Below are 86,303 nucleotides of genomic sequence, written 5' to 3' on the forward strand. Positions count from 1 at the left end.
GAAGACGATGGTGTCGAGCCGGGCCTGGTGGCCCCACCAGCGCGGGTTGCGGACCAGGGTGACGGTGGACTCGTCGCGGTCGATCTCCTTGAGCCGGAACGGCCCCGCGGTGACCTTCAGCGTGGTCCGCACGGTGTCGTTGAACGCGGCGGGCGTGCCGGTCGCCTCCTTCGGATAGAGGGGTGTGAACAGCGCCTGCCAGTCCGCGTAGGGCTTGGCGAAGGTGACCTTGACCTCCAGGTCGTCGCCGCCGCGCTCGATCTTCTCGATGCGTTCGTACCCGGCGTTGCGGGCCGTCCAGTACGCCGAGTCCGTGCCGTTCAGGGCCCGCCACTGGGCGACGAAGTCGGGGGCGCCGATCTCGCGGCCGTCGCTCCACACCGCCTTCTGGTTGAGCTTGTACACCACGACCTGCTTGGGCTCGTGGGCGGCGATCCGCGCGGACTCCAGGTAGTCGGGGTTGCGCTGGGGCCGGCCGAGGCCGTCCATGACGAAGAGGGACGGCAGCAGGGCGCCGGCCAGCCGGCTGGTGGCGGCGTCGGCGTCGGCCTGGAAGACGTTGAGGGTCTGCGGCATGGCGTCGATCGCCCAGCGCAGGGTGCCTCCGTCGGCGATCCGGCTGCGGTCGGCGGCGGCGATGTCCTGGGGCGCGGTCACCACGGGGACCTCCTTGCGCTCGGCGCACGAGGCGAGGAGCGGAAGCGCGAGGATGCCGGAGGCGAGGAGCGCGGCGGCGCGGAGCGTCCTGGATGCCCTCCCGCGCGGGACATCTGCATGGGACATGGCTCGTACCCCTTAGACCTGTTTTATGACATTTCGAGATGATCACACGGATCGCTCACCCACTGAACACACCCGCGCGCGAAGAGTAGCGACGACACGGCGGAAAGTACCGCGAAAGCCACCCGTCCGGCCCAACGGCACGGCTGTGCGGAAGGCCTCCGGAAGAGCCCCGCGCGTAAAATGAGGGGGCGCGCGAGCGCCGCCCGAGCCGGTAATCCGGGCACATGACTTCACAAAGGGAATGTGAGGCGCGACACTCGCAGGCGCACATCGCATCTTGCCGCCCGCGACCGCGGAAGTGAGGGCTCCATGTCCCTGCAGGATGATTTGGCAACGGTCCAGCGCAGCCTCGACGACCTGGTCCGCTCGGTCGGACGACTGGAGCAGCAGGTCGGAGGCGGCGGACTGGAGATACGGCGTGTGCGGACGGACGCCGACCACCTGCGCGAGAGCCTCGCGCTGCTGCGGGAGGCCGTCCCGTCCATGGGTGCGGCCGGCAAGCAGCCCGACCTGGTCGCCATCCCCGAGGCGCCCTACGACAGCGCGCTCTGGACGGACACGGACGACGAGGGACTCGGCGCCCGCGACCGGCGCGCCCCGTAACGGCGGAGCTGTCGGCACGTTCCACGGCGGCGGGCACCGGTGCCCGCCGTCCCGGACGCAGGGCCGGTCCGTCCCGGCCCTGCGCGTCCCCGCCCTCCGGGCCAACCGCCGTCCCGTTCCGCCAGCCGTCCCCTCAGGCCCCGTGCACATGCAGATCCCGTGCACACCACAGGTCCGGAGGTGAGGCCGTCCTGACGAGGCCGCCGGCAGGCCCGCAGGCCCCCTCATCGCCCACGACCTCGTGGAGATCCGTTGGCAACCGGCACCGAATCCGGCACCGAACCACGTCCCCCGGCGGCAGGCGTCCACGACGCCTCACGCGCCGCCATCACCCCCCGCCATCTGCGCACCGACCGCTGGTGGCTCGCCCCCGCCGCGACGGCGGCGGGGCTGCTCGCCTTCGTCGTCTACTCGACCTGGCGGGCCTTCGCGAACAGCGACTACTACGCGGCGCCCTATGTCTCGCCGTTCTACTCGCCCTGTCTCGCGGAGAACTGCGTCCCCATGAAGGACGGCCCCAACTGGGAGATCTTCGGCAGCTGGTGGACCCTTTCGCCCGCCCTGCTGATCCTTCTCTTCCCGCTGGGCTTCCGGCTGACCTGCTACTACTACCGCAAGGCCTACTACCGGGGCTTCTGGGCGTCTCCGCCCGCCTGCGCGGTCGCCGAACCGCACCGTAGGTACACCGGCGAGACCCGCTTCCCGCTGATCCTCCAGAACGCCCACCGGTACTTCTTCTACACCGCGCTCCCCGTCGCCGGCATCCTCACCTACGACACCGTGCTCGCCTTCCGCGACGAGCACTACGCATGGGGACACATGGGGCTCGGCACCTTCGTGTTCCTCGTCAACATCGTGCTGATCTGGGCGTACACCCTGTCCTGCCACTCCTGCCGGCACATCATCGGCGGCCGGCTGCGGCACTTCTCGAAGCACCCGGTGCGCTACCGGCTGTGGGGCCTGGTCGGAAGACTGAACGAGCGTCACATGCTGCTGGCATGGACGTCGCTGTTCAGTGTGGCCTTCGCCGACTTCTATGTGTACCTGCTTGCCACCGGCGCCTTCGACGACCCCCGTCTGTTCTAGAGGAAGTGCCCCTTCACCATGACTCGAGTCGACCGGCAGCAGTGGGACGTGGTCGTGGTCGGCGCCGGTGGCGCCGGCCTGCGGGCAGCCATCGAGGCCCGCGAGCAGGGCGCCAGGACCGCGGTGATCTGCAAGTCCCTGTTCGGCAAGGCCCACACCGTGATGGCGGAGGGCGGCATCGCCGCCGCCATGGGCAACGTCAACAGCAATGACGACTGGCAGGTGCACTTCCGCGACACCATGCGCGGCGGGAAGTTCCTCAACCAGTGGCGCATGTCCGAACTCCACGCCCGGGAGGCCCCCGAGCGGGTCTGGGAACTGGAGACCTGGGGCGCCCTCTTCGACCGCACCCCCGACGGAAGGATCTCCCAGCGCAACTTCGGCGGACACGAGTACCCGCGCCTGGCACACGTCGGCGACCGCACCGGCCTGGAACTGATCCGCACCCTCCAGCAGAAGATCGTCTCGCTCCAGCAGGAGGACGAGCGCGAGCACGGCGACTACGAGGCACGGCTGAAGGTCTTCCAGGAATGCACGGTCACGCGGGTGCTCAAGGAGGACGACGGCCCGGTGTGCGGCGCCTTCTGCTACGACCGTGAGTCCGGCCGCTTCTTCGTCCTGGAGGCCCCGGCGGTCGTCCTCGCCACCGGGGGCATCGGCAAGTCCTTCAAGGTCACGTCGAACTCCTGGGAGTACACCGGCGACGGCCAGGCGCTCGCCCTGCTCGCCGGGGCGCCGCTCGTGAACATGGAGTTCGTGCAGTTCCACCCCACCGGAATGGTCTGGCCGCCCTCGGTGAAGGGCATCCTCGTCACGGAGTCGGTGCGCGGCGACGGAGGGGTGCTGCGCAACAGCGACGGCAAGCGGTTCATGTTCGACTACATCCCCGACGTCTTCAAGGAGAAGTACGCGGAGACGGAGGCGGAGGGCGACCGCTGGTACGACGACCCGGACAACAACCGGCGTCCTCCGGAGCTGCTGCCCCGCGACGAGGTGGCCCGGGCCATCAACGCCGAGGTGAAGGCCGGGCGCGGCTCCCCGCACGGCGGGGTGTTCCTCGACGTGTCCACCCGTATGCCGGCCGAGGTGATCAAGCGGCGGCTGCCGTCCATGTACCACCAGTTCAAGGAGCTCGCGGACGTCGACATCACCGCCGAGGCCATGGAGGTCGGCCCTACCTGCCACTACGTGATGGGCGGTGTCGGCGTCGAGTCCGACACCGCGGCGGCCCGCGGGGTGCCCGGGCTGTTCGCGGCCGGGGAGGTCGCGGGCGGGATGCACGGCTCCAACCGGCTCGGCGGGAACTCGCTGTCCGACCTGCTGGTCTTCGGACGCAGGGCGGGACTGCACGCGGCGCGGTACGCGGCGGAGGCGGGTGCTCGCCGCGCGGCACCCGGCCCGGATCTGGTCGACGCGGCCGCGTCGGAGGCGCTGCGGCCCTTCGGAACGGGCCCCGACACGGCCTCCGTCGCCGCGCCGGAGAACCCGTACACCCTGCACCAGGAACTCCAGCAGACCATGAACGACCTGGTCGGCATCATCCGCCGGGAGACCGAGATGCGGGAGGCCCTGCACCGGCTCGCCGCCCTGCGCGAGCGTGCCACCCGCGTCCGGGTGGAGGGCCACCGGCAGTTCAACCCCGGCTGGCACCTCGCCCTGGACCTGCGGAACATGCTGCTCGTCAGCGAGTGCGTGGCCCGGGCGGCGCTGGAGCGCACCGAGAGCCGCGGCGGACACACCCGTGAGGACTGGCCCGGGATGGACCGCGCCTGGCGCCGGATCAATCTGCTGTGCCGGCTCGCGGCCCCCGGCGACGGCGACCGCGTCGTGCTGGAACGGGAGACCACCGAGCCCATCCGTCCCGACCTGCTCGCCCTCTTCCAGAAGGAGGAGCTGGTCAAGTACCTCGCCGAAGAGGAGCTGTACGAATGAGCACGTACGACGCGGCGTTCCGGATCTGGCGGGGCGATGCGGAAGGCGGGGGCCTCAGGGACTTCACCGTGGAGGTCCACGACGGCGAGGTCGTCCTCGACATCGTCCACCGGCTGCAGGCGACCCAGGCACCGGACCTGGCGGTGCGCTGGAACTGCAAGGCGGGCAAGTGCGGTTCGTGCAGTGCGGAGATCAACGGCCGTCCACGGCTGCTGTGCATGACCCGGATGTCCGTCTTCGCGCAGGACGAGGTCGTCACCATCACCCCGCTGCGGACGTTCCCGGTGGTGCGCGACCTGGTGACCGACGTGTCCTTCAACTACGCGAAGGCACGGGAGATCCCGTCGTTCGTCCCGCCCGCGGGCCTGGCCCCGGGCGACTACCGGATGCAGCAGACGGACGTGGACCGCTCGCAGGAGTTCCGGAAGTGCATCGAGTGCTTCCTGTGCCAGGACACCTGCCACGTGGTCCGCGACCACGAGGAGAACAAGCCGGCCTTCGCGGGTCCGCGCTTCCTGATGCGCATCGCCGAACTCGACATGCATCCGCTGGACGCGGCCGACGCGACGGGCCTGGACCGCAAGCGCACGGCCCAGGAGACACACGGACTCGGCTACTGCAACATCACCAAGTGCTGTACGGAGGTGTGCCCCGAGGACATCCGCATCACCGACAACGCGCTGATCCCGCTGAAGGAGCGGGCCGTCGACCGCAAGTACGACCCCTTGGTGTGGCTCGGTTCACGCATCCGGCGGCGGGACGACCGCCCGCAACGCTCCCGGCACGACCGCTCGTAGCCGGACGCGAACGCACACCGGCGGGCTCACTTGGCGCCGCGGACGAAGCCCTCCCGGTACGCCGTCCAGTCGGCCTCCTCCGCGGCGAAGTCGACGTACAGGGCCACCCCGAAGTTGCGGCGCGCGGCGTCCTCGCGGGAGAGGCCGAGACGGGCACCGCGCACGGCCGCGGTGACCGTCTCGGCGTTCTCCCAGTGGCCCAGGTCGTCCTCGTGGAAGAAGGGCAGGCCCATCAGCAGATCGGTGCTCTCGGGCGTGACCTCCAGCGCCAGCACCGTCTGCTGGGCGACGTAGCCGCCGTACAGGGTCTCCAGCGGCGTCCAGGTGTCGTACGACATGACGGCGATCTGGTCGACCCGGCGCGCCACCTCCCCGAAGAAGGCCTGCGACCACCACTTGGGGCTGCCGGTCAGGGCGCCGCCGGCGCTGTGCAGCGCGGGCAGCGGATCGATCTGGTGCGCGGCGACGGACAGCGGGACCTTGCGGCTCCTGGTGAGGGCCCGCAGGTCGTCGAGGAGCGAGAGGTAGTCGCGGTCCCCGGAGTGGAGGGGTTCGAGGTCGAAGTGGGCGCCGTCGAAGCCCGCGTCGAGGATCTGCCCGGTGGACGTGACGACCCGGCGGCGGGTCGACGCGTCGGTGAGGCGCATCCCGTCGGGGCCTTCCGTGGCCAGCTTGTCGCCGAGCCAGGCCTGCACCCGGACCCCGGGCAGCCGGCGGTGCACCCCGTCGACGAGCCAGCGGGCCCGCGGATAGGCGGAGGCGGGCAGGCTGCCGTCGTGCTCCAGGGGCCCTGCGTGGACGTACAGGTCACGGATGCCGGTGCCCCGGATCCGTGCGGCGAAGGCGTCCAGGTCGGCGTCCTTCTTCCGGCCGTCGACCCATGCGTGCCCGAGCCAGATCGCGTCCTTGCCGCGGGTGAGGGTCCCGTCGGCGGGGTCTCCGACGTCGTTCACCGCGAGCGCCCCGGCCACGGCCAGCGGCGGCACGACCAGCACGAGAACCAGGGCCGAGACCACCCGTAGCGGCCACTTCAGCGCCGGCCGCGCACACCACTGACGTACCTTCTGCAACATGCGTCCCCCCCATGCAGGTTTCCGGACAGCCTAATCGGGCAGCCTGACCGTCTGATCGGACAGCCGGACCGTCCCGGTCCGCCGCCCGGTCGCGGCAGGGGAGACAGCGCCATAACCTCCGAACTGTGACGCCCTTCGCGCGCGCCCTTCTCGCCGTCCTCCTCGCGGTCTGCTGGCTGAGCGCACCCGCCGCGGGGGTCTCCCGCGCGGACGACCCGGCCGAGCTGTCCCGGCAGGGCCGGATCACCGACCGGGTGGGCGCACTCGACGGGCGCGAGCAGGCCGTGACGGACGCCCTCGACGAGCTGTACGACCGGCAGCGCCTCCAGCTGTTCGTCGGGTACGTGCGGGACTTCCCCGGCAGGTCCGCCCAAGAATGGGCCGACGCCACCGCCGCGCGGAACGGGCCGGGCCGCGACGACGTGCTGCCGGCCGTGGCCACGCACGACCGCCGGTACGGGTACTCCGCCGACCGGGACTCCCCGCTGGACGACGCCGCGCTCGTGGAGGTGGCCCGGACGGCGATCGAGCCGGCCCTCCGGCAGAACGAATGGGCGGGTGCCGCGATCGGTGCCGCGCAGGGCTACGACGCGGTCCTCGCCGGCCGCCCGGTGCCCGCACCCGCCGTCACCCCCGGCGAGGCCGATCCCGGCGGTGGAGCACGTGCCCCCTCGACGTCCGCCACGGACCTGGTGCTGCCGCTCATCGCACTGGGCGGCGCGGCCGTCCTCGGTTTCTACGCCTACCGCCGGCGCAGGAGGCGCACGGCGTCCCGCACCACACCGGGCGGCGCCGGGTGGCAGACCCCGCTCGACGAGCTGGACGAGCGGGCCGGGCAGGCCCTGGTCACCGGTGACGACGCCGTCCGCACCAGCGAGGAGGAACTCGGCTTCGCGACCGCCCAGTTCGGCGAGGAGGCCGCCCGGCCGTTCGCCGAGGCCGTCGGCCACGCCAGGGAGGAACTGACCGCCGCCTTCCGGCTGCGCCAGCAGCTCGACGACGCGTTCCCGGAGGACGAACCGACCCGGCGGCGCATGCTCGAGGAGATCATCGCCCGCTGCACCGACGCCGAGCGGCGGCTGGACGGCGAGTCCGACGCCTTCGACCGCCTCCGCGCGCTCGAACAGAACGCCCCCGCTGCCCTCACCACCGCCGAAACCGCCTTCCACACGCTCCCCGAGCGGGCCACGGGCGCCGGGCGGACGCTCACGGACATGCGGGAGCGCTACGCGGAATCGGCCGCCGCGCCCGTCGCCGGGGACGTCGAACAGGCCAGGGACCGTCTGCTCTTCGCGAAGGACGGCATCGAACAGGCCCGGCAGGCCCTCGGCAAGGGCGACACCGCACGGGCCGCCGTGTACGTACGGGCCGTCGAGGGGGCCGTGGACCAGGCCGGCACCCTGATCGACGCGGTGGAGCGGCGCGCCCGGGAACTCGGCGAGGCGGCCGGACGGCTGTCCGGGGCGCTCGGCGAGGCGGACGCCGACGTCGCCGAGGCGCGCGGACTGCTGGAAAGCCTGCCGGAAGGCGCTCCCACGGCCGGTCTGCGGGGGCGGATGGGCCGCACCGCATCGGTGGCCGCGGAGGTGCGGCGTGCGATGGAGGCAGGCCGCTACGACCCGATCGACGCGTTGCGCCGGGTCGAGGAGGCCGACGCGGCACTGGACGGCGCACTCACCGGGGCCAGGGAACGGGAGGCCGACGGCCGTCGGGCCCGCGGGCTGCTGGACCAGGCCCTGCTGACGGCGGGGAGCGCGGTCGGCGCGGCCGGGGACTTCGTCACCACGCACCGCGGCGCGGTGGACAGCCCGGCCCGCACCCGCCTGGCGGAGGCCCGCCGCCACCTGGAACAGGCGCACGCACTGGCCGGGACGGACGCGTCGGCCGCCCTGGCGGACGCCCAGCAGGCGGATGCGCTGGCCCGGCAGGCCCAGGAGCTCGCGGAACAGGACGTACGGCTGTACGGCAACCCGTACGGCGGCGGGCCGCGCGGCCGGAGCAGCGGGCTCGGCGGGGCCGTACTGGGCGGGATCATCCTCGGCGGGATGCTCGGCGGCGGCCGGGGCGGGTTCGGCGGCCGCTACGGCGGGGTCACGGGCTCCGGAGGCGGCTTCCGCGGCGGACCCGGCAGCTTCGGCGGCAGGGGCACCCGGGGGCGCAGGAGCGGAGGCGGCCGGTTCTAGCCCGGGGCCCGGGGCTAGCGCGGGGCCGGCGCTCGGCGCGACGCGGGCCCCAGGCACGGCGCGACGCGGGGCGGAAGCGGCGCCACGGACCGGGGGCACGGAGAGCAAGCGGGCACGACGGCCGCCGAACCGGTGATCGCCGCGCAGGGGGAGGTCGTGGACCAGCTGAGGGCGGGCCTGGACCAGATGTCCGGCAAGCTGGCGCAGCTCCAGGTCAAGCGTGACGAGCTGGTGGCCCGCGCCGCGTCGGCGCGGGCGCAGAACCGCATGGTGGACGCGGTGCGGAGCATCGACGTACTGGACCGACGAGCGAGATCAGCCACTTCGAGGACAAGGTACGCCGTGAGGAGGCACGGGCCCTCGGCCGGCAGGAACTGGCCGCCTCCTCCCTGGACGCGCAGTTCGAGGCCCTGGACGACCTGTCGGACGACGCCGAGGTGGAGGCCCGGCTCGCCGCCCTCAAGGCCTGAGCCGGCGTCCGCTACCCGTACATCGCCATCAGCTGCTCCACCGTGGGCTCGGCCGTGGGGCCGCCGTCGGGGAGCGGCAGCTCGAACCACACCGTCTTGCCGCGCGGGGTGCGGCGGGATCCCCAGCCCGCGCTGAGCAGGCCGACCAGCTGGAGGCCGCGGCCCCCCTCGTCGGTGTCACGGGCCCGGCGGCGCCGTGGCTGCACCAGATTGGCGTCCCATACCTCGCAGACGAGGGTGCGGTCGCGCAGCAGGCGCAGCCTGATCTCGCCCTCTCCGTAGCGCAGGGCGTTGGTGACCAGCTCGCTGACCAGCAGTTCGGTGGTGTCGACCAGTTCCTCGAGGTCCCAGGCGACGAGCTGGGAGCGGGCCAGCTCGCGGGCCCGGCCGACGGAGCGGGGTTCACGGGGCAGCCGCCAGTCGCCGACGGCCTCGGCGGGCAGGCCCTGGACCCGGGCCATGAGGAGGGCGATGTCGTCCTCGCCGTGCCGGGTGTCGAGGGTGTTCAGTACGTGGTCGCAGACGTCCTCCAGGGCGGGGCCGGGGTCGGCGAGCGCCTGCCGGAAGGCGCGCAGGCCCTCGTCGAGGGGATGGTCGCGGGATTCGACCAGACCGTCGGTGTAGAGGGCGAGGAGGGAGCCTTCGGGCAGTTCGACCTCGACCTCCTCGAAGGGCTCGCCGCCGACGCCGAGGGGCATGCCGGGCGGCACGTCGAGCATCAGGGGTGACTCGCCGGGTTCGACGAGGGCGGGCGGGAGGTGGCCCGCGTTGGCGAAGGTGCAGCGCCGAGTGACGGGGTCGTACACGGCGTAGACGCAGGTCGCGAGGTAGACCTCGGAGAGGTCGGCCTCCCGGGACCTGCCGTTGCCCGCCGTCCTGCCCGCCCGGGGGACTCCTCCGGATCGCTGGGCGGGGCCTCCGGGGACGCCGAGTCCGCGGGCGATCTCGTCGAGCGCGGAGAGCACTTCGGCGGGTTCGAGGTCAAGGAGGGCCAAGGTCCGGACGGCGGTGCGCAGTTCGCCCATGGCGACCGCGGCGCGCAGGCCGCGGCCCATGACGTCGCCGACCACGAGGGCCGTGCGGTGGCCGGGGAGTTCGATGACGTCGAACCAGTCGCCGCCCACTTCGGTGGCGGTGTTGCCGGGCAGGTAGCGGCAGGCGATGTCGAGTCCGGCGGCCTCGGGGTCACCGGGGGGCAGTAGGCTGCGCTGCAGGATGAGGGCGCGTTCGTGCTCGCGCCGGTAGAGGCGGGCGTTGTCGATGCAGACGGCGGCCCGGGAGGCCAGTTCGACGGCGAGGGCACGGTCGCGTTCGCCGAACGGCTCGCTGCCCTTGGTGCGGGAGAACTGCACGAGTCCGACGACGGTGTCGCGGGCGACCATCGGGACGGCGAGCGTGGAGCGGACCAACGTGCCGTCCTCGCCGGGCAGTTCCCGGACACGGCGGGTGCGGAGCGCGGCCGCGCAGGGTGATCCGAACGGGTAGCGGTGCACGGCTCCGACGTCGACGACTCCGGGACCGCTCGCGGCCGGACGGCGGCCGCCGAGGGCGGGCGGGGGCGCGTCGGACACGGCGGTGGCGAAGGCGACGCGGCGCAGTTCTCCGCTGCCGACGCCGAACTCGCTGCGGGCGGAGCCGCCGCGGCCCGGTGCGGCCTCGTCGCCGGAGAGCAGTGCCTGGTAGAGGTCGACAGAAGCGATGTCGCAGAATCCGGGGACGGTGACGTCGAGGAGTTCCCGGGCGGTGGTCTCCAGATCGAGGGAGTTGCCGATGCGCGCGCCCGCGTCGTTGAGCAGGGCGAGGTTGCGGCGGGCGTCGGCGGCTTCGCGGGCGGCGTTGTGACGTCTGGTGATGTCGGTGCCGAGGCCCGCGACCCCGACGGGGCGGCCGGATCCGCTGTGCACCCGGTAGAGGTTGATCGACCAGTGTCTGCGCTCGGACCCTCCGGGGAGGGTGCCGACGACCTGAAGGTCGGTCAGGGACTCGCCGGTTTCCAGAACGCGCCGGAGGGCGGCGGTCATCCGGTCGGCCTCGGGCCGTGACAGATAGTCATGGACGGTGCGCCCACGATGGTCTTCGGCCTTGCCGCCGAACATGGCCGCGAATCTCTCGTTGGCGCGCTGGACGGTGAGGTCGTTGCCGAACAGCAGAAATCCAAAGGGAGATTGACCGAAAATCGCCTGCGAAGCGGCCAGATCCGTCTCTATGCGCCGCAGCGCGCGGACATCGACGACGATGCACAGGGCACCTCGGTCGCCGTGCTCCGTCTCGGTCGGCATGACGTACAGTTCGGCTGCGCCGTAGGCCCGTTCGGCGCCAGGTATCCGGAAGGGCACGAGGCCCGTCCACTCCTTGCCGTCGAGGATCTCGGCCACTTTGCGCCGGCCGCCCGGGCGGAAGTCCGTGGGCATGAACGCCTCGACCGGATCCCGGCCGACCACGTCGGCCGCGGCCAGGCCGAACATCTCCTCGGCACGCCTGCTCCATTGCTCGACCAGCCCGTCGGAGCCGATCGAGAACGAGGCGACCTTGATGTAGTCATAGATCGAGCCGGGCGGATTGCTCTGCCAGAGCACGCCACCGACTGGCTCCTCGCGCGTAACCGCCTTCGCTGGTATCTCGCTCACGCGACCGTCCCCTCCAGCTCACCGCACCGGACCGGCCTTGCCCCGCAGTATTCAGCACTACGGGTGCCACCGGCACGGCGTTCACGATCACAGAGCGGTCTCGGTCCTTTTCGGCCGCGTTATGTGATCGTTCGTCCCATCCCACTTCTAACCCGGCAGAGCGAGCTCGAACCACACGGTCTTGCCGTCGCCGCCTTTCCTTGTACCCCAGCGGAGCGCGGCGTCGGCGACCAGCCGGAGGCCGCGGCCGCCTTCGTCGTCGGGACCGGCGGGGCGTTGCAGCGGTGGATCCGGGAGGGGATCGGAGACTTCCACCAGCAGCGAGGACGGAATGGGACGCCGGACGCCGTTCGCCGTCGGCAGCGCGAGCCGGACCCCGATGGGGCCGGTCGCGTACCTCAGGGAGTTGGTGACCAGCTCGCTGACCAGCAGTACGGCCACATCGCCGACGACCGGGTCGACGGACCAGGCACGGAGGGTCTTTCGGACGGCGTCACGTGCGGTGCGGACGGCGTCGGGTGCAGCGGGGAACGTCCATTCGGCGCAGTCACCTTCGGTGTCGATCACGCCGACCACTTCCCAGATCACCAGCAGAACCGCGCCCCACGCGCACACACAAAATGGACATACCCGTTATTCAGGGCGTAGTACCTCTGTTTCCTGCCTGGTGCACGAACGGCGCACCCACGTCGGTCACGCGCCGGGCGCTCGCTCCCGCGCACGTCCACCCCGGCGGTCGATCTCTCCCTGCGCTCACGCACGGCCGACCCGCACGGCTCAGGGAGCGCCCTCCGGCGGACTTCCCGCGCTCCGGCCCATTCGCCGTGCCGCTTCGGCGACGGCGGGGCGATCCTGCTCCAGCCAGTCGACGTCCCCGGTCTCCTCCGGGGACAGCCAGCGCAACTCGTCGTGGTCCTCCAGCGGCATCGGCTCCCCGACGACCAGTCGCGCGGTCCACACGTGCAGCACATAGCCGGGCTTCAGGGGCCACTCCCCCGGGATCCGCTCCAGGGGCTCCACCTCGACGCCCAGCTCCTCGCGCAGCTCGCGCACCAGCGCCTGCTCGTGCGTCTCGCCCGGCTCCAGCTTGCCGCCGGGCAGCTCCCAGCGTCCGGCCAGCTCGGGAGGCGCACTCCGGCGCGCGGCAAGGAGCCTGCCCTCATGGAAGAGAGCCCCGCCCACGACAACTCGTACCGTCATGGGCGGAGCCTAGGGGGCGCTCCGGCGCTCAGCCGCGCCGGGCCTCCGACGACCCGTGACCGATGGGCTCGACCCAGTAGAGCTGCCCGTGACCCCGGGAGTCGAGGCTGTCCGCGATCTTCCGGGCTTCCTCTTCCGTCGCGTACCGGCCGACGCGATAGCGGTTGCCGTTGTCGTCCTGGCGTATCACCTGCCAGGGAAGCACAGCGCCGCTCTCCGTGGTCATCGCGCCCCTCCGTCCGCCCGCGTGCACACACCCCGTAAGGATCTCGGGGAAACCCCAATACGCATATGCCCGAGCGTACGCCTGACCCTTACTCACCGGTTATGCGTTTTCACGAAGAGGTACGCATTCGGCCATGCGTACGAGAGCGTAATCGACCGGACGCGCCCCCATGAGACCGCGGAAAGGCTGAGAAACGCCGTGCTCGGGTGCGTAACACGCCCTCACAGGCGGGGATGCCGCGCTGCGGCGGCCGTGCGGTCCGGCTCAGATCGGCCGGATTCACCCGACGTGGGGCCCGACAGCCACCCGGGCGGGCCTCCGGTCGGGTATGGCGCGAGCGGGGGCGGGGTCGCGGACCGCGACGGGGCGCGGCGTCGGCGGCCCCGAGGTCGGCCCGGCACTGAGCCACGTGCCCGCCCGGTCGTCCGGCTGCCCGGACCGCAGGGCAGGCCCCACACCCCGGCATCCCCCACCTTCGGCCCGCCCCGACACCCGTGCCCGGCACCCGGCGACATGGCACGTACGCCCCGCACGCCGCACCCCTGCCCGGCGGCGCGAACCGGTGACCCGCTACCGACGAGCCACACCACTCCGCACCGTCGCTGCCCGCCGTCCCGGGGCCACCTCCGCAGCGCCCCACCGTCCGCGTGGCCGACGCGGCCAGGGCAGCGGCGGGCCGAGGCCGCCGCTGGCCGCTCAGCGCACCGGCAGGTGGTACGCGATCCGGTAGCGGTCGGCGGGCACGACGACGTCCGCGGCCTCGACGGCACGGCCGGAGGCGTAATACGTCCGCGAGATCACCAGTACGACATGTCCCGGGACGCCGCCGAGGGTCAGGAGTTCCTCCGCCAGCCCCGGCCGTGCACCGACCTCCTCCACCACGTTGTCCACCACGACGTCGATCGCGGCCATCCGCTCGACGACGCCGCAGCCGCCGAGCGGCCCCTCCTCGGGAAGCATGACGGGCGTGCGCCCCGTCAGGGACAACGGCTCCCACGAGGTGGAGAGCATCATCGCCTCGCCTGCTTCCCGGAACACATACTGCGTCCGCATCACCCGGTCGCCGGGCTGGATGCCGAGCCGGTCGGCCACCGCGGGGTTGGCCTCCTGCTGCTCGCTGCTGGACTCCCAGGTGCCCCGCGCGCCCTCCTCGGCCTGCTCCTGCCGGAAGGGGCTCGCGCCGGCGGCCGGGCGGTACCCCGAGCGGAACACCCGCCGCGGCTCCGGCCTCTCCCGGACGTACGTCCCCGAGCCGGAGCGGCCCTCGACCAGTCCCTCCGCCATGAGAACCTTGCGGGCCTCCAGGGCGACGGTGTCGGACACGCCGTACTGCTCGCGGATGCGGGCCTGCGACGGCAGGCGCGTGTGCGGTGGCAGTGAGCCATTCACGATCTTCCGCCGGAGATCACTCGCGACGCGCAGATAGGCCGGCTGCTCACCGAATGTCACAGGGCACTCCCATCAGGTTGACAGACAGCAACAGCGTGGCAACTGTGGGTTGTTGACCGCAAGCCAAGGCCAAAGAATCACCCGATGTGATGACTTGGCGTTAAGCAGCGGCTTACCGGGGGTAGAACTGTCACATCCTCAGACCTCGGCCCCCTCTGACGGCCCGTCGGAGCCGACCGAACCGTCGAGGCCGACACGAGCGCGGACGACACGTACGCGTACGAGACGAGCACGTACGAGACGAGCGAGTACGACAAGAGCGCGTACGACCCGAGCGCGCACGACTGACAAATGTCATGGCCAACCCATGAACAAGTTCCTTCTCCAGAAGGAGAATTGAGCCCTCGGCACCTCGTGAGGATGGATACCGGCACACACCGTGCCGGTCCCGACCTCGCAGGAGCGATCATGCACCTCACCCAGCGTCCCCCGCGCCCATCGCGCCCCGCGCGCCGCCGGAGGCTCCCTGTCGCCGTGGTGTCGAGCGCCGTCCTGTTCGCGCTCGCCGTCGGCACGCCGGCCGCACACGCGGCGCCCGTCGCGCCCGGACCGACGGTGACCTCGGCCGCCGGCACGGCCATGTACTCCGCCGGCCACCGTCTCGACCGGGAGGCGCTGCGCGCATCGCTCGACTCCATCCACAAGGCCGGTATGCACGGCACCTATTCGGCCGTCCGCAACGGCTCGGCACACTGGCGGGGCGCCGCCGGGTACGCCGACGTGGAGACGAAGCGCCCCGTACGGCCCGGCTTCGAGCACCGGGTCGGCAGCATCACCAAGAGCTTCACCGCCGTCGCGGTCCTCCAACAGGTCCGGCAGGGCCGTATCGACCTCGACGCGCCGATCGGCCGCTATCTGCCCGATCTGGTCCCCGGTGAACGCGGACAGGCCGTCACGGTACGGATGCTGCTCAACCACACCAGTGGCATCGCCGACCACGTCCTCCCGGCGCTCCCCGGGATTCTGGAGGACCCCGGGAAGGCCATCGACGCGGGCCGCTTCCGCCATTTCACCCCCGAGGAGCTCGTACGGCTCGGCCTGGCGGCACCCGCCCCGGTGCAGCGCGGCACCTACGGGTACTCGAACACCAACTACGTCATCGCCGGGGAGCTGCTGCGCAAGGTCACGGGCCAGGAACCCGAGGCGTACATCACCCGCAACGTCATCCGCAAGGCCGGGCTGCGGCACACGTACTTCCCGCGCACGCCCTACCTCACCGGGCCGCACTCGAAGATGTACGAGTCGATGTACGGCACCATCGAGCCCGCCCGTGACTACAGCGTCTACGACATGTCCTGGGCCGGCCCGGCGGGATCGCTGGTCTCCACCATGGAGGACCTCAACTCCTTCTACCGGCAGCTGCTCAGGGGCAGGCTCCTCGGCCCCGCGGAGCTGCGTGCCATGAAGACCACGGTCCCGGCGTACGAACCCGAGCCGGGCCAGGAGGTCGCGATGCGCTACGGCCTCGGGCTGTACACGCTGAAGCTGTCCGACGGCCGGTGGTACTGGGGCCACGACGGCGGGGTCTTCGGCGCCGGGACCTGGGCGCTGTCCACCGAGGACGGCAGCCGGCAGACGGCGATCGGCTGGAACCTCATGAAGTACCAGCGCTTCGACGAGCAGGGCCACCAGAAGCCCCACCCCATCGACGAGGCCATGCTCCGTCACGTCGAGGGTGCCCTCGGCATTCCGCAGAAGGCGGCCCGCTCCTTCACATCGGCGCCCACGAGGACGATGCCGCAGCCCTTCGCCGCCCCGGAGTTCCCGCGGCGATGAGCGGGAAGGGGCGGCCGCGGTGCGGCCGCCCCTCACCGGTCCGCCGCTCGCGGCCCGGTTCGTCTCACGTCCGGAGTCTCACGTTCAGAACTGCAGGGCCCAGGAGTCGATCTTTCCTGTGTCCCAGGCGGCGTTGTCGCTGACCCGCAGCTTCCACGTGCCGTTCGCGGTCTCCGAGGAGGCGTTGACGGTGTACGTGGTGTTGATGTTGTCGCTGCTGCCGCCCGTGCCGTAGTTCTTCAGCAGGTAGGCGGTCCCGTCGGGGGCGATCAGGTCGAGGCGCAGGTCGCCGATGTAGGTGTGGACGATGTTCACCGGCACGCTGAGCGACGCGGGCGCGTTGCCGCTCACTCCGGTGACGGTCACCGGGGACTCGACGGTGGCGAAGTCGTTGATCGCGTAGTCCGTGGTGTTCTCGAACTTGTCGCCCGGCGGCTGGGTGGTGCCTTCGCCCACGTTCAGCAGCCGGTTCGGCGAGCCGCTGCCCGGGTTGCCGACCACTCCGGTGCTGGACGCGTCGGCCAGCGCGGCCGAGACCTGGGCCGGGCTGGCCGTGGGGTTGGCGGCCAGGTAGAGCGCGGCTGCACCCGCGACGTGCGGGGTGGCCATCGACGTGCCGGAGATGGTGTTCGTCGCCGAGTCGCTGGAGTTCCACGCCGAGGTGATGGACGAGCCGGGGGCGAAGATGTCCAGCACGCTGCCGTAGTTGGAGAAGCTGGAGCGGGCGTCGGAGCTGGTCGTGGAGCCGACGGTTATCGCCTCGGCGACACGGGCCGGGGAGTAGTTCGACGCGTTCGAGCCGTCGTTGCCTGCGGCGACGGCGTAGGTGACGCCGGACGCGATGGAGTTGCGCACGGCCGCGTCGAGGACGGTGTCGACCCCGCCGCCGAGGCTCATGTTGGCGACGGCCGGCTTCACGGCGTTCTGGGTCACCCAGTCGATGCCCGCGACGACCTGTTCCGTCGTACCGGAACCGGAGTTGTCGAGCACACGGACGCCGACGATCTTCGCCTTCTTGGCGACGCCGTAGGAGTTGCCCGCGACGGTGCCCGCGACGTGGGTGCCGTGGCCGTGGCCGTCCTGGGCGGTGTTGTCGTTGTCGATGGCGTCGTAGCCGTAGGAGGCCCGGCCGCCGAAGTCGCTGTGCGTGATGCGTACACCGGTGTCGATGACGTACGCGGTGACGCCCTGGCCCGCCGAGTCGGGGTAGGTGTAGCTCTGGTTCAGCGGCAGGGTCTTCTGGTCGATGCGGTCCAGGCCCCAGGACGGCGGACTGGGCTGGGTGCCGTTGACGTGGAAGGTGCGGTTCTGGGAGACCGCTGCGACCGCGGGGTCGGCCGCGAACTTCTTGGCCTGCGCCTCGGAGAGCCGGACCGAGTACCCGTTCAGGGCCTTCTGGTACGTGCGCTTGATCGTGGCGCCGTACTTCCGGGCCAGTGCCCGGCCCTGTGCGGAGTCGGCGTCGGCCGAGCCCTTGAGGGTGACGATGTAGCTGTCCGCGATGGCTCCGGGGACGCCCGCGTTGACGATACGGCCCTCGGCGGGGGCCGTGCCGACGGCGGCGGCGGGAAGGGCGGGGACGACGCCGAGCGCGAGCGCGGCCACGGCGGTGGCACTCGCTGCGGCGACTCTTCGCCGCGGGCTACGCATCACTGACATGCGAGGGATCCTCCTCATTGGTGGTGCGTGCAGTGGGGGGTATTACGCGGGGGTTTCAGACGGGGACATGACAAACGCCAACGCCTGTTACCGCGGCGTCATGTGACGGTCCCGTCGACGAAAGATTGACTGATCCATAGGAAACCCACAAGAGAGCTGACGCAGGCGTAACACGCATGTCATGAGCGCGCGGACGAAGGCCCGCCGCGGGGGCCTGAAGGGTGATCGCCGCGGAGCGCAGGGCGAAGAGCCGGATCCGCGTACGGACGGAACCGCGACGGGTGCTCGCCCCGTTCCCGTGACGCCTACGCCGCCACCCTCTCCCCGCCACCTCACCAGGCGCCGCGCCTGTGAGCGGCCTCCATGCCGAGCCCGTGGACGACGCGGGGCATCGCGTCCGTGTCGTGGAGGTCGCGCAGCATCGGCTCGGACTCCCGTGCCAGACGCAGCCGTTCGGGCTCCATATCGGCAAGGACGACCTCCTCGGCATCGGGTCCGGCCTCCGCCACGATCCGCCCGTCCGGCCCCCACACGGCGCTCGATCCGCAGGTCTGCCAACCACCCGTAGGGCCCACGTGGTTCGCCAGTACGGCGTACAGAGTGTTGTCGAACGCCCGCGCGGGGAACCAGATACGGGACTCGTGGTAGCCGTTCCCGACGCTGAACAGCGCCCCCACGAGATAGGCATGGCAGCCGTCGAGCGCCGCGGCGCGCGCGTGCTCCGGGAACCCGGAGTCGTAGCACACGCCCAACCCGAGCCGCCAATCGTCGAGTTCGAGCGTACAGCCCGCCGACCCCGTGCGGTACACGTCACGTTCGCTCTTGAAGAGGGTCTGCTTGTCGTAACGGGCCGCGAGTCGGCCGTCGTTCCCCACCACCAGGGCCGACACGTACAGACCGTCGAGGTCCTGCACCGCGGCGCCCACCACGGCAACCGTCCCGGTGTCCCGGCACGCCCCGGCGACCGCGTCCAGCCGCGCGTCCCCGCCCGCCCGCACGGCACAGCGCTCCGGATCGGTCCGGACGAGCTCCGGTTCGTAGCCGTTGAGGAACTTCTCGGGGAAGACCGCGACCCGGGCTCCGCCGTCCGCGGCCCGCCTCACCAGGCGGGCCACCGTGGCGGCGTTGGCGACGACATCGCCAGGAACGGCTTGCGCCTGGGCGGCGGCGATCCGGAGAGGTCGGAGGGGAAGCGGGAATCTTTCCACGTGCTCGGTCACGGGCCTTCAGCCTAATCTGCCGCCATGCAGAGACACATCACCTTTGATCGCCTGCACAACTTCCGTGACCTGGGCGGCTATTCGGGTGCGGACGGCCGCGCCGTGCGCTGGGGCCGCCTCTACCGGTCCGACGCACTGTCCAAACTCGCCGGCGCCGACTGGGAGCGGTTCCTCACGCTGGGCGTCGGGACCGTGATCGATCTGCGCTACGCATGGGAGATCGAACGGCGGGGCCGCGTCCCCGAGCACGCCGGGTTGGCCTACCACAACCTCAGCATCGAGCACCGGCCGTACGACCAGACCGTCCTGTCGCCCGACATCCAGCCCGGCCCCTACCTGGCGGAACGCTTCACCGAAGTGGCCCACGACGGCACGGCGGAGATCCGCGCCGCCCTCGACGTCATCTCCGCGGCCAAGGACGCCCCCGTCGTCTTCCACTGCGCCGCCGGAAAGGACCGTACAGGCCTGCTGGCCGCGGTCGTCCTCGGCCTCCTCGGTGTCCACGACGACGACATCGTCGCCGACTTCGCCCTCACCGAACTCGCCGCCGACCGCCTCCTCGCGGACTGGAGCGCCGAACACGAAGGCCGCGCCCCGCACTGGCCCGCCTTCGGCCGCGCCCCCGCCGAAATCATGGAGCTCTTCCTCGCGGACCTGAACACCCGCTACGGCTCGGTCCGCGGCTACGCCGAACAGCGCCTGGGCGCCGACGACGCCCTGGCCGGCGCACTCCGAGCGTCCCTCCTGGAACCGTCACCCCACGACTGAGCCCCGACGTCACGGCCCCGGCCGCCGCGAGCCCGGCGGCCGGGGAGCCCTCGGTCTCCGGCGACAGGGTTTCCGGATGAACGTCGAGCCGCCGACCAGCCTGACCGAGGACGAGCACGCCCGCGAGCCTCACTCGGCATCCCGACACGGGAAGCGGCGACAAAGTACGAGAAGGCGCAGGGCTGCCGGCACCGCACAACAACGCCCGCGTCACCGAGCACATCCGGGCCGAGCCGCAAGCTCGGACGTCCTTGATCTGCACGCGGTCACCGCACAATTTCGACCAGCCGCCGGTCCGAGGTCAGAACGAGCACGGGCCGGGGCGCGGAGCGCCGTCGCGGCGGGGAGGACATCGATGGTGCTTCAGCAGCGTGGGCCTTGCCTAGTCCTCCCCTACGGCAAGCAATGACGCGAGCCTTTCGAGCAGGAAGGCGAGCTGGGTCTGCTCCTCCCCACTGAGCCCGGCGAGCAGGCGTCGCTGGTTGGTCAGATGGGTGGCGATGAGCTCATCGGTCAGTTCGATGCCCTTGGCGGTGAGGGTGATGAGGCGCCCACGCGAGTCGTCCTCGGCGACAGACCTGCTCACCAGACCGCGGGTTTCGAGCCGGTCGACCCGTTTGGTGATCGCGCCGCTAGTGACCAGAACGGTGCGGCTGAGCTCTCCCGCGGACAGCGCATAGGGCTCGCCGGAGCGTCGAAGTGCCGCAAGGACGTCGAAGTCGCCGTTACCCAGACCCGCGGCGGCGAAGGGCGGGCGGAGACGGTCGTCGAGCGTGTGCGTGAGCCGGAAGAGCCGTCCGATGACAAGCATCGGCGTCGCGTCCAGATCGGGTCGCTCGCGTTTCCACTGGTCGACGATGGCGGTGACGGCGTCGGACTGCATGGCATTGACTATACCTTCCATGGAAGGTAATTTCCCTTCCATGGAAGATAATCATGTGTCCCAAGCCTCTGCGCCTGTACCGGTTATCTGCTACTTCGATGCCGCCTGCCCCTTTGCCTGGATCACCTCCCGGTGGCTACACGAAGTCGAACGGCTGCGACCGATCGACCTGAGCTTTCGCATCATGAGCCTGTCGGTGCTCAACGAGCACCGCGACCTCGACCCCTGGTATCGCGAGTTCAACGACCGCGCCTGGGGCCCGGCCCGGGTATGCACGGCCGCCGAGGCCCTCCACGGCAACGCGATCCTGCGCCCGCTCTTCACCTCGCTCGGCAACCGCATCCACGTGCAGCGCAACAAGGACTTCGACGCGGTCGTGACCGAGGCCCTGGAGGAGCTGGGACTACCCGCGTCCCTGGCCAAGGCCGCCGCCACCGACGAGTTCGATGAAGCTCTGCGCGCCAGCCACCGGGCAGCGCAGGACGCCGTGGGTGAAGAGGCCGGCACACCTGTCGTCGTCGTGGACGGGGCCGCCTTCTTCGGTCCCGTCCTGTCCGCCGTCCCGCGAGGCGAGCAGGCGGTGCGGCTTTTCGACGCCGTGCAGGCCCTGGCCGGGATGGGAGAGTTCGCCGAACTGAAGCGGGGACGCGGTGCGCTCGACTTCAGCTGACTCCGACTCCGGTGCGTCCACACGGCGCCGCCTCATCGCCGCCGGCCTGGTCAGCTCGATCGGTGACGGCATCTACGTTCCGTTGACGATGCTGTTCGTCCACGCACTCACCGGCCTGTCGCTGACGGCGATCGGCGCGGGCCTGACCCTCGCCGGGTTGTGCGCGCTGGCGGTCATGCCGTTCGTGGGCGTCGTCATCGACCGGTTCGGTGCCAAGCGTGTGGTGGTGGGTGCCCTGTTCTTGCGAGCGGCCGGCTTCGCCGCCTACCCCTTTGCCGACTCCTACCCCACCTTCTTGGGGGTCGCCCTGATGGTCGCGGTGGGGATGTGGGCCTCCTCGCCCAGCCAACAGGCGTTCATCGGTGAAATCGCCCAAGGCGCCGAGCGTGACCGGCTGCTGGCGTGGGACCGCAGTCTGCGCAACGGCGGGATGGGGGCAGGCAGCCTGGCAGCGGCAGGGCTGCTGGCGCTCGACGGCAGCAGCGGTTTCACAGCCGCCGCCGTGGCGCTGGCCGCACTGTTCGCTCTCGCCGCGGCACTGGTGTCCCGGATCGCGGCGGTCCGAGGCGACGCCAAGCAGCCCGAGGGACGGCAGAAGGGATACCGGCAGGTACTCGCCGACCGTCCCTACCTCCTCATCACCGCCGCCAACTTCCTGATCGCCTTCGGCTACACCACTCAGGCCATGGCCCTGCCGGTCTTCCTGACCCGCGACGTCGGCCTGCCCGACGCCCTGGCGGGGGGCGTGTTCGCGGTCAATACCGCCCTGGTCGCCGTGCTCGGTGTCCCAGTCGCCCGCCTGACCCTGCGGGGCAGGCGCCCCCGCACCGCCGCACTCGGCGCGGTCATCTTCGCGCTGTCCTTCGCCGCGTTCGCGCTGCTGCCCCAGTTCGTCAACGGCTCGCGCGCCATCGCCGCCGTCCTGGCGGTCGCAGTGCTCTACACCGTCGGCGAGTTGGTGCACTCCGGGCCGGCGCAGAGCCTGTCGGTCCAAGCCGCCCCCGACCACCTGCGGGGGCGATACCTCTCGGTCTACCAGTTGTCCTGGTCGCTCTGCCGCACCGTCGCGCCCCTGCTCCTCGGGGTCCTGCTGGAGGCCGGGCGATGGCAGCTGTGGACAGTGCTGGCCCTGATGGTCCTGACCGGTGCGGCGGTACTGCTGCGCGCTGAGCCCGCACTGCCGCCACACGCCACGGGCATCCGCGCCGCACACAGGAAAGCGCTGCCTGAGCTCCGAACCCCGCAGTGACAGCCGGTAGGAGCCCTGGATCAGATCAGCCGATCACGGCGTCAGCCCGTCATACGTTGAAGCGGAATGTCCGAGCCGCAGCCCTGACCTGCGGTGGAGCCGCACGCAACGCCCTGACCAGGCAATTTACCGATGGCGCACGTTGGGTCCCGACGGTCACTTACGGGTGTCCCGCGGACTCTTTGCGGACCGCCCCCAGCCTCGCCTGCTCCTCCTCGACGATCTGGCGGGCCATCGCCGTATCCGAAACGTCGACTGCGTCCGGCGTCGACTCGGCGACCGCGCTACGACGCGCGTACGCGTCGAACAGGCGGGTCTTGTTCTTCAGCATCTCCACCATCCGCTCGTCCACCCCGCGGGTGGCGAGCAGCCGGTGCACCCGGACCGAACGCACCTGTCCCATGCGGTGGGCCCGCGCCACCGCCTGGTGTTCGATGGTCGGTTTGATCTGAGGCTCACAGATGATCACGACGGATGCGGCCTGCATGTTGAGCCCCACCCCCGCCGCCTCGATCTGCGCCACTAGCACCGCATGCCCCGGCACGGCAGCGAACTCGTCCACGAGCTGCTGACGGCGCGCGGGCGGCACGCTTCCCGAGACCGGACCGAGCACCTGACCCCCGCCCTTGCTCCGTGCACCGTCCAGCATGTCCTTCACCGCTCCCAGGACATCCCTGAAGTTGGAGAACACCACCACCTTCAACCCGTTCTCGGCGGCGTCCTCGACGATCTCGCGCAGCCGGTTCAGCTTGGCCGACTTCTCGGGGCGCGCGTAGGCCGCTCTGCGCATCGCCATGAAGTTGCCGGCGCGCACGGCCTCGCGGTAGGCGTCTTCGTCCGACGCGCTCAGCTCCTCCCACTCGTCCGTCTGCTGGAGAGCGGGCAGCTCGGTCAGAACATCCTGCTGGTTGCGGCGCAGATAGACCGGGGCGACGGCCTTCCGGAATGCCTTGGAACCGGCCACACCGTCTCGGTCACCGACAGCCTCCGCCAGGTGCGGCTGGAGAATCTGCACAAGGCTGCGAAATTCGGCGACCCGGTTCTCCATGGGCGTGCCGGTCATGAAGAGAACTCGTTCGCACTGCCCGGCCCATTCGGTCACGGCCTGGGCGCGACGCGTCTTCGGATTCTTCACGTAGTGCGCCTCGTCCACGACCAGCATCCCCAACTCGCCGCCTTCGGGGGCCGGGAAACCACGCAAGGCGTCGAAGGTCGTCACTCCTACACCGCCCCGGCCCTTCCAGTCGGCGAACGCTTCCTGCCTGTCGGGGCCGTGAAGAGGCATCACGCGCAGCCTGCTGCGGGCCTCGATCTCGCGTGTCCAGTTGATCAGGACGCTGGCCGGGCAGACGACCATGAAGTGGGTCTGCCCCTCGGCAGCGAGATGAGCCAGAGCGGCGATGGCCTGGATGGTCTTGCCGAGCCCCATCTCGTCGCCGAGAATCACCTTGCGTTGCGCCAGCCTGCGCCGCCTCATACAGCCGTCCTCCCGCGGCGACCGCCTCCCGCTCACTGCGCCCCATCCCGCCCGGCCCCTCTCGCTGTGTCCCCGCATACTGCCACCGCTGACCCGGGTGCGGGGCGGCACCGGCATTGTGTACACATGGCACACTCGGTACCCTTGAGCGCATGACGCAGCCACTGCCCATAGAGTCCATCCGCGATGTCCGCGCACACCTGGCAGAGGTCGTGGAGCGGGCCGACCGGGACGACGTACCCACCGTGATCACCCGTCGCGGCAAGCAGGTCGCCGCCGTGGTCTCGATCGAGGTGCTGCGCAAGTACCAGGAGTGGGAAGAGCGCGAGATCAACCGCATCATCGACGAGCGCATGGCGAGCCCGGCCGCCGGCGTCCCGATCGAGGACGTGATGAGGGAGACGCTGGCACGCAGTGAGTGACTACCGCACGGTGTTCCGCCCCGAGGCCCAGGCCGAGCTGCGCAAGATCCCGCGTGACATGGCGCTTCGCATCCTGGCCAAACTGACAGAGCTGGAGAGCGACCCCTTCGGCTTCAACACCACCGCCCTCGTATCCCAGCCTGAGCGCCGCCGCCTACGAGTCGGCGACTACCGTGTCGTCTACACCGTCGACAACGGGGAACTGGTGGTGTGGGTCGTCCACGTCGGACACCGCTCCACGGTCTACGACACGTAGCCGCTCCAGGTTCCGCGGACTGCTGCGGACAGCACAACGGCCCGACCTGCTTTCTCGCAGGTCAGGCCGTTATTCACGTCCAATCAGACGTTGAAGCGGAACGTCGAGTGCAGAGCTCCCACCTGCGAAAACGTCGTTTTCGAGGGGGCCATCCCAGCACCATCCCAGCACGGGAGGTTCATCCCAGCACGGGCGTCGCTCAGGCCGCAGACGCGAAGGCCGATTGCATGATGTCACGGCATCGGTCCCACGACTCCGGAACCAGGTGCCCATAGATGTCGACCGTGGTCTTGATCGACTTGTGGCCGAGCCAGCGCGAGACCTCGTGGATCGGGATACCGGCCGCCAGCGCGGTCGAGGCAAAGAAGTGCCTCAGCGAGTGCGGGTGGTACTTCGGCTTGCCCTCGGCGTCCACCAGCCCGGCCGCCACGCACGCCTTCTTGAAGTGGTACGTGTAGGTGTTGGCGGTGGGCATGATCCCCTTGCCCCGTTCGCGGGGCGCGAAGAACACCTCGACCTGCCGGGTCTTCCCCGCTGCGTTCTGAAAGGTGAGCGGGATCGGCTTCCACAGCTCCTCGTGGGCTTCGATCTCGATGCAGAGGAAGCCTGCGGCGGGCACATCACGGTACTCGCCCTCCTCGCGGTGCTTGAGGGGGACGAGACGCGTCTTACAGTCCTCGCGGTGCGCCTTCGAGCTAATCTGCCAACGGACGCGGATCACGTCGTTCCGGAGGCACCCGACGTGGAAGGCTAGGGCCTCGCTGACTCGAAGGCCGACCCCGGCCTGGAGCCAGACGGTCAGCTTGTACTGCGGAGACATGTGCTTATGCAGGAGGCGGACCTCGGGGAGGGTGGGAATTTCGTCCTCATCGACCGCGCGGCTTCCGGGGGCGTTCTTCACATCCTTGGTCGGATCCTCCCGAATCCGCTTTTCCTCCTTCGCGGACCAGAAGATGTGCTTCACCATCTTCATCCGGTCATAGACCGTGCTCGCCGCTAGCTCCTTGGCGATGGCCGCCTTGAAGTGCTCGATGTCCCTCTTCGTCACCCCGGCGATCGTCTTGCGGCCGAGCCTCGGTATGAGGTGATTGTCGATGAAGCCCTTGTAATTTGAGTACGTGGACTCCCCGATGATTCGGCGAGCGAGCCAGTCTTCGGCGTAGGCGCGGACAGTGATCTTGCCCGCGTTGGGGTCAATGTAGAGGCCCTCGTCCTTGTCGGTCTCGACCCTCGCCGCGAAGGCATCGGCCCCATTAGGACCAGTCTTCTTGTCGAAGGTCTTCTCCCGCTGACGCGCGGTCCTGCCGCCAGGCTCGCGGTAACGCACGGTCCACGAGTGCCCGCACCGGGGCTTCGTGCACGGATAGGTGGCGACCTTGGGATCGGATTTGCATCGCTGGAAAACGGTAGCCAACTGGCGCCCTTCACTTTTTAGGGCACGGCAAGGCAGCCATTACCCATAGTTATCTTCGAGATAGGCGATGATGTCGCGCTCACGGAATCGCAGGAGACGGCCAACTTTTTGAGCCTTCAGCCCCCACGTCCGATATTTATTCTTTACGGTGATCTCGCTGACTTTGAGCCATGCGGCCACCTCTTCCGCAGTCAGCAGGCGATTGCTGCCCCCGGCGGTCAATGCGCCACCTGTCCGCTTGCCCCGGCGAAACCTTTCGCCCCAAAAGACATTTACGTCACTCTCCAACGGCAGAGGTGCCGTTACGGTTCAGCGACGGGCACCACGGTCTTCTGGCAGCAGAGGACAGTGCCGTTCTCCGATACTGCGTTCAGGGGCGCGGTCCTCTGCGTTCGCACCAGCTCCACCGCCAAGCGCAGCCGAGTGCGAACTCCTCAATGGTCGCGACGATCGCCGGTTTGGCTAACCGGCGATCGTCGGCTATGTTGCGCGCCGCATCGGGTGAGCCCGGCTATGTCTCGGGCTGGCCGCAGTCAGGAAGCCAGTCGGTAGGAGCGCAGGGCCGGGGTCGCGCCATCTGCGACGAGCACCAGCAGACCGTCATCCATGAGGCGGTCGAGATTTCGTGCTACGAGGCGCTCGGGGATCCCCGTGGCCCGGGCCGCGTGCCGCCTTGTGGCTCCAGAGTGTGCTGCAACGTACGCGAGGACGGCACGGTCGTCGCGGTAACTTCGTTGCAGCCGGTCCTCGCCAAACAGGCCGGCTGCACAGACTCAGACGGCCCAGTGGAGACCGCAGCGTAGTCGCCTGCCGCCTGCCCGGACCAAGCGATAAGTGCGCCGTGGACAAAGAGGACGGGTGAAGTGAAGCGAGCGGATCGAATAGCGGGATCAGACAGACGGGCCTCCCAAGTAGGGACCATGCCAGCAAGGCTGCCTCACACGGCGCGGGTTTCCGATTTGGTTCGTAACCCTGGCCACAGCGAGGTACTGCACCTCCCTGACCTGGCGTTTTCCGGGGACGTTGTACGTTGACATGGCCTTGCCGGAGCTTTCCAGTCTTTTGAGGTTTTTCCTTGTCTGCCGTGGGCGAATGCCCGCCGCCGGCCTGTGTGGAGTCCTCTCGTCGCAGACCCATTACGACAAAAGGAATGCGCCGGCAACCCGCATAACGAAGCCGCCGCAACAACCTTGTCGACAAGGGCTTGGTCATTCCCAACCGAGTGGACGGCCTCGGCGCTCCGCCACCGCCGGGGACGACAGCGACAAGCCGTGCCTTGGGCTCGGGTCACGGTGTAAGTGGCGTGGACCGAGCAGCCGGTGCGGCCTGGAGGGCTGGGTAGGGTCTCGGTATCCGAGCAGGAGAGGTAGTTGTATGGCCAACGATATTGTGATCGCACAGACGACCAGCGACAACGAGGATCAGGCGAAGTCGCTGGCCCGGGGCGCGGTCGAGAGCAAACTGGCAGCGGGCGTCCACATCGATGCGCCGATAACTGCCTTCTACTGGTGGAAGAATCAGGTCGAGACGGCGCAGGAGTGGCGAATCTCGTACATGACTACGACGGACCGTCTCCCGGCACTGGAGGCGTGGGTGCATGAGAAGCACCCGTACGACGTCCCCCAGTGGATCACGCTGCCCGTGACCGGCGGGTCGGAGGCGTACCTGTCCTGGGTCTCCGAGGAGACGGCACAGGGCTGACGAGCGACGGGCCGTACGACGGCGTTCGTGTCCCGAACCTGCCCGTGTACCGCACGATTGGAGTTCAGGACGCGAACTGCCGAAGGTGAAAAGCGAGGTCCTGCTCACTGTCCGGTAGCGACGCGGCGATAGTCGCTGCGCGCTCCTTCCCCATCGTGTTGGGCTTGGTCTGTGCCGCCGCGGCGAACTGGCGTGACACGTAGACGCCTCGATCGACGTCACCTCCACGCAGCAAGGCGGAGGCGAGATCGCCGAGAACCACCACACCGCTGTCCGGTAGCTGGTTCCCGAGCCGGTCCACTGCTGAGTCGGCTGTGGCAGCGAGTTCGGGACGCCTCAACTGCCCGTATACGGAAAGGGCCAACGAGTCCATTCGGTATGGGGTCACGAATCTGACCCACGCTTGCTCGCTGGTGTGATCCGCGAAGTCGTAGGCGAAGCGTGCTCGATCCAGCGCTCGAAGCGCCCCCGTCTCGTCGCCGATCGCCGCAGCTTCCTCCGCGTGCCTGCCGAGAACCCAGGCGGCGGCAGTAGCGTTGCCGTGGCCTCGCACGTCGTTGGCCGCTTGGGAAAGCAACTCCAGCTTCGCCTTCGGCCTCGAGGCACCGTAGCTGGTGTAGGTCAGGGCCAGGGCTCGGAGTGGCGGGTGCCCGGTGGTCGCCGCGCACTGCGAGGTGACCGTGTAGTAGGCGTCGGCCTTGTCGTGCTCGCCTAGGTCCCAGGCCACCCAACCAGCCAGGGCGGCGGTTTCTCCGGCGGCGATGGTGAGAGCCCGTTCGTGCTCGCCGGCGCGAGGCAGCGCCGAGGTGATCGCGTCAAGGTGTGACTCGACCGTGCTTTGTAGGCGCCGGGCGCTGAGGTTGAGCTCCTGGACGTGCAGTTCGGCGGCCCGGTCGATGAGCGCGGCGGCGGAGGGCGAATCGATCTTGGACCCCTTGCTGAGGGCGAAGGCGAGTCGCCCCCAGGGCTCGGCAGTTGCACTCACGCCGATAGCGGCGCCACCCAGCAGCGTACGACGCTTCACGCTGTCCCGATCCTCCCCTGCATTGGCATGCCCCTTTCTCTTCCGAGCGCGGGCAGCCTTAGCCTCCCGCTGTAGTTCCTCGAAGGGGACACCACAGGCCGCCGCGATGTGGCCGATCGTGTGATTGGTAGGGATGTTCTCGAAGTTCTCATAGCGGCTGATTTCGCGGCGGGTCATGGTGTCCCTGCCGGAGACAGCGTTGATCGCGTCTGCCTGTTCCTCTTGCGTCCGGCCCGCATCCCGCCGAAGCCGGAGGAGCAGGTTGGCGAACGGATCTGGCATGAGTGTGACCTCTGTTGGTGGGCGGGATCCAATCATGGCCTCATCTCCCCCTCCAGTTTCCCCCCTTGACAGATATTTCCCCCTCTGGATTCCCCTGGTAGATGGCGTCGCCGCGCGGTGCGATGGCTCCCATGACCAGGCTCCAAGAGGCGACCCCGCCCAGCGGGGGAATCCGTAGCTTTGCGGCCACAACAGGCACGTCGTGTGTGAGGCCGGCCCAGGAGGACCGACGCAGCACAGCGGCATGGGCCGACATGTCGGCGGCACCCCATGCCTGTCAGGCCGCCTTTCTCCCGGATCCCACGAAAGCTCGGGAGATGCGGCAGACAACCAGGGCGTTCCTGCGACGGTGCCGCGTTTCGCAGCCGGTGGCGGGGGTCGTCGTGCTGGCCGTTTCGGAGCTGGTCACCAACGCCATGGTTCACGGTGAGGGCGAAGTCGTGCTCCGGATCACGGTGACGGTCGACGTGGTGCGGGTCTCGGTAACCGACCGCAAGCCTGCCCCCGCTGTACTCAAGGAAGCCGGACCCGACGGTGAATCCGGTCGCGGGATCCGGCTTGTCCATGCGATCTCAGACGCGTGGGAGAGCAGCGGCGAGGAAACGTGGTGTGAGTTCCGGTACGCGAGGGCTGCGGCTTGAGTCAGACCTCCAGCTGGTCCCCGACCAGCCAAACGGCGAGCAGCACAGCTCAGTCACTCCCGTTACGCAGGGCGCTCCGAGGGCCGTTCGCTTGCCTTCGCCCAGTAATTCGGTTCGAGCATCTCGCCAGGCCATGCGGGCTGATGGATCGGGCCCCGAGGTCCCATCTGTTCGAAGTACGGTGCCAGGTCGATCACGGGCGTTCCGTCTACGGCGTCGAGATCGGTGACCAGGAGGTCCCGGCCTTCGACCTTGAGCAACCGCGGGTAGCTGATCGCCAGTTGGTTGGGGCGCCGGTGGTTGCGGTGGACGAACGTACCTGTCGGCGGCCAGTTCTGGTTTCCCCGTGGGCTGCGTGCGTGGAGCTCGACGTCTTCGGGTCGCGCCAGGTGGAAGCGCCACGTCACCGTCAGGTGGGAGAACTCTCCGATTCCCTGCAGCGTTTCGAGGGGGTACGCGTCGTCGAGCCGAATGATCGATTCGACCCCGCCCTGGTAGTCGTCCTGAACGCGGGTGTGGCCCCCGACGACTGTTGCGATCGACTCGACCTCGTACGTCGCCATCGGCGCTCGTTCCTCTTCCTCGGCGTAGCATGCACGGCGGCCCCCGGCCAGCGCCGCGAACCCGCTCTGTGGTCAGCCTATGGTGCGCAGCATGCCCCGTGCCCGGTGATCCAGTTCGGTGACATGTCGGCCTCCGCGTTGCCGGACGGGCGAGAGGTCGCTCTGGATGCGGACGATGACGTCGCGGGCACGGCCGGACTGGACGCCGGCCATGGCGTCGAGTGCTTGGTTCCAGGTGGCGCATGCCTCGTCGAGGCGGCCTTGCTGGACCTGGACGGCGCCGAGGTAGCCAAGGGTCACGCTGTGCGTGCGGGCGTACTGCTGGCGGCGGCGGGTGGCCACGCTGCGCTTGAAGTGGATCTCCGCGGCCTGCGGCTGGCCCATGTCGCGCAGGGCGCAGGCTGTCTCGTGGGCCAGGGAGGCTTCCTGGAAGAAGCTCACGCGGCTCGGAGCCTCGCTGTTGTCGGCGCGGGAGAGATCCCGCTCCGCGCGGCTGATGGCCGCGAGAGTGCCGGCGCGGTCGCCGTCGGCTGCGAGGGCGCGTGCGTGAACGATCGCGAGCAGGGCCTTCTCACGGTGGCTAGCTTGGCCGTAGCGGTCGCGATTCATGGAGGCGTCGGCCAGGACGAGGGCGCGGCAGGGGTGCCCAAGGTCCACGGCTTGGTGCGCGAGGGCGCGCAGGATGTGGCCGCCGAGCGGCCCGTCGCCCGCTTCGGCCGCTATGCGGGCAGCGAGAGTGAGGTAGCGCTGGGCGGTGCGGTGCTCGGAGGCGTCGAAAGCCATCCACCCCGACAAATAGGCCATCTCCGCCACGGCCGAGTAGGTGTCGCGACGAAGCTGCTCCGTGCGGAACCTGCTACCGAGCAGGGGCACCGCTTCGTCGCGAAGATGGCCGGCGAGGGCCGATCGGCCAGAGGCGCCGCCTCGCTGCTGGTCACGCGCGGAGTAGAAGGTCGTCAGATCGCGGACGTCGTCGATGTCGGCCTGCGTCACCAGCCGGGAGGAGACTGCTGGGCGCTTCGCCGCCGCGGCAGGAGCGGCTGCCCACCACGAGGCGGTGGGCAAGGCCAGGCCGGCGGCCGAGTACGCGGCGGCCGCCAGCAGCTTACGTCGGTGCATATCGAGGTCGTCGCTTCCCAGCTCGGCCAGCACGGTCAGAGGATCGACGCTCCAGTCGGAACCGCTGTCGGTTTGGCCTGTGCCTTCACCTTCCAGCCCGAGGTCGGCCAGGGTGAGGCGGCGGCCGAGCCTGCGGGACAGCGTCTCGCGAAGGATATGAGGTGCCCGACCGCTCGGCTGCGTGCCCTGCACCCACATGGCGATGTGCGAGCGGGAGATGGCCTCCAGCTCACGCACCCCGCTCTCCGCGGCTACCCGGGCGACCGCTGCAGCTGCTTGCGGCTGAGACCAGCCCGCTTCGCGCAGAAGTGCGGCGAGGGCGACGTTTCGCACACGGGCCATGGGCTGCCCCTCGGTTCCGAAATGATCTTTGACGCCTTTGACGGCCTCGGCGGTCGCGCAGGCATACCCCCCAGCGGGGATTCACGGTTCGCTCAACGTAGCGACCGGATCACTCACTTTGCACGACGACCGCCGCCCCCGCACGGCGAACCCCAATCAACTTGGCCTGATCCGAACAGGAGTTGTGTCATGCGCCTCTCGCTGGCTCCCCGCCAGGACGCCTGTCAACACGTCGCGTCCAACAGGAAGGGCCGCATGGCTGTCGAGCCGGTTTCACCGCGCAATCAAGCGGTGGCCGCGGCCGAGACATTGGCGCTCGTGCTGGACGAGGACTCGCCGCTGCCGGAGACCACCGCCGACGTTGAAGACCTCGCGAGGCGTCTGCGCGGTCACATCAATCGACTCGGCGTCATGGTGCCCAAGGAGGAGCCAGCGCTGCGCCGCGCGCAGCAGCTCGGCTCGGCGGGGGTCCCCGACGGCTACATGCCCAGCAGGGCGCATCTGGTCCAACTGGCCGAGGCGGCCCAGGAGCTCGTGGCGACCGTGGAGGCCCACGGCACCGGCCGTGCGATGCGGCAGCGGGGACGGCGTTGGCGGACACCGCCGATCAACCTGCTGCGCGGCACAGTCTTCGCGATCGCCTTCGCCTGTCTCGTCCTGGCCGCGTCGGCGCCCCGGACATGACCGCCACCGGGGCGGTTCTGATCGTCCTGATCCTTGGTCCCACGACATGGCTGGTTCTCCGCGGTGATCGCGCAACCAGTTCCCCGTCAGCGGACGAAGAACCCGCACCGGCGCGGAGCGAGTCGCCGCCTCACCGGTGACCACCGGAGCCTCGCCTCACCGACAGTTCGCCGGCCGTTTCGACGGCCCTAAAGCCCTCCCCGGACTCGCGGGGCCTAACGGAGATCTACACGATGAAACGCCTTCCGCGTATCGAGCACTACGGCCTGATCGGCGACATGCAGACCAGTGCCCACGTCTGCGACGACGGCTCGATCGCCTGGCTGTGCCTGCCCCGCTTCGACTCGCCAGCCCCCTTCGCTGCGCTGCTTGGCACGCAGAAGCACGGAGCGTGGCGCATAGCCCCGGCCGCTCCGCACGAAGAGGGAGCCGGTGCGACTGCCGAGCGGCGCTATGTCGGCGAGTCCCTCGTGCTGGAGACAGTCTGGACGACGTCCTCCGGCAGCGCGAAGGTCACCGACTTCATGCCGCCGCGCGACGGGGCACCGCAGGTCATCCGGATCGTGGAGCGAACGGCTGGCCAGATCGCCATGGCTTCCACGCTGCGCGCCCGCCCCGGCTACGGCCGGGTCAGCCCGTGGATCCATGAGCTGAGCGGACGCATGATCGCTGAGGGCGGCGGGGACGCCCTGTGGCTGGACACGTCCACCGGGCAGGTTGAGAAGGACGGCGCGATCGTCAGCTCCTTCACGGTCACCGCCGGCGAGAGCGTCGCCTTCGTACTGAGCTGGGGGCCCTCTCGCGGTGTCGCGCCGGAGATCCCGGATCCCGACGCGGCGCTCGCGGCGACCCTCGCCTTCTGGGAAGACTGGACGAGCCAATGCACCTACGACGGCCCGCACCGGGAAGCAGTCGTCCGGTCGCTGATCACCCTGAAGGCGATGACGTACGCCCCCAGCGGCGGCATCGTCGCAGCGCCGACCACGTCGCTGCCGGAAGAGATCGGTGGTCGCCGGAACTGGGACTACCGCTACACCTGGCTCCGCGACGCCTCCACCACCCTGGGCGCCCTGCTCGGTTCGGGGTACTGGCAGGAGGCCGAGGCGTGGCGGCGGTGGCTGCTGCGGGCCGTGGCCGGCGACCCGGAGAACCTGCAGATCATGTACGGGATCACCGGAGAACAGGATCTCCAGGAGCGGGAGCTGCGGTGGCTGCCCGGCTACGAGAACTCCGGCCCGGTACGGATCGGCAACGGGGCTGTAGACCAGTTGCAGCTCGACGTGTACGGCTACGTAATCGAGACCCTGTACCTCGCCCACCAAAGCGGGGTGGCCCGCTGCGGCGACACCGCGGTCCTGCACCAACGGCTGGTCGAGTACCTCGCCGAGCGGTGGCAGACGCCCGACGAGGGAATCTGGGAGATCCGAGGTGAGCGCCGCCACTTCGTGCACTCCAAGGTCATGGCCTGGGCCGCGATCGACCGGACCATCCGCCTGGTCGAGGCCGCCGCCCTGGACGCCGACCTGTTCGCCCTGATTGAACTGCGCGAGGCCATCCACCAGGAGGTGTGCACGCGCGGATTCGATCCGGTCCGCAGCACCTTCACCCAGTCCTACGGATCACAGGAGGTCGACGCCGCCCTCCTGCTGATCCCCAGGGTGGGATTCCTGCCTCCCGACGATCCCCGAGTGCTCGGGACGGTGGAGGCAGTACGTCAGCAACTGTCCACCCCGGAGGGCCTCGTACGGCGCTACCCGACCGCCGGCGACCGCATCGGGCTCGACGGCCTGAACGGTGACGAGGGGACCTTCCTGCTCTGCTCGTTCTGGATGGTCGATGCGCTCGCCCTGACTGGCCGCCCGGACGAAGCCCACGCTCTCTTCGACCGGCTCCTGGTCCTGCGCACTGACCTCGGTCTGCTCGCCGAGGAGTACGACCCCGCCACCGGGCGACAACTGGGCAACTTCCCGCAGGCGTACAGCCACATCGGGGTGATCGGGTCCGCGCTCCTGCTGCAGCAACTCGACTCGGGGGCGCCCGCAGCCGAGGCCGACGTGCTCTTGGCGGTGGGTGTCTGATGAACACGACCGCCACCACCATGGTCATCGTGCTCGCCGCCGCGGCCATCGTCGCGGTGGCAGCGGCCTGGGTTAGCCACCGCCGATGGCAGAAGACGCGGCGGCGGGCACACCTCCTGGCCCGCGAACAACAGGCCACCGAGGGTGCCCTGCAGAAGCTGGTCCACGAGACGCTGCCCCAGATCCACCAGTCGGGCGGTCGGATCACGGTGCCGGCCCCCGCACCGGAACTGGCCGGCACCGCAGTCGGTGAGCACCTGACCAACGTGGTCAAGGCCACCGCCGGCGTCGTCCAGGCCGTGATCCGCGATATCCAGTACGCGGCGCACCAGGAGATCGAGCAGGCGAAGACGCTCGGGGCGGAGGAGTTGCGGCGTTCGCACACCGCCGCCCAGGAAGAGATCGCTCGGGTAAGTGCCACTGCCGTGCGGTCGACCGAGGCCGCAGTGCGCAGTGTGTCGTCGGCGCTCGTGGGCATGGCCGCCAAGACCAGCCGCAAGGTCAGCGAGGGCGTGCGCGAGCACGAGGACGACGCCGCGTTCGAGACGCTGACCGATATCGACCACACCGTGCAGCAGATGCTGCTGGTCGCTCAGGGCTGGACCATCCTGGCCGGCGGCAAGCTGACCCGGCACTGGCCCACGACGACGCTGACCGATGTGGTGCGGGCCGCGATGGGCTACGTCGAGGACTACCAGCGCGTACAGCCCCAGGAACTCACCGTCGCGGTGAAGACCCGCGTGGTCGGGCCCGTGGTGCACGCCCTCGCGCTCCTGCTGGACAACGCGCTGCGCTTCTCGCCACCACAGTCGAGGGTGCACGTGTCCTTCGAACAGGGCCACCACGGAGTCACCGTCTTCGTGGACGACAGCGGCCTGCAGATGACGCCGGAGCAGCTCGACAGCGCCCGGGACATCCTCACCGGGCAGCGCACGGACGACATAACGCAGCTCGGCGCCCGCCCGCAGACCGGGTTCCGAGTCGCCGCCGCCCTCGCGCGCGCCTACGGATTCCGGGTCGATGTCCAGGCGCCCAACTCCCTTCTGGGCACCCGCGCGCTCCTCACCCTTCCCCAGGACCTCCTCACCACGGCGCCCCAGGCGCCACCGGCATCCTCGCAGCCGGTGCAGAAGGATCCGCCAGCTGCTCTCGCCTCTGCCGCGTCCAGCCGGCTCCCTGCTCTCGCCCCGGTTCCGGTAGCCACACACCCCGCGCTCACCCCCGTCCCGCCGACGGCCGGGGAATCCGACCAGGAGCGTTCCACTGCCCGCACGACCGCCAGCGGACTGACGGTGCGCAGCCGCCGCGCCGCACCCGCCTCCGCCCCCGTTCCCCGCCCTGCCAACGCCGAGCCGGGGCGAGCGAGCGTGATCGCCGCCTGGGCCCGTGGCACTCAGCGCGCCCGCGCCGAGCAGGGCACCCACGTCCCCACTGCCGACAACGACCAAGGACACGACGCATGACCGACAAGAACATCGGCTGGCTCCTCGAAAGCCTGGAGGAGACCGCCGGCGTGGAATACGCCGTGCTGGTCGCCGCGGACGGCATGAGCCCGGCCTACACCGATCGGCTGCCGCGCGAGCGCGCCGAGAAGATCTCGGCCATCGCCTCCACGCTGTGGGGAGCATCGCGGGCCTACGACCGGGAGACGAACGGCGGGGGCGTCCGCCAGTTCGTCATGGAGTCGGTCGACCACATCTCCCTGCTCATCCCGGCTGGCGACAACACCATGCTCGCCGTCCGCACCGACAGCCCTCACGCGGACATTGGTGTGATCAGCGAGGCCGCCCTGCGCTTGGCCGCGAGTGTGGGCGAACAGCTGGGTGTCCAGACGCGCATCGCCGGTGGCACGGAAGCACCGCTGGCATGAGCAGGCCGCGGCAGGACCCGGATCTGGTCAGGCCCTACGTCCGCACGGGCGGACGTACCCGCCCCAGCAAGGACGTGCGCCTGGAGAGCCTGGTCTTCGCCGCGACCGGCACCCGTCCCGGCCTCAACTCGGACGCACGGCGCGTGCTCGCCCTGTTCGCACCCGCGCAAGGCGGAGGGCTGGCCGTCGCCGAGATCGCCTCCGCACTCGCTCTCCCGCCATCGACCACCCGGATTCTCGTCGCCGACCTCATCGGACACGGACTGATGGCCCTCGCCCAGGGCCAGGACGACGACCGGCCCCCGGTCTTACTCATCGAAAGGGTTCTTCATGGACTCCGCGCTCACGCCTGACCGGTTCGTCGCGCGCACGGTGACGGCTACCGCGAAGATCGTGGTCGCCGGAGCCTTCGGCGTGGGCAAGACCACCTTCGTCGGCAGCGTCTCCGAGGTGCCTCCGGTCCACATGGAGGAAACCATCACCCGGGCGAGCGCCCTGGTCGACGACCTGGCCCGCACGCCTGCCAAGTCCACCACCACCGTCGGCGTGGACTTCGGACGCAAGCACCTCAGCGACGACCTCGTGCTCTACCTGTTCGGTACCCCCGGCCAGGCCCGATTCAGCTTCCTGTGGCAGGAGTTGATCACCGGCGCCCTCGGTGCCCTGGTCCTCGTCGACCCCCGCGGCCTTGATGCCTCCCACGAAATCCTCGGCCTCCTCGAAGAGAACGGCGTCCCCTACGCGGTCGCGGTCAACCAGTTCGACGGCGCGCCCCGCCACCCGCTCGAAGAAGTCCACGAGGCCCTCGCCCTGGAGGGACATACGCCGTTGACCGTGTGCGATGCCCGCGAGCGAGCGTCCTGCATGCAGGCCCTGATCCAGCTCACCGAATACCTCGCCCATCTCGCGCACCGTCTGGAGCCCCGACCGTGAGCACCGCGACCCACCGCATCCCCCTGTACGAACCGGACTTCGCCCAGAATCCGCACGCCGGCTACCAACGCATGCGCGAGCAGTTCGGCCCTCTGGTCCCCGTGGACCTGGCCCCTGGCGTGCCCGCCACGCTGGTCGTCGGCTATGAGGAGGCTCGCCGCATCCTCGGCGACCCGCAACGTTTCCCCGCCGACCCGCGCCAGTGGCAGACCTCCGTCCCCGACACCTGCCCCATCCGGCCGATGATGGAGTGGCGCCCCAACGCCCTGCGCTCGGCCGGTGCCGAGCACGCCCGCTACCGGGCCGCGAACACGGAAGCCCTCGGGGCTGTCGACCAGCACGCGCTGCGCGACCACGTCGAACTGGTTGCCGAGCAGACCATCAACGCCTTCAAGGGCAGCGGCAAGGCGGACCTGCTGTCCCAGTACGCCTGGCCCCTCGCGTTCCAGACGCTCAGCCACCTGCTCGGCTGCCCCGACGAGGTCGGCCACCGGATCGCGGACGGAATGGCGAAGATCTTCGACGGGGTCAACGCCTCCATCGGCAACCAGATCATGGCCCAGGCCGTGGCGGACCTCGTCGCCCTGCGCCGCCGACAGCCCGGCGACGACGTGACCAGCAGGCTCCTCGTCCACGTCGCCCGGCTGGACGACACCGAGATGGGCCAGCAACTCATCACCCTGTACGGGGCGGGCATTGAGCCCCTGACCAACCTGATCACGAACACCCTCCTGGAGATGCTCACCAACAGCGAGTTCTCCGGAGACCTGCACGCAGGCGATGCCTCCGTCCGCGAGGCCCTGGACAGCGTCCTCTATCGCGACCCGCCGCTCGCGAACTTCGCGATGACCTACCCGCCCCGGCCGGTGGACATCTGCGGCTTCCTACTGCCAGCCGACCAGCCGGTGGTGATCAGTTACGCCGCCTGCAACAACGACCCCGCCCTGGGATCCCACCGGCCGCTGGGCAACCGGGCGCACCTCGCCTGGGGCGCCGGCCCGCACAGCTGCCCGGCGAGCACGCACGCCTACCTCATCGCCGAGGCAGCCATCCTCCACGTCCTCGACGCCCTGCCCGAGATGGACCTCGACGGCCAGCGCGACGACCTCGTCTGGCGCCCGGGCCCCTTCCACCGCTCGCTGGTCGCCCTGCCCGTCACCTTCCCCTGAGCTGAGAGAAGACCGACCGTGTCCGAACAGCAGATACTCGTTCTCGACCCCACCGGATCCGACCCGGACGCCGAACATCAGGCCCTGCGCGAGCGCGGCTCCGCCACGCTGGTGGACATCCTCGGCGTGCGCGCCTGGTCCGTCTCCGACCCGGCCCTCCTTAAGCAGCTTCTGACCAGCAAGGACGTCTCCAAGGACGGCCGCGCCCACTGGCCGGCCTTCGCCGAGACGGTCCCCACCTGGCCGCTGGCCCTGTGGGTGGCAGTGGAGAACATGTTCACCGCCTACGGCGGCAACCACAGCCGCCTGCGGCGCATGGTCGCCCCCGCCCTCTCGGCCCGCCGTACCGCCGCCCTCCAGGCGGACATCGAGCTCCTCGTGAACGGCATCCTCGACGACCTCGCCGCCCTCCCGGCCGATGAGGTGGCCGACCTTCGCGAGCACCTCGCCTACCCGCTCCCGATCGCCGTCATCGGCCAGCTCATGGGCGTCCCCGCCGACCGGCGCACCGAGTTCCGCACCGTGGTGGACAACGTATTCGCCACCCACCTCTCCGCCGAGGAACAAGCCGCGAACACCGCCACCCTGTACGGCCTGCTGGACGCCCTGATCGAGATCAAACGCACCGAGCCCGGCGAGGACATGACCTCGCTGCTGATCGCCGCCCGCGACGAGGAGGGCGACGGCTCCGCCCTCAGCGACGCCGAGCTGCGCGACACGCTCCTGCTGATGATCAGCGCCGGGTACGAGACCACCGTCAACGTCATCGACCAGGCCATCACCACCCTGCTCTCCGAGCCAGAGCAGCTGGCCCACGTCCGGGACGGCCGCTGCACCTGGGAGGGCGTAGTCGAGGAGACCCTGCGCCACCAGCCCGCGGTCAAGCACCTTCCCCTGCGCTATGCCCGCACCGACATCGCCCTCCCGGACGGGCAGACGATCAAGACCGGCGAGGCGATCCTCGCCTCCTACGCCGCCGCCAACCGGCACCCCGACTGGCACGAGGACGCCGACCGCTTCGACGCCACCCGCCCCAGCAAGGAACACCTCGCCTTCGGACACGGCGTCCACTTCTGCCTCGGCGCCCCACTTGCCCGACTCGAAGTCGCCACCGCCCTGCGCCTGCTCTTCGAACGCTTCCCCGACGCCCAACTCGCCACGGACAGGACCGATCTGAAGAGGCTGCCGAGCCTGATCAGCAACGGACACACCTCCGTCCCTGTGCGCCTGCGCCCGACGTCGAGCCGCTGACCGAAACCGACGAGGAAGACCACCATGACCGCCCCAGCCCCGACCACACCGCTCACCCCGGCCGAACGGCGCATCGCCCAGCATGTGGTGAACGGCCTACCAACAGGCCAGATCGCCGACATCGAGACCCTGTCGCACCACACGGTCCGCGCGCACATGATCTCCCTGCGCAGGAAGCTGCACTGCCCCGAACGCTGCTCCCGTGCCGTAGTCACCCACCGCCTTCTCAGCGCAAACGAGGCCACGGCCCCGGCGCCGGACAGGCCAGCCCCCGACCTGAGCACCGAGCAGACGAACCTGCTGAGGGCCATCACCGAGCACACCAAGCCGCTCGACATCGCACGCGGCGCCAACCTAGCCCCCGCGGACCTGGGCGCGGCGCTCGACCAACTGCTTGCCGACACCGGGGCGCCGGACACCACCCGGCTGGTCGCCTGGGCTCACGGCTGGAACCTGCTGACCGCCAAGCAGACCAGCACGGTACAGAGCGGAGCGAGCCAGTGAACATGTCCGCCGTTCCCACAGCCGCCGAGCAGTCCCCCGCGCCCCTGCACCAGCGCCCGGCACCGTTACCTCCCGTTTACGAGATGCGCTCGCTGCGCACGGACGCCGAACGGGCCGAAGCCGCCGCACTCGTCCAGGACCGCCAGCGCTGGCTCACCCTCCGAGGTCTGCCCGTACCCGCCCGCGCAGACATCCCCTCTCTCTTCGGCGACCCGCAGGCGGAGCTGGCCGGACTGATCGAGGACGGACTCCTGCTCGCCTGCATGATCCTTCAGCGCGAGCCCGCCCTCAGCTGGGGCGAGGGCCCTTGCCTCTTCCTCGGCCACCTCCACACCCTCCCCGACCGCTCCGACGACACGATCCGGCTGATCACCCTCTGGGCCTCCGACTTCGCCGCCCGCCTCGACCTGCCGCACGTACGGGCCGAGGCCCTGGCCCGCCACCCCCTCGACGCCGACCCCATCGGCCGCTTCCTGAACCGCCTCACCGACATGAGCTGGGGCATTCGCGGCTCCGGAACCGGACAGACCGGCGAGCGAGTCGCCCGCCTCGAACTCACAGCGGAGCTGCGGCCAGGGCTAAGCGCGCTCGTCGGCTGCAGTGTCCGCGAGCCACGGTCCGCCGCGGATGAGCGGAGTGTCGCGTGACGACCACCGAACCGCTACGGCCGGACGTCGCCCGCGAGCTGATCACCCTCGCGGAACAGTCGGCTGCACGGCGGGCACAACGCGTCCGTAACCAGCTCGACGCCGTCCAACTCGGGCGGGGCCGTCACGCCGACCATGCCAGCGCCAAAGTGCTGCGCCGCATCCTGGCCGACCACGACTGCTGGCCCGGCCATCGCCTCGTCGGCCCCGACGCCGCACGCGCCGCCTGGAGTATCGCCCTCCACTCCAACGACGAACCTGACTTCCAGCGGGCAGCCGCCGTCCTGCTGCGCCGCGCCGTCCAAGCCGACGACGCACCGATCCAGCACTGGGCGCATCTCCACGACCGTGCCCTGATCAACACTGGGCACGACCAGGAGTTCGGTACGCAATTTTTTTTCGACGCCAATGGGATCGAGTTGTGCCCCGTGCGTGAGCCGAACACCCTGGACCCGCGACGGGCCGGCGTGGGGCTCCCGCCGGTCGCCGTCGCCTTGGAGAAGGTGCGTCACCGACTCGCATCCATGTGCGGTGACGGCGACTCTCCGACCGTCTTGCTTGCGGGGGCCGCATGACGGAAGACGAAGTCCCGCTCCTGATCGCCGAGGCCGGCGAAGCAAGCCCTGCCGCAGCTCCACCGAGGTGGCCCTCCAGACGCGGCCCTCACCAGCCTCGCGACCGGGCGACCTCCTCGTGCACCCCATAAGCCCGTTCTACGAAAGGACCGTCGCCGCATGAAGCTCACCACCGCCGTGCTCGCTGCCGGCGCTGCTGTCTCCCTCGCCACAGCCGTGGTCGGAGTCGCCCGACTCCGCCAGGACGCGCGGCACCAGGGCGAAAGGAACGAGGCGGTCGTCGCGCGGAACCAGCTCGACTGGCTGATGCAGATGTCCACGGCCCCCGACCTCGCGAAGCTCTGGGCGCCCGACGGCATGAGTGTCGACGAGTGCATGCAGCTACTGAAGGCCAACCAGCTGATCTGCATCCTCAGCCTGCGTGACCGTCTGGGCTTCGTCCGCGACGGACAACTGCCCTTCTACGCCTCGATGCTCATGGACAGCGAGGTCTGCAGAAGGTACTGGGCGCGTTTCGGGGACCTCCGCGCCCAGGAAGCCGAGGGCGACAGGCGTGCCGAGCGGTTCACGGAGGCCCTGAACAAGGCCGCGCAGGCACACCCCCAGAAGCAGCCCGCAACCGCCTGAAGAAGCGGCTGCCTCGTCCCACCCAGGGCTTTGACAGATGCGGGAACCGCCTCCTGCCGGATCTCGAACCCGACTACCAGCCCCCGAGTGAATCCATCCGGTGACCGAAGCAGCCTCATCCGCAACTCCTCAAGGACAAATATGGACCTCAGTACCGTTCCACTGCCTCCCGGTGCCCTCACCATCGGTAAGAAGTTCGACTTCGAGGCCGGCCACCGGCTGCCCGGACTGCCGCCCGGGCACAAGTGCTCCCGCCAGCACGGTCACAGCTACGAGGTCGAGGTCATCCTCACCGCTCCCTCGCTGGAGAAGCCCGGCTTCGTCACGGACTTCGGCGCGCTCGCCCCGTTCAAGAAGTTCCTGGACACCGAGCTCGACCACCACAACCTGCACGAGGTCCTCCCCTTCGAGCCGACCTCGGAGCGCCTCGCCCAGTTCCTGGCCGGCTGGTTCATCCAGAACCTCCAGCCGACGATCCCCGGCCGCCTGGTGGCTGTCCTCGTCCGCGAGACCGGGAGCAGCTGGGCCCGCTTCGATGCGGAAGATCAGTGACCACGCCTGAGCCGGTCACCGGCGGACCGACGGAGGGCGATGCCGAGTTCCGGCTGATCGTCGCGGAATGCTTCGGTGCCGAGGTGCCGACCTTCCAGGGCGAGGGCCCGAGCTGCGGGCACCCTGCCCTGTTCATCCGCCTGTCCCGGTGCAACCTGACCTGCACGAAGTGCGACACGAAGTACACCTGGGACTGGTCCCAGTTCGATCCGCGCAAGGAGTCTACGAAGCGGTCCGTGGCGGACCTGGTGGCCTGGGCCGCGTTCTCGCCGGTCGAACTGGTCGTGATCACCGGCGGCGAGCCGTTGATCCAGCAGGCACGGCTGGTGCCTCTCGTCCGGGGACTGATAGCAGCCGGCAAGCGGATCGAGTTCGAGACGAACGGCACCATCGCGCCCGCTCCCGAACTGGTGGCCGACGGGGTCCGGTTCAACGTCTCGCCCAAACTCGCCAGCTTCGGCGTCAAGGAGACCAAGAGCATCGTGCCCGCCGCGCTGGAGGCGTTCGTGGCCTCCGGGCGGGCGGCGTTCAAGTTCGTCGCTTCCACGGCGGACGACCTCGACCGGATCGCCGAGCTGGCCGACACCCACCGGCTCGCGCCGGTGTGGGTGATGCCGGAGGGCACCACCCCCGAGGTGATCACCGCGACCACCCGGGTCCTGGCCGACGCGGTCGCAGCCCGGCACTGGCACTTCACCACCCGCCTTCACGCATTGGCCTTCGCGGACGCCCGAGGCCGCTGACCGCGCGCGCCACCACGCCCCATCCGTTCCCCCAGTCCCCGGAAACGAGAGACGCCCATGACGACCTCTATCGCCAGCCCGGCAGCGGCGCCGACCGCCGCCGTCCCCGGGCCCGCTGCGGTCATCGACACCGGCCGGGTCGCCGGCCTGATCCACCAGCTCTTGGTCGAGCTGGGCGAGGACCCCGCCCGCGAGGGGCTGACCGGCACCCCGGACCGCGTCGCGGCCTGGTGGAACGCCTTCCTGGCCCCGGACGGCGCCGCAACGGCCACCTGCTTCACCGAGTCCCAGCTGGGTGGTCAGCTGGTCATCGTGGGCGGCATGAGCGTGTGGTCGCTCTGCGAGCACCACATGCTGCCCATGAACTTGCAGGTCACGGCCGGATACGTGCCGGACGGCGAGGTGGTGGGCCTGTCGAAGTTCGGGCGGATCGCCCAGCACTTTGCCGGCCGACTGCAGGTCCAGGAACGCTTCACCCGCCAGGTCGCCGAATACCTCCATGGCGTGATCGGACACGAGGACGTCGCCGTCGCCGTGCGCGGCGTGCACCTGTGCATGAGCATGCGTGGCGTACGGATGGAGGAGGCCCGCACCACCACGGTGCACTCGGGCGGGCGCTTCGGTACCGACCCCCTTCTTTCCCAGCAGTTCCTCACCCTCACCACCGGGCTGTGGGGGGCGCCGTGATCAGCACCACGGGCATCGACTTCTCCGTCATCGCTCCGCCTGCTTACCTGGAGAACTTCGTCGCCCAGGAGCCGGCCCGCGTCCACCACGTGGCCGCCCAGCACGTGCTGTCCGACGAGATCTACCGGGGCTTCTTCGCTCGCGAGGCCGAGCGTGGCGCCGAGATCATCGTCGATAACGGGCTCTTCGACCTCGGCTACGCCCTGCCGGCGGAAAGCCTCGTCGAAGCCGCGCTGGCGGTGTCCGCGAGGGAGATCATCCTGCCGGACGTCATGCGGGACGGGGCCGCGACCTTGAAGGCGAGCGAGAAGGCCGCGCGAGAGATCCGGGAGCTGTCCGGCGATGCATTCCGGCTGTGCGCGGTGTTGCACGCCGCGGACGATGACGAGTGGCTGCGCACCTACGACGCCTTCGTGGCCAGCGACTGGGCCGGGTCCATCGCCCTGCCGGCCTCGCGTCGTCCGGATCCCGACGAGCAGCTGTGCCGCACCCGCTGGGTGGCGACCGCCTACCTGCAGGACCACGGCCTGGTCGACGATCTGCTCGTCTACCGGCTGCTCGGTCTGGGCCGGACCGGGCACCTGGAGCTGATCGAGCAGCGCGAGCACGAGTGGATCTCCTCCGTGGACGGCGCGGCCCCGGTCATCCTCGGCGCGATGGGCGTCGCCCTGCTGCCCGAAGGGCCGTACGAGAAGCCCTCCACGCCCCGGATCGAGAAGCTCGGCCCGATCCCCGAGGACCGGTTCGACCTCATCCGGAAGAACATCTCCGTCGTCCGCGCGGCGGCGGGCAGCACCGTGACGATCGCCGAGGAGCACCGATGACCCCCTTACTGGCCGACCCCGCCCCCGGGCTCCTGCGCGCCGCCCCGATCGAGCCGGCCGGGCACACCATGACCCACTCGAGGCTGCTGCGCTACCTGGAGATCAAGGTCCACCACCTCATTCAGGACCAGAACTGGGACAGCATCCGCGTTATCGGCGGCTACGACCGCACGGCGGTGGTCTCCCGGTACGAGAAGACCGGGAAGCTGTTCAACATCGAGCGGCCCACCGCAGAGGTCCACGGCCGTGACCTCGTCGTCAAGGCGTTCCCCGGAGCCGACTATGTCCAGCACTACGCCCTGATCATCGCCACTTACCTGGCCATGACCGGCCGCCCGGCCGACACCGTCACCTATCAGCCGCCCGAGCAGGAGGAGTGCCGAACGGCGCTCAACTCGCTTGACCTGAAACTGGACGGCGACCTGGTGATCGTCGGCTGGGGCCTTCAGTACCTCGCTCACGAGAACGGAGTGTGGACCCGCGGGCCCGGCTACGCCTGGCAGCGCACCGAGGTCGCGGGCCGTCGCGTGGTCTATCTCGGGTTCCTCCACAGCATCTGGGGAGACGTGGCCGGACGGGTCGTCGCGCGCCTTGCCGAACTCGGCGCAGGCGATGTCGTCTACGTCGGCAAGGTCGGCTCACTGACCCCGGGCGTCGAACCGAACGCCTGGCTGGCGACCGGCAACACCAGCCTGGTGCGCGGGGCGATGGTGAGTTGGGACGACTTCTTCGGCGGCTACGCCGCCGCCCACGACGGGGTGCGCAGCGGCCTGCACGTCTCCTCCCCGTCGATCCTGCTGGAGAACCGCGACTGGCTTCTCCAGCACACCGCCTCGTACGCCTTCGTCGACCCGGAGATCGGCCCCATGGGGGCGGCGGCGCGCCAGGCGGGGATCAGATTCGGTTACCTCCACGTCATTTCCAACAACCTCGCCACCCACTATCCCGCCGACCTGTCCAATGAGCGTCACAGCGACGTCCTGCGCCAGCGCGCCGTCCTGGTGGACCGCATCCGCACCATCATCACTGGCCGCCTGACCGCCAGCCCGACCCACGCCCTGGGAGAATCCCGATGACGGCGAACGCGCCGACCACCACCGCAGCCGGGAAGTTGATCACTTTCGTCGGCGGTGACGGGGCCGGCAAGTCCACCCTCGCCGCCCGCCTGCACCAGGCCCTCAACGACGCCGGCCACACGGCAGTCCTCATCGGCAAGCGCAGCACCGACGTCCCCCAGGACCCGGAGCTGTCCGCCTACCTCGACCGCCTCAACGAGCTGGTCTACCGGCGCGACGCCCGCGTCGCCCAGGCATGCGGCGACCACTACTGGCTGCTGGCCCTGGCCTCCTGGTACACCCTGCAGGACCGGCTCGTCATCCAGCCGGCCCTCGCCGCGGGTACCCACCTGATCCTCGACAACGCGCACCACAAGATCCTCGCCCGGTACGCGGTCAACCCCGAGGTCTGCCCCCGCCTGTGCGAGCAGGTCTTCGCGCATCTGACGAAGCCGGACCTGGTGTTCTTCCTGAACATCGGTGCCCGCGAGGCTCTCGTCCGCAAAGGCTCGTTCACTTCCCTGGAGGCCGGCCACGCCGGCGGCGGTGACGAGGACTTCATCCGCTACCAGGACACCGTCCTGCACCAGATGCGCGAACAGGCAGAGCGCGGCACCTGGCTGACGCTGGACGTCGCCCAGTTGGACCGCGACCAGGTCTTCAAGGCCGCCGCCGCTGCCCTGGCCGACCGTCTGCACCTGACCGTCTGACCCGGCCCTCCCTCCCCCATCGACAAGGAACGCACCATGGACCAGGCCCTGCCCGCTAGCGGGACATACGTCTGCCACGGCATCACCTGGGCGAGCGGAGACCCCCGTCTTCTGCTCGCCCCCGTGACCGGCGGACCGCTTGTCTACGCCCCGGTCACGGGCAGGCGCCTGGGTTACCAGGTGAGCGGTACCGGCCGGTGGTGCACCGGCCGGTACCGGTTCGCCGACCGCGTCCGCGTCGAGGCAGTCGCCTGCCCTGAGCGGGCCCCGGCCGAGGCTGGCGGCCAGTGCGCGGCCTGCGCCGGGCGGGACGACTTTCGCTTCGCTCACCGGTTCCACTCCGGCGGGCACGTTCCCGACGCCCTGGCGGCGTACATGGCCCAGCCGCACTGGCTGTACCTGGCGACGTTCGCTGACGGCACCACCAAGATCGGCACCGCGGCCGAACCACGTAAGCGCTCCCGCCTCGACGAACAGGGCGCCCTGATCGCCACCTACCTCGTCCGGAGTCCTGACGGCCGCGCAGTGCGGTTTCTGGAGGATGCCCTCACCCGCCGCCTCGGCCTGACGCAGACCGTGCGAGCCGCGGCCAAGCTGACGGCCCTGGCCGAGCTGCGCGACCTCGCCCCGGCCCGCGCCGCCCACCAGCAGCACCTCGACCGCGCCACCGAGGCCCTGAGCGGCCTGAACGTCCCGGCCACGCCGGAACCGTGGACGCCGCCCGGCGAAGGCGACCTGCTGCGGACGCCGGAGACCGGGCGCGCCTTGTACCCGCACGACCCACGCTCCGGTGAGCACGGGCTGACGGTGCTCTCCTGCCTCGGCTCCCAGGTCCTCGCCACCCTCGACGGCGACGGTGAACAACTGCCCTACCTGCTCGACCTCGGCACCCTCAAGGGCCGACGGATCCTCCTCGGCGCACAGTTCTCCTCACCGCCCGCCGCCGTACAGTCCGCGCTCTTTTGACCCTGTCCGAACGCCCGGCCTGCACTGCCGGGCCGCCCTGAGAAGCGAGGCCACAGCAACATGGCACCCCAGGACGCCATCCTCGGCTGGGACGAGGACAGCAACGCCGAGGCGTACAACGCCTTCACCCGCGCCCACCCCATGTACGACGCGACCAGCCGCGACCTCGCCCGCCGAGGCCATCTGGCCAACGCCAGCCTGGTAGTCGACCTGTGCGGCGGCGCCGGCGCGACCGCCCGCGCGATCCTCGACCTGATCCCCGCCCGCGCCCGGGTCGTCTCCGTCGACAACGCCGCCGCGATGCAGCGTGTCGGCCGCCGCACCCTGACCGACGCCCGCCTGACCTGGATCACCGCCCCGGCCGAACGGCTCGCAGACCACCTCCACGCCAGCAGCGCCGATGCCGTGGTGTGCAACTCCGCCATCTGGAAGACCGATACCACCGCAGTGTTCGCGGCCGTCGCCCACATCCTGCGCCCAGGCGGGCACTTCGTCTTCAACATCGGCGGCGGCTTCGCCGGCGTCCGGCATGCCGACGAACTGCCCGCCCGCACCGGGCCTTCCCTCAACGCCCTCATCCGCCAAGTCGCCGCTGAGGCCCACGGATACACCCCACCGCCTCGCGACGCCGACAGGCCGCCGAAGCTGCCGCTGGAGACAGTCACCGAGCAGCTGACCGCGGCGGGACTGACGGTCGTCGGCACAGAGGTCACCGCCCAGCACAGCACCATGGCCGAGAAGAAGGCGTGGCTGTCCATCCCCGTCTTCGCGCGGCCCGAAGGCGACTTCACCCACGCCCAGCGGATGCAGATCCTCGACACCGCCTACGCCATGACTACCCCCGACGCCCCGACGGTGACCAGCTGGCTCGTCGTCGTCGCCCAACGGCCGGAGGCCGCCGCATGACCACGGCAGTCCCGGCTCCCGGCGGCAGGGTCCGCCTCTGTGACCACGCAAGCGTCGGGGTACTGATCTCCTCCCCGAGCGGCCTCCTGGTGTTCGAGCGGGCGACCCCTCCGGCCGGAATCGCCCCGGTCGCCGGCCACATCGACCAGCATGGCGGCCCCGAACAGACCGCCCGCAACGAGGTCACCGAAGAGGTCGGTCTCACCGTCACCCACCTGCACCCGCTGCTGGACCAGTGGCGGCCCAACCGCTGCCGCCGCACGCCCAGCGGTCCGGTCGGCCACCACTGGTGGATCTTCCAGGCCGAGGTCTCCGGGCCGCTGTGCCCCTCGCCCCGGGAGGTCCGCGCCCCTCGGTGGATCCACCCCGACCAGCTGCAGCAGCACGCGCTGCGGACCGCCGCGTACGCCAATGGGTGCCTGGACCGTGAGGAGTTCGAGCGCGAACCCGGCCTGGAGCCGGTGTGGTGCCGTTTCCTGCACGACCTTGAGCTCGTCACCCTGCCCGCGGCCGACCTCGATCGGATCGAGGCCGTCCTGTGAACGGCGACCAAGGGCCTACCTCAGCGGGAGCCGACCGCCCGGCCGGCCGCAAGGCGGCGAGCGTGCGCACGAATCCGCTCACGGTCCTCGGGGAAGACGCTGTCCCAGTCGGCGTCCAGACGGAACCATGCCGCCGGCTGGTTCTGCTCCCCGGCGAGCGGTACGTCGCGCCCGACGACCGCGGCATAGGACAGGCCCAGCGTCGGAGACCAGTCGGCCCGGTAGGAACGCACCGCCACGGCTGCGGGCTCGGGCAGCAGCTCGCTGCGCAGGCCGGTCTCCTCCAGCAGCTCTCGTGCCGCCGCCGCACGCGGCGCCTCGCCCGACTCCACCTTGCCGCCGGGCGGCACCCATCCGCGCACGCGGTGCTTGACCAGCAGGACGTGCTCGAAAGCAGGGTCGGTGACCCACACCTCGGCCGCCAGCGGCTCCATCGGATGCCGACGGGCTTCCTCCAGCCAGGCCCGTGCACCGTCGAACTCCCATGCGGCGAGGCGGGCATCCGCAACAGCCTCGTCCAAGATCACCTGACCGACTTCACCATGACTCACCCGTCCCACCCTAGGCCGACGAACCGGCCGGACGTCGCAGCGACGAGCAGGCAGCAATCCGGGGTGCCCGGCCGACCCGGTGGCCCCTTCGGGCTGCAGGGCGATCACCCGTGGCGCCCGCTTCACACGAAGGAGTCCAGCGTGCACGATGAGCAGACCTCGGACCGGGGGGCCTGGGTCGTCCTCGGCGGCGTCCACCTCCTCAACCGCACCGCGCCACGGCGACCAGACGAGCCGATCGTGCTCGTACGGGTGCCACCACAAGAGGTGTGCCGGCCGGCCACCACCGTGATCGTCCGCTGGAACGCGCTGGGGCCTTGCCTGGCCGAAGCGCTGCACCCCGGCGGCACCCGGCTCGGCGCGGCCAGGATCGACGGCGGCGAACTGTTCCCCGACGCCATCGCCGGCCCTGCCCTGCGCGGACTGGTCGGCACCGAGGCCGCCCCCGGCCTGGTGCCGCTGTGCTACCTGGCCGAACACCCCGGCGGCTACCACGCGTACGCGCAGATCCGCTTCCACCCCGAGGACGCCTGCTTCGTCCGCACCACCCGAGAACCAGTCGGCCACGGCCCGGTCGAGGAACTGCGCTGGCTCGGGCCCGTGCTGACGGCGCACGCAGAGTCGAGCACGGCGCTCAACAACCACCTGCGGTACTTCCGCAAGCACTTCTCCGGCACGGAGCTGGAGTTCAAGTACACCCTCGACCCGGCACCGGACATCTGGGCCGCGTCCATGGAACTGCTCAAGGCACTGCGCGACGGCAAGCTGGAAGGCTGCCGTCCGGAGTACCGGGAAGAGTTCCAGATCCACCACACCGAGAACCATCTGTTCGACGTCACCGGCCCCGAGCCCGAGATCGGCTACGCCTCCTTCATCCCCACCGTCACCGCCGGGCACGTGCTCAAACGGAAGTGGTTCACCGAGGACGCCTTCGCCCGCCGCGAGGAACTCACCCCTGGCCTCGACATCACCCCTGACCGCTTCGAGACGTTCCTGCGCGAAGACCTGGGCCTCCAGGTCCGGGCCATGCCGCCCTTCCAGCGCGTCCGCTACGACATCCAGTGCGAGTCGCTGCGCACCGGACACGTCTACGGCATCTTCCTCGACCGCTGCGCCCTCCTGGCGGCCCCCGACGTAGTGCTGTCCCAGTGCGAGCTGGAGTACCTCCGCTCGCGCAGCATCCTCGACCACGACCAGGACGAGGTCCTCATCGAGATGAAGCGGATCGATCACTGGCTCTGCGAGTACCTCGCCAGTCGCGGCTGGGCGACCGAGCACACCTTCTACTCCAAGCGCAGCTTCCTTCGCGACGCCATCGCCCTCCGCCCGGACCTCGCCACGCCATGACCGACCAGGCGGCACCCGGCAATCCCCCGCAGGAGGTACCGCAACCCACATGAGTGATCGAACACAGCATCACGACCCGCCCCACCCGACCACAGAAGGAGAGGGCCCGGTATTCGAAATCGAGTTCTAGATTTCGCCCGCATCCACCCGTTACGGCGACAGCAGAACCGCCGTTACCCGATCACCTGTCCGCATCTCGCCCCGAGGAGCCCCCATGCATCCCGTACACCGCCCTGCGCTCGTTCATCCTGCGTTCGAAAACACCGCTGCCTCCTCGGGCGCCAGCCTTCACCTCGCCTCCGACCGCGCCGCCCTGCTCTCCGACGGCGCACGACCGGATACGAGGTACCTCGCATGACGGACTCCACTCGTCTTCCCTCCCACCTCCACGCCTGGGTGGAGAGCGTGCTGGGCCCCCTGGACGATGTGCGGGACTCCTCGCACGACCGCGACAAGTCCCAGGTGTGGAGGGTGACGCGCCCCGCCGGCGACCACCACGTGAAAGTGGCGCCCAAGCCGATCCTGTACACGCGGGAGACCCGTGCCTACCGGGTGGCGGATCCTCACCTCGGTCACGGCAATGCCCCGGTGCTGCGGGACAGTTCCGCGGAGCTGCTCGCCCTGATCTTGACCGTGGTGGACGGCGAGCCGTTGAAGGAAGAGGAGTCACCCGCGCGCCGCCGCACGGCCCATCGGCAAGCCGGCCAGCTCCTGCGCCGCTTCCACGACGCGATGACCGGCCCCCTGGTCCAACCGAAAGCCGACGCAGTCGTCGAGAACACTGTGGCCAGCCTGGGCAAGCACATCGCCGAGGCCGGCGACCACCTGTCCACTACAGAAGCCGACCTGCTGCGGCGCCTGGTGAGCGCGCTGCCCGGCTGCGGACCGCTACCGGCCGGGTGGCGGCACGGGGACTTCTGGGAGCGCAACCTACTCTGGAACGGCCAGCGCTGCGCATTGATCGACTTCGAACGCAGCGAACCGGGCCCCCGTGTCACCGACTTCGTCAAACTCGCCACCTCGCTGTGGCCGGACCATCCCGAACTGCGGACCGCTCTGTTCGAGGGGTACGGCCGGCCTCCGTCCGGGACAGAGGAATACGCGCTGACCGCGTTCGCAGCAGCTGACGCCGCCAACGCCCTCGCCTACGGCCCCCGGCACGGCGATCCGCTTGTGACCGCGCGCGGCCGGCGCACCGTCGAACGCCTGCTACAGGAGGGCCGCCTGTGAGTGACGCGCCTCACCTGCTGATCGCTGACGTGGCCCAAGTCCTGCTCCGCTCGAACGGCGCAGCCCTGTGCGTACGTCGCAAACCGGAGGCGGCCCTCGCACCGGGACAACTCACCGTCGTTGGTGGCCATCTGGAAGCCGGTGAACCGCTCGACCACGCCGCGCGGCGCGAAGCGGAAGAAGAGACGGGGGTCCGCATCAGCGCCGAGCAACAGGAGTTCTGCGGCCTCATTCACCACCACGACTCCGGCGACGGCCCGGACCGGATCACCGCCGTCTTCGTCGCCCAGTCCTGGGCGGGCGAGCTGCACAACGCCGAGCCGGATAAGCAGGAGGGCTTGTTCTGGGTGTCGATGGAGAAGCCCCCGCCGGACTGCCACCCGTACACCACCGCCATCTTCCACATGATCACCCACGGCCCGTCCTACCGGGCTCTGAACTGGCCGACGCAGGGAGGAAGCGAGTGAAGCGATTCTTCGGCAAGGTCCACATAGCGGAGCCCCAGGTATCCGAGGCAGAACGCGAGCTCTTCGGCGGGCCGTTGCGCTACGACATGGGCTGGTCCCAACACGAGCACGCGGGCCTGGACTTGACCATGCGATCAGCGCTGCGCCAGATGCCCAGACTCGTCGGCGCTGCCCTGCGGATGGCCTGGAGCGCGGATCGCCGCGCGCTCGTGGCAGTGGCGATCAGCGAACTCGGCCAGGGCATCGCCGCCGCGGTCGGCCTGCTTGCCATCAACGCGGTCATGCACGCGCTGTTAGGGGGCGGAGACGCTGTCGAGCGGCTGCACGCCTTGCTGCCGGGACTGCTCGCCGCCGCGGGCGTCGCCGTCGTCAACTCCGCTCTGGCCGGCTGGTCGACCTCTCGGGCCGGCCGTTTGGAGCCAAAGGTCGAGCGGATCGCCACCACGCAGTACCTGGCCGCGGCCACCGCCGTCGAACTCGAAGCCATCGACGACCCGGACTTTCGGCGTCTGATCGACATCGCCCAGTACGGGCCCGCCTCCGCGCGCCGCATGATCGGCGCCTGTGTCTCCGCGCTGAACAGCAGTATCTCGCTGATCGCCACGGCCGGTGTGCTCACCGTCCTGCATCCGGCGCTGCTGCCCATGCTGCTGGTCATCGCCGCGCCCCGGGGTTGGGGCGCCATGCGGGTGGCACAGGAACGCTACGTGTCGATGATGAGCTGGATCGAGCACCTGCGGGCCAGCCGCCTCATCGGCAACCTCCTCACCGAACGCACCGCCTCACAAGAAGTGCGCATCCACGCCGTCGGTCCCTTCCTCCTTGACCGGTACCGGCGCATGGCCGCCAGCGCAGAGGCGGAGCAGGAGCGTCTGGCCTCCAGCAAGGCCGTCACCGAATGGGTCGCCTCCGCGCTGTCCGGACTGGCAATGGCCGCCACCTACGGAACGATGATCTGGCTGATCATGGCCGGGCACATGAGCCTCGCCGTCGCCGGCACCGCCGTGATCGCGGTGCGGACCGGGTCGGCGAGCCTGGGCGCCCTGGTGATGAACATCAACCAGCTGCACGAAGAGTCCCTCTACGTCCGGGACCACGGACAGTTCCTGGTCGAAGCCGCCCAACGCGCCATCCCCCAGACCGGCAACCCCGTTCCAGACCAGGTCAAGCAGGTCTCCCTAGAGCACGTCACCTACCGGTATCCCGACCGCGACGCACCGGCCTTGGACGACGTCACGCTCACCTTCCCCATGGGGTCGGTCACCGCCGTCGTGGGCGAGAACGGCTCCGGCAAAAGCACCTTGATGAAGATCCTGTCCGGTCTCCTGCTGCCTCACGACGGCACCGTGAAGTGGGGCGAGGCCGACATCTCCGGGCTCCAACGCGCCGAGGTCTTCCACCGCGTCTCCCTGCTCACCCAAGACTTCCAGCGCTGGCCTGTCACGGCCGCGATGAACATCCGCATCGGCCGTCCCGCCCACGACGCCTCGGCCCACGACCTGCAGCAGTCCGTCGACTACGCCGGAGCCGGGCCCGTCACCGCCAAACTCCCCAACGGTCTGGACAGCATGCTCGGCCGCATGTTCCGCGGAGCCATCGAACTCTCCGGCGGGGAATGGCAGAAAGTGGGTCTGGCCCGCACCCACTGGCGCAGCTCAACATCGAAAGCGGACAGCGTTCTCATCGTCGACGAGCCGACCTCCGCCCTCGACCCCGAAGCCGAGATCGCCGCCTTCGACCGCATCCGCCGCCTCGCCGCCCCGCACCGAGCCGTCGTCCTGGTCACCCACCGCATGTCCGGCGTTCGCCACGCCGACCACATCTACGTCCTCAACCAAGGGCGCCTCACCGAACACGGCACGCACAACGAACTCATCGCCGCACGTGGCCGATATGCCTCCATGTTCGACACACAGGCCGCCCAGTACGCCCCGACCCCGAACGTCCCGCAGCCTGCTTCGCCCAGCGTCGTAGACAAGGCATGACCGCCCCACCGAAAGGCAGAGCCATGTCCTCCTCCCTCCGCCCGCCAGCACGAGTTGCCTCGCAGTCCGTCCTGTCATCAGGGCAGTACGCCGCAACCCGGCACTCGGTGTGGCTCGGCACCGCCGCGATCATCACCGACCAGGTCGGCCGCGTCCTGCTGGTCCACCCGACCTACCGCGAGGACGACCGGTGGCTGCTGCCCGGAGGAGTCGTCGAACCCGGCGAACACCCACACCTCGCCTGCCGGCGCGAGATCACCGAGGAACTGGGCCTGCCGGACCTGGCCCTCTCGAGCGTGCTCGCCATCCACTCCCTCTCACAGCACCACCCAGATATCGGGCCCGGCACACTCTGCCCCGGAGAGATCCGGTACGTCTTCGACGGCGGAACCCTCACCCCCGATCAGGCGAAGGCGATCCGCCTGCCCCGAGAGGAGCTGTCCGACTACGGCTTCCTCGAAACCCGGGACGCGGTGCAGCGGCTGCGCCCCGTGGACGGGCAGATCATGCTGGCCGCCTACCGTGCCCGGCTGGGGAACACCGCCACCGCGCACCTCGCTGACGGCCGGCACATTCTCGATGTCCCGGCGCTGGACCACCATGACGTCCACGTCCGCTACCGCCCCCTGTGGGGCAGTCCCCTCAACCGCAGCCCCGTGCCCGAGCAGCTCCCCGTGCAGCAAGCCTGGGCGTGGTGCTTCGTTCCCGACGGCCGGGTCGTCCTCGTAGCCGACCCTGGCCCCCGGGGTGCCCTGGCCATGCTGCCCGGCGGCACCGTGGAGAAGACCGACGCGACGCCCGAGGCCACCCTCCACCGGGAAGCCGCCGAAGAAGCCCAGCTCACTCTGACTGATCCGGTGCGACTGGGCTGGGTGCTGGACGAGACCGGCGAGGTCTACGGCGGAGTGGGGCCCAACGCCCGGCTCCGCCTGGCCGCCCGTGTCACCGACATCGGGCCGGCGGCCGTCGACCCCGCCACAGGCCACCCCTTCGCACGCCTGCTTGCCACGCCGGCACAGGCAGCCGCCCTGCTGGGGTGGGGCCCTCCCGGAGCACGGCAAGCCGGACTCGCTGCGGAGACCGCTCGGGAGCGCTGGAGCCTTCCTGTCGCTTCCACCGCCGCGATCGAGGAAGTCCCCGCGGAGGGGATGCGGCTGAGCTGACACGAACGACCACCCCGCCTCAATTCGTCCCGCGCTGCGGCCCCCTATGTGCCAACATGCCGCGCCGGGCGCAGTCCCTGGGACCAGGCAGACGTCACCGCAGTTCGACGAGACGTACTGCGGCTTCGCCCGGCGTGCCTGAATTCGCGAACTCCACCTTGGTCGACCAAAAGGACAACCGTGACGACCCCCCGGCTACCGAACTCAGCGACGTGAGCGAGCTTCGCCACCAGCTCGTCGAGCGACTCCGCGCCGACAGCCACATCCGCACCGCTGCTGTCGAGCGCGCCTTCCGCGCCGTTCCCCGGCACGCCTTCGCTCCCGACGTCGCTGTGGAAGCGGCGTACGCCAACGACATCATCCCCACCCGCCACGCGCCCGACGGCCGGGTGATCAGCTCCGTCTCCGCGCCATGGCTCCAAGTCGACGTGCTCGAAGCAGCCCGCATTCGGCCTGGCCACCGCGTCCTTGAGATTAGCTCCGGCGGCTACAACGCCGCCCTCATGGCCAGCGGCGGCGACTACGGCGCCATGTTCACCCTTCAAGCCAGCGGCTACCAGCCCAGCACCGCCACAGCCGAGGAGGCGGGCTGGTGAACCCCTCCGCCACCAGTCGACCGCTCACCGGGCCCCGTGAAGGACACGCGTCCACGTCGTTGTGGCGGCACCGCGACTTCCGTCGCTACCTGACCGGCCAGACCGCCAGCGTGGCGGGAAGCTCGATCAGCTCGATGGCGATCCCGGTGCTCGCCGTACTCCACCTGGACGCCACTCCCGGCCAGGTGGCCTGGCTGGCGTTCTGCGGGCAGCTGCCGCCCGCACTGCTCGCTCTGCACGCCGGTGCGCTCGCCGACCGGCACTCCAAGCGACGGCAGATGATCACCGGTGACCTGGTCAGCGCCACGGCGCTGGCAACGGTGCCGGTGGCCGCGGCCCTGGAGGAGCTGACCCTGGCGCAGCTCATGGTGGTCGCCGTGGTTCACGGGGCCGCGGGCGTGCTGCACGACGCGGCGGCGATCAGCCTGCTGCCAACGCTGGTCGATCGGTCCCTGATCCAGCGGGGCAACAGCCGCATCGGGGGCCTGTTCGCGATCGCGGCGACCGGTGGCAGCAACCTCGGCGCCGCGCTCACCGCGCTGCTCGGCCCGGCCCGCGCCCTCCTCGGAGACGTCGGCTCCTACCTCCTCAGTGCCTGGTGCACCGCCCGCATCCAGGCCCGCGAGACGACCCTGGCGCGGACCAAGCAGCGCCGGCTGCGGACGGAGATCACCGAGGGCCTGCGATACGTGCGCGACGACCACCGGCTGAGCGTGCTCACCTGGGTCAACGCCACCACGTCGCTGGCCCTAGCCGCGCTCAACACGCTGTGGGCGCTGTACCTCCTGCGAGTCCTGGAGATGAGCGCGACCGCCTTCGGCGTGGTCCTGGGGATCGGCGCCCTGGGCGCGGCGGCCGGGGCTCTGTCCGCCCCGGCCATCGCGCACCGGTTCGGACCCGGTCCGATGATGCTCAGCGCGCTCGCGCTCACGCCGCTCACCCAGGTCCCGCTGCTGCTGGCCTCGCCAGGGCTCGGCTGGGAGATCGTGATCGGCGCAGCGTTGTTCCTTCAGCTGGCCTGCGCGGGTGCGGCGGGCACCACCCAGCGGTCGATCCGGCAGATCATCACCGAGGACTGCATGCAGGCCCGGATGCAGGCTGTGAGCACCTGGCTGACCTCGGGCGCCCGGCCGTTGGGAGCGCTGCTAGCCGGCGGACTCGGCACCTGGGCCGGAGTACGCCCCGCGCTGATCGCCGGTGGGTGCCTGCTCGTCGTACCGCTTGTGGTCCTGGCCCGCTCGCCGCTGCGCGCCCTGCGACAGATGCCCTCCACTCCGCGCACACCGGAGGGCACGGGCCACACTGCGGGGCAGCCGCCTGCCGCTGCCAGGCCGACCGTGCCTGCGCCGGGGCCTGCGCCCGCCGAGGAGGGCGCAGGGCGCGATGGACGGAGGCATGCCGTGACTTACCTGAACACCGGAGGTGCGGATGTCCGGCCGACCGCCCCCGCGCTCCCCGAACCGCGCCCCGCCCCGCCCTCCCCCGCCGCGACGGATGCGCAGGTCGTGGCCGCACGGACAGAGATGGTCGCCCGCCTGGAGGAGGCCGGTGACCTTCAGACCGGTGTCGTGCGCGATGCGCTGCTCGCCCTGCCGCGCGAGACGTTGATGCCGCAGGCGTACGTGCGGCGCAGCGCCCCCGACGAACCGCCGCGCTGGGAGCTGCTGGACTGGTCCCGCCCCGCCGACCGGGAGGAGCTGCTGGGTCTTCTCCACAGCGGGGACAGCGTGTCCATCCAGCACGAGGGCGAGCCAATCCTCAACCGGGCCCCCGGCGTCCGGTCCGGCGGCGCCATGACGGCGATGTCGAGCACGATGGGCATGACCGCCGGCCTGTTGCAGCGCCTGGACCTGCGCCGCGGCCAGCGTGTGCAGGACGTCGGCACCGGGGCCGGCGTGACCGCGGCCGTGGCTAGTTTCATCTGCGGCCACAACGGCGTCGTCACGCTCGACATCGACCAGCACGTCAGCGAGGCCGCCCGCGCACGTCTGATGGCCTTGGGGTACCAACCTGCCGTGGTCACCGGGGACGGCCTGAGCGGCTGGCCCGAGTTGGGCCCGTACGACCGGATCTTCGTGTCCTTCGCCGTACCCCGGATTCCGCCGGCCCTGGTTGCCCAACTCGCGCCGGGCGGACGTGCGCTGATGACACTGGGCACCTCCTCGCCGTCCTGGCCGGGCCTGGCAGTGATCACCAGAACCCCGACCGGTGTTGTGGAGGCGGAACTGGTCGCGGTGGAGTTCGGGCATCGCGGCGGCGCGGGCTTCGATCGACTGTTCCTGTCCGCCGCCTTCCGCAAACAGATCGCCGCATCCGAAGGCGGCCGGACCCGGCCCAGCCGGCTGGAGCCTCCGGCGGACACCGACCGAGGCATGTGGCTGGCCCTCGACCACCTCCACCCCGGGCTCGTCCGCGACCGCAGCGCGGAAGACCTGACGATCGGCGCACCCCGGTGCGGCTCCTGGATGCGAGCACGCCCCGTCGGCCACCGACGCTGGGAGGTCACCACCTTCGGGCCGCGCGACATCTGGGCAGAGATCCATTACGTCGCCGACCGCTGGCTCGCGGCCGGCTCACCGCACACCTACCGGCTAGAGATCGACGCCGACGGCGCCCAGCGGGTGACCAGCCGCTGCCGCGCCCTGTGCTGGACGCTGACCGACGCCTCTCACACCGATACGGGGGCGACAGGCGAGCCTGACCCGCACTCCGAGAAGGGCGAAAGCCATGCACACTGATTCCACAACAGCCACCAGCACCGCCGTCATCCTCACCAACAGCCGCGGGCAGTACCTGCTGCACCTGCGCGATGCGAACAAGCCGATCTGCGATCCGGGCACGTGGTCGCTGATCGGAGGAGGCCCCGAAGGACAGGAGACGCCCGACGAGGCGATCGTCCGCGAGCTCCGCGAGGAGGCCGACCTCGTCATCCCCCACCTGACGTTCTTCACCACGGTGGAAGCCTCGGACCCCCACGTCACCGAGGGCCGGATCCAGGTCTACGAGGGCCGGTGGGACGGGGACGCCGACCGGCTGCCGGTCACCGAAGGCATCATGTTCCGCTGGTTCGACGTGGACACCATGGTCCACCTCTCTATGTGTCCCTGGGCGTACGAGGCGATCCTCGCCCACCGTGCGAAGAACCCCCTCAGCGAGATCGCGCCGGTACCCGAGCAGCGGCCCGGGGCATCACAGGGCGGTGCGGGGGCCGTGAGGAACGTGATCGGTGCCCACCTCTACCTGGAGCGCGACGGGCACACCCTGCTCGGACTGCGCCATCCCGACATCGCGTACGCCGCCGAACAGTGGCACGCGCTCGCCGGACACGTCGAGCGGGAATCGGTGCGGTCCTGCCTGGTCAGGGAGGCGGTCGAGGAGGCCGGTCTCGTCATCAGGCCGGAGGACCTGGACCTCGTGCACACGGTCCACCTTCTCGACCACGCCGATGCGGAGCCGCGCATCCAGCTCTTCTTCAGGGCGTCGGCGTGGTGCGGAGAGCCGGAGGTGCGGGAACCGGACCGGTGCGTCCGCTGGGAATGGTGGCCGCTCGACGACCTGCCAGAGCCGATGGTGCCCTACACCCGTACCGCCATCGACGGCATCCGCTCCAGCCGCTCCTACTCAGAGATGGGATGGGCGTGAACGTCGAAGCACGAGTGCCCAACCGCCTCGACGCACCGCCCGTGTTCACCGTGCTGCTGGCCCGCCGGCCCGGGACGGTGTCGTGAGCGGCGAGCTGCGGCACCGGGAGCCGGTCGACGTCCACCTGATCCTGCGCCGTGACAGCGCCGCCGGCCCCGAGGTCCTGCTGTCCCGCCGCGCCGGGGACGTCTACGCCTCGGGCATGTGGCACCTGCCCTCCGGTCACCTCGACGGACCTCACGAGGATGTCGTCGGCGCCCTGATCCGTGAGGCGTACGAGGAGACCGGCGTCGTCATCGACCCAGCGGAGGTCCGCTTCGCGGTGACCGTGCACCACCGCAGTCCTGGTGGTGGTGCACGGTCCGGGGTGTTCTTCGAGGTCCGCATCTGGCAGGGCACTCCCGCAGTCCGGGAGCCGGCCGTCTGCGACGCGATGGACTGGTTCGCTCTCGACGCGCTGCCGGAGCCGATGGTCGCATACTGCCGTGCCGGGCTGGACACCTACCGGACGGGCCAGGCGATGGCCGTGCACTTCCAGCAGCCCGGCGACCCGATCGCCTACGACCCGGCCCTCAACCGGTGCCGCCCCGTCCCCACGGCCGGCGTGGTCGGGCCGGATGCCCGACTGCGGGAGTTCACCGAGCGAGCTGTCGGTCGCGTCACCGGCTGGACGGACGTCTCCTGGGCGCGGGAGGGCAGCCAAGTGTGGCTAGCTGTCGGTGCCGAGGACGGGGAGTGGTTCGTCAAGGTCCACCAGAACGAGCGCTTCCACCAGCGGGAGGTGTCCGCCTACCGCACCTGGGTCCCGGACCTGGGCGCCGCCGCGCCCCGTCTGGTCGCCGTCGCTGAGGAGCTGCGGGCTGCCGTCATCACCGCGGTACCGGGCCGCTCCCTGCACGGCGCCGTCCACCCACCCGCAGAACAGCGGCGGATCTTCCACCGCATCGGTGAGCTCGCGGCAGCCGTCCACCGCAGCGCCCCGGCCCGGCCGGTGACTGGCGCCACCGCGCCCCTGGGGAAGTGGGAGCGGCACCTCGACGCCGCGCGGCGGCACCTCGGCCCCGGAGACGAGGAGTTCGTCCGGGCGATGGTGGTGAAAGCCGCAGCATTGCCTCCCCTGGAGACGGGGCCCACGCATGGCGACTTCCAGCTGCGCAATCTGCGCTGGGACGAGGCCAGCGGGAGCCTGTACGTGATCGACTTCGAGCGGAGCGAAGACGGCCCGGCCGTACGGGACTTCGTGCGCCTGGCCGACGCCTGGGCAGGCCGGCCGGACCTGTACGAGGCCGTGATGGACGGCTACGGCCGCCCGTTCACCCCGGCTGAGGAGGAGCACCTGGCCGTCCTGGCTGCCCTGGACGCCGTCTCCGGCATCCAGTACAGCGCCGCCCACTGCGATCCGGAGCTCGTCGAACGGGGCCGCCGCACCCTGGCCCGCCTGCGCTCAACGGGCCGCCCTTGAACACCGCATCGTCCACCGCACCACACCAGTTGAGGAGCAGCACCGTGGGATACACCCACCGCGAGGAGTGGCAGCAGCACTACGCCGACGGGAAGAACTTCCGGCAGGTCGGTGACGCCGAGCGGGCTGTGTTTGCCGAGCACACGCCCGTCCCCGAAGGCGGCGGTCGGACGCTCGACGTGGGATGTGGCACCGGCGAACTGGCCGCCTACCTCGCGTCCCTCGGTTACGCCGTGGACGCCGTCGACTTCGCCGGCAGCGCGATCGCCCGGGCCCGCGAGGAACACCCGGAAGCGGAGGGGATGCGCTGGCTACAGCTGGACATCGAGAACGACGACCCGGCAGAGCTGCACCAGGAGGGATACGACCTGATCAGCCTGCGCCTGATGTATCCCTTCCTGCGCGACCGCAGCCGCGTCCTGCACGCCCTCGGCGAGCGGCTGCGGCCCGGCGGCGCACTCGTGGTCATCACCCCGGTGGTCGATCACACCCCCGCGGAGCGGCGGGACATCGCCCTCGACGAGGACGAGATCGGCCTGCTCACCGCCGGCTGGAAGCAGGTCGTACGGTTGGAAGCGGACGAGCTCACCGTCCTCGTTCTGCGCGGCTCCTGCCACAGGGACACCACGGCGGTCGAGAGGCGGCAACCACCCACTGGTCACGCCGTGACCGGAGCCCTCGCGGTCGTCACCGACGAGGCTGGGCGGGTCCTACTCGGCCGCTCGCGTCGGGGCATGTGGGAGCTGCCCGGCGGCAAGACCTCCGGACCGGAGGACTTCGCCGCGGCGGCGGTCCGCGAGCTCGGTGAGGAGACTGGCCTAACCGCTTCGGCCTCGGACGCGTATGTGGTGACGATGCTCGCCGACGACAGCCACGGGGTGCCCCGGCTCACGGCCGTTGTCCGGATCACCGCCTGGTCGGGGACCCTCACCAACCACGAGCCGAAGTTGTTCGACCGGTGGGAGTGGCATGACCTGCACGCCCTGTCTTGCGTCGGCGACGTCTTCACCCCTGCCGTACAGGCACTGGCCGCCATCTGGCCCGGGATCATCCCCGACCTGCCGCCCGTCCACGCCTACCCCCTCGCCGTCGACCAGCCGCCCGTGCCCGGTGAGCCAGCCGAAGCCGCCCGGCTCCGCCACGAGATGGCCCAGACGGTCATCAACGGCGGCTGGGCCCCCTCCGAACGGGTCCAAGAGGCGCTGCGGACCGTGCCCCGCCACCGCTTCGCCCCGGAAGCGAACCTCGCGACCGCGTACGACGGCGGCGACCGGGCTGTGATCACCCGGCGGGACGAGACCGGAGCGGCGATCAGCTCGGTGTCCGCAGCCTGGCTCCAGGCCGACATGATCGAAAGCCTGCACCTTCAGCCGGGCGCGATCGTCTTCGAGGCCGGGTCCGGCGGTTACAACGCCGAACTGATCGCCCACGTAGCCGGAACCGAGGGGCGCGTGGTCACCGTCGACATCGACCCGTGGGTCGTGCGCCGCACCCGCCGGTTCACCACGGAGGCCGGCAGCGGACGCGTCACCGTCGTCGAGGCCGACGCGGCCCTCGGGGCACCCGCACACCTCGTGCCGCGCGGCGGCTTCGACGGCAGTCTGATCACCTACAACTGCTGGGACATCGCCCCGGCCTGGTGGGAGCAACTGGCGGAGGGCGGACGCCTGGTTCTGCCGCTGGAAATCGGCGGCTACACCCGGGCGATCACGCTCGAGCGGCGCGGCCACGTGCTGCACGCCCGCCACTTCACGTACTGCGGCTTCGTCCGTGACCAAGGGCAGCACGCCCGCACCGTCCCGGTCGCCGACCTCCTCGACGGTGAGCTGACGCTCCGCTTCGAGAACGGCATCGCCACCCCGACAGCCGGTTTGGAGGAGGCGTTGCTCGGGCCTCGGCACGAGCTCGGCACCGGCGTGACCATGGGGGCGGGCGCCTATTTCGGCTCCCTGCAGCTGTATGCGGCCACCACCCTGCCCACGTTCTGCCGACTGGCCGCGCACCAGGACACGGAAACGGGCGTCACCGGCATCGCGAAGGACCGTGACACGCCGGCGATCGTCGGCGACGCCTCGCTTGCCTACCTGATCAACGTCCAGACCCGGTATGGCGAGCGCCCCGAGGACAAGGAGTGGGAGTGGTTCGTCCATGCCTTCGGTGAGCAGGGCCCGCAGCTCGCCGAGCAGTTGGCGGCCACAGTGCGGGCATGGGACCGCCACGTGCGCGCCGACGATAACAGCAAGCACGCTGATCCGATCCTGACGGTCCACCCCGCCGGCAGGCCCGACGACCTGCTGCCCGCCGGGGACGTCCTGGACAAGGAGCACTGCCGCCTGGTGTTCCGGTGGCCGGGCCGCAACGGGCACCTTCCGGGCCCCGCCCGGCACACCGACGCGATCGCCGCGGCCACGGGAGAAGCATGGCCATCTGGCTGAACGGACCGTCCGGCTGACCGGCCCCCATCAGGACACCCGCCCATCCTCTGCTCCCTGTCCGACCAGACAGGACCACCGTCCCGGGAGATGCCCGTGTTGCCCAGTCTGCTCGCCGTCTTCGCTCACCCGGATGACGAGTCCCTCCTCGCCGGCGGCGTGCTCGCCCAGCACGCCGCCGCCGGGGCACCCACGGCGGTGGTCACCGCCACCTGGGCCCCGGACAGCCGACGGGCCGCCGAGCTCGCAGCGGCGCTGGATGTCCTCGGCGCGGGTGCGCCACGGATGCTCGGATACGGCGACGCCCGCAACGAATCATCGGCGCCCGGCCGCACCCGCTGGTGCGACGTGCCCCTGCACGAAGCCGTCGCCCAGGTGGTCACGCACATCCGGCGGTTTCGCCCCGACGTCATCGTGACTCATGACGCGCTCGGCCAGCTCACCGGGCACCCGGATCACCGGCGCACCCACCAGGTGACGCTGCTCGCTGTGGAAGGAGCCGGAATCGCTCACCTCCACCCGGCGGCCGGCGAGCCGTGGCAGCCCCGCGCGCTCTACGCGGCCACCCACCCTCAGTCCGGTATCGGCGACCTCGGGCCGCTGCTGCGCGAGGTCGGCAAGACCCTGCTGGCCATGCCGGACGAGTACGTGACCGTCGCCGTGAACGTGACGGAATGGCTCGACCGCAAATGGCGCGCGATCTGCTCCCACAGCAGCCAGCTCGAAGGCGAGCGACCGCTGCCAGCGCTGCTGTCCCGCGTCGATACGGAGATGCGGGACAGCATTCTGGCCACCGAGTACTTCACCCGCTTCAGCCTCCCGACCGGCGGCCCCGTCGCCTCCGCGTTCACCGGCGGTCCGCCGTCCCGGTGACGCCCCGTCGCGTCTGACCAGCCCCAACCAGTGACCTCGGCCCACCCGATGACACGGACAAGGAGATTCATGCCCAGTTCATCCCACCTCTCCGGCCAGACGACCGATCCGACCTCGACCGGTGCCTCAGCCCCGGACCCGTACCGGGCCGCCAACGGACCAGCCGTTGCGATGAGGACCGGGCGCTGCCAGTGCGGGAACATCGTGTACCAGGTGGAAGGCATTCCGGACGATCCGCATCTGTGCTCATGCCGACACGAGACACGCATCTCCGGCGGCCCCGCTGTCCTGTGGGTCGGCTTCCGCAAGAACAGGCTGATGTGGACCGGTCCCGGTGGCGAGCCGACGTGGTACGCGACCTGGCCGACCCTGCGCCGCGGCTTCTGCCCGCGCTGTGGGACACACCTCGTCTCCCTCGCCGACAACTCGGACATGATCATGGTCACCGGTTTCAGCCTCGACGACCGCAGCGGCACCGATCCCGTCGGGCATTCCTATCGCGACGAGGCAGTCCCGTGGATGACCATCACCCTCGCTTCCGAACCGCTCGCTTCGCGGCCCTATCCGACGCCACCTCTTTCGTAGACGAGAAAGGCTTCCGCTGTGACCACTCCACGGCTGGCACGTCCTGACGACGCCGGCGAGATCGCCCGTCTCAGATCCGAGCTGATCTTGTCCGAACCTCTGGACGAGACCTGGCTCGCCATCTGTAGCGACCAGCTCGCTGCCCGGCTCCAGCCCGACGGCGACGCCCGGGCCTACGTCATCGGCGCCACCGGCGGAAGGCTTGCCACCTGTGCTCTCGCCTTCCTCCAGCCGCTTCTTCCCGCACCGAAGTACCCCAAGGGCTTGGCCGCACGTATCCACGTCGTCGCCACCGAACCCACCTGCCGGCGCCGGGGCTACGCGCGGGCCGCCATCACCGCACTCGTCGACCACCTTGAGCAAGACGGCGTCACTCTCTACGAACTACACGCCAGCGAAGGCTCGGCTGCGCTGTACGAGGCAGTCGGCTTCAACCACGATCCCGCGCTCATGCGCATGACCCGATTCCCCAACTCCACCTGCGGGAGTACGACATGACCCGGCCGGCGGTGGTGATGCAGGCCCGCCACACCGGCACGGCCGCGTACGCCGGCGCATGGGCCCTGGAGGCATAGATGAACATCGTGCTGATGTCCGACCGTCGCGTCGCCGCCATCCCCGTCGCGGACTGCGGCGAGCCGCTCGTCGACGTCCGCGGAACCTTGTTTGTCGACGACCGCAGGGCCGACCCGATGGGCGCCTTCGCCCATCTCCGGCAAGGACTCCTCGACCGGCTTCTGTACGCCCAGTCGCTTCTGCCCGAGGGCCTTCGCCTGCTGTTCATCGAGGGGTACCGCCCGCCCGACCTGCAACAGCAGTACTTCGAGGAGTACGCGGACGAGCTGCGTACGGCCAACCCCACCTGGCCACAAGACCAAGTGCACGAGGCCGCCAGCCGGTACGTGTCCTCTCCGGAGATCGCGCCGCACAGCGCTGGCGCCGCCGTCGACCTCACCCTTGTGGACGCCGATGATCACGAGCTGGACATGGGCACGCGCGTGAACGCGAGCCCCGAGGAAAGCGACGGTGCCTGCTACACGGGCGCGAACTCGATCAGCACCCGGGCCCGTACGAACCGAACCACGCTGGCCAACGCCCTGTCCGCCGCCGGACTCGTGAACTACGCGACCGAGTGGTGGCACTGGAGTTATGGCGACCGGTACTGGGCGCTGATGGCACAGCAACCGGCTGCCCTGTACGGACCACGCGACCTCCCCTGATCAGGCCGAGCTATCGGCCGGCCACGTCCACCGCCACGGCAGCTCGGGGACCGCGTGAGTCCCTCGCGCCTCCAGGCACCGGTGCCGCCGCGACTGGCTCCCCCTAAACCCTTCCGCCTGAAAGCGATCCGTGATGACACCCAGCACGACCACCACCCAGTTTCGGGTGGGCACCCGGCCCAGCCCCATGGCCATGGAGCAGACCGGCCGGGTCGAGACGGCCCTTCCGGTCCCTGCACCCGCACATCGACCTCGAGATTCTCAGGATCACCTCCCAAGGTGACCAGCACCGAGGCCCGCTGGCCGAGATCGGCGGAAAGGGCGCGTTCACCCGCCGGGCTGAAGAGCACCTTCTCGACGGCCGGGTCGAGGCCACCATCGCCTGCGCGAAGGACATCCCCGGCCCCCACGACCGGGCCCCCGGGATTACGGTCGGAGCGGTCCTGCCCCGCGAGGACGTCCGCGACGTTCTCGTCCTGCCCGCTGGACGCCCACCCGCCACCCTGGACGCCCTACCACCGGGCACCCGCATCGGCACGATGCGCACCCCGCCGGGCGGCACTCCTCAAGGCCCTCCACCCGCAGTTGATCCCCGTACCGATCCGCGGGAACGCCGACACCCGGATGAACGCGCTCGATTCCGGCACCTTGGGGCGGATGCCATGATCGCCGCCCTCGCAGGACTCCGGCGCCTCGGCCTCGCGGACCGCGCCTCGCAAGGCCCTGGACCCCACGGTGTGGCTGCCCGCTGCCGGCGCCGGGATCGTGGTCATCGAGCACCGCGCCGACGACCACAGCACCAGCCAGCTCCTCACCCCGCTCACCCACTCCCCCACGCGGGTCCTCTTGGACGCCGAACGCGCCACCCTCGCCGCCCTGCGGGGCGGCTGCCTGACCGCCGCGTCCGTCCACGCCACCCTCGACGAGGACCACAAGTGCGTCACCGTGCACGCGGTCGTCCTTGACCGAGCCGGCGGCGCCCCCCTTCGCACCGTCACGAGCGGCCCCGCAGCCGACCCCACTGGTGTCGGACACCGGGCGGGAGAGCAACTGCTGGACGCCGGCGCCACCCGACTCCTGGGAGAACGACCATGAGGGGCACGACAGCCCCGGGGAGCGGCCAGGCCGCGGGGAGCACGGCGGTGTTCGTTCCGCCGAGCCAACGCGACGACCAGGTGCGGATGCGGAGGGCGCACGCGGCTGCGGCCCGCAGGTTCGGCGTGGAGGCGACCGGGCGGGAAGTCTGGGGGTGGCGAGCCGGCCGCTGGTGGCTCCGCCTCCTCTCCGTACCCAAGGACAAGCGCGGTGATCGCCTATGAGAGGGCACGGTCACCGCCGATGCTGCACTCCCGTTGGCCAAGGCCAAGTCGAGGATCATTTGGGCCCAGTCGGGCCGCCAGTACGCTCTGTCCCCCGCCCGCGGTTGCACGACCTGCTGGACTGGTCCGCAGGCGGCCACCCGTACCGCGCGGAGCTGACCGAGTACGTGCCCCTGCCGACCCTCCAGACGGGCGGGCCCGTCCTCCACTCGGAGCTGGAGCTACCCGACTCTTGGTGGGCGGACTCCCGATCGCCCCCACCGTGCTTGACCGGGACGGCGTCCTGCGCACCGCCCGAGCCCGCCACCACTTCTCCTTCCACCCCAGCCCCGTCCCCGAGGACCTCACGGTCCGCCAGTCCTGGGCGTGGACCTTCGCCCCGGACGGGCGTGTCCTCATCCTCCTCGAACCCGACACGGGCGCAGCCTGTCTGCCTGGGTGGCACGCCCGAACCCCAGGACGAAGACGACCCCGTTGGCACCCTGATCCGTGAAGCAGCCGAAGAGGCCGCCGCCGATCTCGGCGAGCCCTTGCTCCTCGGGCACCTCACCGACCCCGACCAGCCGGCCGCTCGCGTCCGGTACGCCGCTCTCCTCACTGGTATCGGCCGCGTGTCGACCGACCCGGCCACCGGCCGTAGCTACACCCGGGTCCTGGCCACTACGGAACAAGCCCTGGAACTCTTCGACTGGGGCCACCTGCGGCAGAGCAGCTCGCCGCCGTCCACCAAGCCCGCGAGCACCTCGGTATCCCCCGCGCCTCGCGCCAGCCCTTCGCCGAACTCACAGAGCCTTCCGCCTGGTAGCGCACCGCCCCCTCCACCACACCGACCTTCGATCGAGGATCCCCATGACCAGCGCATCGTCCCGCCACTCTGTACAACCCCGCCTCACAGAGGTTGGCAAAACCACACCCTGCACGGTGCCGACCGTCACTCCTGGTCCGGTTCAGTCGCCGGAGACTCGGACGGGCCAGTGCCTGTGCGGCCATATCCGCTACGAAGTGGTCGGCGACCCAGACGATCCGCACCTCTGTTCCTGCCGGCATGAAACGCGGATCTCCGGTGGGCCGGCCGTACTGTGGGTCGGCTTCCGCAAGGACGGGCTGAAGTGGACCGGCCCAGGCGGCGCACCAACCTGGTACTCGACATGGCCGACCCTGCACCGCGGGTTCTGCCCCCGCTGCGGCATCCACCTCGTGGCAGTCGCCGATGGCTCAGGCATGGTCACGGTGACCGGATTCAGCCTCAACGATCACCGCGGCATCGAACCCGTCGGCCACTCCTCCCGAAAAGAAGCCGCGCCGTGGATGACTATCAGTCTCGAGCCGAACTAGACCGTCATGAAGTGAGGCAGTGGATTGGGTCGTGGCGGCTCCGGCGTGCACGGCGTCCTGATGAGCGCCGCGGCATTTGGCCAATCATCGGCTCCGCGCGCTGACAGGCGATTCCGCAGGCCAGTTGGCCTTCCCTCAAGTGCGCCATGCAGCGTTCCGTGCGTCGGAGCCCACTGGGCAACACCCCATCGAGTGAGGTCAGCGGCTTGCGGGTTCCAGCATCAAACGGGGCGTCGTCGTCACGCTGTGCATGGCTGGATGCAGTTCTGGTCGGGCCAAGTTTCGTGATGATCCATCAGCTTCTGTCAGTGCGCGCTGCTACACCGATTCCTGGGAAGGGTTGCACCACGCGGCCCTTCCCTGACGGGAGGGATTCGCATGGCCAAGATTCCGGATGGGTTCCACTATGTGCGCGGGCATGTTCGCCGTAACCCGAAGCCGCGGAGCACGAAGCGGATGAGCGGGTGGATGATCGCCGGACTGCTGGCGGGGGTCTGGCTGTGGGGACAGCTATTCGGGTTCGGCCAAGCCGCGACCACGCCTCCTCCAGCGGATCCGAAGCCGGCGCACAGCGTGCCGGCCGCCCGCTGATGAGCCGCTGGCGCCTGCGGCGGCCCCGTGGCGGCGTTGAGGTGGCCTCGGCGATTGTCGTGGCCGTGGCCGTTGTGGTCCTGGTCGTCCGGGGCGCTGTCGTGGCCGCCGTCGCCGCTCGGGATGCGTGGCCGGTGCTGCTGGTCGTTGCGGTTCTCGGCGGGCTCGTCGCTGTTTGGCGCGTCAGGCAGACGGCAAGGGAACGGCAGCGCGCGAGGGAACGGCTCGCCGTACTTCGCTTCACCCTGGACGAGTGCGACGCCATGGACGACAGGCAGTTCGAGTACGCACTGCGGGACCTGCTGATCCGGGACGGCTGGCCCGCACGCAGGGTGGGCGGCAGGGGTGACCAGGCCGCCGACGTCATCGGTGATCACGCCCAACGCGGCCGGATCGTCGTACAAGCCAAACACACCCGTGTCGGCGGGCGAGTCGGCTCATCAGTGATGTACGCGGTCAAGGGCACGGCCGGGCCCGCCCACCGCGCCGATCACGCTGTCGTCGTCACCAACGGCACCTTCACCCGCGACGCCATGGCCTGGGGCGACCGGCACGGAGTCCGCTGGATCGACCGTCAGAGGCTGCAGCGGTGGGCAAACGAGGGCATCGCCCTCCATGAACTCCTCGCCTTGCCCGCTCGCCAACGACGGGCCTTGCGCCGCACTGCCTGACCACGCGCACAGGTTCCCGACTCAAACCGAGGAGCGGCATGTTCGAAGAGGACGGCAGTCTCGACCCATTCCTGAAGTTCCTGCTGTACGGCATCCTCACCCTCGCCATCGGCAAGATGCTCTGGCAGTGGCTCACCGAGACAGCGGTTCCGTGGATCGTGAACGAGCCCTGGGCATGGGTCACAAGTCATCTGTGGTGGACCGGAGCCATCAGCGCCGGCCTTCTGCTGCTCGTGGTCGGCAGTGTCAAAGCGGGCCTGCTCGCCCTCGACTACACCACAGGCCACAGTGCCCCCCTTCCCACCGCCTCCACCTCCCACGTCGAGCAGGAAGCTCCCTGCGAACCGACCTTCCGCATGTGGCAATTGGAGACGATGACCCCAACCGAGTTCGAAGAAGCATGCGCCGAGCTTCTGATCCGCGACGGCTTCACCGAAGTGCAGCGTGTCGGCGGAGCCGGCGACCTCGGAGCCGACGTCAGAGCCCGTGACAGCGACGGTGACCTCGTGATCATCCAGTGCAAGCGCTACCGGGCCCGGGTCGTATCCGGCCACGTGCAGCAGTTCAACGGAACCGCGCGCCCCCACCACGGCGCCGACGTGGCTATCATGATCGGCCTCGCCGGGTTCACCGACCCTGCCGCCGCGTTCGCCGACCAACACCGCATCACGCTGCTCGGACGACGGGAGATCAAAAAGTGGGCACACGGCACCCACCTCTACAAGGCCGCCACCGTCCGTACCTGATCACCGTCCTGCCGCAGCATCGCAGGCTTCGAGCACTGCCGCATCGCGGTCTCCCGGAAATCGCCGAAAGCATGGCCCACGAGATCGCCCCCATGAGGCTCATGTAGGAGAACGCTGCCCGCGCCGGGAGGCACAGCCGTCGTCGGGCGTCAACGGCCCGGCACCGACTATGCGCTAGACCGCTCAAACATGCTGGGTGCGCTCTTTCGGCAGCGGTTGGCCCAGTTCGAGGCCCGTCGGATTGGAGATCGCTCCGTGATCCGATTTGGCTTCCGAGAGCTCAGCGAAGAAGAGTGAAGACGAGAGCTGAGATGGAACCGAGAGCGGTTCCGCAGACGAGCTGGGCAAGGGTGTGGGCCTTGAGAATGCGGCGGGACCACCCGACGGCCAGTACGAGAGGCACGGCGGGCAGCATGGCCGGCCCGTAGGCCAGCAGGAGGATCATCACGGTTCCACCGGCGACGGCGTTGTGGACGGAGATCTGCCACCACACGGTTACCGCCAGGCTGCTCGCAAGGCCGACGAGCATGGCAATGACGAGCGCGAAGACCTCGCTCGGAGCCCGGAGGACGTGCAGCAGCACGATGCCGGTGACGACGGAGATGAGGGTGGCGATCAGGGGCGCGATGCGCTGCTTACGTATGCGTATGTGCTTGTCGGTGAGCTTCCCGCGCCGGACACCCAGGCGGATGATCGCGAGGGGGATGATGCCGCAGAAGAGTGCAGCGAGCAGGCCCCAGGCCACACCGGCGAAGCTGGCGGTGCTGTGCCAGCCGATGAGCAGGAGAAGGCCGATGACCAGGTGGCCGGGTGCGAGGACGTCGGTGATGGCTTTGGCGACCTTGACCCGAGGCGAGGCTTCAGCGTAAGTCGGGGTCGGTTGCGCGGTGAAGGTGCTCATGCCTGCGGCTCCATCTGATCGTCGTGCGTGAACTCGTCGGCGAACTCCCGGACGAGCTCGGAGTGATACGCGTCGGACAACTGGGTCAGCGCGGTGATCTCGGTGGTGAGGTCGGTGCCGCCACCGGCCGGCTGGTGCTCAAGGTGCTCTGCGGGAGAGACGCCGGCCAGCTTGGAGTGGCGTGCGACAGCCAGCCAGCATGCCTCTGCGGCGGTTGCTGCCTGGGTGCCGAACAGTCCGTGCGACTGAACGTGGTGCATGGCCTCCTCGCGCAGGTACAGGGGCGCGTAGTCGCTGAGACTCAAAGCGGCATCGCGGATCTCGATGGTGCGCCGGTAGAGGCGGCTGTGGACGTGGCGCAGATCGAGGCGCTCGGCGGCGCAGGAAGCCCTCGGGTTGAGTCGCACCGACGGGGTGGCATCGGTGAGTTCCCGCCAGAGCGGGCGTAGACGCAGGAGCGTCGTTCGTTCGGCGTGCCAGGCGCGCAGTTTGACGGCGGCGGGAAGGCTGCTACCGGTGACGATCATCAGGAGGGCCGCCATGAGCAGATAGGTGCTCACATAGTCGTCGACGTCGCCGCGGAACACCCCGTCGCCGGTGACCCGCGTGACGATCGCCGCGATACGAGTGATGCAGTAGGCGACTCCGGCGGCGAGTCCCCCGCCGATGATGCGCAACCCCCAGCCGAGGGAATGGCTGTCAGAACCGCCGCTCCACCGCCAGCACACACGGATGCCTCCCACGAGTGAGGAGCTGAGGTAGCCGAGGAAGACAACGGTGTAGGCGACCAGTGCCCAGCGGGCCGTGGGGTCACGGAATATCTTGTTCGTCTCGTAGGGCTGGAGCTCGGCCAGAAAGATGGCGGTCATGATGACAGCGGTAACGAGCGGAATCGCGATTCGCAGAGTTCGCGCCTGCCGGCCTTTCGGTGATTGCCCGGACACCCCTCGGAGGAACGCCAGGAGCGTTGCCGAGGAGAGAACGCCGCCGAAGAGATGCTTCAGCAGGTAAGAGAGGTCAGTGATCCCGGTCCATTGGTCCAGCACTCGACCTGCCGGTAGCCGGAGCGTCATCATGACGGCCAGTCCGAAGAATGTCCACCACAATGTGCGGTCGACGCCTTTACGCCAGACTCTAACTGCCCGCCACACTGTGGTGATCCACAGCAGCAGGGCGATAACTGCCGCGAAGAGAGGACTCATTTAGGAGCCCTCCCCTCTCAAAGCTGCATCCAGACGGTTGAGTTCGGGTGCACGCGTTTCGGGGGTTCGCGGTCGGAGCTTGGCAACTTCCGCTATACGGGTGGCCAGTTGCTCTGCTTCGCGCTCTTGTGGGCTACTGAAGTTTGCGCGGCCGAGGACGCTTCGGACGGTCCGGGGATCGATGCTGGTGAAGAGTTTCCCGAGGTCGGCGCCCGGGTCTGTACCGGCTGCGGTCGAATGTCCGAGGAGTATGTGGCTGATCTCGTGCAGGACGATGTGATCACGGTGGAGGGGGGATGTCGATGCCTCGTAGAAGATGCAGTCGGCGTTGTCGAGTTCCACCCACAGGCCACAGAGCTGATCGTCGTTGCCGTTTACGCCTTCCACCGCCTCCACCAGGAGAGGACGGCCACGATGTGCAGCGACGACGTCGCAGAACTTCCGCAGATCGAAGGGTGAGGGGATGTGGATCCCTGCCAGGGGATCGCAGATCCGTTCTCGCGAGCTTCTAGTGAGTCGTCCACGCAGCCGCAACGCTTCCCCCGGGGTGCTACCAATACCTTCGCCCTGCATGCCGTGCACGGCGAGGTAGACGATATGCGACCCCGTCCATGATCAATTCACGCGTGCCACGCCGCGGGAATTCATGATCGCCACACTGTGCGACACCTCAAACGCGAAGTCACTCAAGTTCCCGCGCCCCAGCGATCCGAACGTGCGATTTTCAACTTACTGACTGTAATCACCTTGTGGCGCGGCTCACACATTCTTTTCCGGCGGGTTGCCGTCGTTCAGCCCCTCCATCTCTCGCGCCCGCTCAATGAATGCCTGGATAGTGCTGAGCGTTTCAGGCGAAAGACCCGATGCCCTGAGGGCAACAGAGCGAACCTGATTGTCGCGCATGCTTTCCAGAAGCGAGAGTTCCGCGTCGGCTCGGCGACCTTCCTCGTTGTCGAAGAAATACGCGGGGGGAACGCCGAAAAAGTCAGCGATCGCCTTAAGGTACTTAATGCCTGGATTGTCTCGCTGCCCCGTGCGCAAGTGATGGAGGAAGCTGGCCGACATCGCGGGGCCGCCCTTCTCGGCGATCCCATTGGCCACCTCGCGCAGGGAGTACGGCCCTCGACCTTCCGGGTGGATCACCTTGAACAGTCGGTCGATCTTCTCCGCGAGGAAGCGACCTTCCTCGCTCACCTGACCACCCACGGCACCCTCCTTCGCAGCACTCTTCCCCCTTATGCCCGTTTACGAGTGTGGACAATACACGATGCTACTTGATCAACTGTTCTTCTCAGTTGACAATCTGCGCTGCTGACGTCGTAGTCTCCTCCTGCGCCCGTCAACAGGTGTTAACAGGGTGGGTGAGCGGTGGATGCCGACGCAGTTCGGAGAGGGGGAGGCGGCATGACAAACCGGGCTGATCCCCGCCCATGCGGGTCGCCGGCGTCAACGTGCGTGAGCACGTCAAGGAGCCGGCGGCTATATCGGTCATGCGAGTTGCCGGACGCGTCCGCGCCTTCCGGTGCCGGCAACGCCCATGCGCGCACGAGTGGCGGCCAGGGCGTCGACCGCACCTCGATCGCGCCTGATGGCTGCCACCGGCGATGGATGTCGAATCGGGGCGGGCATGCGGTCTCGCGACTTCTACAGAGATTAAGAACCAAGTCTGGATCTTGACACGGGGTACGTGCCATGTTCGTCGTTCCCTCGGGCAGCTACGCCCGACACCACCAGACCAGCATGGGAGACGGCGTGCACCCCAGCCACGACGGATAGACCCCCTGTAACAGCGACGGCGCCCGAGAGCGGTAACTCCCGGACGCCGAACGCTGAATGGCACGACCGCCCCGGCAAGGGCGGAGGTTGCCCACCATCACCGCGCTGATCCCTTCCACGGGGCGTCTCAGCGCGACAACACTGCAAAGGAGATTGTTGCATGCAGTCTGCCCTGCGCAAAAGGCCGGAGTCGGCCTGCGCGGCAATGGACCGCTACTTGTTCGGTGGTGGCCGATGAGCAAGAACACCCGCGACTGGGTGTGGGAGCACAGCCGCAGCCGGGGAACCGCCCGCCTGGTGCTTCTCTCGATCGCCGACCGGGCAGCCGACGACCAGTGCATCGCCTGGGCTTCCGTCACCAGCCTGATGAAGAGGACGAACGCTTCCCGCAACGCGGTACGCAGCGCTCTGACCTCGCTCCTCGACAGTGGTGAGCTCAAGCAGCTCGACGAGTACGAGGGCCCGCAGCGCAGCTCGGTCTACCGGCTGCCCCTCGCTGCCGCATACCTGGCCAAGCTCGTGGTGGCCAAGCGAGACGAGTCGGACGTCGAACGCGCCGATCCGGCATCGGAGTCCGATCCGGTGCCCGACCTGGATGAAGCCAAGCTTCGGCGGTACGCCATCTACCGCAAGAAGGGGGCAAATTCCGACTCTTCCTGCCCGGATCTGACCGGGCCAGATTCCGACCCCTCACGTCAGAATCCGACCCCCCGACGGGTCAGATTCCGACCCAGGGAAGGGTCAGGTTCCGACCCCCAGAACCGTAGTGAACCGAAGGTGAACCGTAGGTACAGCAGCAGTAGTGGTGCTGCCGTCACCTCGGCCAGCGAGTGGCAGCTCGACCCAGCCACCCACACCTGGGCCCGCCAGCAAGGTCACCTCGCCCGCCTCGGCGAGGACGGCCTGCGCGCCGCCGACCAGAAGTGGCGAGCCCACCGGGCCGACTACAAGCCCCGGACCGCAGGAGCCTGGGCTGCCGACTGGCGGTCCTGGGTCGCCCGAGAACACCCCCAGAGCCGCCCGAAGCTCTACGCCCTGCCCGGCAGCGGCCCCGCCCAGGCAGGCGGCATGACCCGCGCCGAGGCCCACACCGCCGCCCTCCTTGCCGCCCTCGACGAGCCGACCGGAACGGAGTAGCCACACCGTGGATCGCCGCGAAATCGCCGCCCTGCTGGCCTACATCGGCCGACTCGACCCCCGCACCATCCGCACCGACCAGGGCGAGGCCCGCGACCAGCTCGCCCAGTGGCACGAGCTGCTCGGCGACGTGCCAATGGCCACCCCGCACGGCTGGGACGCCCGCGTCACCGCCCGCCAGCACATCCGCCTCTCGCCGTACCCGATCCTGCCTGCGGACGTCGCCCGTCCGTGGGAGACCTACCGGCGTGACCGCCTGACCCGACACACCGACCCCACTCCGTCCGTCGATCCGGACGATCAGGCGGCCTGGACCGCCGAGCTGGTCGGCACCCGACGCGCGGTGGCCGCCGGCATCGCCAAGCCCGCGCAGGCCCGGGCGATCACGAGCGGTCGCGACGGAATCGACCCGCGGTTGAAGGCAAGGCTGCAGGAGGTCGGCTCCTGCATACCGCCCGCAGCCCGAGCCGCCCTCGCCCCCTACCGGCCCGCACGCGCGGCTCGCGAGGCGGCCGTCGCCCAGGGCCAGCCCGACGCCCTCTCGGTCCGCTGCGAGTGGTGCCAGGCCCAGGTCGGCGAGCCGTGCCGCCGCCGACGGGTCGACCGCGACGGCTATGCACGCGGCAACGCCTCGCGCGCCACCCCTCACCCTGGCCGCCTCGACCTCGCCGCCGCCCAGCAGAGCCAGCAGAGCCAGCAGGTTCAGCAGCCCGCGATGGCCTGACCGGCTCACAACGCCGGTGCATCCCACCCGATGCACCGCCACCACACCACCGTCCCGCCTCGGCTGCGGCGCACCTCCCTGCGCCGCAGCTGGCACCCGACGCCGCGTCCCTCCGACGCCGGCCCCGACCGGCCACGCGGCAGCACATCGGAGACCCCCTTGCGCCACATCACCACCCACGACGCGCCGCCCACCGGCCTGCGCGGCATCGGCGACACCAGCTGGCAAAGCCGCGGTGTGTGCCACGGCATGGACCCAGAGGACGCCGACGCCGTGTTCTTCCCGCTCCCCCGGGACCACGAGGCCATCGCCGAGGCGAAGGAGCTGTGCGGCTGGTGCCCGGTGCGCCGCGACTGCCTCAACTACGCCTTGGAGAACGTCCTCAAGGACGGCATCTGGGGCGGGCTCACCGAAGCCGAGCGACGCCCCTGGCATGACGGGCTGCCCCAGCGCCTCGACTACCGACGCGTGAGCGCGTTCTTCAACGGACGCGACGTGCACCTGACCGAGGCCGAGCGCCAAGTCGTCATCGACCACGCCTACGTCCGGGGCTGGCGTCCCGCCCGGCTCGCCGCCGCCCTGCAGATCAGCCACAAACACGCCCGTGACCTGCTCCGGCAGGCAGCCAACAAGATCCTCGACCGCGACCGCACCTACGGCGTGCCCCGGCCCAAGAAGAAGAGGAAGAAGGCCGCCCCGACCGCAGGCGGCCCCGTGCCCGCCCGGCCCGGCACACGGCAGCCGGTGACCCGTCCGGTGGCGTCGACCTCGGCGCACGCCCCTCTCGGAAAGGCAGCATGACCCACCCCGTCCTGTCCCTCGGTGCCGCTCCGGACCTGCCTCTCCTCCTCGCGATCGGCGTGCCCGCCGCCCTCACCCTGGTGCTGACCACCTGGGCGATCCGGCGCCGGGACACCCGCCCGCAGAAGCGTCTCGGCAGCCCGGCGGTCAAGGTCGCCGCGCTCGCCGCGCTCGGCTGCACCGCCTACAGCGCGGACACGAGCTGGCGCTTCGCCGCCGACTACCTCGACATGGCCGGCACCGCCGAACGCGCCGCGATGTTCGCCGCTGCCGAACTCGCTCTCTTCGCGACCGCGCTGATGGCCCGGCAGAACCTGGCCACCCAGGGTGCACCCGGCCTGCCCGGCACGCTGGTCTGGGTGATCACCGGAGTACAGGTGATCCCCGCCTACGCCGAGAGCGGCCCCGTCGGCGGAACAGTCCGCGCCTTCGTCGGCCCGATCATGGCGGCGATGCTCTGGCACCTCGCCATGGGCATCGAACTGCGCCTGCGCACCCCGGGCGCCGCCTCCCACGGGCTGATCGCCGTCCTGGGCCGGGAGGCGCGCGAACGCCTGCTGTCCCGCCTCGGCATCGCCGCTCGAGACCGCGACGCCGCCCAGATCACCCGCGACCGGGCCACCACCCGCGCGGTCGCCCTCGCCGCCCGCCTCGCCGAGCGCACGCCCGCACAGCAGCAAAGCTGGCGAGGCCGACGGCTGACCCGGCGCCTGTCGAAGGCGGTCGGCAGGGCCTCGGTCGGCACCGACCCCGTCCAGCGCGCGCAGATGCTCGACCAGCTCGCCGCGCGTCGGCACGCCCTCGCGCTCGCCACGGTCCCGCTCCCCTCTCCCTGGTCCCCTGCGCACAGCATGACAACGGCGGCCACGGTCCCCTCGCCGCCGACGTCGAATGCACCGGTCCCCGTCCCCGGTCCCCACGGTCCCGACGAGCCGGACGCGAACCGGGGACCGGGCGACCCGCGGGGACCGGTCCCCGGAATCGCGGACTCGAAGGCGTCGCCAATCGTGGGGACCGAAGGCTACGAAATGGGGACCACTGCGGGGACTGAGGCCCCTGAAGCGAGCGCGGCCCCGGGGACCGGTCCCGCCAATCCGGAAGCCGCAGAGGGGGACGCAGGGGGCACGGAGACCGACCGCACTACGCGAGAAGTACCTGCTCAGGGCTCTGATTCGCATCAGGGACCGAGCGTCGCCGAGTCCGGGACCGAGACCACCGGGGACCGGGGACCGACCGACACCGACACGGGGACCGAGACCACCGGAGACCGGGGACCGACCGACACCGACACGGGGACCGAGACCACCGGAGACCGGGGACCGACCGACACCGACACGGGGACCGAGACCACCGGGGACCGGGGACACCAGGTCCCCCTTCGCCGGAAGACGGCCACGAAGCCCCGGACGAAGGACAAGGGGAAGCGCGCCCGGCCCCGCACCCCGCGGACCCAGCATCCGCCACGCGAGCCGGAGCAGTCGGTGGAGCAGCTCGTCCAGCAGGTCCGTCCGCATGTCCCTGCCCTGCTCGCACGGGACGGCAACGCGGCCGTCACCCGGGTCCAGCTGCGCGAGATCCTCCGCCGCGAGGGCCTGAAGGGCGGCCGGAACGACCGGCTGAGCCTCGTCCTCCAGGAGCTGCGCAGCGACAACACCACGACAACAAGGAGCGCCGCCCGATGAAGACCTGCCACCAGTTCGACACCGTCCGCGCGGAGTACGAGCGAGAGATCGGCTTCCTGCTCGCCCACTCCAAGCGGCACGAGGGCAGGCCGGCGGCGAAGTCCAGCGCGAAGCAGGCTGCCTCGACGAAGCAGCGGATGGCCCGGGCCCTCAACAGCCACGTCGGGCGCTGCCCTGAGTGCGGCTGAACCGGCAAAACCCCAGCTCAATCCCTCAATCACAACGGGTGGCCCGGCTTCTTGCCGGGCCACCGCCCCGCTCAAGGAGGTACGCCGTGGTTCCGCTTTCTCCTCGCTCATCCGAGCCCACGGTCGCCGAGGCCGGCACCTGGGCGGACGTCCTGGTCCGTCGGCGACTCCTGCACGCCGCCGTCCTCGCGCCCACCGGCCAGTGGCTCGTCCAGGACCACCCCGACGGCCCCGTCCGCGTCCTCGCTGGACCGGCCGACGTCGTCGAACTGGCCGCCACCATCCAGCACCGCATCCGCTCCACGAGGCCCGAAAGCCGATGACGAACCCCAACCAGAACGGCACCACCCCGGAACCTGCTCCCGACCGCAACTCGGTCTCGGGGCGAGCAAGTTGGGGCGGAAGCGTAGCTTCCGCCGAACCCGCCCCCAAGGGGACGGGAGAGGGCCTGCACCGGGGGGCGCAGGTCCTTCTGGCTTCGACCGAGGGCGGATCGAAGCCAGAGCAGGAGGAGACGCGATCCGAGCCGCGCAGCCGCCGTGACCGCGCTGCACGTGCCCGCCAGCGTCCCCGACAGCCGCCCGAGAAGAAGCGCCTGCACCAGCCCAACACCCGTTTCAACGAAGAAGAGTTCGCCCTGATAAAGTCCGCCGCCGCCCGGTGCAACCTGTCCGTCGCCGGTTTCCTCGCACGTTCCGCGCTCGCCGCCGCCCGCGACCTCGACCGCACGAGCGCCGAGATCGCCAACGAACGCGAAGTGATCACCGCACTGTTCGACAGCCGCCGCAGACTCGGCTGGGCCGGCAGCAACCTCAACCAGGCGATGAAGGCCCTCAACTCCGGTGCCGATGCCCCGCAGCTCGAAGCGGCGATCGCCGCTGTCCAGCATGCGGCCGGCACCGTCCACACCGCCGCCTCGCAGCTCATCGCGCACTGTTCCTCATGATCCCCAGCGTCAACAAATCCGGATCACGCACCATCGGCCTGCTCGCCTACCTGTACGGGCCGGGCAAGCACGAGGAACACATCGACCCGCACCTCGTCGCCTCCTTCGACGGCATGTCCCCCGACCCCGGCCGCGACCCGCACGCCACCCTCAAGGACCTCCAGCAGCTCCTCGACCAACCCGTCGAGGCCCTCCCGACCCACGCGCGGCCCGCCAAGCACGTCTGGCACACCTCCGTGCGCGCCACCGCGGACGACCGCATCCTGTCCGACGAGGAGTGGGGCGACATCGCCCGCCGCATCGTGGCCGCCACCGGCATCGACCCCGGCGGCGGCGAACCCGGCTGCCGCTGGGCCGCCGTACGCCACGCGGACGACCACATCCACATCGTCGCCACCCTGGTGTGCGAGGACGGCAGCCGCCCCGACGACTTCCGCTCCGGCAAGCGAGCCCAGGCCGAATGCCGCCTCATCGAGAAGGAACTCGGCCTGCACCAGGTCACGCCCGGCGACGGCACCGCCGCCCAGCGCCCCACCAGCGCCGAACGCCACAAGGCCGAACGCCAGGGCCGCGAGCGCACCGCGCGGGAGGAGCTGCGAGAGGCGGTGCGCCGCGCGGTGGCCGGCGTGCAGAGCGAGAAGGAGTTCTTCGACCGGCTGGCCGCCGCCGGCCTGCTCATCCGCAAACGGGTCGCCCCCTCCGGAGATCTGCTCGGGTACAAGGTCGCGCTCCCCGATGACCGCAACAAGGACGGCGAGCCGGTGTTCTTCCCCGGCGCGCGGCTCGCCCCGGACCTGTCCCTGCCCCGCATCCGGGAACGCTGGTCTGCCGACAGCCCCGATCGTGGTGATGCCGCTACGACGGAGCCGCCCGCGCAGCCGGCGCCGAGCAGTCCGGCCGTCGCGCGCCGGCGGACCGCGTCGGCCGCGTGGCAGGCGGTGCTCATCGTCGAGCACGGCGAAGACGCGGTCGCCGCCGCGTACATCGCGGCTGCCGGTGAGGTCCTGGACGCCCTCGCCAAGACCTCCGCCGCCCACACCCGCAGCGAACTGCGCGAGGCGGCCTGGGTATTCGAGCGGGCCTCCCGCTCCCACGTACGGGCCGAACGCGGGCACGACCGGGCGCTGCGCCAGGCCGCGCGCGACCTCGTCCACAGCGGCCCCGCGCTCGGCCGCGGGGAAGACGGGGCGACCACCGCGATGGCGATCGACATGCTGTTCTTCCTCATCACCGCAGCCGCCCACTGGCACGCGAAGAAGAACCACGCCCAGCAAGCCGCCGCCGCACGCCAGGCCGCCGAGCATCTGCGCGCCGCCTATCGGACCGCCGCCAACCAGCCTCTCGGTGCGCTGTACCAGCGCGGTCGGCACCTCACCCGCCCACTGCGGCAACGGCAGGCGGCGGTGCTGCGCGAGGCGCTGCCGGAGCTGGCCGAACAGATCCTCGCCGAACCCGGCTGGTACGCCCTCGCCTCCACCCTCACCGACGCCGAGACCGCCGGCCACGACCCCGCCGCCCTCCTTACCGAAGCCGCCGGGCTACGGGAGCTGTCGAGCGCGGAGTCGGTCAGCGACGTGCTCGTGTGGCGGCTGCGCCGCACAGCTGGCCTCCCCGCCGACACCACCGGCATGGCGCCCACCAACCACGCAGTGAAGCGGGCAACGAGCAGAGCTGTCCCGTCGCGTTCCAAGTTCCCCCGCCCGCGGTCGGACGACCAGCAGATAGGCAACTTCCGGTAAATCACGGGTCAGCTTGTCCCAACGACTTGCTGTCGCCAGGCCGATTCCGTCCGGCCATCCCGTCTCGTATTGCCTGCGAAGTGGCCAGGGTCGGTTCTGACCGGGCGGACGAGGTGGGCCGGCGCTGGGCGGCACCACATGACCGGAGCCGCCCAGAAATTGCGCCGCACCGGAGAGATGCGGGGCGTCAGGACACCGGGCGGAGCCTCGGACCGCGACACAGCCGATCGTGACTGTGGACTTTGTGAATTGAAGCAGGTCGGGGACGGGAGACACGATCATGTCGCGTGCAGGCCGAGACGAGGGAGGACAGCCAGGTGTTTCACCGGATTCGCCGCCGCGCGGCGCAACCCAGCGAGATGGAGCGACTGCACTACGAGGCGTTCGTGCGGCTGGAGGGCCGGGTACCGCCGGAGGTCGAGCGGATGCGGGCTGAAATAGGGTCCGCCGATCCGGCGACGGTGGTGGACGACTTCCTGCCGCCGGAGCTGCGCGTACCGAGCCACGACCAGCTCGACGGCCGGATGATGCCCTGGGCGCAGCCGATCGTCCTCGACGACGAGATCGTCGCCTGTGCCGGGTGCGGTGCGTACCGGGACTGGGTCATCATCTCCACCCGCGACCAGGTCTGGCTGCGCTGCCGCCAGGGGCACCAGCAGCATGAGCCGCGTCTCGACACCGCCTGGTACAACCGACACTCCGGCCCCGCGGACGCGACGCACGCCACGTTCGAGGACTGCCTGCGGCACCTCGGCCACTGACCCCCACTCCTACGACCCCACCGGGCCCATGGCCCGCGCTGCCCAACCGTCACCTCACAACAAGGGGTCAGTTCACCCATGCGCGTCCGCGTCTCCGTCGCCCTCGGGCTCACCGCCGTCACTCTCCTCGCCCTGCCCGCCTGCTCCACCGACCACCAGGAGGCGAAGCCAGCTTCCCCCTCCTCTGCAGGCAGCGGGAAGCCGGCCAGCACCGACAACGATGCCCCGCTGTCCTCGGCCGCGCTCGAGGCGCGCCTGCTCGACGAGACCGATCTCGGCGACGGCTACGCCCGCAAGCCCGAGCGCCCCTCCCAGCACGACGACGTCACCGTCCTGGGCTGCTCGGCCCTCAACGAACTGGGTGGCGACGCGGCCACCGGAGGGTCACTCGACTTCCCCCGCCAGGCAGAGGCCACCTTCACCTACGGCGACGGCAGCGACTCGGAGGTCTCCGAGGAGCTGTACAGCGATACCGCGAGCAAACTCTCCGACGGCATGGGACGCATTTTCGAGGCCATGACCGGCTGCCCGGAGTATCAGGTCCTTGCCGGCAGCAACGCGATCGACATCACCACGCAGAAGACGGCCCCTCCCCGGCTCGGTGACGAGCAGTGGAGCCAGCTGATGACCTTCTCCGCCGGTGGACGCGACAGCGTGTTGAAGCAGACCGCGATACGGGACGGCAGCGTGCTGATGATCGTCTCCGGCTCGCCGGCCCTGGTCGACCGGCACCTCGACAAGGCTCTCGCCAAAGCGACAACAGCCCGCTGACACCGGCCCGTACGACCACCCCGGCGCCCTCGACCCCCGCGGTCGGGGGCGCCGGCGCGCTCGGCCGGCCGGGCGGTTCCCGGCCCGTGCTGCTACGGGCGCAGCGGATCGGGTGCGAGGGTGCGGTCATCCACGGCACGGTGCTCTGACGGAAGCAGCACCGAACGGGAAGGCACGTACACCCCTCACGGTGAACACCAGCCCGGAACACGAGAAGCTCGGCCACCCCGGATCGGGATGGCCGAGCTTCGCTTGTGTCGGCAGGGTGCAGCCGCCCCGCCCCCCGGCGCTCAAGCAGCCGGGGCGCGCAGGAGCCGCTCCTGAGTGCTCTCGGGCAGCACCCGCCGAAGAACCGGTGCGGTAGAGCTGAGCGAGCCGGCAAACGCGGCGACGAGGTCGTGCGGGACGCTGGCACCGAAGGAAGCGGCCCACAGGCACGGCGCGCCCAGCGCCGGCTCAGCCCATGCCTGCCATCCCGCCGGACCCGCTTCGTCCGCCTCGGCCACCAGGGCGCGCAGGTCTGCGTCCTGGATGAGCGGCGGTACCTCGCTGTGACTGAGGTGCGAGGTAAAGCTCGGGTCCATCGCTGCCGCGCCGGGCTGGTCGATGTCGCGCAGCCAGCCGTGCGCCGTGACGGCGTCGAGGACCAGCTCGGGCCCTGCCAGCGGCACGGCAGGCTGGTCGCGGGCGTCGAGCGCGACGAGGAAGTCGGCGAGAACCTCCCCAGGAACATCGGGCGTGAAGTAGGCGGACCACTGGGCAAGCGGGCTACTCGTGTCCGCGCGAGCGGAGACCTGCCAGGCAATCGGCAGCTCGCCAAGGCGGAACGGCTCGTCCGGCAGGACCCACTGAGCCCACCGGAGGGTGTCGGGACTGATGTGCAGAACGGTGCTGCGCAGGACCTGACGATCCTCCGGCGCCCCGTCCGGCTCCTGTCGTCCGCGAACGATCGTCAGGCTCGTCCAGCCGAGGCCGGCGAGCATGTCGGCGACGATGTCGTAGAGACATCCATCGTCACCAGCCAGGTGCCGGGGGCCGACCCAGTACGCGGACTGGGCGCTGATCGGGTTGAACGGGTCGAGCGGAAGGTCGGGGTGCAGGGGCGCCTCCAAGGGCTGGTGCGGGTTACTGGCCGCTGGCGGTGCGGCGGGGGCGGCGCGGGGGCGCCTGGACGGGAGACTGCCAGGCCAGCTCGACAGCGACCTCGGGCGGTAGGTGGCCGAGCTGCGTATCCGCGTCCCGGCCTTCGGCGAGATAGACGACTGTCTGCCCGGTCTCGTCCGTGCCCTGGATGACCTGGGCGATGCGGTGTGCCATCGGGAAGAAGGGATTCATCGCCTGGCGCACTGGAGCATTCCGGTCGCAGGCAGACAAGCGGTCGATGAGATCGCCGACGGTCATTTCCGTGCCTTCCACGGAGCCTCCTTGCATGAGAGATGGGCGGGCGGGGAGACCGCCAGAGCGCGGTCTGCGGTGGAGTCCCCGGACTCGAGCCTCTGCGTTACAGGCGCCGGGAGGTCTCCAGTACGCGCGCCACGGCTGCGGCGACGATTTCGGTCGGCGTCTCGGTGTCGAAGGACACGTGGTAGCCGCGCACCTTGGCCGTTCCGGTGACGGCGATCTTCCATCCCTCGCCGCTGGTGCCGGGGCGGCCGTGCGGGAACCAGCCGAGGTAGAAGCGGCCGTCCTTCGAGCTGACGTGTACGTCAGCGCGGTCGTCCACGACGAGGTTGAAGTCGGTAGCGGTGAATTGGTCCAAGACGAGTGTGGGCTGGCCGGGGCCGAGCTGCCACTCACGCAGCCGAAGGGCCTCGACTGTGGTGGAAAATCCGGGGCTCACCGGAGCCACGGTCACGGGCGATCACCTCTCTGAGCTGCTATTTCCGCGAAGGTCGTCTACGTTGACATGCCCAGCGCGCGTTGGCCAGTCATTCGTGGATCTTTCCCGTCTGCCCCCGGCGAACTTGTTGTCCTTGGACAGCAAAGTCAGTCGCCTGCTGTGCGCTGACCTGAGGCGACCAACTTGATTGGCAAGGGATCAACTCCAGATCATCTACTGAGCCTTCGAGGTGACCGTGGTGAACGCGTCTCTCGCTGCCGCGAAGGAGGAACCCTCTCTGCCACGCACACGGTCCATGTCGAGCCACTGAGCCTTTTCAGCGTTGCCTCTCCAGGGTGAGGACCGCGGCGCCGATTGCGGAGAGGCGCGTGGGGCTGCAGCGGGCGCGTCGGAAGATCCGCC

87 protein-coding genes and 4 pseudogenes (1 of these 91 running past the window's edge) are annotated in these 86,303 nt (G+C 70.0%); 65 read left to right on the forward strand and 26 right to left on the reverse strand.

The window, feature by feature from the left end; genetic code table 11:
- On the reverse strand, positions 1 to 783 hold the beginning of the coding sequence (locus ACZ4Z5_RS02115) for an ABC transporter substrate-binding protein (RefSeq protein WP_468255262.1). 1,926 nt of this gene lie to the left of the window's left edge; the window shows 783 of its 2,709 coding nt (coding positions 1-783); the start codon lies at positions 781 to 783; its stop codon lies off the left edge, out of view.
- 309 nt (positions 784 to 1,092) lie between these two features.
- Here ACZ4Z5_RS02115 and ACZ4Z5_RS02120 point away from each other — a divergent pair, with 309 nt between their 5' ends.
- The 4 genes from ACZ4Z5_RS02120 to ACZ4Z5_RS02135 all read left to right on the forward strand — a co-directional run bounded on the left by ACZ4Z5_RS02120 (position 1,093) and on the right by ACZ4Z5_RS02135 (position 5,201).
- On the forward strand, positions 1,093 to 1,386 hold the full coding sequence (locus ACZ4Z5_RS02120) for a hypothetical protein (protein ID WP_468255265.1): 294 nt from the start codon (positions 1,093 to 1,095) through the stop codon (positions 1,384 to 1,386).
- A gap of 252 nt (positions 1,387 to 1,638) precedes the next feature.
- Positions 1,639 to 2,472, forward strand: coding sequence for a hypothetical protein (locus tag ACZ4Z5_RS02125; protein ID WP_468255267.1), 834 nt, complete (start codon positions 1,639 to 1,641; stop codon positions 2,470 to 2,472).
- An 18-nt stretch (positions 2,473 to 2,490) separates the two neighbouring features.
- Positions 2,491 to 4,404, forward strand: a complete 1,914-nt coding sequence (locus ACZ4Z5_RS02130) for a fumarate reductase/succinate dehydrogenase flavoprotein subunit (RefSeq protein ID WP_468255269.1) — start codon at positions 2,491 to 2,493, stop codon at positions 4,402 to 4,404.
- Positions 4,401 to 5,201 carry a succinate dehydrogenase/fumarate reductase iron-sulfur subunit gene (locus tag ACZ4Z5_RS02135; RefSeq protein WP_468255272.1) on the forward strand — a complete coding sequence of 267 codons (801 nt, stop codon included), beginning with the start codon at positions 4,401 to 4,403 and terminating at the stop codon, positions 5,199 to 5,201. Before ACZ4Z5_RS02130 ends, ACZ4Z5_RS02135 begins: the two co-directional genes overlap by 4 nt.
- A 26-nt stretch (positions 5,202 to 5,227) precedes the next feature.
- Here ACZ4Z5_RS02135 and ACZ4Z5_RS02140 read toward each other — a convergent pair whose 3' ends face one another.
- Positions 5,228 to 6,274: a glycoside hydrolase family 18 protein gene (locus ACZ4Z5_RS02140; RefSeq protein ID WP_468255275.1), complete on the reverse strand. Its 1,047-nt coding sequence runs from the start codon at positions 6,272 to 6,274 to the stop codon at positions 5,228 to 5,230.
- 125 nt (positions 6,275 to 6,399) lie between these two features.
- Here ACZ4Z5_RS02140 and ACZ4Z5_RS02145 point away from each other — a divergent pair, with 125 nt between their 5' ends.
- Complete coding sequence (locus ACZ4Z5_RS02145) at positions 6,400 to 8,457, forward strand: TPM domain-containing protein (RefSeq protein ID WP_468255278.1); 2,058 nt, start codon at positions 6,400 to 6,402, stop codon at positions 8,455 to 8,457.
- Positions 8,458 to 8,580: 123 nt separating this feature from the next.
- Positions 8,581 to 8,927 (forward strand): annotated as a pseudogene (locus ACZ4Z5_RS02150) (PspA/IM30 family protein); the annotation flags it as partial.
- 11 nt (positions 8,928 to 8,938) lie between these two features.
- On the opposite strand, the gene ACZ4Z5_RS02155 reads toward ACZ4Z5_RS02150, so the two are convergent.
- The 5 genes from ACZ4Z5_RS02155 to ACZ4Z5_RS02175 all read right to left on the reverse strand — a co-directional run bounded on the left by ACZ4Z5_RS02155 (position 8,939) and on the right by ACZ4Z5_RS02175 (position 14,429).
- Positions 8,939 to 11,554: a SpoIIE family protein phosphatase gene (locus ACZ4Z5_RS02155; RefSeq protein WP_468255280.1), complete on the reverse strand. Its 2,616-nt coding sequence runs from the start codon at positions 11,552 to 11,554 to the stop codon at positions 8,939 to 8,941.
- 147 nt (positions 11,555 to 11,701) lie between these two features.
- Entirely contained in the window at positions 11,702 to 12,130 is a 429-nt protein-coding gene (locus tag ACZ4Z5_RS02160) for an ATP-binding protein (RefSeq protein ID WP_468255538.1), read from the reverse strand.
- A 201-nt stretch (positions 12,131 to 12,331) separates the two neighbouring features.
- Complete coding sequence (locus ACZ4Z5_RS02165; protein ID WP_468255283.1) at positions 12,332 to 12,754, reverse strand: (deoxy)nucleoside triphosphate pyrophosphohydrolase; 423 nt, start codon at positions 12,752 to 12,754, stop codon at positions 12,332 to 12,334.
- A gap of 28 nt (positions 12,755 to 12,782) precedes the next feature.
- Positions 12,783 to 12,980, reverse strand: coding sequence for an SPOR domain-containing protein (locus ACZ4Z5_RS02170; protein ID WP_468255286.1), 198 nt, complete (start codon positions 12,978 to 12,980; stop codon positions 12,783 to 12,785).
- A 696-nt stretch (positions 12,981 to 13,676) separates the two neighbouring features.
- Positions 13,677 to 14,429, reverse strand: a complete 753-nt coding sequence (locus ACZ4Z5_RS02175; protein ID WP_468255289.1) for a GntR family transcriptional regulator — start codon at positions 14,427 to 14,429, stop codon at positions 13,677 to 13,679.
- A 408-nt stretch (positions 14,430 to 14,837) separates the two neighbouring features.
- On the opposite strand from ACZ4Z5_RS02175, the gene ACZ4Z5_RS02180 reads away from it, so the two are divergent.
- Positions 14,838 to 16,205: a serine hydrolase domain-containing protein gene (locus tag ACZ4Z5_RS02180; protein ID WP_468255292.1), complete on the forward strand. Its 1,368-nt coding sequence runs from the start codon at positions 14,838 to 14,840 to the stop codon at positions 16,203 to 16,205.
- An 84-nt stretch (positions 16,206 to 16,289) separates the two neighbouring features.
- On the opposite strand, the gene ACZ4Z5_RS02185 is transcribed toward ACZ4Z5_RS02180, so the two are convergent.
- Both ACZ4Z5_RS02185 and ACZ4Z5_RS02190 read right to left on the reverse strand, forming a co-directional pair.
- On the reverse strand, positions 16,290 to 17,864 hold the full coding sequence (locus ACZ4Z5_RS02185; protein ID WP_468255295.1) for a S8 family peptidase: 1,575 nt from the start codon (positions 17,862 to 17,864) through the stop codon (positions 16,290 to 16,292).
- 332 nt (positions 17,865 to 18,196) lie between these two features.
- Positions 18,197 to 19,084 (reverse strand): carbon-nitrogen hydrolase family protein, encoded by an 888-nt coding sequence (locus ACZ4Z5_RS02190; RefSeq protein WP_468255298.1) that lies wholly within the window; start codon positions 19,082 to 19,084, stop codon positions 18,197 to 18,199.
- A gap of 24 nt (positions 19,085 to 19,108) precedes the next feature.
- Here ACZ4Z5_RS02190 and ACZ4Z5_RS02195 point away from each other — a divergent pair, with 24 nt between their 5' ends.
- The gene (locus ACZ4Z5_RS02195) at positions 19,109 to 19,852 is read left to right on the forward strand and encodes a tyrosine-protein phosphatase (protein ID WP_468255301.1); all 744 of its coding nucleotides are present in this window, start codon (positions 19,109 to 19,111) and stop codon (positions 19,850 to 19,852) included.
- A gap of 382 nt (positions 19,853 to 20,234) precedes the next feature.
- Here ACZ4Z5_RS02195 and ACZ4Z5_RS02200 read toward each other — a convergent pair whose 3' ends face one another.
- Positions 20,235 to 20,735: a MarR family winged helix-turn-helix transcriptional regulator gene (locus tag ACZ4Z5_RS02200; protein WP_468255304.1), complete on the reverse strand. Its 501-nt coding sequence runs from the start codon at positions 20,733 to 20,735 to the stop codon at positions 20,235 to 20,237.
- Positions 20,736 to 20,775: 40 nt separating this feature from the next.
- Between ACZ4Z5_RS02200 and ACZ4Z5_RS02205 the strand changes: the two genes are divergently transcribed.
- Both ACZ4Z5_RS02205 and ACZ4Z5_RS02210 read left to right on the forward strand, forming a co-directional pair.
- Positions 20,776 to 21,405 carry a mycothiol-dependent nitroreductase Rv2466c family protein gene (locus ACZ4Z5_RS02205; RefSeq protein WP_468255541.1) on the forward strand — a complete coding sequence of 210 codons (630 nt, stop codon included), beginning with the start codon at positions 20,776 to 20,778 and terminating at the stop codon, positions 21,403 to 21,405.
- Positions 21,386 to 22,654 carry an MFS transporter gene (locus tag ACZ4Z5_RS02210; protein ID WP_468255307.1) on the forward strand — a complete coding sequence of 423 codons (1,269 nt, stop codon included), beginning with the start codon at positions 21,386 to 21,388 and terminating at the stop codon, positions 22,652 to 22,654. The genes ACZ4Z5_RS02205 and ACZ4Z5_RS02210 overlap by 20 nt, the downstream gene beginning before the upstream one ends.
- A gap of 160 nt (positions 22,655 to 22,814) precedes the next feature.
- On the opposite strand, the pseudogene ACZ4Z5_RS02215 reads toward ACZ4Z5_RS02210, so the two are convergent.
- Positions 22,815 to 24,125, reverse strand: a pseudogene (locus ACZ4Z5_RS02215) (DEAD/DEAH box helicase); the annotation flags it as partial.
- Between the two features lie 158 nt (positions 24,126 to 24,283).
- On the opposite strand from ACZ4Z5_RS02215, the gene ACZ4Z5_RS02220 reads away from it, so the two are divergent.
- Together ACZ4Z5_RS02220 and ACZ4Z5_RS02225 are read left to right on the forward strand one after the other, a co-directional pair.
- The gene (locus ACZ4Z5_RS02220; RefSeq protein WP_060180502.1) at positions 24,284 to 24,553 is read left to right on the forward strand and encodes a type II toxin-antitoxin system Phd/YefM family antitoxin; all 270 of its coding nucleotides are present in this window, start codon (positions 24,284 to 24,286) and stop codon (positions 24,551 to 24,553) included.
- Positions 24,546 to 24,809, forward strand: coding sequence for a type II toxin-antitoxin system RelE family toxin (locus ACZ4Z5_RS02225; RefSeq protein WP_456192937.1), 264 nt, complete (start codon positions 24,546 to 24,548; stop codon positions 24,807 to 24,809). The genes ACZ4Z5_RS02220 and ACZ4Z5_RS02225 overlap by 8 nt, the downstream gene beginning before the upstream one ends.
- A 199-nt stretch (positions 24,810 to 25,008) precedes the next feature.
- Here ACZ4Z5_RS02225 and ACZ4Z5_RS02230 read toward each other — a convergent pair whose 3' ends face one another.
- From ACZ4Z5_RS02230 to ACZ4Z5_RS02240, 3 genes are all read right to left on the reverse strand, one after another.
- On the reverse strand, positions 25,009 to 26,136 hold the full coding sequence (locus ACZ4Z5_RS02230; RefSeq protein WP_468255311.1) for a tyrosine-type recombinase/integrase: 1,128 nt from the start codon (positions 26,134 to 26,136) through the stop codon (positions 25,009 to 25,011).
- A gap of 126 nt (positions 26,137 to 26,262) precedes the next feature.
- A complete protein-coding gene (locus ACZ4Z5_RS02235) occupies positions 26,263 to 26,511 on the reverse strand; it encodes a helix-turn-helix domain-containing protein (protein ID WP_468255314.1) in 249 nt (82 codons plus the stop codon).
- Positions 26,512 to 26,756: 245 nt separating this feature from the next.
- The gene (locus tag ACZ4Z5_RS02240) at positions 26,757 to 26,981 is read right to left on the reverse strand and encodes a winged helix-turn-helix domain-containing protein (RefSeq protein WP_468255543.1); all 225 of its coding nucleotides are present in this window, start codon (positions 26,979 to 26,981) and stop codon (positions 26,757 to 26,759) included.
- A 616-nt stretch (positions 26,982 to 27,597) separates the two neighbouring features.
- Between ACZ4Z5_RS02240 and cutA the strand changes: the two genes are divergently transcribed.
- Positions 27,598 to 27,924, forward strand: a complete 327-nt coding sequence (cutA, locus tag ACZ4Z5_RS02245) for a divalent-cation tolerance protein CutA (RefSeq protein ID WP_468255317.1) — start codon at positions 27,598 to 27,600, stop codon at positions 27,922 to 27,924.
- 64 nt (positions 27,925 to 27,988) lie between these two features.
- Here cutA and ACZ4Z5_RS02250 read toward each other — a convergent pair whose 3' ends face one another.
- Positions 27,989 to 29,230, reverse strand: coding sequence for a helix-turn-helix transcriptional regulator (locus ACZ4Z5_RS02250; RefSeq protein ID WP_468255320.1), 1,242 nt, complete (start codon positions 29,228 to 29,230; stop codon positions 27,989 to 27,991).
- 254 nt (positions 29,231 to 29,484) lie between these two features.
- Between ACZ4Z5_RS02250 and ACZ4Z5_RS02255 the strand changes: the two genes are divergently transcribed.
- Entirely contained in the window at positions 29,485 to 29,871 is a 387-nt protein-coding gene (locus tag ACZ4Z5_RS02255) for an ATP-binding protein (protein WP_468255546.1), read from the forward strand.
- 62 nt (positions 29,872 to 29,933) lie between these two features.
- On the opposite strand, the gene ACZ4Z5_RS02260 is transcribed toward ACZ4Z5_RS02255, so the two are convergent.
- Entirely contained in the window at positions 29,934 to 30,434 is a 501-nt protein-coding gene (locus ACZ4Z5_RS02260; protein WP_329159780.1) for an SAM-dependent methyltransferase, read from the reverse strand.
- 72 nt (positions 30,435 to 30,506) lie between these two features.
- On the reverse strand, positions 30,507 to 31,895 hold the full coding sequence (locus tag ACZ4Z5_RS02265) for a Tat pathway signal protein (protein WP_468255322.1): 1,389 nt from the start codon (positions 31,893 to 31,895) through the stop codon (positions 30,507 to 30,509).
- 255 nt (positions 31,896 to 32,150) lie between these two features.
- On the opposite strand from ACZ4Z5_RS02265, the gene ACZ4Z5_RS02270 reads away from it, so the two are divergent.
- From ACZ4Z5_RS02270 to ACZ4Z5_RS02370, 21 genes are all read left to right on the forward strand, one after another.
- Positions 32,151 to 32,579, forward strand: a complete 429-nt coding sequence (locus tag ACZ4Z5_RS02270) for a DUF6415 family natural product biosynthesis protein (RefSeq protein WP_468255324.1) — start codon at positions 32,151 to 32,153, stop codon at positions 32,577 to 32,579.
- Between the two features lie 233 nt (positions 32,580 to 32,812).
- The gene (locus tag ACZ4Z5_RS02275; protein WP_468255327.1) at positions 32,813 to 34,657 is read left to right on the forward strand and encodes a glycoside hydrolase family 15 protein; all 1,845 of its coding nucleotides are present in this window, start codon (positions 32,813 to 32,815) and stop codon (positions 34,655 to 34,657) included.
- On the forward strand, positions 34,657 to 36,120 hold the full coding sequence (locus ACZ4Z5_RS02280) for an ATP-binding protein (RefSeq protein ID WP_468255329.1): 1,464 nt from the start codon (positions 34,657 to 34,659) through the stop codon (positions 36,118 to 36,120). Before ACZ4Z5_RS02275 ends, ACZ4Z5_RS02280 begins: the two co-directional genes overlap by 1 nt.
- Positions 36,117 to 36,527, forward strand: a complete 411-nt coding sequence (locus ACZ4Z5_RS02285) for a roadblock/LC7 domain-containing protein (RefSeq protein WP_468255332.1) — start codon at positions 36,117 to 36,119, stop codon at positions 36,525 to 36,527. The genes ACZ4Z5_RS02280 and ACZ4Z5_RS02285 overlap by 4 nt, the downstream gene beginning before the upstream one ends.
- Positions 36,524 to 36,880 carry a DUF742 domain-containing protein gene (locus tag ACZ4Z5_RS02290; protein WP_468255334.1) on the forward strand — a complete coding sequence of 119 codons (357 nt, stop codon included), beginning with the start codon at positions 36,524 to 36,526 and terminating at the stop codon, positions 36,878 to 36,880. Before ACZ4Z5_RS02285 ends, ACZ4Z5_RS02290 begins: the two co-directional genes overlap by 4 nt.
- Positions 36,858 to 37,460, forward strand: a complete 603-nt coding sequence (locus tag ACZ4Z5_RS02295; protein ID WP_468255336.1) for a GTP-binding protein — start codon at positions 36,858 to 36,860, stop codon at positions 37,458 to 37,460. Before ACZ4Z5_RS02290 ends, ACZ4Z5_RS02295 begins: the two co-directional genes overlap by 23 nt.
- Positions 37,457 to 38,629: a cytochrome P450 gene (locus tag ACZ4Z5_RS02300; RefSeq protein WP_468255338.1), complete on the forward strand. Its 1,173-nt coding sequence runs from the start codon at positions 37,457 to 37,459 to the stop codon at positions 38,627 to 38,629. The genes ACZ4Z5_RS02295 and ACZ4Z5_RS02300 overlap by 4 nt, the downstream gene beginning before the upstream one ends.
- A gap of 18 nt (positions 38,630 to 38,647) precedes the next feature.
- Entirely contained in the window at positions 38,648 to 39,880 is a 1,233-nt protein-coding gene (locus ACZ4Z5_RS02305) for a cytochrome P450 family protein (RefSeq protein ID WP_468255341.1), read from the forward strand.
- Between the two features lie 24 nt (positions 39,881 to 39,904).
- Entirely contained in the window at positions 39,905 to 40,384 is a 480-nt protein-coding gene (locus ACZ4Z5_RS02310) for a LuxR C-terminal-related transcriptional regulator (protein WP_468255344.1), read from the forward strand.
- A gap of 2 nt (positions 40,385 to 40,386) precedes the next feature.
- The gene (locus ACZ4Z5_RS02315) at positions 40,387 to 41,031 is read left to right on the forward strand and encodes a hypothetical protein (RefSeq protein ID WP_468255347.1); all 645 of its coding nucleotides are present in this window, start codon (positions 40,387 to 40,389) and stop codon (positions 41,029 to 41,031) included.
- Positions 41,028 to 41,606, forward strand: a complete 579-nt coding sequence (locus ACZ4Z5_RS02320) for a DUF6624 domain-containing protein (RefSeq protein ID WP_468255349.1) — start codon at positions 41,028 to 41,030, stop codon at positions 41,604 to 41,606. The genes ACZ4Z5_RS02315 and ACZ4Z5_RS02320 overlap by 4 nt, the downstream gene beginning before the upstream one ends.
- A gap of 159 nt (positions 41,607 to 41,765) precedes the next feature.
- Positions 41,766 to 42,233, forward strand: a complete 468-nt coding sequence (locus ACZ4Z5_RS02325) for a DUF6082 family protein (RefSeq protein ID WP_468255352.1) — start codon at positions 41,766 to 41,768, stop codon at positions 42,231 to 42,233.
- A 141-nt stretch (positions 42,234 to 42,374) separates the two neighbouring features.
- A complete protein-coding gene (locus tag ACZ4Z5_RS02330) occupies positions 42,375 to 42,785 on the forward strand; it encodes a 6-pyruvoyl trahydropterin synthase family protein (protein WP_468255355.1) in 411 nt (136 codons plus the stop codon).
- The gene (locus ACZ4Z5_RS02335) at positions 42,782 to 43,528 is read left to right on the forward strand and encodes a 7-carboxy-7-deazaguanine synthase QueE (RefSeq protein ID WP_468255357.1); all 747 of its coding nucleotides are present in this window, start codon (positions 42,782 to 42,784) and stop codon (positions 43,526 to 43,528) included. Before ACZ4Z5_RS02330 ends, ACZ4Z5_RS02335 begins: the two co-directional genes overlap by 4 nt.
- Before the next feature lie 57 nt (positions 43,529 to 43,585).
- Complete coding sequence (gene folE / locus ACZ4Z5_RS02340) at positions 43,586 to 44,215, forward strand: GTP cyclohydrolase I (RefSeq protein WP_468255358.1); 630 nt, start codon at positions 43,586 to 43,588, stop codon at positions 44,213 to 44,215.
- Positions 44,212 to 45,039, forward strand: coding sequence for a hypothetical protein (locus tag ACZ4Z5_RS02345; RefSeq protein ID WP_468255360.1), 828 nt, complete (start codon positions 44,212 to 44,214; stop codon positions 45,037 to 45,039). Before folE ends, ACZ4Z5_RS02345 begins: the two co-directional genes overlap by 4 nt.
- Positions 45,036 to 46,115, forward strand: a complete 1,080-nt coding sequence (locus ACZ4Z5_RS02350; RefSeq protein WP_468255362.1) for a hypothetical protein — start codon at positions 45,036 to 45,038, stop codon at positions 46,113 to 46,115. The genes ACZ4Z5_RS02345 and ACZ4Z5_RS02350 overlap by 4 nt, the downstream gene beginning before the upstream one ends.
- On the forward strand, positions 46,112 to 46,804 hold the full coding sequence (locus ACZ4Z5_RS02355; RefSeq protein WP_468255365.1) for a dTMP kinase: 693 nt from the start codon (positions 46,112 to 46,114) through the stop codon (positions 46,802 to 46,804). The genes ACZ4Z5_RS02350 and ACZ4Z5_RS02355 overlap by 4 nt, the downstream gene beginning before the upstream one ends.
- Positions 46,805 to 46,840: 36 nt before the next feature.
- Entirely contained in the window at positions 46,841 to 47,770 is a 930-nt protein-coding gene (locus tag ACZ4Z5_RS02360; RefSeq protein ID WP_468255367.1) for a DUF2797 domain-containing protein, read from the forward strand.
- 60 nt (positions 47,771 to 47,830) lie between these two features.
- Positions 47,831 to 48,676: a class I SAM-dependent methyltransferase gene (locus ACZ4Z5_RS02365; protein ID WP_468255369.1), complete on the forward strand. Its 846-nt coding sequence runs from the start codon at positions 47,831 to 47,833 to the stop codon at positions 48,674 to 48,676.
- Complete coding sequence (locus ACZ4Z5_RS02370; protein ID WP_468255371.1) at positions 48,673 to 49,218, forward strand: NUDIX hydrolase; 546 nt, start codon at positions 48,673 to 48,675, stop codon at positions 49,216 to 49,218. Before ACZ4Z5_RS02365 ends, ACZ4Z5_RS02370 begins: the two co-directional genes overlap by 4 nt.
- A gap of 20 nt (positions 49,219 to 49,238) precedes the next feature.
- Here the strand turns inward: ACZ4Z5_RS02370 and ACZ4Z5_RS02375 are convergent, their stop codons facing one another.
- Positions 49,239 to 49,769 (reverse strand): NUDIX domain-containing protein, encoded by a 531-nt coding sequence (locus tag ACZ4Z5_RS02375; protein WP_468255374.1) that lies wholly within the window; start codon positions 49,767 to 49,769, stop codon positions 49,239 to 49,241.
- Between the two features lie 141 nt (positions 49,770 to 49,910).
- Here ACZ4Z5_RS02375 and ACZ4Z5_RS02380 point away from each other — a divergent pair, with 141 nt between their 5' ends.
- From ACZ4Z5_RS02380 to ACZ4Z5_RS02475, 20 genes and pseudogenes are all read left to right on the forward strand, one after another.
- Positions 49,911 to 51,116: a hypothetical protein gene (locus ACZ4Z5_RS02380; protein ID WP_468255377.1), complete on the forward strand. Its 1,206-nt coding sequence runs from the start codon at positions 49,911 to 49,913 to the stop codon at positions 51,114 to 51,116.
- A gap of 354 nt (positions 51,117 to 51,470) precedes the next feature.
- Positions 51,471 to 52,346: an aminoglycoside phosphotransferase family protein gene (locus ACZ4Z5_RS02385; RefSeq protein WP_468255380.1), complete on the forward strand. Its 876-nt coding sequence runs from the start codon at positions 51,471 to 51,473 to the stop codon at positions 52,344 to 52,346.
- Positions 52,343 to 52,813, forward strand: a complete 471-nt coding sequence (locus ACZ4Z5_RS02390; protein WP_468255382.1) for an NUDIX domain-containing protein — start codon at positions 52,343 to 52,345, stop codon at positions 52,811 to 52,813. Before ACZ4Z5_RS02385 ends, ACZ4Z5_RS02390 begins: the two co-directional genes overlap by 4 nt.
- Entirely contained in the window at positions 52,810 to 54,798 is a 1,989-nt protein-coding gene (locus ACZ4Z5_RS02395) for an ABC transporter ATP-binding protein (protein WP_468255385.1), read from the forward strand. The genes ACZ4Z5_RS02390 and ACZ4Z5_RS02395 overlap by 4 nt, the downstream gene beginning before the upstream one ends.
- A gap of 23 nt (positions 54,799 to 54,821) precedes the next feature.
- A complete protein-coding gene (locus tag ACZ4Z5_RS02400) occupies positions 54,822 to 55,961 on the forward strand; it encodes an NUDIX hydrolase (protein WP_468255388.1) in 1,140 nt (379 codons plus the stop codon).
- A 212-nt stretch (positions 55,962 to 56,173) separates the two neighbouring features.
- The gene (locus ACZ4Z5_RS02405) at positions 56,174 to 56,557 is read left to right on the forward strand and encodes a hypothetical protein (RefSeq protein WP_468255390.1); all 384 of its coding nucleotides are present in this window, start codon (positions 56,174 to 56,176) and stop codon (positions 56,555 to 56,557) included.
- Positions 56,554 to 59,295 carry an MFS transporter gene (locus ACZ4Z5_RS02410; protein WP_468255392.1) on the forward strand — a complete coding sequence of 914 codons (2,742 nt, stop codon included), beginning with the start codon at positions 56,554 to 56,556 and terminating at the stop codon, positions 59,293 to 59,295. The genes ACZ4Z5_RS02405 and ACZ4Z5_RS02410 overlap by 4 nt, the downstream gene beginning before the upstream one ends.
- Complete coding sequence (locus ACZ4Z5_RS02415) at positions 59,285 to 60,199, forward strand: NUDIX hydrolase (RefSeq protein WP_468255395.1); 915 nt, start codon at positions 59,285 to 59,287, stop codon at positions 60,197 to 60,199. Before ACZ4Z5_RS02410 ends, ACZ4Z5_RS02415 begins: the two co-directional genes overlap by 11 nt.
- Positions 60,200 to 60,281: 82 nt before the next feature.
- Positions 60,282 to 61,661, forward strand: coding sequence for a phosphotransferase (locus ACZ4Z5_RS02420; protein ID WP_468255398.1), 1,380 nt, complete (start codon positions 60,282 to 60,284; stop codon positions 61,659 to 61,661).
- Positions 61,662 to 61,705: 44 nt separating this feature from the next.
- Entirely contained in the window at positions 61,706 to 64,096 is a 2,391-nt protein-coding gene (gene fxlM / locus ACZ4Z5_RS02425; RefSeq protein WP_468255401.1) for a methyltransferase, FxLD system, read from the forward strand.
- An 87-nt stretch (positions 64,097 to 64,183) separates the two neighbouring features.
- Entirely contained in the window at positions 64,184 to 64,966 is a 783-nt protein-coding gene (locus ACZ4Z5_RS02430) for a PIG-L deacetylase family protein (protein ID WP_468255403.1), read from the forward strand.
- A gap of 69 nt (positions 64,967 to 65,035) precedes the next feature.
- Complete coding sequence (locus ACZ4Z5_RS02435) at positions 65,036 to 65,551, forward strand: GFA family protein (protein ID WP_468255406.1); 516 nt, start codon at positions 65,036 to 65,038, stop codon at positions 65,549 to 65,551.
- An 18-nt stretch (positions 65,552 to 65,569) separates the two neighbouring features.
- The gene (locus ACZ4Z5_RS02440; RefSeq protein ID WP_468255409.1) at positions 65,570 to 66,049 is read left to right on the forward strand and encodes a GNAT family N-acetyltransferase; all 480 of its coding nucleotides are present in this window, start codon (positions 65,570 to 65,572) and stop codon (positions 66,047 to 66,049) included.
- A gap of 77 nt (positions 66,050 to 66,126) precedes the next feature.
- Positions 66,127 to 66,771, forward strand: coding sequence for a M15 family metallopeptidase (locus tag ACZ4Z5_RS02445; RefSeq protein WP_468255412.1), 645 nt, complete (start codon positions 66,127 to 66,129; stop codon positions 66,769 to 66,771).
- Between the two features lie 245 nt (positions 66,772 to 67,016).
- Positions 67,017 to 67,298: pseudogene (locus ACZ4Z5_RS02450) on the forward strand (hydroxymethylbilane synthase); the annotation flags it as partial.
- A gap of 208 nt (positions 67,299 to 67,506) precedes the next feature.
- A complete protein-coding gene (locus ACZ4Z5_RS02455; protein WP_468255415.1) occupies positions 67,507 to 67,866 on the forward strand; it encodes a hypothetical protein in 360 nt (119 codons plus the stop codon).
- Positions 67,867 to 68,939: 1,073 nt separating this feature from the next.
- A complete protein-coding gene (locus tag ACZ4Z5_RS02460; protein WP_468255417.1) occupies positions 68,940 to 69,425 on the forward strand; it encodes a GFA family protein in 486 nt (161 codons plus the stop codon).
- 378 nt (positions 69,426 to 69,803) lie between these two features.
- On the forward strand, positions 69,804 to 70,016 hold the full coding sequence (locus ACZ4Z5_RS02465) for a hypothetical protein (protein WP_267804706.1): 213 nt from the start codon (positions 69,804 to 69,806) through the stop codon (positions 70,014 to 70,016).
- Positions 70,016 to 70,687, forward strand: a complete 672-nt coding sequence (locus ACZ4Z5_RS02470; protein WP_468255421.1) for a restriction endonuclease — start codon at positions 70,016 to 70,018, stop codon at positions 70,685 to 70,687. The genes ACZ4Z5_RS02465 and ACZ4Z5_RS02470 overlap by 1 nt, the downstream gene beginning before the upstream one ends.
- A gap of 38 nt (positions 70,688 to 70,725) precedes the next feature.
- Positions 70,726 to 71,433: a restriction endonuclease gene (locus ACZ4Z5_RS02475; protein ID WP_361370348.1), complete on the forward strand. Its 708-nt coding sequence runs from the start codon at positions 70,726 to 70,728 to the stop codon at positions 71,431 to 71,433.
- A 280-nt stretch (positions 71,434 to 71,713) separates the two neighbouring features.
- Here the strand turns inward: ACZ4Z5_RS02475 and ACZ4Z5_RS02480 are convergent, their stop codons facing one another.
- The 4 genes from ACZ4Z5_RS02480 to ACZ4Z5_RS02495 all read right to left on the reverse strand — a co-directional run bounded on the left by ACZ4Z5_RS02480 (position 71,714) and on the right by ACZ4Z5_RS02495 (position 74,742).
- A complete protein-coding gene (locus ACZ4Z5_RS02480) occupies positions 71,714 to 72,334 on the reverse strand; it encodes a hypothetical protein (protein ID WP_468255426.1) in 621 nt (206 codons plus the stop codon).
- Positions 72,331 to 73,536 carry an MAB_1171c family putative transporter gene (locus tag ACZ4Z5_RS02485; protein ID WP_468255429.1) on the reverse strand — a complete coding sequence of 402 codons (1,206 nt, stop codon included), beginning with the start codon at positions 73,534 to 73,536 and terminating at the stop codon, positions 72,331 to 72,333. Before ACZ4Z5_RS02485 ends, ACZ4Z5_RS02480 begins: the two co-directional genes overlap by 4 nt.
- Positions 73,537 to 74,118 (reverse strand): hypothetical protein, encoded by a 582-nt coding sequence (locus ACZ4Z5_RS02490; RefSeq protein ID WP_468255432.1) that lies wholly within the window; start codon positions 74,116 to 74,118, stop codon positions 73,537 to 73,539.
- Between the two features lie 177 nt (positions 74,119 to 74,295).
- Positions 74,296 to 74,742, reverse strand: coding sequence for a helix-turn-helix domain-containing protein (locus tag ACZ4Z5_RS02495; RefSeq protein ID WP_468255435.1), 447 nt, complete (start codon positions 74,740 to 74,742; stop codon positions 74,296 to 74,298).
- A gap of 804 nt (positions 74,743 to 75,546) precedes the next feature.
- Here ACZ4Z5_RS02495 and ACZ4Z5_RS02500 point away from each other — a divergent pair.
- The 10 genes from ACZ4Z5_RS02500 to ACZ4Z5_RS02545 all read left to right on the forward strand — a co-directional run bounded on the left by ACZ4Z5_RS02500 (position 75,547) and on the right by ACZ4Z5_RS02545 (position 84,061).
- The gene (locus ACZ4Z5_RS02500; RefSeq protein WP_468255438.1) at positions 75,547 to 76,449 is read left to right on the forward strand and encodes a helix-turn-helix domain-containing protein; all 903 of its coding nucleotides are present in this window, start codon (positions 75,547 to 75,549) and stop codon (positions 76,447 to 76,449) included.
- Between the two features lie 7 nt (positions 76,450 to 76,456).
- The gene (locus ACZ4Z5_RS02505; protein WP_468255440.1) at positions 76,457 to 77,173 is read left to right on the forward strand and encodes a zinc finger domain-containing protein; all 717 of its coding nucleotides are present in this window, start codon (positions 76,457 to 76,459) and stop codon (positions 77,171 to 77,173) included.
- 159 nt (positions 77,174 to 77,332) lie between these two features.
- Positions 77,333 to 77,974: a WhiB family transcriptional regulator gene (locus ACZ4Z5_RS02510; protein WP_468255549.1), complete on the forward strand. Its 642-nt coding sequence runs from the start codon at positions 77,333 to 77,335 to the stop codon at positions 77,972 to 77,974.
- Positions 77,971 to 79,656, forward strand: coding sequence for a hypothetical protein (locus ACZ4Z5_RS02515; protein WP_468255443.1), 1,686 nt, complete (start codon positions 77,971 to 77,973; stop codon positions 79,654 to 79,656). The genes ACZ4Z5_RS02510 and ACZ4Z5_RS02515 overlap by 4 nt, the downstream gene beginning before the upstream one ends.
- Positions 79,653 to 79,844 carry a hypothetical protein gene (locus tag ACZ4Z5_RS02520; RefSeq protein WP_468255446.1) on the forward strand — a complete coding sequence of 64 codons (192 nt, stop codon included), beginning with the start codon at positions 79,653 to 79,655 and terminating at the stop codon, positions 79,842 to 79,844. Before ACZ4Z5_RS02515 ends, ACZ4Z5_RS02520 begins: the two co-directional genes overlap by 4 nt.
- 86 nt (positions 79,845 to 79,930) lie before the next feature.
- Positions 79,931 to 80,167, forward strand: a complete 237-nt coding sequence (locus tag ACZ4Z5_RS02525) for a hypothetical protein (RefSeq protein WP_468255449.1) — start codon at positions 79,931 to 79,933, stop codon at positions 80,165 to 80,167.
- Positions 80,164 to 80,790 (forward strand): plasmid mobilization protein, encoded by a 627-nt coding sequence (locus ACZ4Z5_RS02530; protein ID WP_468255452.1) that lies wholly within the window; start codon positions 80,164 to 80,166, stop codon positions 80,788 to 80,790. Before ACZ4Z5_RS02525 ends, ACZ4Z5_RS02530 begins: the two co-directional genes overlap by 4 nt.
- Positions 80,787 to 82,529 carry a relaxase/mobilization nuclease domain-containing protein gene (locus ACZ4Z5_RS02535; RefSeq protein WP_468255455.1) on the forward strand — a complete coding sequence of 581 codons (1,743 nt, stop codon included), beginning with the start codon at positions 80,787 to 80,789 and terminating at the stop codon, positions 82,527 to 82,529. The genes ACZ4Z5_RS02530 and ACZ4Z5_RS02535 overlap by 4 nt, the downstream gene beginning before the upstream one ends.
- Before the next feature lie 317 nt (positions 82,530 to 82,846).
- Entirely contained in the window at positions 82,847 to 83,290 is a 444-nt protein-coding gene (locus ACZ4Z5_RS02540) for a hypothetical protein (RefSeq protein ID WP_468255458.1), read from the forward strand.
- 78 nt (positions 83,291 to 83,368) lie between these two features.
- Positions 83,369 to 84,061 carry a hypothetical protein gene (locus ACZ4Z5_RS02545; protein ID WP_468255461.1) on the forward strand — a complete coding sequence of 231 codons (693 nt, stop codon included), beginning with the start codon at positions 83,369 to 83,371 and terminating at the stop codon, positions 84,059 to 84,061.
- A gap of 290 nt (positions 84,062 to 84,351) precedes the next feature.
- On the opposite strand, the gene ACZ4Z5_RS02550 is transcribed toward ACZ4Z5_RS02545, so the two are convergent.
- The 4 genes and pseudogenes from ACZ4Z5_RS02550 to ACZ4Z5_RS02565 all read right to left on the reverse strand — a co-directional run.
- Entirely contained in the window at positions 84,352 to 85,173 is an 822-nt protein-coding gene (locus tag ACZ4Z5_RS02550; protein WP_468255464.1) for an SPDY domain-containing protein, read from the reverse strand.
- A gap of 13 nt (positions 85,174 to 85,186) precedes the next feature.
- Positions 85,187 to 85,477 (reverse strand): hypothetical protein, encoded by a 291-nt coding sequence (locus ACZ4Z5_RS02555; protein ID WP_468255467.1) that lies wholly within the window; start codon positions 85,475 to 85,477, stop codon positions 85,187 to 85,189.
- Between the two features lie 85 nt (positions 85,478 to 85,562).
- Complete coding sequence (locus ACZ4Z5_RS02560) at positions 85,563 to 85,916, reverse strand: SPDY domain-containing protein (protein ID WP_468255470.1); 354 nt, start codon at positions 85,914 to 85,916, stop codon at positions 85,563 to 85,565.
- A 301-nt stretch (positions 85,917 to 86,217) separates the two neighbouring features.
- A pseudogene (locus ACZ4Z5_RS02565) lies at positions 86,218 to 86,303 on the reverse strand (IS5/IS1182 family transposase); the annotation flags it as partial.

The sequence above is a fragment of the Streptomyces sp. NPDC030222 genome (assembly GCF_055573115.1).

Excerpts from the sequence above, each read along its gene's own strand:
- ACZ4Z5_RS02165 (WP_468255283.1), bottom strand. The coding sequence starts at position 12,754 with ATGACGGTACGAGTTGTCGTGGGCGGGGCTCTCTTCCATGAGGGCAGG.
- ACZ4Z5_RS02140 (WP_468255275.1), bottom strand. The coding sequence starts at position 6,274 with ATGTTGCAGAAGGTACGTCAGTGGTGTGCGCGGCCGGCGCTGAAGTGG.
- ACZ4Z5_RS02470 (WP_468255421.1), top strand. The coding sequence starts at position 70,016 with ATGAGCCGCTGGCGCCTGCGGCGGCCCCGTGGCGGCGTTGAGGTGGCC.
- ACZ4Z5_RS02360 (WP_468255367.1), top strand. The coding sequence starts at position 46,841 with ATGGACCAGGCCCTGCCCGCTAGCGGGACATACGTCTGCCACGGCATC.
- ACZ4Z5_RS02415 (WP_468255395.1), top strand. The coding sequence starts at position 59,285 with ATGCACACTGATTCCACAACAGCCACCAGCACCGCCGTCATCCTCACC.
- ACZ4Z5_RS02260 (WP_329159780.1), bottom strand. The coding sequence starts at position 30,434 with ATGGCGACGTACGAGGTCGAGTCGATCGCAACAGTCGTCGGGGGCCAC.
- ACZ4Z5_RS02365 (WP_468255369.1), top strand. The coding sequence starts at position 47,831 with ATGGCACCCCAGGACGCCATCCTCGGCTGGGACGAGGACAGCAACGCC.
- ACZ4Z5_RS02255 (WP_468255546.1), top strand. The coding sequence starts at position 29,485 with ATGTCGGCGGCACCCCATGCCTGTCAGGCCGCCTTTCTCCCGGATCCC.
- ACZ4Z5_RS02325 (WP_468255352.1), top strand. The coding sequence starts at position 41,766 with ATGAAGCTCACCACCGCCGTGCTCGCTGCCGGCGCTGCTGTCTCCCTC.
- ACZ4Z5_RS02520 (WP_468255446.1), top strand. The coding sequence starts at position 79,653 with ATGAAGACCTGCCACCAGTTCGACACCGTCCGCGCGGAGTACGAGCGA.
- ACZ4Z5_RS02350 (WP_468255362.1), top strand. The coding sequence starts at position 45,036 with ATGACCCCCTTACTGGCCGACCCCGCCCCCGGGCTCCTGCGCGCCGCC.
- ACZ4Z5_RS02295 (WP_468255336.1), top strand. The coding sequence starts at position 36,858 with ATGGACTCCGCGCTCACGCCTGACCGGTTCGTCGCGCGCACGGTGACG.
- ACZ4Z5_RS02435 (WP_468255406.1), top strand. The coding sequence starts at position 65,036 with ATGCCCAGTTCATCCCACCTCTCCGGCCAGACGACCGATCCGACCTCG.
- ACZ4Z5_RS02170 (WP_468255286.1), bottom strand. The coding sequence starts at position 12,980 with ATGACCACGGAGAGCGGCGCTGTGCTTCCCTGGCAGGTGATACGCCAG.
- ACZ4Z5_RS02265 (WP_468255322.1), bottom strand. The coding sequence starts at position 31,895 with ATGGCCCGTGTGCGAAACGTCGCCCTCGCCGCACTTCTGCGCGAAGCG.
- ACZ4Z5_RS02355 (WP_468255365.1), top strand. The coding sequence starts at position 46,112 with ATGACGGCGAACGCGCCGACCACCACCGCAGCCGGGAAGTTGATCACT.
- ACZ4Z5_RS02130 (WP_468255269.1), top strand. The coding sequence starts at position 2,491 with ATGACTCGAGTCGACCGGCAGCAGTGGGACGTGGTCGTGGTCGGCGCC.
- ACZ4Z5_RS02290 (WP_468255334.1), top strand. The coding sequence starts at position 36,524 with ATGAGCAGGCCGCGGCAGGACCCGGATCTGGTCAGGCCCTACGTCCGC.
- ACZ4Z5_RS02485 (WP_468255429.1), bottom strand. The coding sequence starts at position 73,536 with ATGAGTCCTCTCTTCGCGGCAGTTATCGCCCTGCTGCTGTGGATCACC.
- cutA (WP_468255317.1), top strand. The coding sequence starts at position 27,598 with ATGGCCAACGATATTGTGATCGCACAGACGACCAGCGACAACGAGGAT.
- ACZ4Z5_RS02285 (WP_468255332.1), top strand. The coding sequence starts at position 36,117 with ATGACCGACAAGAACATCGGCTGGCTCCTCGAAAGCCTGGAGGAGACC.
- ACZ4Z5_RS02280 (WP_468255329.1), top strand. The coding sequence starts at position 34,657 with ATGAACACGACCGCCACCACCATGGTCATCGTGCTCGCCGCCGCGGCC.
- ACZ4Z5_RS02515 (WP_468255443.1), top strand. The coding sequence starts at position 77,971 with ATGACCCACCCCGTCCTGTCCCTCGGTGCCGCTCCGGACCTGCCTCTC.
- ACZ4Z5_RS02530 (WP_468255452.1), top strand. The coding sequence starts at position 80,164 with ATGACGAACCCCAACCAGAACGGCACCACCCCGGAACCTGCTCCCGAC.
- ACZ4Z5_RS02460 (WP_468255417.1), top strand. The coding sequence starts at position 68,940 with ATGACCAGCGCATCGTCCCGCCACTCTGTACAACCCCGCCTCACAGAG.
- ACZ4Z5_RS02480 (WP_468255426.1), bottom strand. The coding sequence starts at position 72,334 with ATGAGCACCTTCACCGCGCAACCGACCCCGACTTACGCTGAAGCCTCG.
- ACZ4Z5_RS02185 (WP_468255295.1), bottom strand. The coding sequence starts at position 17,864 with ATGTCAGTGATGCGTAGCCCGCGGCGAAGAGTCGCCGCAGCGAGTGCC.
- ACZ4Z5_RS02135 (WP_468255272.1), top strand. The coding sequence starts at position 4,401 with ATGAGCACGTACGACGCGGCGTTCCGGATCTGGCGGGGCGATGCGGAA.
- ACZ4Z5_RS02180 (WP_468255292.1), top strand. The coding sequence starts at position 14,838 with ATGCACCTCACCCAGCGTCCCCCGCGCCCATCGCGCCCCGCGCGCCGC.
- ACZ4Z5_RS02430 (WP_468255403.1), top strand. The coding sequence starts at position 64,184 with ATGCCCGTGTTGCCCAGTCTGCTCGCCGTCTTCGCTCACCCGGATGAC.
- ACZ4Z5_RS02370 (WP_468255371.1), top strand. The coding sequence starts at position 48,673 with ATGACCACGGCAGTCCCGGCTCCCGGCGGCAGGGTCCGCCTCTGTGAC.
- ACZ4Z5_RS02205 (WP_468255541.1), top strand. The coding sequence starts at position 20,776 with ATGGAAGATAATCATGTGTCCCAAGCCTCTGCGCCTGTACCGGTTATC.
- ACZ4Z5_RS02315 (WP_468255347.1), top strand. The coding sequence starts at position 40,387 with ATGTCCGCCGTTCCCACAGCCGCCGAGCAGTCCCCCGCGCCCCTGCAC.
- ACZ4Z5_RS02545 (WP_468255461.1), top strand. The coding sequence starts at position 83,369 with ATGCGCGTCCGCGTCTCCGTCGCCCTCGGGCTCACCGCCGTCACTCTC.
- folE (WP_468255358.1), top strand. The coding sequence starts at position 43,586 with ATGACGACCTCTATCGCCAGCCCGGCAGCGGCGCCGACCGCCGCCGTC.
- ACZ4Z5_RS02330 (WP_468255355.1), top strand. The coding sequence starts at position 42,375 with ATGGACCTCAGTACCGTTCCACTGCCTCCCGGTGCCCTCACCATCGGT.
- ACZ4Z5_RS02400 (WP_468255388.1), top strand. The coding sequence starts at position 54,822 with ATGTCCTCCTCCCTCCGCCCGCCAGCACGAGTTGCCTCGCAGTCCGTC.
- ACZ4Z5_RS02270 (WP_468255324.1), top strand. The coding sequence starts at position 32,151 with ATGGCTGTCGAGCCGGTTTCACCGCGCAATCAAGCGGTGGCCGCGGCC.
- ACZ4Z5_RS02475 (WP_361370348.1), top strand. The coding sequence starts at position 70,726 with ATGTTCGAAGAGGACGGCAGTCTCGACCCATTCCTGAAGTTCCTGCTG.
- ACZ4Z5_RS02220 (WP_060180502.1), top strand. The coding sequence starts at position 24,284 with ATGACGCAGCCACTGCCCATAGAGTCCATCCGCGATGTCCGCGCACAC.
- ACZ4Z5_RS02120 (WP_468255265.1), top strand. The coding sequence starts at position 1,093 with ATGTCCCTGCAGGATGATTTGGCAACGGTCCAGCGCAGCCTCGACGAC.
- ACZ4Z5_RS02465 (WP_267804706.1), top strand. The coding sequence starts at position 69,804 with ATGGCCAAGATTCCGGATGGGTTCCACTATGTGCGCGGGCATGTTCGC.
- ACZ4Z5_RS02445 (WP_468255412.1), top strand. The coding sequence starts at position 66,127 with ATGAACATCGTGCTGATGTCCGACCGTCGCGTCGCCGCCATCCCCGTC.
- ACZ4Z5_RS02500 (WP_468255438.1), top strand. The coding sequence starts at position 75,547 with ATGAGCAAGAACACCCGCGACTGGGTGTGGGAGCACAGCCGCAGCCGG.
- ACZ4Z5_RS02195 (WP_468255301.1), top strand. The coding sequence starts at position 19,109 with ATGCAGAGACACATCACCTTTGATCGCCTGCACAACTTCCGTGACCTG.
- ACZ4Z5_RS02200 (WP_468255304.1), bottom strand. The coding sequence starts at position 20,735 with ATGCAGTCCGACGCCGTCACCGCCATCGTCGACCAGTGGAAACGCGAG.
- ACZ4Z5_RS02385 (WP_468255380.1), top strand. The coding sequence starts at position 51,471 with ATGACGGACTCCACTCGTCTTCCCTCCCACCTCCACGCCTGGGTGGAG.
- ACZ4Z5_RS02535 (WP_468255455.1), top strand. The coding sequence starts at position 80,787 with ATGATCCCCAGCGTCAACAAATCCGGATCACGCACCATCGGCCTGCTC.
- ACZ4Z5_RS02275 (WP_468255327.1), top strand. The coding sequence starts at position 32,813 with ATGAAACGCCTTCCGCGTATCGAGCACTACGGCCTGATCGGCGACATG.
- ACZ4Z5_RS02250 (WP_468255320.1), bottom strand. The coding sequence starts at position 29,230 with ATGCCAGATCCGTTCGCCAACCTGCTCCTCCGGCTTCGGCGGGATGCG.
- ACZ4Z5_RS02310 (WP_468255344.1), top strand. The coding sequence starts at position 39,905 with ATGACCGCCCCAGCCCCGACCACACCGCTCACCCCGGCCGAACGGCGC.